Source organism: Pontibacter korlensis (assembly GCF_000973725.1).
GTDB lineage: Bacteria > Bacteroidota > Bacteroidia > Cytophagales > Hymenobacteraceae > Pontibacter > Pontibacter korlensis.
Window position 1 is genome coordinate 4,272,403 of record NZ_CP009621.1, and the last position, 115,343, is coordinate 4,387,745.

At 45.8% G+C, this 115,343-nt stretch carries 97 protein-coding genes and 2 tRNA genes (2 of these 99 only partly in view); 59 read left to right on the top strand and 40 right to left on the bottom strand.

Annotated elements, in window-relative coordinates; translation table 11 throughout:
* Nucleotides 1-1,252 carry the 3' portion of a PhoH family protein gene (locus tag PKOR_RS18425; protein ID WP_235336737.1) on the top strand. It extends 188 nt beyond the left edge of the window, so 1,252 of the gene's 1,440 nt are visible here — the last part of the coding sequence; its start codon lies beyond the left edge, outside the window; it ends in the stop codon at nucleotides 1,250-1,252.
* A gap of 27 nt (nucleotides 1,253-1,279) precedes the next feature.
* Here PKOR_RS18425 and PKOR_RS18430 read toward each other — a convergent pair whose 3' ends face one another.
* Nucleotides 1,280-1,849, bottom strand: coding sequence for an SRPBCC domain-containing protein (locus PKOR_RS18430; protein ID WP_046312603.1), 570 nt, complete (start codon nucleotides 1,847-1,849; stop codon nucleotides 1,280-1,282).
* A gap of 207 nt (nucleotides 1,850-2,056) precedes the next feature.
* On the opposite strand from PKOR_RS18430, the gene PKOR_RS18435 reads away from it, so the two are divergent.
* From PKOR_RS18435 to PKOR_RS18475, 9 genes are all read left to right on the top strand, one after another.
* Entirely contained in the window at nucleotides 2,057-2,503 is a 447-nt protein-coding gene (locus PKOR_RS18435) for a YkvA family protein (protein WP_046312604.1), read from the top strand.
* Nucleotides 2,504-2,740: 237 nt separating this feature from the next.
* Nucleotides 2,741-5,029 (top strand): S46 family peptidase, encoded by a 2,289-nt coding sequence (locus PKOR_RS18440; RefSeq protein ID WP_046312606.1) that lies wholly within the window; start codon nucleotides 2,741-2,743, stop codon nucleotides 5,027-5,029.
* A 272-nt stretch (nucleotides 5,030-5,301) separates the two neighbouring features.
* The gene (locus tag PKOR_RS18445) at nucleotides 5,302-6,483 is read left to right on the top strand and encodes a dipeptidase (protein ID WP_046312607.1); all 1,182 of its coding nucleotides are present in this window, start codon (nucleotides 5,302-5,304) and stop codon (nucleotides 6,481-6,483) included.
* Between the two features lie 17 nt (nucleotides 6,484-6,500).
* On the top strand, nucleotides 6,501-7,253 hold the full coding sequence (locus PKOR_RS18450; RefSeq protein ID WP_046312609.1) for a class I SAM-dependent methyltransferase: 753 nt from the start codon (nucleotides 6,501-6,503) through the stop codon (nucleotides 7,251-7,253).
* Nucleotides 7,254-7,441: 188 nt separating this feature from the next.
* A complete protein-coding gene (locus PKOR_RS18455) occupies nucleotides 7,442-7,921 on the top strand; it encodes a hypothetical protein (protein WP_148561743.1) in 480 nt (159 codons plus the stop codon).
* Between the two features lie 171 nt (nucleotides 7,922-8,092).
* Nucleotides 8,093-8,665, top strand: coding sequence for a TetR/AcrR family transcriptional regulator (locus tag PKOR_RS18460; protein ID WP_046312613.1), 573 nt, complete (start codon nucleotides 8,093-8,095; stop codon nucleotides 8,663-8,665).
* 181 nt (nucleotides 8,666-8,846) lie between these two features.
* On the top strand, nucleotides 8,847-10,181 hold the full coding sequence (locus PKOR_RS18465) for a TolC family protein (protein ID WP_052738947.1): 1,335 nt from the start codon (nucleotides 8,847-8,849) through the stop codon (nucleotides 10,179-10,181).
* Between the two features lie 20 nt (nucleotides 10,182-10,201).
* Complete coding sequence (locus PKOR_RS18470; RefSeq protein ID WP_046312615.1) at nucleotides 10,202-11,344, top strand: efflux RND transporter periplasmic adaptor subunit; 1,143 nt, start codon at nucleotides 10,202-10,204, stop codon at nucleotides 11,342-11,344.
* A gap of 39 nt (nucleotides 11,345-11,383) precedes the next feature.
* The gene (locus PKOR_RS18475) at nucleotides 11,384-14,593 is read left to right on the top strand and encodes an efflux RND transporter permease subunit (protein WP_046312617.1); all 3,210 of its coding nucleotides are present in this window, start codon (nucleotides 11,384-11,386) and stop codon (nucleotides 14,591-14,593) included.
* Between the two features lie 105 nt (nucleotides 14,594-14,698).
* On the opposite strand, the gene PKOR_RS18480 is transcribed toward PKOR_RS18475, so the two are convergent.
* Nucleotides 14,699-15,574: an SDR family oxidoreductase gene (locus PKOR_RS18480; RefSeq protein ID WP_046312619.1), complete on the bottom strand. Its 876-nt coding sequence runs from the start codon at nucleotides 15,572-15,574 to the stop codon at nucleotides 14,699-14,701.
* A gap of 116 nt (nucleotides 15,575-15,690) precedes the next feature.
* Here PKOR_RS18480 and PKOR_RS18485 point away from each other — a divergent pair, with 116 nt between their 5' ends.
* Nucleotides 15,691-16,122 carry a nuclease A inhibitor family protein gene (locus PKOR_RS18485; RefSeq protein ID WP_046312621.1) on the top strand — a complete coding sequence of 144 codons (432 nt, stop codon included), beginning with the start codon at nucleotides 15,691-15,693 and terminating at the stop codon, nucleotides 16,120-16,122.
* 8 nt (nucleotides 16,123-16,130) lie between these two features.
* Here PKOR_RS18485 and PKOR_RS18490 read toward each other — a convergent pair whose 3' ends face one another.
* Complete coding sequence (locus PKOR_RS18490; RefSeq protein ID WP_046312623.1) at nucleotides 16,131-17,585, bottom strand: phytoene desaturase family protein; 1,455 nt, start codon at nucleotides 17,583-17,585, stop codon at nucleotides 16,131-16,133.
* A gap of 95 nt (nucleotides 17,586-17,680) precedes the next feature.
* Here PKOR_RS18490 and PKOR_RS18495 point away from each other — a divergent pair, with 95 nt between their 5' ends.
* The 5 genes from PKOR_RS18495 to PKOR_RS18510 all read left to right on the top strand — a co-directional run bounded on the left by PKOR_RS18495 (nucleotide 17,681) and on the right by PKOR_RS18510 (nucleotide 21,812).
* The gene (locus PKOR_RS18495) at nucleotides 17,681-18,511 is read left to right on the top strand and encodes an SDR family oxidoreductase (RefSeq protein WP_046312626.1); all 831 of its coding nucleotides are present in this window, start codon (nucleotides 17,681-17,683) and stop codon (nucleotides 18,509-18,511) included.
* A gap of 101 nt (nucleotides 18,512-18,612) precedes the next feature.
* Nucleotides 18,613-19,848 carry a BaiN/RdsA family NAD(P)/FAD-dependent oxidoreductase gene (locus PKOR_RS18500; RefSeq protein ID WP_046312628.1) on the top strand — a complete coding sequence of 412 codons (1,236 nt, stop codon included), beginning with the start codon at nucleotides 18,613-18,615 and terminating at the stop codon, nucleotides 19,846-19,848.
* An 80-nt stretch (nucleotides 19,849-19,928) separates the two neighbouring features.
* Nucleotides 19,929-20,378: a ferritin-like domain-containing protein gene (locus tag PKOR_RS18505; RefSeq protein WP_046312630.1), complete on the top strand. Its 450-nt coding sequence runs from the start codon at nucleotides 19,929-19,931 to the stop codon at nucleotides 20,376-20,378.
* Between the two features lie 390 nt (nucleotides 20,379-20,768).
* Nucleotides 20,769-20,948, top strand: a complete 180-nt coding sequence (locus tag PKOR_RS24850; protein WP_148561744.1) for a hypothetical protein — start codon at nucleotides 20,769-20,771, stop codon at nucleotides 20,946-20,948.
* Nucleotides 20,949-21,050: 102 nt separating this feature from the next.
* Nucleotides 21,051-21,812, top strand: coding sequence for a DUF6544 family protein (locus tag PKOR_RS18510; RefSeq protein WP_052738948.1), 762 nt, complete (start codon nucleotides 21,051-21,053; stop codon nucleotides 21,810-21,812).
* 286 nt (nucleotides 21,813-22,098) lie between these two features.
* On the opposite strand, the gene PKOR_RS18515 is transcribed toward PKOR_RS18510, so the two are convergent.
* Entirely contained in the window at nucleotides 22,099-23,916 is a 1,818-nt protein-coding gene (locus PKOR_RS18515; protein WP_046312631.1) for a DEAD/DEAH box helicase, read from the bottom strand.
* Nucleotides 23,917-24,617: 701 nt separating this feature from the next.
* Here PKOR_RS18515 and PKOR_RS18520 point away from each other — a divergent pair.
* From PKOR_RS18520 to PKOR_RS23680, 5 genes are all read left to right on the top strand, one after another.
* Nucleotides 24,618-25,154: a hypothetical protein gene (locus PKOR_RS18520; protein WP_046312633.1), complete on the top strand. Its 537-nt coding sequence runs from the start codon at nucleotides 24,618-24,620 to the stop codon at nucleotides 25,152-25,154.
* Nucleotides 25,155-25,304: 150 nt separating this feature from the next.
* On the top strand, nucleotides 25,305-28,721 hold the full coding sequence (locus tag PKOR_RS18525; protein ID WP_084694837.1) for a UvrD-helicase domain-containing protein: 3,417 nt from the start codon (nucleotides 25,305-25,307) through the stop codon (nucleotides 28,719-28,721).
* A gap of 38 nt (nucleotides 28,722-28,759) precedes the next feature.
* Nucleotides 28,760-29,194 (top strand): VOC family protein, encoded by a 435-nt coding sequence (locus PKOR_RS18530; protein ID WP_046312635.1) that lies wholly within the window; start codon nucleotides 28,760-28,762, stop codon nucleotides 29,192-29,194.
* A gap of 157 nt (nucleotides 29,195-29,351) precedes the next feature.
* Nucleotides 29,352-32,261 (top strand): PD-(D/E)XK nuclease family protein, encoded by a 2,910-nt coding sequence (locus PKOR_RS18535; RefSeq protein WP_046312637.1) that lies wholly within the window; start codon nucleotides 29,352-29,354, stop codon nucleotides 32,259-32,261.
* A gap of 172 nt (nucleotides 32,262-32,433) precedes the next feature.
* A complete protein-coding gene (locus tag PKOR_RS23680) occupies nucleotides 32,434-33,543 on the top strand; it encodes an FUSC family protein (protein WP_052738950.1) in 1,110 nt (369 codons plus the stop codon).
* 78 nt (nucleotides 33,544-33,621) lie between these two features.
* On the opposite strand, the gene PKOR_RS18545 is transcribed toward PKOR_RS23680, so the two are convergent.
* Nucleotides 33,622-34,608 (bottom strand): aldo/keto reductase, encoded by a 987-nt coding sequence (locus tag PKOR_RS18545; protein WP_046312640.1) that lies wholly within the window; start codon nucleotides 34,606-34,608, stop codon nucleotides 33,622-33,624.
* A gap of 160 nt (nucleotides 34,609-34,768) precedes the next feature.
* Between PKOR_RS18545 and PKOR_RS18550 the strand changes: the two genes are divergently transcribed.
* Nucleotides 34,769-35,830, top strand: coding sequence for an oxidoreductase (locus PKOR_RS18550; RefSeq protein WP_046312642.1), 1,062 nt, complete (start codon nucleotides 34,769-34,771; stop codon nucleotides 35,828-35,830).
* Between the two features lie 93 nt (nucleotides 35,831-35,923).
* On the opposite strand, the gene PKOR_RS18555 is transcribed toward PKOR_RS18550, so the two are convergent.
* The gene (locus PKOR_RS18555) at nucleotides 35,924-36,850 is read right to left on the bottom strand and encodes an AraC family transcriptional regulator (protein WP_046312644.1); all 927 of its coding nucleotides are present in this window, start codon (nucleotides 36,848-36,850) and stop codon (nucleotides 35,924-35,926) included.
* A gap of 136 nt (nucleotides 36,851-36,986) precedes the next feature.
* Between PKOR_RS18555 and PKOR_RS18560 the strand changes: the two genes are divergently transcribed.
* Together PKOR_RS18560 and PKOR_RS18565 are read left to right on the top strand one after the other, a co-directional pair.
* Nucleotides 36,987-38,519, top strand: a complete 1,533-nt coding sequence (locus PKOR_RS18560; RefSeq protein ID WP_046312646.1) for an aldehyde dehydrogenase family protein — start codon at nucleotides 36,987-36,989, stop codon at nucleotides 38,517-38,519.
* A gap of 67 nt (nucleotides 38,520-38,586) precedes the next feature.
* Nucleotides 38,587-38,952, top strand: coding sequence for a DUF779 domain-containing protein (locus PKOR_RS18565; protein ID WP_046312647.1), 366 nt, complete (start codon nucleotides 38,587-38,589; stop codon nucleotides 38,950-38,952).
* A gap of 77 nt (nucleotides 38,953-39,029) precedes the next feature.
* Here PKOR_RS18565 and PKOR_RS18570 read toward each other — a convergent pair whose 3' ends face one another.
* Together PKOR_RS18570 and msrA are read right to left on the bottom strand one after the other, a co-directional pair.
* Nucleotides 39,030-39,434, bottom strand: a complete 405-nt coding sequence (locus tag PKOR_RS18570) for a phage holin family protein (RefSeq protein ID WP_046312649.1) — start codon at nucleotides 39,432-39,434, stop codon at nucleotides 39,030-39,032.
* A gap of 73 nt (nucleotides 39,435-39,507) precedes the next feature.
* A complete protein-coding gene (gene msrA / locus PKOR_RS18575) occupies nucleotides 39,508-40,236 on the bottom strand; it encodes a peptide-methionine (S)-S-oxide reductase MsrA (RefSeq protein ID WP_235336748.1) in 729 nt (242 codons plus the stop codon).
* 61 nt (nucleotides 40,237-40,297) lie between these two features.
* Between msrA and PKOR_RS18580 the strand changes: the two genes are divergently transcribed.
* Nucleotides 40,298-41,113, top strand: a complete 816-nt coding sequence (locus tag PKOR_RS18580; RefSeq protein ID WP_046312651.1) for an aminotransferase class IV — start codon at nucleotides 40,298-40,300, stop codon at nucleotides 41,111-41,113.
* Here the strand turns inward: PKOR_RS18580 and PKOR_RS18585 are convergent, their stop codons facing one another.
* Nucleotides 41,114-41,620: a 2'-5' RNA ligase family protein gene (locus tag PKOR_RS18585; protein WP_052738951.1), complete on the bottom strand. Its 507-nt coding sequence runs from the start codon at nucleotides 41,618-41,620 to the stop codon at nucleotides 41,114-41,116.
* A 245-nt stretch (nucleotides 41,621-41,865) separates the two neighbouring features.
* Here PKOR_RS18585 and PKOR_RS18590 point away from each other — a divergent pair, with 245 nt between their 5' ends.
* Entirely contained in the window at nucleotides 41,866-42,582 is a 717-nt protein-coding gene (locus PKOR_RS18590) for a 3-ketoacyl-ACP reductase (RefSeq protein WP_046312655.1), read from the top strand.
* A gap of 72 nt (nucleotides 42,583-42,654) precedes the next feature.
* Here the strand turns inward: PKOR_RS18590 and PKOR_RS18595 are convergent, their stop codons facing one another.
* Genes PKOR_RS18595 through PKOR_RS18605 form a run of 3 tightly spaced genes read right to left on the bottom strand, consistent with a single transcriptional unit; the run spans nucleotide 42,655 to nucleotide 44,751 of the window.
* Nucleotides 42,655-43,419 carry an MBL fold metallo-hydrolase gene (locus tag PKOR_RS18595; RefSeq protein ID WP_046312657.1) on the bottom strand — a complete coding sequence of 255 codons (765 nt, stop codon included), beginning with the start codon at nucleotides 43,417-43,419 and terminating at the stop codon, nucleotides 42,655-42,657.
* Between the two features lie 43 nt (nucleotides 43,420-43,462).
* Complete coding sequence (locus tag PKOR_RS18600; RefSeq protein ID WP_046312659.1) at nucleotides 43,463-43,930, bottom strand: DinB family protein; 468 nt, start codon at nucleotides 43,928-43,930, stop codon at nucleotides 43,463-43,465.
* A gap of 26 nt (nucleotides 43,931-43,956) precedes the next feature.
* On the bottom strand, nucleotides 43,957-44,751 hold the full coding sequence (locus tag PKOR_RS18605) for a thymidylate synthase (protein WP_046312661.1): 795 nt from the start codon (nucleotides 44,749-44,751) through the stop codon (nucleotides 43,957-43,959).
* 191 nt (nucleotides 44,752-44,942) lie between these two features.
* On the opposite strand from PKOR_RS18605, the gene PKOR_RS18610 reads away from it, so the two are divergent.
* The 4 genes from PKOR_RS18610 (at nucleotide 44,943) to PKOR_RS18625 (ending at nucleotide 50,537) form a co-directional block, all read left to right on the top strand.
* Nucleotides 44,943-47,201, top strand: coding sequence for an efflux RND transporter permease subunit (locus PKOR_RS18610; protein ID WP_046312663.1), 2,259 nt, complete (start codon nucleotides 44,943-44,945; stop codon nucleotides 47,199-47,201).
* A gap of 63 nt (nucleotides 47,202-47,264) precedes the next feature.
* On the top strand, nucleotides 47,265-47,849 hold the full coding sequence (locus PKOR_RS18615) for a hypothetical protein (protein WP_235336750.1): 585 nt from the start codon (nucleotides 47,265-47,267) through the stop codon (nucleotides 47,847-47,849).
* A gap of 151 nt (nucleotides 47,850-48,000) precedes the next feature.
* Nucleotides 48,001-49,944 carry an AAA domain-containing protein gene (locus tag PKOR_RS18620; RefSeq protein ID WP_046312668.1) on the top strand — a complete coding sequence of 648 codons (1,944 nt, stop codon included), beginning with the start codon at nucleotides 48,001-48,003 and terminating at the stop codon, nucleotides 49,942-49,944.
* A gap of 80 nt (nucleotides 49,945-50,024) precedes the next feature.
* Nucleotides 50,025-50,537, top strand: coding sequence for an FKBP-type peptidyl-prolyl cis-trans isomerase (locus PKOR_RS18625; RefSeq protein ID WP_046312670.1), 513 nt, complete (start codon nucleotides 50,025-50,027; stop codon nucleotides 50,535-50,537).
* Nucleotides 50,538-50,621: 84 nt separating this feature from the next.
* Here the strand turns inward: PKOR_RS18625 and PKOR_RS18630 are convergent, their stop codons facing one another.
* Both PKOR_RS18630 and PKOR_RS18635 read right to left on the bottom strand, forming a co-directional pair.
* Nucleotides 50,622-51,698 (bottom strand): Gfo/Idh/MocA family protein, encoded by a 1,077-nt coding sequence (locus PKOR_RS18630; RefSeq protein ID WP_235336753.1) that lies wholly within the window; start codon nucleotides 51,696-51,698, stop codon nucleotides 50,622-50,624.
* A 181-nt stretch (nucleotides 51,699-51,879) separates the two neighbouring features.
* Complete coding sequence (locus PKOR_RS18635) at nucleotides 51,880-52,464, bottom strand: acyl carrier protein phosphodiesterase (RefSeq protein ID WP_046314646.1); 585 nt, start codon at nucleotides 52,462-52,464, stop codon at nucleotides 51,880-51,882.
* Nucleotides 52,465-52,609: 145 nt separating this feature from the next.
* Between PKOR_RS18635 and PKOR_RS18640 the strand changes: the two genes are divergently transcribed.
* Nucleotides 52,610-53,110 carry a pyridoxamine 5'-phosphate oxidase family protein gene (locus PKOR_RS18640; protein ID WP_046312674.1) on the top strand — a complete coding sequence of 167 codons (501 nt, stop codon included), beginning with the start codon at nucleotides 52,610-52,612 and terminating at the stop codon, nucleotides 53,108-53,110.
* Between the two features lie 126 nt (nucleotides 53,111-53,236).
* Nucleotides 53,237-54,004, top strand: a complete 768-nt coding sequence (locus PKOR_RS18645; protein WP_046312675.1) for a DUF3291 domain-containing protein — start codon at nucleotides 53,237-53,239, stop codon at nucleotides 54,002-54,004.
* Here PKOR_RS18645 and PKOR_RS18650 read toward each other — a convergent pair.
* The 4 genes from PKOR_RS18650 to PKOR_RS18660 all read right to left on the bottom strand — a co-directional run bounded on the left by PKOR_RS18650 (nucleotide 53,973) and on the right by PKOR_RS18660 (nucleotide 56,085).
* Entirely contained in the window at nucleotides 53,973-54,584 is a 612-nt protein-coding gene (locus tag PKOR_RS18650) for a LysE family translocator (protein ID WP_046312677.1), read from the bottom strand. The two genes, PKOR_RS18645 and PKOR_RS18650, sit on opposite strands and share 32 nt — an antisense overlap.
* Before the next feature lie 61 nt (nucleotides 54,585-54,645).
* Nucleotides 54,646-55,203, bottom strand: a complete 558-nt coding sequence (locus PKOR_RS18655) for a DUF1003 domain-containing protein (RefSeq protein ID WP_200897390.1) — start codon at nucleotides 55,201-55,203, stop codon at nucleotides 54,646-54,648.
* Complete coding sequence (locus PKOR_RS25110; RefSeq protein WP_158453798.1) at nucleotides 55,197-55,364, bottom strand: hypothetical protein; 168 nt, start codon at nucleotides 55,362-55,364, stop codon at nucleotides 55,197-55,199. Before PKOR_RS25110 ends, PKOR_RS18655 begins: the two co-directional genes overlap by 7 nt.
* A 43-nt stretch (nucleotides 55,365-55,407) precedes the next feature.
* Entirely contained in the window at nucleotides 55,408-56,085 is a 678-nt protein-coding gene (locus tag PKOR_RS18660) for a DsbA family protein (RefSeq protein WP_046312678.1), read from the bottom strand.
* A 263-nt stretch (nucleotides 56,086-56,348) separates the two neighbouring features.
* Between PKOR_RS18660 and leuS the strand changes: the two genes are divergently transcribed.
* Nucleotides 56,349-59,117, top strand: a complete 2,769-nt coding sequence (gene leuS, locus PKOR_RS18665; RefSeq protein ID WP_046312680.1) for a leucine--tRNA ligase — start codon at nucleotides 56,349-56,351, stop codon at nucleotides 59,115-59,117.
* 836 nt (nucleotides 59,118-59,953) lie between these two features.
* Here leuS and PKOR_RS18675 read toward each other — a convergent pair.
* From PKOR_RS18675 to ispG, 3 genes are all read right to left on the bottom strand, one after another.
* Nucleotides 59,954-60,460: a MarR family winged helix-turn-helix transcriptional regulator gene (locus tag PKOR_RS18675; RefSeq protein ID WP_046312685.1), complete on the bottom strand. Its 507-nt coding sequence runs from the start codon at nucleotides 60,458-60,460 to the stop codon at nucleotides 59,954-59,956.
* Nucleotides 60,461-60,719: 259 nt separating this feature from the next.
* Nucleotides 60,720-60,887: a DUF6728 family protein gene (locus PKOR_RS25335; RefSeq protein ID WP_200897391.1), complete on the bottom strand. Its 168-nt coding sequence runs from the start codon at nucleotides 60,885-60,887 to the stop codon at nucleotides 60,720-60,722.
* Between the two features lie 177 nt (nucleotides 60,888-61,064).
* Nucleotides 61,065-63,044 (bottom strand): (E)-4-hydroxy-3-methylbut-2-enyl-diphosphate synthase, encoded by a 1,980-nt coding sequence (gene ispG, locus PKOR_RS18680; protein WP_046312686.1) that lies wholly within the window; start codon nucleotides 63,042-63,044, stop codon nucleotides 61,065-61,067.
* 250 nt (nucleotides 63,045-63,294) lie between these two features.
* Between ispG and PKOR_RS18685 the strand changes: the two genes are divergently transcribed.
* Nucleotides 63,295-63,651 carry a hypothetical protein gene (locus PKOR_RS18685; RefSeq protein WP_046312687.1) on the top strand — a complete coding sequence of 119 codons (357 nt, stop codon included), beginning with the start codon at nucleotides 63,295-63,297 and terminating at the stop codon, nucleotides 63,649-63,651.
* Nucleotides 63,652-63,711: 60 nt separating this feature from the next.
* Here PKOR_RS18685 and PKOR_RS18690 read toward each other — a convergent pair whose 3' ends face one another.
* Nucleotides 63,712-65,901 carry a glutamine synthetase III family protein gene (locus tag PKOR_RS18690; protein WP_046312689.1) on the bottom strand — a complete coding sequence of 730 codons (2,190 nt, stop codon included), beginning with the start codon at nucleotides 65,899-65,901 and terminating at the stop codon, nucleotides 63,712-63,714.
* Nucleotides 65,902-66,170: 269 nt separating this feature from the next.
* Between PKOR_RS18690 and PKOR_RS18695 the strand changes: the two genes are divergently transcribed.
* The 3 genes from PKOR_RS18695 to PKOR_RS18705 all read left to right on the top strand — a co-directional run bounded on the left by PKOR_RS18695 (nucleotide 66,171) and on the right by PKOR_RS18705 (nucleotide 70,167).
* A complete protein-coding gene (locus PKOR_RS18695) occupies nucleotides 66,171-68,012 on the top strand; it encodes an LTA synthase family protein (protein WP_158453799.1) in 1,842 nt (613 codons plus the stop codon).
* Nucleotides 68,013-68,158: 146 nt separating this feature from the next.
* Nucleotides 68,159-69,478 carry a tRNA (N(6)-L-threonylcarbamoyladenosine(37)-C(2))-methylthiotransferase MtaB gene (gene mtaB, locus PKOR_RS18700; protein WP_046312691.1) on the top strand — a complete coding sequence of 440 codons (1,320 nt, stop codon included), beginning with the start codon at nucleotides 68,159-68,161 and terminating at the stop codon, nucleotides 69,476-69,478.
* A 68-nt stretch (nucleotides 69,479-69,546) separates the two neighbouring features.
* Nucleotides 69,547-70,167: an OmpH/Skp family outer membrane protein gene (locus tag PKOR_RS18705; protein ID WP_235336756.1), complete on the top strand. Its 621-nt coding sequence runs from the start codon at nucleotides 69,547-69,549 to the stop codon at nucleotides 70,165-70,167.
* A gap of 177 nt (nucleotides 70,168-70,344) precedes the next feature.
* Here PKOR_RS18705 and PKOR_RS18710 read toward each other — a convergent pair whose 3' ends face one another.
* Together PKOR_RS18710 and PKOR_RS18715 are read right to left on the bottom strand one after the other, a co-directional pair.
* Nucleotides 70,345-71,346: a hypothetical protein gene (locus tag PKOR_RS18710; RefSeq protein WP_235336758.1), complete on the bottom strand. Its 1,002-nt coding sequence runs from the start codon at nucleotides 71,344-71,346 to the stop codon at nucleotides 70,345-70,347.
* Nucleotides 71,347-71,767: 421 nt separating this feature from the next.
* Entirely contained in the window at nucleotides 71,768-73,012 is a 1,245-nt protein-coding gene (locus tag PKOR_RS18715) for an ABC transporter permease (RefSeq protein ID WP_046312693.1), read from the bottom strand.
* A gap of 132 nt (nucleotides 73,013-73,144) precedes the next feature.
* On the opposite strand from PKOR_RS18715, the gene PKOR_RS18720 reads away from it, so the two are divergent.
* Nucleotides 73,145-74,410, top strand: coding sequence for a hypothetical protein (locus PKOR_RS18720; protein WP_046312695.1), 1,266 nt, complete (start codon nucleotides 73,145-73,147; stop codon nucleotides 74,408-74,410).
* 89 nt (nucleotides 74,411-74,499) lie between these two features.
* Here the strand turns inward: PKOR_RS18720 and PKOR_RS18725 are convergent, their stop codons facing one another.
* Genes PKOR_RS18725 through lpxK form a run of 3 tightly spaced genes read right to left on the bottom strand, consistent with a single transcriptional unit; the run spans nucleotide 74,500 to nucleotide 78,217 of the window.
* Nucleotides 74,500-75,108 carry a MiaE family protein gene (locus PKOR_RS18725; RefSeq protein WP_046312696.1) on the bottom strand — a complete coding sequence of 203 codons (609 nt, stop codon included), beginning with the start codon at nucleotides 75,106-75,108 and terminating at the stop codon, nucleotides 74,500-74,502.
* Between the two features lie 56 nt (nucleotides 75,109-75,164).
* Nucleotides 75,165-77,126, bottom strand: a complete 1,962-nt coding sequence (locus PKOR_RS18730) for a putative porin (protein ID WP_084694839.1) — start codon at nucleotides 77,124-77,126, stop codon at nucleotides 75,165-75,167.
* A gap of 38 nt (nucleotides 77,127-77,164) precedes the next feature.
* Nucleotides 77,165-78,217, bottom strand: coding sequence for a tetraacyldisaccharide 4'-kinase (gene lpxK / locus PKOR_RS18735; protein WP_046312700.1), 1,053 nt, complete (start codon nucleotides 78,215-78,217; stop codon nucleotides 77,165-77,167).
* A 72-nt stretch (nucleotides 78,218-78,289) separates the two neighbouring features.
* Between lpxK and PKOR_RS18740 the strand changes: the two genes are divergently transcribed.
* The 11 genes from PKOR_RS18740 (at nucleotide 78,290) to groL (ending at nucleotide 90,535) form a co-directional block, all read left to right on the top strand.
* Nucleotides 78,290-79,390: a Nif3-like dinuclear metal center hexameric protein gene (locus PKOR_RS18740; protein ID WP_046314649.1), complete on the top strand. Its 1,101-nt coding sequence runs from the start codon at nucleotides 78,290-78,292 to the stop codon at nucleotides 79,388-79,390.
* A 3-nt stretch (nucleotides 79,391-79,393) separates the two neighbouring features.
* A complete protein-coding gene (locus PKOR_RS18745) occupies nucleotides 79,394-80,125 on the top strand; it encodes a zinc ribbon domain-containing protein (protein ID WP_046312702.1) in 732 nt (243 codons plus the stop codon).
* Nucleotides 80,126-80,223: 98 nt separating this feature from the next.
* Nucleotides 80,224-81,645 carry a tetratricopeptide repeat protein gene (locus PKOR_RS18750; protein WP_235336760.1) on the top strand — a complete coding sequence of 474 codons (1,422 nt, stop codon included), beginning with the start codon at nucleotides 80,224-80,226 and terminating at the stop codon, nucleotides 81,643-81,645.
* Nucleotides 81,646-81,651: 6 nt separating this feature from the next.
* On the top strand, nucleotides 81,652-82,956 hold the full coding sequence (locus tag PKOR_RS18755; protein WP_046312705.1) for an anthranilate synthase component I family protein: 1,305 nt from the start codon (nucleotides 81,652-81,654) through the stop codon (nucleotides 82,954-82,956).
* A gap of 126 nt (nucleotides 82,957-83,082) precedes the next feature.
* The gene (gene miaB / locus PKOR_RS18760; protein WP_046312707.1) at nucleotides 83,083-84,513 is read left to right on the top strand and encodes a tRNA (N6-isopentenyl adenosine(37)-C2)-methylthiotransferase MiaB; all 1,431 of its coding nucleotides are present in this window, start codon (nucleotides 83,083-83,085) and stop codon (nucleotides 84,511-84,513) included.
* A gap of 102 nt (nucleotides 84,514-84,615) precedes the next feature.
* Nucleotides 84,616-85,893: a sigma-54 interaction domain-containing protein gene (locus PKOR_RS18765; protein WP_046314650.1), complete on the top strand. Its 1,278-nt coding sequence runs from the start codon at nucleotides 84,616-84,618 to the stop codon at nucleotides 85,891-85,893.
* Nucleotides 85,877-86,404, top strand: coding sequence for an LPS assembly lipoprotein LptE (lptE, locus tag PKOR_RS18770; protein ID WP_046312709.1), 528 nt, complete (start codon nucleotides 85,877-85,879; stop codon nucleotides 86,402-86,404). The genes PKOR_RS18765 and lptE overlap by 17 nt, the downstream gene beginning before the upstream one ends.
* Nucleotides 86,405-86,435: 31 nt before the next feature.
* Nucleotides 86,436-87,926, top strand: a complete 1,491-nt coding sequence (locus PKOR_RS18775) for a prolipoprotein diacylglyceryl transferase (RefSeq protein WP_046312711.1) — start codon at nucleotides 86,436-86,438, stop codon at nucleotides 87,924-87,926.
* A 1-nt stretch (nucleotide 87,927) separates the two neighbouring features.
* Nucleotides 87,928-88,308: a preprotein translocase subunit SecG gene (gene secG / locus PKOR_RS18780; protein WP_046312712.1), complete on the top strand. Its 381-nt coding sequence runs from the start codon at nucleotides 87,928-87,930 to the stop codon at nucleotides 88,306-88,308.
* 257 nt (nucleotides 88,309-88,565) lie between these two features.
* Complete coding sequence (gene groES / locus PKOR_RS18785) at nucleotides 88,566-88,856, top strand: co-chaperone GroES (RefSeq protein ID WP_148561746.1); 291 nt, start codon at nucleotides 88,566-88,568, stop codon at nucleotides 88,854-88,856.
* A gap of 44 nt (nucleotides 88,857-88,900) precedes the next feature.
* Nucleotides 88,901-90,535, top strand: coding sequence for a chaperonin GroEL (gene groL, locus PKOR_RS18790; RefSeq protein ID WP_046312714.1), 1,635 nt, complete (start codon nucleotides 88,901-88,903; stop codon nucleotides 90,533-90,535).
* 111 nt (nucleotides 90,536-90,646) lie between these two features.
* Here the strand turns inward: groL and PKOR_RS18795 are convergent, their stop codons facing one another.
* Together PKOR_RS18795 and PKOR_RS18800 are read right to left on the bottom strand one after the other, a co-directional pair.
* Entirely contained in the window at nucleotides 90,647-91,249 is a 603-nt protein-coding gene (locus PKOR_RS18795; protein WP_148561747.1) for a hypothetical protein, read from the bottom strand.
* A 164-nt stretch (nucleotides 91,250-91,413) separates the two neighbouring features.
* A complete protein-coding gene (locus PKOR_RS18800; protein WP_046312718.1) occupies nucleotides 91,414-92,859 on the bottom strand; it encodes a peptide MFS transporter in 1,446 nt (481 codons plus the stop codon).
* A gap of 623 nt (nucleotides 92,860-93,482) precedes the next feature.
* Here PKOR_RS18800 and pckA point away from each other — a divergent pair.
* The 3 genes from pckA to PKOR_RS18815 all read left to right on the top strand — a co-directional run bounded on the left by pckA (nucleotide 93,483) and on the right by PKOR_RS18815 (nucleotide 96,662).
* Nucleotides 93,483-95,096: a phosphoenolpyruvate carboxykinase (ATP) gene (pckA, locus tag PKOR_RS18805; RefSeq protein WP_046312719.1), complete on the top strand. Its 1,614-nt coding sequence runs from the start codon at nucleotides 93,483-93,485 to the stop codon at nucleotides 95,094-95,096.
* Nucleotides 95,097-95,258: 162 nt separating this feature from the next.
* Nucleotides 95,259-95,975 carry a 16S rRNA (uracil(1498)-N(3))-methyltransferase gene (locus tag PKOR_RS18810; protein WP_046312721.1) on the top strand — a complete coding sequence of 239 codons (717 nt, stop codon included), beginning with the start codon at nucleotides 95,259-95,261 and terminating at the stop codon, nucleotides 95,973-95,975.
* Between the two features lie 24 nt (nucleotides 95,976-95,999).
* Complete coding sequence (locus PKOR_RS18815) at nucleotides 96,000-96,662, top strand: DUF4159 domain-containing protein (protein WP_046314652.1); 663 nt, start codon at nucleotides 96,000-96,002, stop codon at nucleotides 96,660-96,662.
* Nucleotide 96,663: 1 nt separating this feature from the next.
* On the opposite strand, the gene PKOR_RS18820 is transcribed toward PKOR_RS18815, so the two are convergent.
* On the bottom strand, nucleotides 96,664-97,200 hold the full coding sequence (locus PKOR_RS18820; protein WP_046312722.1) for a hypothetical protein: 537 nt from the start codon (nucleotides 97,198-97,200) through the stop codon (nucleotides 96,664-96,666).
* A 389-nt stretch (nucleotides 97,201-97,589) separates the two neighbouring features.
* On the opposite strand from PKOR_RS18820, the gene PKOR_RS18825 reads away from it, so the two are divergent.
* Nucleotides 97,590-98,867, top strand: coding sequence for a cation-translocating P-type ATPase (locus tag PKOR_RS18825; RefSeq protein WP_148561748.1), 1,278 nt, complete (start codon nucleotides 97,590-97,592; stop codon nucleotides 98,865-98,867).
* Between the two features lie 72 nt (nucleotides 98,868-98,939).
* Nucleotides 98,940-102,476, top strand: a complete 3,537-nt coding sequence (gene smc / locus PKOR_RS18830) for a chromosome segregation protein SMC (RefSeq protein WP_046312725.1) — start codon at nucleotides 98,940-98,942, stop codon at nucleotides 102,474-102,476.
* 98 nt (nucleotides 102,477-102,574) lie between these two features.
* Here smc and PKOR_RS18835 read toward each other — a convergent pair whose 3' ends face one another.
* The 5 genes from PKOR_RS18835 to PKOR_RS18855 form a co-directional block, all read right to left on the bottom strand.
* Nucleotides 102,575-103,126 (bottom strand): 1-acyl-sn-glycerol-3-phosphate acyltransferase, encoded by a 552-nt coding sequence (locus PKOR_RS18835; RefSeq protein ID WP_084694840.1) that lies wholly within the window; start codon nucleotides 103,124-103,126, stop codon nucleotides 102,575-102,577.
* Nucleotides 103,127-103,220: 94 nt separating this feature from the next.
* Nucleotides 103,221-103,850 (bottom strand): hypothetical protein, encoded by a 630-nt coding sequence (locus PKOR_RS18840; RefSeq protein ID WP_046312727.1) that lies wholly within the window; start codon nucleotides 103,848-103,850, stop codon nucleotides 103,221-103,223.
* An 83-nt stretch (nucleotides 103,851-103,933) separates the two neighbouring features.
* Entirely contained in the window at nucleotides 103,934-104,701 is a 768-nt protein-coding gene (locus PKOR_RS18845; protein WP_046312728.1) for a patatin-like phospholipase family protein, read from the bottom strand.
* A 2-nt stretch (nucleotides 104,702-104,703) separates the two neighbouring features.
* A complete protein-coding gene (locus PKOR_RS18850; RefSeq protein ID WP_046312730.1) occupies nucleotides 104,704-105,546 on the bottom strand; it encodes an MBL fold metallo-hydrolase in 843 nt (280 codons plus the stop codon).
* A gap of 131 nt (nucleotides 105,547-105,677) precedes the next feature.
* Nucleotides 105,678-106,628: an acetyl-CoA carboxylase carboxyltransferase subunit alpha gene (locus PKOR_RS18855; protein WP_046312732.1), complete on the bottom strand. Its 951-nt coding sequence runs from the start codon at nucleotides 106,626-106,628 to the stop codon at nucleotides 105,678-105,680.
* 226 nt (nucleotides 106,629-106,854) lie between these two features.
* Between PKOR_RS18855 and PKOR_RS18860 the strand changes: the two genes are divergently transcribed.
* A tRNA-Asp gene (locus tag PKOR_RS18860) sits at nucleotides 106,855-106,928 on the top strand.
* 59 nt (nucleotides 106,929-106,987) lie between these two features.
* Nucleotides 106,988-107,061: transfer RNA gene (locus tag PKOR_RS18865), tRNA-Asp, on the top strand.
* 110 nt (nucleotides 107,062-107,171) lie between these two features.
* Here PKOR_RS18865 and gmd read toward each other — a convergent pair.
* The 5 genes from gmd to PKOR_RS18890 form a co-directional block, all read right to left on the bottom strand.
* Nucleotides 107,172-108,290, bottom strand: coding sequence for a GDP-mannose 4,6-dehydratase (gene gmd, locus PKOR_RS18870; protein WP_046308632.1), 1,119 nt, complete (start codon nucleotides 108,288-108,290; stop codon nucleotides 107,172-107,174).
* 50 nt (nucleotides 108,291-108,340) lie between these two features.
* Nucleotides 108,341-109,276: a GDP-L-fucose synthase gene (fcl, locus tag PKOR_RS18875; protein WP_046312733.1), complete on the bottom strand. Its 936-nt coding sequence runs from the start codon at nucleotides 109,274-109,276 to the stop codon at nucleotides 108,341-108,343.
* 39 nt (nucleotides 109,277-109,315) lie between these two features.
* Nucleotides 109,316-111,691 carry a polysaccharide biosynthesis tyrosine autokinase gene (locus tag PKOR_RS18880; protein ID WP_046312735.1) on the bottom strand — a complete coding sequence of 792 codons (2,376 nt, stop codon included), beginning with the start codon at nucleotides 111,689-111,691 and terminating at the stop codon, nucleotides 109,316-109,318.
* A 12-nt stretch (nucleotides 111,692-111,703) separates the two neighbouring features.
* On the bottom strand, nucleotides 111,704-112,483 hold the full coding sequence (locus PKOR_RS18885) for a polysaccharide biosynthesis/export family protein (protein WP_084694841.1): 780 nt from the start codon (nucleotides 112,481-112,483) through the stop codon (nucleotides 111,704-111,706).
* Between the two features lie 135 nt (nucleotides 112,484-112,618).
* Nucleotides 112,619-113,293: a DUF481 domain-containing protein gene (locus tag PKOR_RS18890; protein ID WP_158453800.1), complete on the bottom strand. Its 675-nt coding sequence runs from the start codon at nucleotides 113,291-113,293 to the stop codon at nucleotides 112,619-112,621.
* A gap of 334 nt (nucleotides 113,294-113,627) precedes the next feature.
* Between PKOR_RS18890 and PKOR_RS18895 the strand changes: the two genes are divergently transcribed.
* From PKOR_RS18895 to PKOR_RS18905, 3 genes are all read left to right on the top strand, one after another.
* On the top strand, nucleotides 113,628-114,089 hold the full coding sequence (locus PKOR_RS18895) for a hypothetical protein (RefSeq protein WP_046314655.1): 462 nt from the start codon (nucleotides 113,628-113,630) through the stop codon (nucleotides 114,087-114,089).
* Between the two features lie 76 nt (nucleotides 114,090-114,165).
* Complete coding sequence (locus PKOR_RS18900; RefSeq protein WP_046312738.1) at nucleotides 114,166-114,819, top strand: HD domain-containing protein; 654 nt, start codon at nucleotides 114,166-114,168, stop codon at nucleotides 114,817-114,819.
* An 88-nt stretch (nucleotides 114,820-114,907) separates the two neighbouring features.
* Nucleotides 114,908-115,343, top strand: partial view of a monovalent cation:proton antiporter family protein gene (locus tag PKOR_RS18905; protein WP_046312741.1) — the 5' end (the start) only. It continues 1,559 nt past the right edge of the window; 436 of the gene's 1,995 nt are visible here — the first part of the coding sequence; the start codon lies at nucleotides 114,908-114,910; its stop codon lies off the right edge, out of view.

Here is a 115,343-nt window from a genome sequence, read left to right on the forward strand (position 1 = left end):
CCAGGAGCACGATGTTGCCATTCCCATTACTGTGCTGGAGGAGCTAGATAATTTCAAGAAAGGTAACGACATCAAAAATTTTGAGGCACGGGAGTTTATCCGCTTCATCGATAAGCTTTCAGCAGAGCACAAGCTACAAGACTGGATTCCGCTGAATGGCAAAACCAAAGGCAGCTTTAAAGTAATGATGAACAGCACCAAAACAGGTGTTGATGCTGTCAGCATTTTCGGCGACAAGAACGACCACCACATCCTGAACTCTGCCATTCAGATGCAGCAGGAGAAGCCGGAAAATAAAGTGGTGCTGGTTACAAAAGATATCAACCTCCGCCTGAAGGCTCGTGCCCTAAATATTGTTTCAGAAGATTATGAGACTGGCAAAATACAGGATGTAGCTGACCTCTATACTGGCAGCGATACCATTGAAGATGTTGCCACTAGTGCAGTGAACGACTTGTACGAGCAAGGCTTTTGCGATGTAGAGAAAGTACTACATGCCACACCTGCAGATAACCACTTCTTCGTGCTCAAGAGCTTTAAGAACTCAGTTCTTTGTTTTTACAACAAAGCAGAGAAACGGTTGGAGCGCGTGGATAAGAATACTGCTTATGGTGTAAAGCCGCGCAACGCTGAGCAGGCCTTTGCCTTACATGCCCTAATGAACCCAAACATCAAATTGATAAGCATACAAGGTGTGGCCGGTACAGGAAAAACCCTTTTAGCGTTGGCAAGCGCTCTGGAGCAACGTCGGGAGTATAAGCAGATTTACCTGGCCAGACCAGTGGTGCCTTTAAGCAACAAAGACATTGGCTACCTTCCAGGTGACATAAAGTCGAAGCTTAACCCGTATATGGAGCCGCTCTGGGATAACCTGAAGTATATACAGAACCAATACCCAGAAACAAGCAAGGAATACCAACGGCTACGGGAAATGGTGGAGTTGGAAAAGCTGATGATCACTCCCCTGGCCTACATACGCGGGCGCAGCTTATCCAATATCATCTTTATTGTAGACGAGGCACAAAACCTGACGCCGCACGAGGTGAAAACCATTATCTCACGGGCAGGGGAAAACACCAAAATCATTTTTACGGGAGATATCTATCAGATAGACACCCCCTACCTCGATTCTCAGAGTAATGGACTCTCCTACCTGATTGATCGGGCCCGGAACCACCCGCTCTACGCACACATCACACTGCTGAAAGGCGAACGCTCTGAGCTTGCCAACCTGGCAAACGAGTTGTTGTAAAATAAACAGGTTTGGGAGCTATAGATATTAAAGGCTCCCAAACTTCACCTTTCCTGCCTTTTTGCCCTTGTTCTGGAGCAAAGTATGCAGCCCTTGCAGGCCTTGAATTACTTCCTGCTCCATTTTATGCTTTTGCAGCAGCCCAAAGAACTTGGCAATAGGCGTCTGCTTCAACACGGTCTGTTGACTCCAAGACACTTGGGTGCCACCACTTACAGAGGCCAGTGTAAAAGAGCCATGGATGGAGGCAGAGTCATCGGTGAGAATTTGCTCGTATATAATCATGCTCGGCTCAACACTTTCCTTAAAAACGAGTTGCCCGTTGCCAACTTTGTCGCCGCTCCACTGCAATCGTGCCCCTTTGCCCTGTAAAGGGCCACCATAGAGGTGAATCATGCTGGGGTCGTTAGTTTTGTTGAGTACACTCCAGTGCTGCCACTCGGTAGGGTTGTTGAGGTAAGGGTACACCTCTTCCGGCGACTGCCTTAAAAGCATAGTCTGCTGAACCTCAATCTTATCAGGCAAAAAATAAGACGCACCTACAAGGGCACTCATTATTACCAGAAGCGCAATCAGCACATTTCTGAGCCAGGTCATAAGTATAAATTTGAGAGGTTAAAACCGCTAGGTTTATCAGCAGGAGTTTGTGCATCAATTTTAAGGAGCTTCTGTGAGCTTAGCAAGTACTATAGGTGGAATTATTTTTGCTTAATAAACTATCGGGCAGCGCCTTTATTAACTAAGGCAGCTTTTAACAAGCGATACACGTACAGTTCATAAATTGACATAAACATTCGAAGCAATATGCTACAAGACTGGATACAGAAAGGATACAGCTACTCTCAAAACCCTATCTTCAGGAAACTAACCGGTAAAGCTGGTGCAATGCTCACGAAGCCTATGAAAGTGGGGCTTTTGCTAACTACTGCCTACAACAAACTGGTGGATGTAAATGGCAAGGAGACAGGTTTTCACCAGCTCAAAAATGTTATGCAAACATTCATACGGCTGGTTCGCGCATACATCCGGGGCGACTACCGTGATGTTTCCAGCAAGTCGATGGTAATTGGTGTAGCCGTGCTTTTGTACTTGGTTACTCCTCTCGATATCATTCCTGACTTTATACCTGTAATAGGGTTAATGGATGACATCAGCCTGATGGCCTGGTTTGTTGATGCCTTCAGCAAAGAGATTCTCAAGTACCGGGAGTGGGAAACGCAAACCAGCTACGAAAACATTGGCCGCTTCTAAAGAGGCGCTTTTCCTTTTGCTGATTCTATATTTATGAAAGCATCCTGAATAACAGGATGCTTTTTGATTTAACAGATGCACCCACTAGCTATCGAAATAGACTGCAGAGGTAACAGGCATAAACCGTAATTTGTTCTTGCCTCCTCCTACATCACCTGCCTGTTAAAACTATTCCTATCTGCCGTTAAAAATGGTTAACTTCAAGCGCTAAATTTATCATCAATTTTAAACTAACTCATGATTAGCAAACGCATATTAACCTTTTTTGCGGCCGCTTTTCTAAGCATTGGCATTAGTACTGCACGCCCTGATGAGGGTATGTGGCTGCCCTTGCTACTGAAGCAGCTGAACGAAGCAGAGATGCAGAAAAAAGGCATGAGGCTGTCGGCAGAAGACATTTACAATGTCAACCAGTCGAGCCTGAAAGATGCCATTGTTTCCTTTGGAGGCTTCTGCACCGGCGAAATGATTTCTCCAGAGGGGCTTCTGCTTACCAATCACCACTGTGGCTACGGGCAAGTGCAACAGCACAGTACAGTAGAAAACGACTACCTTACAGAAGGCTTCTGGGCTAAAACACGCCAGGAGGAGCTGCCTAACCCGGGCCTAACTGCCACTTTTATCGTGCGCATGGAAGATGTGACCAAGCAGATACTGACAGGTACTGAAGGCGCTAAGACAGAGGCAGAACGTGAGGCTGTAATACAGCGCAACATTGCACGAGTAGGAAAAGAAGCCACAGCTGGCACACATTATAATGCCGTTATCCGACCGTTCTTCTATGGCAATGAGTACTACATGTACATTACTGAAACGTTCAAAGATGTACGCCTTGTAGGAGCCCCTCCTTCATCAATCGGTAAGTTCGGTGGGGACACTGATAACTGGATGTGGCCACGCCACACTGGCGACTTTTCTTTATTCCGTGTTTACGCCGGCCCAGCTAATGAGCCTGCTGAGTACTCTCCAGAGAACAAGCCATACAAACCAAAGCACCACCTACCTATTTCCCTGAACGGTATAGAGGAAGGTGACTTTACAATGGTATTTGGTTTCCCGGGTCGCACTAACGAGTACCTAACCTCCCATGCGGTGCAGGAAATTTATGAGGTATCCAACCCGCATAAAATAAACATTCGTGAAACAAAGCTGAACATCCTGGACAAGGACATGAAAGCTTCAGATGAAGTGCGTATCAAGTATGCCGCTAAGTATGCCAGCATCGCCAATGCCTGGAAAAAATGGATTGGAGAGAATCGTGGCATTCGTAAGGCCAACGCCATTGAGGAAAAGCAGAAGTTGGAGCAGCAATTCACCCACTGGGTAGCAGCTGACCCTGCGCGCCAGCAAAAGTATGGCAACCTTATGGCTGAGTTCGAGAAGAACTACAAGGCGCTGGACAGTATTACCATCTCCCGCGACTACATTAACGAGGCTGCCTTTGGTGTGGAGATCGTGAAGCTGGCAAACAACTTTACTACCCTGCAGAGCATGCTGGCACAAAAAGCGCCTCAAAAAGATATAGACGCGCAGGTAGCAAAGCTGGAGTCATACGCATCTGGCTATTTTAAAGACTACAATGTCGCGTCTGATAAGAAGGTTTTTGCAGCCTTGCTGAGCCTGTACTATAACAACATCGATCAAAAGCTGCACCCAGAGGTGTTTACCATGGTGCGCAACAAGTATAAAGGCGATTTTACCAAGTATGCTGATGATGTATTTGCCAAATCGGCCTTTGTTTCTGAAGCTGGTGTAAAGAAAATACTGGCTGACGCAAAAGCTGGCAAAGACGCTATCAAAAATGACCCTGCCTTTGAATTGGCTAACAGTGTAGCAGGGTATTATCGTGTAAACGTGATGCCAACTTACACGGCAGTAAACGACAAGCTTAGCCTGTTGTACCGCAGCTACGTAGCTGGCCTTCGCGAAATGCAGAGCGACAAGAACTTCTACCCTGATGCTAACTCTACGCTTCGTGTTGCTTATGGTATAGTGGAGCCATACGAACCGGTAGACGGTGTAAAGTATAAATACTACACTACCCTGGAAGGAGTGATGGAAAAAGCTGCCTCTGGTATTGCAGAAGACTATGCCATACCGGCCAAGCTTCGTGAGCTGTATGAGAAAAAAGACTACGGGCGCTATGGCGTAAACGGACAGATGCCTGTTGCTTTTATTGCCTCTAACCACACTACAGGCGGCAACTCTGGTTCGCCGGTTATCAATGCCAATGGACAACTGATCGGTACAAACTTTGACCGCAACTGGGAAGGCACCATGAGCGACATAGTATACAACCCGGATCAGGTGCGCAACATTTCTGTTGATGTGCGCTACATACTGTTTATAGTAGATAAGTTTGCCGGAGCCGGACACCTGGTGGACGAGATGACACTGGTTACAGACGATACTTCCGGCCTGCCTCAGGTAGATTCCCGAAGGAAGGCAACAGAAGAGCCATCAAAACAAAACAAGAAAAAGGAGCGCAGAAAAAAGAAAAAGCAAAAAGCTGAAACAGCCTCCTAAACCAAGCCAAGTATAAATCCCCATCTGTAACTGCAGGTGGGGATTTTTTTGTGCGCTTCCAGCCAATACTCTCCCTACAATAAATTTTCAACCACCTTACCTTCTTCTTGATAAGTAGTCTCCTTGTTTCTCTAAAATTGACTGCAAAGGATTCTTAGTCCGGAACTGCTATTTTCCTGTCAAAAATGCTATATTTATAAATCAACTGAAGCGGGCAATGTGCAGCATAGTCTCTCTGCTGTTTCATGCATTAAGAATTCATCACCCATACTATGAAGAAGCGTCAACTACTCCTGAGTTTATCTGCGGCACTTAGCCTAGGTTTGTACACCCACACCCTTTCTGCACAGGATTACAAGAAGCTGCACCAGGAGGCTATATTAATAGACACACATAATGATGTATTAATCTCTGTAATGGAGGGACTGGATATTAGCAAAGATCTACGCGGCAAAACTCATTCTGACCTGGTACGCTTCAAGGAAGGTGGAGTTGATGCGCAATTTTTCTCCGTTTGGAGCGATGAGACAGGCACCTTCAAGTATGCTAATCAGCAGATCGACTCGCTGGAGGCTATTGTGAAGCGCCACCCGGACAAGCTGATGATGGCCTATAACGCACAGGATATAAGACGGGCAGCACAGCAGGGAAAAATGGCCGCACTAATTGGTGTGGAAGGTGGTCACATGATCGAAAGCGACATCAAAAAATTAGAGCAACTGCATCAACGCGGTGCCCGCTACCTTACCCTCACCTGGAATAACTCCACTCCTTGGGCCACCTCTGCCATGGATGAAAGCTCAGGAAAGCTTAAAGACTCTCAGAAGGGATTAACTGAACTTGGCCGGCAGATTGTGCGCCGCATGAATAAGTTGGGTATGATGGTAGACGTAAGCCACGTGGGCGAGAAGACCTTTTGGGATGTGATAGAGACAACCAAAAAGCCGGTACTTGTATCTCACAGCTGCGTGCACGATATCAACCCTGTTTTCCGTAACCTAACGGATGAGCAGATTAAAGCTGTTGCAAAGAATGGTGGTGTCATCCACCTTAACTTCTTCTCTGGTTTCCTTGATCCTCAGTTTGTTGCACGTATCAATGCTTTTCAGGATGCACATAAGAGTGAAACAGACTCCTTAAAAGCTAAAGGCTGGAAGAATGATGCCATCATGGACTATCTGGCTGAGAGCTACCCAGAGGACGTTCAGCACCTGCGCCCTCCCCTGTCGCTTCTGCTAGCTCACCTCGACCATATTGTTAAGCTTGTTGGGGTTGATCATGTGGGCCTCGGCTCAGACTTCGACGGCATCACCTCGTCTCCGCAGCAATTAGATGGTGTACAGGATTTTCCTGTAATTACGAAAGAGTTACTGGCCAGAGGCTATAGTGAGGCCGATATAAAGAAGATCCTTGGCGAAAATTTCCTGCGCGTGTTTAAAGCGAACGCTGGCTAATACATGCTTTGTAAAGAATGGCTAAGCAACCTAAAGACAACTTCTCTGAGCAAGCTTCTGCTTATGCTGCTTTCCGGCCACACTACCCCCAGCAGCTGTATGACTTTCTCTACAGCCTGCCGATGCAAAGAGATACAGCCTGGGACTGTGGTACAGGAAACGGTCAGGTAGCAAGCGAATTAGCCAAAGCTTTTAAACTTGTTTATGCCACTGACATAAGCGAAGCACAGCTACAACACGCACCACAGAGGCAAAATATTCGCTACCTTACTTGTCCTGCAGAAAGCTCACCGCTGCAGTCTCACAGCATAGATCTTCTCACAGTTGCTCAGGCAGTTCATTGGTTCGATTTCAAGAGATTTACCAATGAGGCAGAACGGGTGTTGAAGCCCGGAGGCTGGATTGCTTTGTGGGGTTATGGATTGGTACAAGCAGCAGACCAGCAACTAAATCCACTCATCAAATATTTCTACACCCACACTGTCGGTCCTTACTGGGATCAAGAACGTAAGCACATAGACAATAAGTATGAACCTGTGCCTTTCCCGTTTGCAGAAATCAAGACTCCTGATTTTAGTATACCCGTTAACTGGACAAGGGCAGACCTCTTGGGTTACCTGAGCTCCTGGTCCAGTGTACAACATTTCAACAGGCACAACTTATTTTCTCCCCTACCTGAATTTGAAAACAAGCTACAAGTATACTGGCCGTCAGAAGAGAAAAAGGAGTTTAATTTTCCTGTGTTCTTACGTGTAGGCCAGGCAAAATAGCCCCAGCACATCCGTTTCCCTTCCATGGCTTTTGACACTTCTCTTGCTGCTCTTTGTCTAGTTCCAGGTGCTCTTCGTCTTATAAGTTGATGCCTACGCTTCTTTAAAGATTCATTTTTTATACTTTTGCGCAACAGTTGTTGCAACAACTATACTTCAGTAGCAAAGAAATCAAACACACACATACCTTGAACACCAAAAATCAAATCAAAGCAATTGCTTTTTATCAGATCATAGGAGGCTTGCTTGGCATAGCCCTTACCGTTTGGGTAATGTTTCGTGGTGAAATGGTGATCACACAACAAACTCTGCGCTTTGGCATATTTGCCGGTCTTCTTTATGTGTTCTCCATACTATGCGGGCGTTTGTTGTTCCGGAAGCCAAAGAGGGGCTTAAGAATGTCATTGATAAACCAGGTGCTGCAGGTGTTCTACTTTTCTTTTGGCGCCTATGGATTTCAGTACGTTGCAGGTTTAAGAATAGGTGTTGGTTTTGATATGGTGGGCAACTGGTTGTTTAAGTTCAGACTTGCCCTCTCCTCCTTTCATTTTAGCCTGGATACTAATCTTGGGCAAAAATTCATTGGCATTAACCTATTAGCTCTCTTTCTGGTCTTTTGCATTGAGCGTCTGCAAGAGAAATTACGGAACAGTAATGGCAGCCTTTAGTAGCTTCCTCAACCTGTAGTAGGGTAAATTTCTGTAAAGGCTAAACAATTTAATGCCTTTAGAGCTTATACAGGATCTTTAACTGTAGCAGTAGCTGGAATATTTGTTTGTCTGTTTTAAAAGCTATCATAACTTTGCAGACCGAATGAACATTCAATTAACAATTTCCTAATGGAGCCAATACCTGAAAAAAAGAAAGCAATTTTTGAAAGCACGCTAGGGCTGGTCAGGGAAAAGGGCTTCCATGGTACGCCAGTGAGCCTTGTGGCTAAAAATGCAGGGGTGGCAGCAGGTACCATCTACCATTACTTCGACAGTAAAGAGACGCTCATGCGCGAACTCTTCGACTACATTCAGCAGCAGGTAATCCATGTCGTGCTGACAGAAGACAAAAAGGACACTTCGTTCAAAGAATGTTTTTTTAACATCTGGTTTAGCCTTTTCTCCTTCTACAGCGGCAACCCCAATGTGTTCCGGTTTATGGAGCAGTTTATAAACTCCCCATACAACACCGGGGAAAGGGAGCTCGGCAAAGACGAGTTTCACCGGCTTCTGTTCAGATTTTTTGAGCGTGGTATCAATGAAGGAGCTTTAAAACCCATGAACCCTAAGCTTTTAGGCACCCTGGCATTTAGCAATGTCATCACCACAGCCAAGATTCTATCGTCAGGCAGGCTTGAATTGCAGGAAGGTGAATTGGAGCAAATTCCACAAATCCTGTGGGAAGGCATGAAGAACAGATAAAGACTTACAATATCTACAATCTATTTTTTCACATATTAATCAATGTTTAAACGCATACTTTCCTTTATCCATCTAAAACTATGAGAAGCACTTTACTCAGAAAAAGCTGCAAGCTCCCTACCCTATGGCAGCAGCAGCCGTTAAATGTTCATCTACCACAAAAAGTATATCAATCACATACATGAAATTTATCAATAGACTAAGGCCATTATTGGTAGCATGCCTACTGTTCCCGACAATACTGTTGGCCCAAGGCAATACAGTGCCAGCCACTGGGGGCCTGACGCTGGAGCAGTGTGTGGACTACGCCCTGGAAAATAGAGCGGCCGTGGAACAGGCCTTGCTCGATGAACAGATAGGCAACCGCCAGATCAGAGCAAACCTCTCCGGCTGGTATCCGGAAATCAATGCTAGCTTTGGCGGCTCTTATAATATTAAGCCACAGCAGTTCCCGGTTGGAGACCAGATTGTCACTTCTGCTCAAAGGTATTCTTCTAACCTGTTGTTCGAAGCAAACCAGAACCTGTTCAACAACGACCTGCTTTTGGCCTCTAAGGCTGCGCGTTTTAGCAGACTGCAACTGGAACAGCAGATCACTAACACCAAAATCAACACTGTGGTGGAGGTTAGCAAGGCCTTTTACGACATACTTCTAACGCAGGAGCAGCACCGTATCCTACTGGTAAACCTGGAGCGCCAGGAAAAACAGTATAACGACGCCCGCAGCCGCTATGAAGTTGGTTTAGTTGATAAAACTGATTACCAGCGCGCCGCCATTACACTGGCAAATATCCGCAGCGACATTAAACGCGCTCAGGAAGGCTTGAAAGCTAAAGTTGCTTATTTAAAGCAGCTGATGGGCTACCCAATAGAAAATAACCTGGAGCTGGCCTACGATTATACCCAGATGGAGCAGGCTGTGCTGGTAGACACCTCTGAGGTAGTGGAGTTTGCTAACAGAATAGAGCTGCAGCAGTTGCAGACGCAGCGTCAGCTTCTGGAGCTAAATACTGCCTACAACAAATGGAGCTTTTTGCCTACTGTTTCTGCGTACATAAACTATAATGCACAGTATTTCAGCAGCACTGACCTTGCAGATCTTTACAATACTGCCTTCCCTACCTCAGTGGTTGGCTTACGTGTTTCACTGCCTATCTTCCAGGGTCTGAGACGGTTCCAGAACATAAGGATTGCACAACTGCAGGAAGAGCGACTGGATGTGCAGATTGAAGATACCCGTAAAGCGATCAACACAGAGTATCAGGCAGCTCTGGCCAATTATAAGGCTGATCTAACCGATTGGCGTACTCTTCAGAGCAACCTTGAACTTGCTCAGGAGGTGTACGACATTATCAAGTTGCAATACGATGAAGGTGTAAAAGCCTATGTTGACCTGGTGGTGGCCGAAAGTGAGCTGCGTGCCACACAGATCAATTACTACAACGCCCTTTACAACCTCATGGCTAGTAAGCTAGATTACCAGAGAGCTCTAGGCAACATAAATATCAACCCATAAACATCACAGAACATAAGATAATGAAGAGTAAATACACATGGCTGCTATCAGCCATTATCGGCCCTACTGTACTTGCCTCCTGCGGTGGTGACAATGCAGCCCAGCAGCAGATGAATCCTGCCGCCATGGCCGTTCCTGTAAGCACCGCCAAAGTTTCTGAGCAGCGTGTTACGGGTAAAGATACTTATCCAGGATCCGTGACAGCTCTTCAGGAAGTAGAATTGCGACCACAGGTATCTGGCTACATCACTAACATTTATGTGCAGGATGGGCAGCGTGTAACAAAAGGGCAAAAGCTATACGAAATTGACCAGCGCAAATACCAGGCAGGGCTACAGCAGGCGCAGGCTAACCTGCAAAGCGCCAGAGCCAACCTGGCACGTGTGCAAAAAGACCTGGAACGTTACGAGAGACTTGCTGAAAAAGACGCGATAGCTAAGCAACAAGTTGATTATGCCCGCACAGAAGTACAGACGGCAAAATCACAGGTTGCTGCTGCGCAGGCACAGGTACAGACTGCATCTACTGATGTTGGTTATTCTACCATCACAGCTCCTTTTAGCGGTACCATCGGTATTTCTCAGGTAAGAGTTGGAGCCCAGGTTTCTCCGGGCCAGCCATTGCTTAACACCATCTCTTCTACTGATCCTATTGCTGTAGACTTTGTGATAAATGAGCAGGAGATTTCCCGTTTCAGCAGGCTGCAGCAGGGTGAACAGCCTGATTCACTCTTTACTATACGCCTGAATAATGGCGAAACATACCCGCACACTGGTAAGCTGCTTGCTATCGACAGAGCCATAGGCCGTCAGACAGGTACTACTACTGTTAGAGTCCAGTTTCCAAATTCAGATAGAGTGCTTATTCCAGGTATGACAGTAAGCGTGGACGTGTTGAACCAGGATATTGGCCAGCAGCTGGTTATACCTTATAAGGCTGTTTCGGAGCAACTTGGCGAGTTCTATGTGTACTTGGTGCAGGGTGATTCAGCTGTACAGCAGAATGTTCAGTTAGGCACCAAGTTTAACGGCAACATTGTTATTCGCGAAGGCCTGAAAGAAGGACAGCAGATTGTTGTAGAAGGCATTCAGAGGCTGCGTCAGGGAGCTAAAGTACAGGTGGGTGCGCCACAGCAAGGTTCTCAGCCGGCAGCCGGCAGGTAATGTATCCTAAAAACCTTTCAGAAGAAATTTAGACAGAACATGATTTCAGATGTATTTATAAGAAGGCCCGTCACCTCCATCGTGATCTCTATTGTGATCGTGCTGGTAGGTTTGCTGGCTATGATGAATTTGCCTATCACGCAGTACCCGGACATCTCTCCTCCTACTGTGTCTGTATCGGCAAACTATACCGGTGCTGATGCACAGACGGTGGAACAGACGGTAGCTACCCCGGTAGAAACGCAGATTAACGGTACGCCAGGCATGGCTTATATCACTTCTACCAACACAAGTACGGGTCAGATGAACATGTCCGTAACGTTTGAGGTGGGTACTGATATTGATATTGCTACGCTGGATGTGCAGAACCGTGCCAGTATAGCCGAGCCTAGCTTGCCGGAAGAAGTGCGCCGCTTAGGTGTTACCGTTCGTAAGCGTAACCCAAGTATCATGATGGTGATTGGTATTTTCTCACCAAACGGCACCCATGATATTCAGTACCTGGACAACTACACCAACATCTTCGTGCGTGATGCCTTGCTTCGTGTACCAGGTGTGGGTGACATTAACGCACTGGGTCAGGACTTCAGTATGCGTGTGTGGCTGAAGCCAGATAAGCTGGCACAGTATAACATCAGCACCGGCGAGATTACGGCAGCCATTCAGGAGCAAAACCTTCAGGTAGCAGCCGGTACAGTGGGTGCCAAGCCACAGCACGATACGCAGGCTTTCCAGTACCCTATTACGGTTAGAGGCCGCCTGCAAACACAGGAAGAGTTCGGAAATATTATCGTGCGAACAAATCCGGCTGATGGTAGCCTGGTATACTTAAGGGATGTAGCCAGATTAGAGTTTGGCCGTTTCGACTATGGTCGTTCAGCTACAATCAATGGCAAACCTTCAGCAATTCTGCTGATGTACCAGGCACCGGGAAGTAACGCTCTGGAAACAGCAGAAGGCGTTTATGCTGCACTTGATGAACTTAAAGCATCTTTCCCGGCAGACGTAGATTACGTGGTTTCTTTCGAGACTGTAACTGTAGTGCAGGTGTCTATCAACGAGGTGGTGCACACGCTGGTAGAGGCGCTGGTACTGGTAATTATAGTGGTTTTCCTGTTCCTGCAGAGCTGGAGAGCAACCCTTGTTCCGATTCTAGCTATTCCGGTTTCGATCATCGGCACCTTCATCTTTTTCATCCCACTAGGCTTTACAATCAACACGCTTACCCTGTTTGGCTTCGTATTGGCCATCGGTATCGTGGTGGACGACGCCATTGTGGTGGTGGAAGCGGTGCAGCATTATATAGACCATGAGCGGCTTTCTGCCAGGGAGGCAACGCGTAAAGCGATGAAGGATATTACGGCTCCGGTTATTGCCATTGCCTTGATTCTTGCTGCGGTATTTATTCCGGTAGGCTTTATACCTGGTATCGTAGGCCGACTGTATCAGCAGTTCGCAATCACGATTGCGATCTCTGTACTTATCTCTGCCTTCGTGGCCCTTACGCTTACGCCTGCGCTTTGCTCGCTGATGCTGAAGCCAATGAATGTGAACAAGGACTCCAGAGGTTTGAACAAGTTCTTCTACCTGTTCAACAACTGGTTTGCCAAAACAACAGACTCATACTCCAGAGGTGTACGCAAGAGTATAAAAGCTACTCCGCTGATCCTTGTCCTGCTTGTTTGCTTGTATGTTGGTACAGTAGGCTTGTTTGCAACAAAACCAACAGGCTTTATTCCAACAGAGGACGAAGGACGACTGTTTATTGCGATAGAACTACCTGAGGGTTCTTCTGCTACCAGAACAGAATCTTTGCTGGCTGAGCTGGGAGAGATTATGGCGGACATTCCTGCTGTAAGAAACTACACTGCTATTGGTGGTCTGAATGCCATTAACTTCTCCTTTAAGTCAAATAGTGGTACAATCTTCCTGCAGCTACAGCCGTGGGATCAGCGCCAGAATGAGTCGGAGCAGTTAGAGGGTGTAATGGCTACTTTAAATCAGCGCTTTGCTGCTATCAAGGAAGCGAATATACGCGTAGTGGCTCCACCTGCTATCCCAGGTCTTGGTCAGTCAGGCGGTTTTAGCTTTATGCTGGAGCAAAGAGCCGGTGGTGGTGACCTGAAGGAATTTGAGGCTACCCTTGGTCAGTTCCTAGGCGCAGCCAATGCCCGCCCTGAGATTGCCATGGCCTATAGCTTCTTCAATACCCGCACACCTGGATACCAGGTAGAGGTTGACCGCGAAAAAGCGAAGCAGTTGGGCGTAAACATTGCTGATGTATACTCTACCATGTCATCGCTGATGGGTAGCCGCTACATCAACGACTTCACCCGCTACGGCAGAAACTTTAGAGTGGTAGCTCAGGCTGATACGTCTTATAGAATGGACATCCAGGACCTGAATCAATACTATGTAATGAACCGCCAGGGTGAGTCAGTGCCATTAGGTGCTCTGGTAACTTCTAAGGTAGTGGAGAACCCAGCAGTAATTTCGCACTACAACCTGTTCCGCTCTGCGGAGGTAATGGGTAGCGCGGCTCCAGGCTACAGTAGTGGTCAGGCACTGCAGGCCCTGCAGGAGGTAGCTGCACAGGTGCTACCAGCTGGCTATGGCTACGACTTCTCCGGCCTAAGCCGCGAAGAGATAGCAGCAGGAAGCAGTACGATCTACATCTTCTCGCTTTCGATCATACTGGTTCTGCTCTTGTTGGCAGCCTTGTATGAAAGCTGGTCGGTTCCTTTCTCTATCCTGTTTGCCATTCCGTTGGGTATGTTCGGTGCTATTCTGGCCCTGACACTGCTACCTAAGCTGGATAACAACGTGTATGCCCAGATTGGTATGATCACGCTGATAGGTCTGGCTGCGAAGAACGCCATTCTGATTGTGGAATTCGCCAAAGAACGTGTAGACCGTGGTATGGAGCTGATAGAAGCGACAATAGAGGCAGTTATTCTGCGTCTGCGTCCGATCCTGATGACTTCACTGGCCTTCATACTTGGTGTGGTTCCGCTGGCCTTGGCAACTGGTGCAGGTGCCGTGTCGCGCCAGACAATTGGATGGGTAGTAATCGGCGGTATGTTGGCCGCCACGTTCCTGGCTATCTTTGTGGTACCGGTATTGTATGTGGTTATTACAAGACTAGCCTACGGTAAGAAAGGCTTAGCTGCTCTGCGCGAGCAAGGCAACAACAGGCCAGATGAGGATGAAGGCGGAGATCCTGCCTATGTTAACCCTCACAATTCGTAAAAAAAGATTGATAAATAAAACAAAAAGCCCCGTTTTTATGAACCGGGGCTTTTTGTTTAAAGTATTGGTTGGTATCAAGCATCTATTGCTTACCTAAGAGGCAGATTATTTTCCCTTCCCTCTTACCTGTTTTTCAACCTCATCCCACATCTCCTGCGGCACAGCATCAAAAGCGTTGAATTCTCCTGCCCCATACAGCCACTCACCGCCATCTATGGTTACCACTTCGCCATTCACAAAAGAGGCATAATCTGATACTAAGTATGCTGCTAAATTCGCCAACTCCTGGTGCTCCCCAAAGCGACCAACTGGTATGCGCTTTACAGGATCCAGCTTATCTGTTAGCTGTTTCGGGAAAAGGCGTGTCCAGGCACCTTCTGTAGGGAAAGGCCCTGGAGCGATGGCATTGGAACGGATACCATACTTTGCCCACTCAGAGGCCAGCGAGCGTGTCATGGCTAGCACGCCAGCTTTGGCACAGGCAGATGGTACAACATATCCTGATCCTGTCCAGGCATAGGTGGTGACAATATTCAGTATGGATGCCTCCTGTTTCTGTTCAATCCAATGCTTACCCAAGGCCAGAGTGCAGTTGTAGCTACCCTTCAGCACAATGTCTGTAATTACATCAAAGGCTTTATGGCTCAGGCGCTCAGTAGGGCTCACAAAGTTACCCGCGGCGTTATTCACCAGTGTATCTACCCTACCAAACCGGTCCAACGCAGCTTTCAGCATACCTTCAATTTCGTTATACTTGCGCACATCGCAGGCTATAGGCAAAACCTGCCCTCCCGTCTCAGCCTGAAGTTCCTTTGCTGCCTGCTCCAGTACCTCCAGTTTTCTGCTGCAGATAACAGCATTGGCACCCAGTTCCAGAAAATATTTTACCATAGAGCGTCCCAAACCTGTTCCGCCACCGGTTACAACAACGGTTTTACCTTTCAAGGCACCCTCTTTTAGCATTGGTTCAGCTTTCATCATTTGTCTAACGTTTAAGGTTATGCGGCTATACGGATCCGCAACATAAACTGTATAATGTTAAGTACAGGCATAAAAGTATACTTATCCCATCAAGCTTTTTAACAAACATTAAGAAAATGAACAGAGAACAGTTACAGCAAGAGCTGATGCAGGCAGTAGATGGCTTGTTGATGCACAGCGAAATAGATGCTCCTTTTGAATTTGTGTACCTGGAGGTGCAGCCAGGCAAGGAGCTGGACGCTGCAGAACTGGCAGAGTATGCAGGAAAGCCGTCTGGTATGAAGGTAGAAATAAAAGGATTGGAGGAATTCCTGCATCAATTCAAAAGTATAAATTCTGATGAGCGGCAAAGTACACCAGAAGGAAAAGAAGCTCATCACAAGTTAACAACCGTTCTGAACCAGCACCTGCAGGATATAAAAGTTTACTGTATTACCCAGATAGGAACAGAGGTATACATTCTGGGCAGAGCTCAGGATGGTAACTATGCTGGCTTACGAACGATGGTTGTACAGGATGAGGCTACAATAGAAGAAGGTGAAGAGTGAAGCTATACTCAGAAATGATCCTGTACAAGTTTATTAACAGCTATCATTCCGCTGAGACAAACGCCGGCAATTCCTTGGCCGGGGTAAACAGTATCGCCGCAAATATAGGCTCCACGGTGGTCGAGGCGGGCATCCTTTAACTGCCATGGCTTCATGTGCCGGTACTGCGGGTAACCACCCACAGCTCCATAGGCACGCCTTGTCCAAGAGATCCAGGCTCCGGGCGTGGCGGACTGAACCGAAAGTATGTTTTCCTGCCGGATAAGGCCGTGCTTTATAAGCCCATCAAGTATAGCTTGCTCAAGTTCGGATTTATTCTCTATAAGTGTTTGCTGCGGGTGCCGCACATGGGTGCTGATACTTGCTATCACCTCCCCTGCAGGTGCTCTGAAGGTATCTGTAGCATGGCTAAAACTAATAAAAATGCTTTTGCTGCCTATAATGGGCAGCCCCTCCGGAATGTGTACCTGGTGATGTAACACCTGCTTTGCTTCTTCGCCTTTTAGGATAAGCCCCATCGAAAAGGCGCCATTCAGCTGCTCGGATGGCAGTAGGTACCGCTGCAGACGCCGTTGTACCTTTTTATCATCAAAGAGTTGCAGCGTGTTGTTGAGCGGTATACCAGCTATTACGAAGTTGCTTTCAAACCCTCCTTTACCAGTTCTTATAAGATAACCTTCTGCCGTCGGCTTCACTGACCCCACCTCTTGCCCATACTTAATTTCTGAGCCTGCACTAGTTATAAATTCTATGAATGGCTTCACCAGATTAATCAGGCCGCCGGGCACGTAGTAGTTACTGTACAAAGTATAACAAAGAGCAGTGGCTCCAAAAAGCTCATTAACCTCGTGCAGGTAATTTTGAGCAGTGATGAGCAATTGCTCGTTCACGAAATCGACAAAAAGCTTGTTCTGAAGTAGGTTATGCTTTCGCAGCACATCCTCCATGTTTCGGAATGCGCCGGGTAATAGCATTACCTGACCTGGGGTGGCACGCAGCGCAGAAAAGAAAAAATCTTTTGCGTTAGAAAGAGGAAAACTGAGTTGTCTGGTTGAAGTGCGCCAGACACTTTGGCTAATCCGGTAACAATGTTCCCAAAATTCACGCTGCCTGTGCGGCCCAAAAACACGCTCGGCCTCTTTAATCCAGATCTCCAGATTTCCATACCTTGTTAGAACCTCTCCATTTGGTAAATGCACTTGCATTGGGGGCTCCAGCCTAACTAAGGGCACTTTTATTCCTGTATAATCTAACACAGAGCGCAGTGGCATGTGCTGGTCAAGGCCCACCAGCGTGGTAGCTCCTGTTTCGAACCAATAGCCTTTTCTTTTATAAGATGAGGCAGAACCTCCTGGGTATTTCGCCTGCTCCAGAACGCAAATTTTAAGTCCCCGATTGGCCAGCAAGGCAGCTGCCGTAAGAGAACCGAAACCCGAACCTATAATTACCACGTCATACTTCATTTATGCGTTACTTTTGTGCAAGCCTCAGCTATCTGTAAATTTAACTGCTATAGGTCCACAAGGTTTTTAAGCTAATATCACACTGACTTTATACTATGGAAGATTCTAAGACGATCAGCATCATGGGCTGCGGCTGGCTTGGCTTACCGCTGTCTGAACACCTGATGCGATTGCGATATAATGTAAAAGGCTCTACTACCTCGCCCGAAAAGATTGACGTACTGCTGGAAAAAGACATACAGCCTTACCTGCTCGACCTCTCCAGCGATATGCTCGACAAAGGGGCCTTGGAGGATTTTCTTGACACCGATGTACTGGTGCTTAATATTCCACCTCACCTGCGCTCTGATGGTGGCGATGCTTACCTGAGCCAGATGCACCTGCTCCTGAAAACTATGCTGGACTCACCTGTGAACAGAGTTATTTTTGTTTCCTCTACTTCTGTTTACCAGAATCTTAACCGCGTGATTATAGAAGAAGATGTGACCTTTACAGGTGAGCAAGACCCGAACAACATGCTGCTGCAGGCAGAGCGGCTCTTCCAGAACCGGGACGGCTGGATGACTACCATTGTCAGATTCGCTGGCTTAGTAGGTGGCAACAGGCAACCAGGAAGGTTCTTAGCTGGCAAACAAGATTTGCCAAATGGTGATGCTCCTGTTAACCTTATTCACCTGGACGACTGCATCAGCATACTGCACCGCATTATAGAAGAAGAAAAATGGGGTCGCGTATACAATGCCTGCGCTGATGGTCATCCGCTCCGCAAGGACTTCTATACTGCCGCCGCTCTATCTTTGGGCCTCACTCCTCCGCAATTCAAGGACATGGAAGTGACAGAGTTTAAGCTGATCAGTAGCCAGAAGCTAAAGGAAGAGCTATCCTATACTTTCATCCACCCTGACCCTATGACTTTCTTTTCGTAGTTTTGTGGGTTGAATGGCTGTATTTCTAATTTACTTTTTTAGATTCTGTAGTTTAAGTATAGTTTCTTTCTTCAACCCTCAAAACATAAATTTTGACAACAATGCAGATAGCAGTGATAGGTGGCGGAGCAGCAGGATTCTTTGGAGCGATAACATGTGCTGAGGCAAACCCTCAGGCAAAGGTGCTGCTGCTGGAAAAAACAAACAAACTGCTTTCTAAAGTGCGTATATCCGGCGGTGGTCGCTGTAATGTTACCCACAACTGCTTTGTACCAACTGTTTTCTCACAATACTACCCACGTGGTGGTAAGCAACTGAAAGAAGCGTTCAAAGTTTTTGGCGCACGCGAAACGGTAAATTGGTTTGAGCAGCGTGGGGTAAAGCTAAAGGCTGAACCGGATGGGCGCATGTTTCCTGTTACCGACAATTCCGAAACCATCGTGAACTGCCTGCTACAGGAGGCAAAAAAAGCTGGTGTAGAGATAAGAACCAGTACTGCAGTGGAAAAAATAGTACCTGTAAATGACGGAGAGCAGGTACATTTTATAGTAGAGTTAGGCAAAGGGGAAAGTATAAAAGTAGATAAAGTGCTGGTGTGTACTGGGGGCAATCCTAAGAGCCCTGGTTATGACTGGTTGCGCCAGCTGGGGCACACCATACAAGAGCCGGTGCCTTCCCTCTTCACATTTAATGTACCTTCTTCGCCACTAAAAGAGCTGCAAGGTGTTTCGGTGCCACACGCCAGGGTGCGTATTGCGGGGCAAAAACTTGAGTATGAGGGGCCGTTGCTCATTACACACTGGGGATATTCAGGCCCGGCAGTGCTGAAGCTTTCTGCTTGGGGAGCACGACATTTTTATGAGCAGAAGTATGCTTTTACTGCTCTTATACAATGGCTTCCGGAGCTTACGGAGGAAAGTTTGCGCCAAAACCTACAACAGTACCGCCAGGCTCACCCAAAGAAAATTGTATCCACCAACCCTCTTTTTGGTCTGCCACAGCGCCTGTGGCAAGGGCTTACCCAACTAGCAGAGGTACCTGAACAGGTGCGTTGGGCAGAACTTCCCGCTAAAAACACCAACAAACTGGTAGAGGCGTTGCTACGCCTGCCGGTGGAGGTAAATGGTAAAACTACTTTCAAAGAGGAATTCGTTACCTGTGGAGGTATAGAACTGCGCGAGCTTAGCATGAAGACCATGGAAAGCCGTGTGCAGCCAGGGTTATACTTTGCGGGTGAGGTGCTGGATATCGATGGTATCACGGGCGGCTTTAACTTCCAGGCTGCCTGGACAACAGGATACCTTGCCGGAAAGGCTATGGCCGCTAAAACAGCCTAAGCATCCCCTATTTCCATAGTTGGCAACCAAAAAAGTAACATATCAGTATTACTGTATATTAACTAAAAAGCGATATAACTATGGAAATGAATAAAGAAGTACAGTCTACTGTACACCACCTGATAGAAAGATGTAAAGACGGTGCCAAGGGCTACAAGACAGCCTCTGAGGACGTGGAAGACCAGGATCTGAAAGACCTCTTCCGTAAGTACGCTGTACAGCGAGACAGCATGATTACGGAGCTACAGGATCTTCTGCACAAGATGGGGCACACAGATGATGAATCAAGCTCTATAGAGGGTACTGTGCACCGCGCTTGGATCGACTTAAAGTCTGCCCTGACTTCGAGAGACCGAGTACGTGTTCTGGAGGAGTGTGAACGCGGCGAGGATTACGCTGTGAAAGCCTATCAGGAAGCATTGGAAAAAGATTTGCCAGCCGCGCTGAAGCAAATTGTGGAGCAGCAGTATAGCGATGTAAAGCATGCCCATGATCACATCCGCTCTCTTCGCGATGCAGCTAGAGATTAAGCATAAAGTACTTTGACAGAAAGGAGCCTAACAGCTCCTTTTTTTATGTCTGATGATATTGCAATTGGTACCATCTCATTTATTTTATCGCATCATTTTCAGCAGGGAGGCATATGTCGCTAAAAAAGTATATTTACGAGTATATCCCAAAGAAAGCCCTGGCACTCATATCTTTGGCAGTATAAGCGTATGTGCAATTTTATCAGGCTCTTAAACGTAAGCTAACAGAAAGGGAAGGAGAAAGCCCTTGCACTAGACACTTTGATGATGTCGCCCCCAAGCAAGCCCTTCTCTTCATCTTAAAAGCCTGGACAGTACCCCATCCGCAGGCATGAGTGAGTGTAGGCCCGGAAGATGAATGTTTTTTGTCCACTTTAGTCCCTTTCAGCTATGAAGAATTTACTCTGTCAGAACCTGGGCGTCGATGTGGGCAAAGACGCTCTGGATGTGGTGCGACATCCCTTCACTTTTGCTGGGTTCGATCTTACCCTATGTTCTACCGCCTGCACTTGCCGGCTGTTACCTTTGCTGCAGCAAACATGCCCTGCACCGGGAAGTGAATGCAGCTAGTAATATAAGAAATAAGGCGGTCGGGCAGACCGTTTCAGCTTGGGAGATATACGGTCGCAGTAGCCAGGTAGCCCAGGAATCCAACCTGCTTTAGCGGTGGGAATGTCAAAGGAAATGGAAGAGACGCTACAGCGGTGTCCTCTGAATAACTCTCAGGTTCCGTTTTCGGCAGAAGACTTTCTGCACCTCCCACAGCAGATGCAGGCATACTTGACCCACTGCAGATATTTTGGCAAAGGCAGAATCTACAACTTCTTGATAGACTTTGAACACACAGGCATAAAGCTAAAGCCAGATGCAAAGTGGACATCCATGAAGTGCCAGCAGTTTAATTCTGTGTTGCCTCCTACTCGACTAGCCCTGATGCAAAGCAGGATGTATGGCTTTATACCCTTCACTGGAAGAGACAAACTGCAGAATGGCCATGGTAATATGCTCATAAAGCTGGCTGGAATAACAGTGAGTAATGCAACTGGCACTAAGATGGATCAAGCTGCCCTTGTCACTTATTTGGCAGAAACACCTCTCCTTCCTGCTGCTTACCTCCTCCATAACATCACCTGGAACGAGATAAGCGAGAACATCATTAAGGCCACTGTCACCGATGCAGGAAATACTGCGAGCGGTGAATTTTATTTTAACGATCAGCATGAAATCAATGCGTTTAGAACCAATGACAGGTTTTACTCATCAGATGGAAAAGAATATAAAAATTGGGCCTGGTCTGCTTATTATGATAGGTACGAAGAAAGGAACGGTATAAAGATACCGACAGTTGTGCGTGCTGTTTGGCACATGCCAGAGGGAGACTACGAGTACTTCAGAGCGGCTACCAAGAGCATCAGGTATAATATTAGACCCTAATGCTTTATTCACAGGTACAAAAAACAACAAGGGTAACATCCGTCTGATGCTACCCTTGTCATATCTAACTGCGTTAACAGTCAGCTTAATCTTCCAACCTTTTTATGATACTTTTTTAACGAGCCCCTTTACCTGAAGGTTGTCGTATTGTTAAAATATTTTTAATCAAAAAGGCCGACTCTAAAAGTCGGCCTTTTCTTCAAGCTCGGAAGTTCAACACTTCTTGCGCTGATTACATTATTTTATACGTGCATTACAGCACGCTGTTTCAGGTTTCTGAGCTGGATTAGAATCTTCTTTTACGGAAGCCGCCGCCTCCTTCTCTTCTGTCACCACCTCTTCTTTCACGGTCGCCGCCACTGCGACGCTCACGGAATCCGCCTCTATCGCCACCACGGTCTGAACCACGGAAGCCGCCACCGCCTCTACGATCGCCTCTGCCTCTGTCACGGTCTCCACCGCCACCAAAGCCAAAGTCTTCCTTATCGCCACGGCCTTCCTTCGGACCTGAGCCTTTCTTCTGCGATTTCTCAATGACTACCATACGGCCATCATACTCTACGCGTCCGATGTTCTCTACAATTTCAGCAGTGTACTCAGTTGGTACTTCTACAAAGCTGAACTTGTCGTACAGGTCGATGTCGCCAACACGGCCTTCCGGAATGCTGGAGTTTTGTGCCAACAGGTCGATTAGATCGCGTGGGTGTACACGGTCTTTCTTACCGATAGTGATAAACAGGCGGTCCATACCTTCTTTCGCGGCTCCAAGACCTTTTTCAGCCTCAGCACCTTTCTCCTTCACTTTCTGCTCTTTCAAGCTCATTTTAAGGAGCGCAGCAGCAAGGTCAAGCGGCGTATAACCTTCTGTCTCGTTCACGAAACGCTCAATGCGCGCTACGTGCTTAGCCAGATGTCCTTTCTCCAGTACTTCCTTCACTTTATCAAAGAAAATGTTAGTACGGATTTCGTTTACGTCTTCTAACGACGGTACCTGCTGCAGCACAATCTTGGCTTTTGTATAGCGCATGATGTCTTTCAACTTGTAACCATCTGAGCGACCTCCTACAAAAGAGAATGCCTTGCCAAACTTACCGGCACGACCAGTACGGCCAATACGGTGTACATAAGACTCTTCATCCTGTGGCAGGTCGTAGTTAAACACAGCCTCTACATTCTCTACGTCAAGACCACGGGCAGCCACGTCAGTCGCTACCAATATCTCCAAAGTACCGTTCCGGAACTTGTTCATTACCGCAGAACGCTGGTTCTGATTCATGTCACCATGCAGACCATCGGTGAAATAACCTCGTGCCTGCAGGCCAGTTACCAGTTCATCCACCATGCGTTTGGTGTTGCAGAAAATGATAACCGACTTCAGGTTATACATATCCAGCAAGCGAGATAAAACCTCTTGTTTGGCGCTGTTGCGTACCTCAAAGTAAGATTGATCGATATTCGTTACAGTCAGCTCCTGGTGCACCACTTTCACGAGCACAGGGTCTGTTTGGTAACGCTTCGTCATTTCCATGATTGGCTTGGACATAGTAGCCGAGAAGAAGATGGTCTGGCGATCCTCAGGGATACGCTCCAACACATACTCGATATCTTCACGGAAGCCCATATCAAGCATTTCGTCCGCCTCATCAAGGATGATCTTGTTTACATTGTCCAGCACCAGGGTACCACGGTTGATGTGGTCCATCACACGTCCTGGCGTACCGATTACAATCTGAACACCCTGTTTTAGGGCGCGCAGCTGACGGTCGTAGCTCTGGCCACCATAGATAGGTACTACGCTTATACCTTGCTTATACTTAGCAAGCTTCTGAATCTCACCTGACACCTGAATAGCAAGCTCACGTGTAGGGCACAGAATAAGGGCTTGTACGCTGCGGTTGCTAGGGTCTATGGTTTCAATGGTTGGTATGCCGAAAGCGGCAGTTTTACCAGTACCTGTCTGGGCCTGGCCTATTATGTCTTTACCTTCTAAAACAACTGGGATTGCTTCTGTCTGGATGGGAGAGGCTTCTTCAAAGCCCATGTCAGCGATAGCACGCTGTACTTCCGGCGAAAGCGGAAGCTCTTCAAATCTGATTTTGTTCATCTAATATTTTTAACTGATACATCTGGAGGCAGCCTGCTAATTAACCATTCTCTGCAATTATGAGAGCGACAAATGAAAAACAACTAAGGTAGCCAACAGTGTAGTAACCAGTTATCTGTAATTCAGACTGTTCCAAATCGGATGCAAAGATACTAACAATTAATAACATTAACTATCAATACTTGAAATAAGATTCATATGTTCCACAAGGGCTCTACTTTTAAAATAGCTTTTAAAAATATTGGACACGTAAAACAGGTACTTTACCCTTAAATAGGATCACTTTACAATGTTTTGTATAGAGAATATTTATACTTGAATTTTTTAAGTAAATTACCATTAAAGTTAAATTTATTATTGGGTTATGGCAACTACATAGTCCCTTGCCCGTAAAATCACTAAATTCACTCACAAAATATGAACACTTACCATGTGTTATACTATTCAGTGAATTATTTTAAATTGGTTATCGTAATATAGTCAAACACAATGTTCTTGTGTGCAATAAAAACAAGAGATAATGTATAAACATCTGCATTTTATTGCACAATCCCCGCTCTTATTTTACCATTCAGGCTATACTGCTTAACCTTTCTGTTAGGTGGATATGCTGTTTAGCTGCTGCTACAGGAGCTATGAAAATGCTTTAACTATGACTTAGAAAATATTAAACATCCCTAACCCCTTTAAATCCATCATTTATGTTACACTTTTCCAAAATCTCAACAAAAGGCAAAGACTTCAATCTAATCGCTTCTGGAGCATTAGCGTTCAAGATTCACAACAAAATCCTTAAGGACGAGGCTTTTCACAAGGGGGCAAAAATTAGCCGTAACATGTTGTTAGGCAGCGCTCCGGCAAAAGCGTTGAATGCTGATCGCCGAAACGTGTTTTATGTAATTTTATCTGACGTAGACAGAACGAATGTTGAGGACCTGTGCAAGCTTATCGCACAGGAGCGCAAAAAGGGCAGCTATGCCGTTTGTCAGGTTATTCCGCTTTACTACAACGAGCCTTCCTTCAAAGCCCTCAAAACCCTGCGCCAGAACTTCGATGAGGTAATTGAACTGAACAAGTTTAATTTGGGTAGCAGCAAAGCATTAATAAGCTCAGAACAGCAGCGATGCCTCATCACCGACTACTCTCTGTCTATGGCCCGCATCATGTACCATGTATGCGCTAAAGACTTCACTCCTATCGCTTCTGAGCTTAAAGGAGAGCTGGTATACGCCGGTTAAGTGTAACTCATAAGGGAAAATCAGGTACTACTGCTCTTAACCGGGCAGTAGTACCATAACCTATTCTCCAGCCACTGTTGCACTTACAATATTTTTGCTAATATTTTTAGCCAAACACTTGATTGATGGTTGACCAAAGCAGTATCTTTAATGTATAGATACACCGCGATGCCATCAGTTTTCAAGATATACTCCTCCTCGGCCGGCTCAGGCAAAACCTACAACCTGACAAAGGAATACTTAAAGCTGGCGCTCCACACTTCTGACCCGGATTACTACAGATCGGTACTGGCCATCACTTTTACCAATGATGCCGCTGCCGAAATGAAAGAGCGCATTCTCGCCGCGCTGCGGAACTTCAATGACAAAAGCTTGTCAGGGAAGGAGCTGCAAAAAAGCGAGGACCTACTGCAGGATGTTACCTGGGAACTGCAGGACGAGTATCCTGAAGAGCAGCTGGATAAGGAAGAGGTACGAAAAAGAGCAGCTGCGCTTTTTCGCCAGATCCTGTATAACTACTCCGACTTTAGCGTAAGCACCATCGACAGTTTTGTAAACAGGATCGTGCAAGCTTTTACGCGCGAGCTGAACATCCCGCAGAACTTTGAGGTTGACCTGGACTCGAACACGCTGTTGAGCACGGCTGTATCGCTGCTGCTAGACAAGGTGACAGATTCCAAAGAAGATTTATTGTCGCAGACTTTGGAGCAATATGCGCTGGAGAAAGCCCGTGAAGGCAAGAGTTGGACCATGCTGCCCGACGACCTTATGGACTTTGCCCGCAACTTGCTCAATGAGCAGGTGTATGAGGCAATCACCGACTTGCAGCTGCTCAGCCTGGAAGATTTTAAAGAAGTACGCGAGCACCTATACCTGATACAACAACAGGTAGCCGAAACGGTGCAAGAGGCGGCGCAGCAGGCCATGCAGCTTTTTGAGCAGGCAAATGTTTCCCCAGCTGATTTGTACCAAGGCAACCGTGGCATCTGGTCATATTTTAACACATGGCTGAAGTCGGTAGACCTGAACTATGGCAACAGCAATGCAATAAAAACCATTGAAGAGGATAAGTGGTACGGTGGCAAAGCCAGTGCCTACGCCAAGGCACAAATCGATAGTATAAAGCAGCCCCTCACCGATCTATACTATCACATCGAAAGTATAAAGGAGCCGTATGCGGCTACATTTACGCTGGTACAGCAGGTGGTGCCGCACCTGTACAAAGTATCCTTGCTGAACGAGCTTGAAAAATGTCTGCAAGAGATAAAGCAGGACAAGAACACCGTTCATATATCCGAGTTCAACAAGCGCATTATAGATATTGTACTCAAAGAGCCGGTGCCTTTTATATATGAGCGGCTCGGTGAGAAGTATAAGCACATCCTGATAGATGAGTTTCAGGACACATCTGTATTGCAGTGGAACAACCTGCTACCGCTCGTAGACAATGCCTTGGCCTCTGGTCATTTCAGTATGGTGGTGGGTGATGCCAAGCAGGCGATCTACCGCTGGCGTGGCGGCGAAATGGAACAAATCCTGCACCTCTACAAAAATAACACGCGCCAGCTGTACGAAAACCGCCGCCATGGTCCTCTTATCCGGGAGCGGTACGAGTCGGTAGACCAGGCACTGGCCCCAAAGAATTTAAGCGTAAACTATCGCAGTCGCTCAGAGATTATCGACTTCAACAACGAGCTTTTCACCTTCATCAGCCAGGGGCATCAGGAGTTCGCCATGTTTACCTCTATCTACGACAAAGACTTTGCGCAGCAAGTACCTACTGGCAGCGACAAAAGTGGCGGCCATATTCAGATCATGTTCACGCATGACGATGATATCAATTACAAGCATGACCTGAACAGCTGCGGCCGTACCGAAGAGCTTTACGACGGTTATAAGCATAAAGAGCTGTTAACCTACGACGAAAGCACCCTAAACATGGTGCTGGATCTGGTACAACAGGCACAGGCCGAAGGGTATGCGCTTCAGGACATGGCAATTCTTTGCCGCACGAACATCAAGAGTAAACTTATTGCTAACTTCCTGAAAGAGCGCAAGTATGACATCATCTCTCAGGACTCCCTGTCATTGCAGTTTGCTGAGGTGATAAATCTCATCATCGCCATGTTCAGGGTCTTCAACCGCCCGAACGACTCGTTGGCAAAATCAGAAGCTTTGTACCTGGTGTGTAAGGTGGCTTTGGGTGTGGTACCGGATGTGGAGATGACCAAAACCATTGCCGACATCGCAAATGACAAGGAAAATCAGTCTTTCTTTGATCAGCTACGCATTTTTGGTTTTGATGTGCAGGAGCGTGAGACGGGCAACCTCTCTATCTATGAATTGACAGAAAAGCTGATACGAATCTACGATTTGCTGGGCAAAAACAACGAAAGCGAATACCTGTTCCGCTTCCTCGACCTGGTGCTGGAGTATAGCTTAAAACACAGCAACAACCTGAACAACTTCCTGGCTTACTGGGATGTGCAGAAAGACAAGCTAAGCATCAACACGCCCAAAGATCGAGATGCCATCACCATCACCAGCATTCATAAGTCTAAAGGCTTGGCCTATCCTATTGTCATCATTCCGTTTGCTGATTGGAGCACCGAACCGAAAAGAGGCTCGCTGATGTGGAGCGCCTTGCCGGATGATATAAGCGTGACGGGTAAACTAAGGAGTGTTGCAGTTAACATAAGTTCTAAACTAGAGAATACGACACTGGCTAAGCAGTACAGCACCGAGATAGAGAAAACCTTTATCGAAAACCTGAACATGCTGTATGTTGCCCTCACCCGCCCAATTGACAGGCTCTACCTAATCGGAAATGCTAAAGACCTGCTGGAAGAGCGAAAAGCACCGAAGCTGGACGGCCAGGCCAAGAACGTAAGTCACCTTCTCTACCGCTACCTGGTGCACAAAGAAATGTGGGAGTTTGGCAAACACTGCTACCAATTGGCGCAAGGCAGGCCACAGCAGCAAGGGCACAGAGGCATCAACGATAAATCGTACCACCTCGACCACCTGACCTCTGCCGATTGGGAACAGCGCCTGAAAATAAAGCAGCACGCCAACAACGTGTTCGACTTCGAAACGCAGACTGTACAGCGCCAGCAAAACAGAAAGCTGCATTACGCGCTGGCACGCATTGCCTTTGCTCCGGAACTGGGCAAGGTGCTGCGCCAAATGGTTTACGAGGGCATTATCAGTGAGCGTGAAAAGCCGGAGCTAAAACACAAGCTAGCTCAAGTACTGAACCACCCAAAGTTAGGCCGCTATTTTACCAACAAGGTAGTGGTGGAGCATGAGAAAGAAGTTCTGGATGCCCGCGCATACCTCTACAAACCTGATCGCATCGTGTTCGACGGTGAGGCAGTGGTGCTGATAGAGTTTAAAACCCCGCCACCAGAACCGGAGCACAAGTATAAGTTAGATCATTACGCTGTACGCTTCCGCCAACTGGGCTACCAGAAAGTTAAATGCGTGCTTTATTACTTTGAAACCGAACAGGTAATGGAGTGGCAGTATGGCGGCAAAAAAGCAGAACAACTTGGGTTAGAGCTGTAGTTCTAGCACCGGCCTCAAAGCAATAACTTCATCAGAATATGGAACAACGATTGACAATCATCACCTTAGGCGTGAAAAACCTGCAACGCGCAAAGGAGTTTTACCAGAATGTTTTTGGCTGGCAACCAACTGAGAGCAACTCAGAAAGTATAGTTTTCTTTCAGTTGAATGGTATCCAGTTGGCCCTCTTCCCACAGGAGTCGTTGGCGGACGATGCAGGCATACCTTCTGAAGGCAGCGGCTTTAAGAAGTTTACCCTGGCCCATAATGTACGCTCGGAGCAAGAGGTAGATGAGTTGGTAGCACAGCTGGAGGAGAAAGGTGCAACGGTAGTGAAGCGACCAGAGAAGGTTTTCTGGGGCGGCTACAGCAGCTATATTGCTGACCCGGACGATAACTTGTGGGAGATTGCCTATAACCCGTTCTTGTTGCTTGAGGAGGCAAAGGATAAAAAGCACCCTTCCATTCATTAAGTCACTTATGTAGATTTAGTGCTAGAAATAGCAATTACGATAAACATATTTGTCATTTTAAAAGGATCCTTATTGATGCGCTTTTGATTAGCAAAATAAGATACCTCTAACATGATAACAAACTGTAACACATTCACCCTTACAATAATAAACCCGCGTGCAAACCTTCCTGGAGCTATCGGCTAAGTACATTTACGAGAAGTATAAAGAGAACATCAGCGAGCTGTGTGTGGTGCTGCCATCACGGCGTGCGAGTTTCTTCTTCAAGACAGCCCTGGCACAGGCAGCACCCGAGCCGATCTGGTCGCCGGAAGTGTATGCCATGGAAGATTTTATCCGCAGCCTTTCCAAAACCGATGTACTGGAGCCGATAAACCTGCAGCTGGAGCTGTTTGACCTGATGCGTGAGCAGGACCCGAAGCTTGACTTCGACAACTTTGTGACGTGGGCCGGCACCTTGCTGGAGGACTTCAGCCGCATCGATCAAAACCTGGTCGACACCAAAAAGCTGTTTGAGTATTTGGGCGAGGCGAAAGCGCTGGAACGTTGGGATCCGAAGTTTCTCGGTAAAGAACTCTCCCCTACTCTCAAAAAGTATTTCAGCCTCTGGGACAATATTGAGAAAACCTACCACAACCTGCAGAAGCGATTGCTGGAGAACAAGCAGGCCTATACTGGTATGGCTTTCCGGAAAGTGGCTAAGGACATCGACAAGATTGCTAAGGAAAGCGAGTGCCACCAGTTCATCTTTATCGGATTAAACAGCCTTACCCGCTCCGAAGAAAAAATCATCAGAGCGCTGCTGAAGCACGACAAGGCAGAGGTGCTTTTTGATACAGATGATTTCTTCATGGATGAGCAGGGACTGAGCAACCGTGCCGGGAGCTTTCTGCGCAAGTATAAAAGCACCTGGAACCTTCCGGAGTGGCGCTGGCAGCAAAACCTGCTGCTGACGGATGAGAAAGAGATAAACGTAATTGGCGTGGCCAACGCCAGTATGCAGGGCAAGCTGGCAGGGCAACTGCTGCAGGAAATACGCGAGCAGGACAAGCACGCGCAAACAGCCATTGTACTACCCGACGAAACGCTGCTTCTACCGGTGCTGCACTCTATCCCGGAGGATGTGCCTACCTACAACGTTACCATGGGTCTCAGCTTTAGGGGCACACCGCTGTTCAACCTCATCGACCTGCTCTTTGAGGTGCACCTAACAGGTGTGACACAGCTGCAGGAATCCGGTTATAAAGTATACCAGTACCACCACCTCAGCGTAACGAAGTTGCTCACACATCCTTTCATCCGCAGGTATGAGCTATACCTGAACGATGATCCGGAGCAGGCTAAATACCATGGCACTATACAGCAGGTGCTGGATAAAATGGTGCAGGAGAATAAGGTACTTATTACGGCGCAGGAACTGATTGAATTGAGTCAGCACCACCTACTGTTCGAAACGCTCTTCCGTACCTGGCGCGACTGCGACGACATTATTGTGGCCATGTATGAGCTGATCGAGCTGCTGCGCCAGGTGTACACGCACAGCCGCAACAGCATCGAAACAGAGTACCTGTACATCTTCTATACTTTGGTGAAGCGCCTCGACACCATTTTCGATTGTCGTGAACACAAAATCTCGGTGCGCAGCTTCCGCAAGTTCCTCTATGAACTGATTGGGCAAACACGGCTTCCTTTTAGCGGTGAGCCTATATCAGATGTACAAATAATGGGTATGCTGGAGACGCGTGCGCTGGATTTTGAGAACCTGATTATACTTTCGGTTAATGAGAATGTGCTGCCAGCGCCAAAGCGCCAGGAGTCGCTGATGCCATATGATGTGCTGCGCGAGTTTGGGCTGCCGACCTATGCCGAGACTGAAGGAGCCATGGCCTATAATTTCTACCGCCTGCTTCAACGTGCCAAAAAGGTTAACCTGCTTTATGTGCTGCCCTCCGACACATACGGCTCCGGCGAGAAAAGCCGTTTTATACTTCAGTTACAAAACGACTTGGCGTTGCGCAATCCGAAGATCAAGTTCCGCGACATGATTGCGGCAGTAGAGCAACAGGAAACACGGAAGTATGAAGAAGATATCGTGGTGGCAAAATCACCGGAGACCATCGCTCAGTTACGGCAGGAACTCGAGCGCGGCCTCTACCCTTCGCACCTGAACATGTACATCAACTGTTCGCTGCAGTATTATTTTACCCGCATCGCAAAAATGCAGGAGGTAGACGAGGTAGAAGAGCAGCTGGGCGCTGACCAGTTTGGTACTATTGTGCACCAGGTGCTGGAAGATTTCTTCCGTCCGCATGAGCAAAGCGGCAGGCCTATACTTGCCGGGCATGTAGAGCAAATGCTACAGGCTTTACCGGAAAAAGTAAAAGCAGAGTTCAGTAAAGTTACGCTGGGTGCCAAGCCAGAGCGAGGCATGAATTACCTGCTCTATAAAGTTGCCGTAGAGGTGCTGGATAAATACCTTCAAAAACTGAAGGAGTCGGATGAACTTCCGCTGTACGTGCTGCGCCTGGAGGAAACATTGGCCACCACGCTGCCTGTGCAGGTAGGCGACGAAGTAGTAAACGTGCGTATTGCTGGTAAAGCAGACCGCATAGACCTGACAGGCCACGAGCTGCGCGTAATCGACTACAAGACCGGCAAAGTAGAGCAGAACCAGCTGCGCATAAAGCCTGAAGATGTGGAGCTGCACTTTCTCACCGACCAAAAGTATGGCAAGGCCCGCCAGCTTTGGCTGTACGAGTATGTACTGAAGCGTGTGCTGGAGGATCAACCGGAAACTATCCTTCGCAATGCCGGCCACATCTCCCCTCTTCTTATAAGTCCGAAGTCGGGGATCCTCTCCTTCCGTAACTTGGAGCCGGGTGTTTTGTCGTCGGAGTTTAATTTCATGGAAGCCGATGGTGCCACTCCAAAGGATTTTGTAGAGGCTTCTGAGCAGCTGTTGGGAGATTTTGTGCGCCGCATGCTAGACCCAGAAGAGCCGATTCAGAAAACACGCGACCTGGATGTATGCCAGTGGTGTGCTTATAGAGGAATTTGTGCAAGGTAGCCTTGTCTACACAAAAGGAGAGACATATCCTTTATTGATCTAAAGCAGTAAGGGATAATGAATTTACAAGTATGTGCACTATACGTACATCATTCTCATTTTCTAGTATTGGCCCTGTACTTATTTAGTTCTTCATAGAAACACAAATCTATAGCATAAGTATGTAACTCCTGTGAACAGGATCTTAGAACTATCAAGCAAGCTTGGGCTGACGCTACAGATCGTAAAAACAGCTTTTGCTGCTGCACTTTCCTGGTTTATTGCCTCTAGCCTACTGCACTCCGAATATCCTTACTTTGCGGCGGTAGCGGCCATTATAACTGTGCAGGTTACGGTGGCAGACTCCGTTAATAAAGCTTCGCAACGTATTATCGGCATTATTGGCGGCGTCATGATCAGCATGCTCCTGGGGCATTGGTTCAAGATAGGCGCTGTTTCTATTTTCTTTATCATATTGATCGGAATGGGCCTAGCCAAGGCCTTACGCATGAACCCCCAGATCATATCGCAGGTGGCTATCAGTTCGCTCCTGGTCCTGGCATTCGGGCAAACCAAAGCCGGGTATGCCTATGAGCGAATTTTTGAAACCATACTCGGATCAGGTATAGCTGTGCTGATCAACGCTTTGATCATTCCGCAGGATGCTATACCGGAAGTTAAGAAGCGTATTGTTTCCTATAGCAAGTTATCTGCTCTAACCCTAAGGGGACTTAGTGCGCTGCTGAACAATACTGGCCCCCGCTTAAAAACAGGACGAACCGAGGTGAATAAATTAATCAAGGAAGCTGCAGATTGCCGGAAGGCTTTTGAACTGGCAGAGCAGAGCTTACGGTATAACCCTTTGCTTACACACAAGCGCAAAGTATTAGACCGCCTGGGTGCCGACATAAGGCTACTTAGAAGCATTACCATTCAAATTAGGGGAATAAGGAGAAGCCTTGCCGACCTGCAGCTGAACAATACTTTCCAGACCGGTTACCCAGCAAAAGAGCAACTTATACTTGCGTTGGAGGCTACTGCCAATTGTATTGATGCTTTTGGCCAAACCATTGTGGATCCCTCTGAGGAAAAAACAAAGAGGCTTAGCACAGCTATACAGTTAGCAAGGCAGGAACAAGCACGGTGCCTGGAGAGCCTCACCCATACATCTTCCCTGCCCATCCTTCAGGACATGGGGAGCATCCTCACAGACCTAAGCCGCATAGTGGCCGAAACAGAAAGACCGGATATAGAAGCAGAAGAAGTTTTTATAGAAACGAGTTCAGCTGAGAGCTCCCCCTGAAGAGAGCAAGCTAATCAAAACAAAAATCCCCGTGCCATAGACGATAGCACGGGGATCCTGAGTTAATATAGTCGGTAGTTATACATTCACGTTCGCCATCTGCGCATCTTGGTATCTGCCACCGGCGGCTACACCTTTCGGTGCTATTTCATCAATCTGCTGCAGTTCTTCCTGGGTCAGCGACACATCCAGCGCCTTTATGTTTTCCTCAAGGTACTTGCGGCGTTTCGTTCCTGGTATAGGCACCAGGTCCTCACCCTGTGCTAATAACCATGCCAGTGCCAACTGAGACGGAGTACAGCCCTTTTGTCCCGCCAACTCCTCAATCTTTTGTACCAGATCCAGGTTTCTCTGGAAGTTGTCACCTTGGAAACGGGGCGACTGTCTTCTGTAATCATCTTCGGCCAGGTCCTCAAACTTTTTGATCTGACCAGTCAGGAAGCCACGACCCAAGGGGCTATAAGGAACAAAACCGATGCCCAACTCACGACATGCAGGTAAAATTTTATCCTCCACATCGCGGCTCCAGAGCGAGTATTCTGTCTGCAGCGCAGTAATCGGGTGTACTTGTTGAGCTCGTCTGATGGTTTCCACCCCGGCTTCAGAGAGCCCTAGGTAGCGCACCTTTCCTTCTTTCACCAATTCTGCCATCGCTCCTATCGTGTCTTCAATCGGTGTATTTTTATCCACCCGGTGCTGGTAGTATAAGTCTATGTAGTCAACACCTAAGCGTTTCAGGCTGGCCTCACAGGCTTGTTTTACATATGCTGGTTTTCCGTTAATGCCTAAGAAGCTCCCATCTTCACCACGTACGTTGCCAAATTTGGTGGCAATAATCACCTGGTCTCTTCGGTCAGCGATAGCTTTACCTACCAGTTCTTCGTTAGCACCCACGCCATACATGTCGGCCGTATCCAGGAAATTTACGCCCAGTTCCAGTGCCCGGTGTATGGTAGCGATAGACTCGCTATCGTCGCGGTTGCTGTAGAAGTCTGACATGCCCATACAGCCAAGGCCGAGAGCCGATACTTCAAGTCCTTGTTTTCCTAGCTTTCTTTTTTTCATCCGTAGTTTACTATATTGTAGATTCAACGTTAAACATCGCCTAAAAAGACAGCTATAGTTTACGCGGATGTAACTATGGCGTATAGGTAAAAGCTTGCTTTTGGCTTACTTCGGATGAGGCTTCGCCAAATTTGCTTTATTATATCAACTAGAAAAACACATGGATCAAAGAATAAATGTAGGCTTGTTGGGATTCGGAATGGCCGGTAGAATCTTTCATGCGCCTTTTATCTCTATTGTACCTGGCTTCAACCTGAAAAAGATTAAAGCTAACCGTGCAGAAAGTATAGAGCTTGCCAACCAGAGATACCCGGAAGCTGAGGTAGTGCCACATGAGCAAGACATTTTCGGGGATGAAAGTATAGATTTCGTGGTGGTAGCCACAGCAAATCCTACCCACTATAGCCTGGCCAAAGCCGCCCTGCAGGCAGGTAAACACGTGCTAGTAGACAAGCCCTTTACAATCAGCAGTGCCGAAGCCGAAGAATTGATTGCCCTGGCAAAGGAAAATGATAAAGTATTGACTGTGTACCAGAACCGCCGCTGGGACAGTGACTTCAAAACTGTTCAGAAGCTCGTGCAGTCTCAATTACTGGGTAACCTGGTAGAGTACGAGGCACATTTCGACAGATTTCGAAACGAGATAAAGCCAAACACCTGGAAAGAAGAGGACCTGCCTGGCTCAGGCTTACTTTACGACCTGGGAGCGCACCTTATCGATCAGGCCTTATACTTGTTTGGCGAACCTAAGGAAGTTTATGCCGATGTACGCGTGCAGCGGTTAGGCTCGAAAATCCCGGATTACTTTGAGCTTGTATTGCAGTACGATGGGCTGAAAGCCATTCTGAAAGCAAGCATGCTGGTTCGGGAGCTAGGACCTCACTTCGTGCTGCATGGCACAGAGGGTTCTTTTGTGAAGTATGGCATGGATGTGCAGGAGGAGCAACTGAAGCTAGGCAATTTTCCGGCTAACACAGCAAACTGGGGCCTAGAGCCGGAAGAACGCTGGGGAACCCTGAACACTAGTATAAAAGGGCTAAACTTTAGAGGCAAGATAGAAAGTGAAGCAGGAGATTACCGCGGCCTGTACCAAAACGTGTACAATGCCATAACTGGGCAGGAAGAGCTGGTGGTAAAACCGGAGCAGGCGCGTAACACTATCAGAATAATAGAGCTGGCGATGCTGAGTAGCCAGGAGAAGAGAAGCATTAAGTATAGCTAAAACATAAGCTATCTGTCATCCCAAGCAAAGTGTTAGCATTACGAACCATGAAGTTAGGGATGACAGATAGCAGGTTTATTAGAATATGATTTCTTACTCTTGAAGCCCCAGTTGAAAAGCCTTCGGAGTAGTACCCACCTCCTTCTTAAAAGCCCTGATAAAGTAATTCAGGTTTTGAAATCCTGCCATATAACAAGCCTGAGTAACAGAATTTCCTGGGTTCTGAAGATAAGTTCTGGCTAAGCGAATGCGCTCTTTTAAGATATAATCAGCGGGAGTGTAGCCGAATTCTTCCTTAAACTTCCGGAAGAAATTAGCACGGCTCATGCAGGCCTTCTCGCTTAGCTTGTCTACATCAATTTTTGAGGTGATATTCTCCTTGATGTACTGAATAATATACCCAAACCTGTTATGGCTGGCAAGCCGCTTATAGTTCTGCTCAAAAAAAGCACGAGCCTGCGTTTGCATCAACCTCACTAACAGCTCCCGCAACGCCAGGTTAGCCAATATATCTTTCTCACGGCTGTGGTCATTCAAGCTAATCTTTATGAGGCGGTTAATGATGTCGGCCAGCTCCAGGTTGTTTGCCAGATGCAAATGTTCTGAGCTAATGCGCCATTCCTCCCCCTGCTCTGCCTTAGTGTGGCGCTCGTTCAGCAGCTGGATAGTAGACTGAATCTGTTCGGCAGAAATGGCAAGCGCCAAGCATTGTGTAGGTGTGTCTTTACCTGCCTCCGGAAAATCTATTTTCATCAGCTCACTTGGCGGTACAATAACCGACTCACCGGGCAGGTATTCGAATCCTGGTCTATCCGCTAGGTGCATCACCTTCTTTCCGCGCAACATACTGGTGAGCACCCAATCATCAAACTTTAGATTTACCTCCTTTGCCTGCTGGTGTGTCTCAAATACGTTCAACTCACAGGCATCCATGCTATAGACAGACCTGTTTTCTACCAAAGTGAACAAAGATTGCTCTTCGAGTATTGGTACTTGCTGCAGTTTATACTTTAGAGGCATGTCTAAATCTAAGAAATTTCTCTTTCTATATCAATTTGATACGATAAGCATAAATAAATAGACGATAAGTTGAGAATGAAATTGAGTGATTACTGACCTTTAAGCATCATTCTTTTAAACCCAAAAAATAAAACCTATGGACACAGTAGCAATGCCTCAGAAAAAATCCGCTATTCTGGAGCGGCCTCAGTTTAAAGAGAAGTACGATCACTTTATCGGTGGCAAGTGGGTAGCCCCGGCCAGTGGCGAGTATTTTGACAACATCTCTCCTATCGACGGCAAACCTTTCACCAAAGCTGCCCGTGGAAACAAAGAGGATATAGATAAAGCACTGGATGCCGCTCACCAAGCGTTTAAGTCCTGGTCTAAAACCTCTGCCGCCGCACGCAGCAAAGTTCTCTTGGATATCGCCAACGTGATAGAGCAGAATGCTGAAATGCTAGCTCGAGCCGAGACCGTTGACAATGGCAAGGCTATCCGTGAGACACGCGCTGCTGACATTCCGCTCTGTATCGACCACTTCCGCTACTTTGCTGGCGTTATCCGGGCAGACGAAAGCACTATGTCGGAGCATGACGAGTTTACGGTAAGCATAAACCTGCAGGAGCCCATTGGTGTGGTAGGCCAGATCATCCCTTGGAACTTCCCGCTACTGATGGCAACCTGGAAAATGGCCCCTGCCCTGGCAGCCGGTTGCTGTGTGGTAATGAAGCCTGCTGAGCAAACGCCTACAAGCATTATGCTGCTCATGGAGCTGATACAGGACATTGTGCCTGCAGGGGTGTTGAACGTGGTGACTGGTTTCGGCCCTGAAGCTGGTAAGCCACTTGCCTCCTCTCCTCGCGTGGCCAAAGTTGCCTTTACCGGCGAAACCACTACAGGCCGCCTGATCATGCAGTACGCATCAGAAAACCTCGTGCCGGTAACGATGGAACTGGGTGGTAAATCTCCGAACATCTTTATGCCAAGTATTGCCGATGCCGATGATGAGTTCTTCGATAAGTGCGTAGAAGGTGCCGTGATGTTTGCCCTGAACCAGGGCGAGGTTTGCACTTGTCCATCACGCATATTGGTGCACGAGAGCGTGTATGACCGCTTTATGGAACGCGTAGTGGAACGCACAAATGCTATCAAATTAGGACACCCGCTGGCAGAAGACACCATGATGGGCGCACAAGCATCTAACGACCAATTCGAGAAGATTCTCTCTTACATGGATATTGGCAAACAAGAAGGTGCCGAAGTGCTTTGCGGAGGTGGTGCAGCTGGCTTAAACAGTGGCCTTGAGAACGGCTATTATATTCAGCCAACTATCTTTAAGGGCAACAACAAGATGCGTGTATTCCAGGAGGAGATTTTTGGTCCGGTAACTTCTGTAACGACTTTTAAAACAGCTGAAGAAGCTATTGAGTTGGCTAATGATACACTTTATGGTCTTGGTGCCGGTCTCTGGACCCGCGATGCGCACGAGATGTACCAGATGCCACGTGCCATACAGGCTGGTCGTGTGTGGGTAAACTGCTACCATGCATATCCGGCGCACGCTCCGTTTGGCGGCTACAAAAAGTCTGGTTTTGGTCGTGAAACGCATAAAATGATGCTCAACCACTACCGCCAAACCAAAAACATGCTTATTTCTTATGATAAGAAAAAGCTTGGCTTCTTCTAATTGAAATACAAAAACAGGATAGCCCTGCCGGACAAGTAGCCGGCGGGGCTTTTCTTTAAAATATAGTATGGAAAAGGTAGAGCGTGTAAAAGTAACGGAGGCAGCCAAGGAGATAATTGACAAGCTTCGGGCACAGCACGGCCCACTGATGTTTCACCAGAGCGGCGGCTGTTGTGACGGTTCTCAACCCATGTGTTTTGAGGACGGTGAGTTCAGAGTTGGCGACAGCGATGTATTATTGGGCGAAGTGCACGGCTGCAAATTCTACATTGCAAAAGACCAGTATGCGTATTGGAAGCACACCCAACTTACACTTGATGTTACACCTGGTCGAGGCTCAAGCTTCTCGCTGGAGATTCCGCTGGGCCTACGCTTCCACATCCGGTCCAGGATCTTTACAGAACAGGAAATGGAGCAACTGGCGCAAGTATAAAAGAGAGAATAAGTTACTAAGCAAGAAGGCCTGTACTACAAATGGTAGCACAGGCCTTTTTCTATTTTACAAACTAATTAAGCAGCCGCTACATACTCAATTTTTGTCTGAGTATCTTGCTGTAGCATAGAATACGCTTCATGGTCTCCGCGTGCCCAGCCCACTAGTGCAAGGGCAACGGCTGTTGCAACGGCAATAATAAGTGCGGGCAAGAAGCCGTCTACCTTGAAATTACCAACCAGCCAGTCTACCAGCTTGATCATAATGGCTGTTACAATCAAGCTTACTATTGATTCGAGCAGGAAGAATGAAGCTAGGTTCAGAATACCTCCCAATAGCCAGCCAATGGTGGCATTAAAGATACCTATCAAAAATGCAACCCAAAGCGCAGTCCAGAAGCTCTTGACGTGTACGCTTGGCATAATATAGGCCAGCAATAGAATTACACCGGCACTAACAAGTAAGTCGATAATGAAATCCATAGTTTTATTTTTTGATCAAAAATGCTTTGAGCCTTCTACGAGCGTATAACGATAAATGATAAATAAGGAACTGTTACCTTACATATTCAGGCTTTAGCTTATCCCGGTAGCTGTCTTCAAATTTCCTAACCTTAGGCCTGGCTACCGAAACCACATAAGGGTCGTCCGGATTGTTTTTGTAATAGTCCTGGTGATAACCTTCGGCTGGCCAGAACCTCTTGAACGGCTGCACATATGTTACAATAGCATTCTTGTAGGTACCAGCATCCTCCAACTGTTTTATGTACTGCTCTGTCAGCTGTTTCTCATGGGGAGTTCTGTAAAAAACAATGGAGCGGTACTGCTTACCGTAATCCGGGCCCTGCCGGTTAAGTGTTGTAGGGTCGTGAGTAGCAAAAAACACCTCCAACAATTCCTGATAAGAGATTTGTGTAGAGTCGTAGTATACTTGCACTGCCTCTGCGTGCTCCGATTTTCCATTGCTCACTTCCTGGTAAGAAGGATTCCCTTTTTTCCCACCGGAGTAGCCGGAAATAACCGTCTCCACTCCCTTCAGACGTTCAAAATAGGCTTCTGTGCACCAGAAACAGCCACCTGCAAAAGTTGCCTTTGCTAACACAGTCGTGTCACTGTCTATTGCTTGTCCCTCACTTCCTGATTGCTGATACCGATCTGTATTGGAGAACTCAGAACAAGAGGTAAAACAATAAATCAAAGATGTGAAGAGTAATAGGGTTCGGGTAATCATAAGCAGCGTGTTGTTCTTATTAGTACGTGAAGCATTAAGGTCTGTTTTTTTCATAATTTGGTGCAGAATCAGAACAGATAGTATATTTTTATACTTTAACTACAAGCTTAGCCCTTTGTCTATACTTTACAACAACCAGCTTTTAGAGGAAGAGGAGTTCAGACTGTCCTTACTGGACAGGGCATTTCAGTACAATGACGGTTTTTTCGAGACTGCCATAATAGCTGATGGCAGCATCCGCTTCTGGAACAGCCATAAACAGCGTATGCAGGAGGCTGCCACTGCACTCCAGCTAAACCTTCCCGCACGTTTGCTCAGCAGGGAGTTTGAGGAAACGCTACTGAAACTAGCAGAAGCAGGGAAAGCACTTTCCTGTGGTCGGCTAAAACTGAAGGTATGGCGCGCTGGAGAAGGCCTGTATACACCTCAGACAAATGATTTAAACTGGTTAGCTACTGTAGCTCCTGCTACACCTGCAGGCCAGAACCCGATTCATGTAGGCATCTGCCAGAAAGTTACAACTGCATATACGCCTCTCTCTCATTTCAAAGGACCCAACGCCCCTCTTTATGTTCTGGCTGGTCTCGAAAAACAGGCTCAGCAGCAGGACGATATGCTCCTGCTAAACCAGCAAGGCAAAGTTGCTGAACTAATATCCTCTAACCTGTTCTGGTTGAAGGGTGATATATTGTATACACCTTCCCTAGAGGCTGGCTGCGTTAATGGTATTCTGCGCCGCAACATTTTACAGTGGTGCCTTGATAAATTGGAAGTACAGGAAGTTCTTCAGGAATCAGAGGTGCTGAGAAGTGCCGATGCTGTTTTTGCAGCCAACATTACAGGCATACGAAGTATAGCAAGTATAGACCAACAGTACCTTAACCAGCAAGAAGTCTTGATTGAAAAGCTGCGCCAGGAATTAAAATTATAGCTACTGCTTAAACTCAACGAACTCCAATAGCTCCCACGGCCCACCTTTATACGCCCATAGCTGTAGCCCAACGCCTGAAGCGTTGAATGGCACAAAAGCAGCCGAAAGTGCCTTATGTAGCTCCTTTGCCAGGTCAGGCGGCACTTTGTTCTGAACTGTTATATGTGGCCAGAGCTTTTGTTTATCCTGGGGTATAAGCCAGTCTTGCCAGGTATGCTGTAAGTGCCTGTGTAGCTGCAGTAGCTTTTCACTATGTAACTTGTAGGCTACCCCCCTGCCTATCATCTTAACTTCGCTGACTTCCAGAAGCATTGTTTCTTGCTGCTGGCTTTGTAAGCTTATTTCTTCATGAATCTGCTCAAAATGCTGTGGAGGAAGGTGGTGAAACAAAGTAAGATGTGCCTGCAGGTAATTGCGCTCCTTTGGAAAGTATAAACTCCGTTGCTCATCAAAAAAACGAGCACTTTCCTCATCCAGCTTCAAAGTAAGTATAATGGGATCTTCCATAGTTTCAGACAAGCTTTCTTCAATTACCTGCCAGTTTAGTAGTCATTACTGACAAACGTCTTTTTAATAGTCCGAGGTACACACAAGCACCTATACGAGTAACAGGAATTATATTTACTCCTTCATAACCATTTTCAAGAGCCCTCTTGCAACTACACGTACAACATAAGAATGCATGCACCATTTTAAACTTTCGCCACAGATAACGTATATTTGTAGCTACAAACAATAAACGAAGTTTTGCAATGGAATCAATAAAAGGAAAGAACGCTTTAGTTACTGGCGCTGGAAAAGGCATCGGCCGCGCTATTGCCATAGCCTTGGCAGAAGAAGGTGTTAACGTGGCACTTTTGGCCCGCACAACAAGCCAACTAGAAGAGGTAGCCGAAGAGGTAAAAGCAAAAGGTGTAATAGCAGCCGTTGTTACTGCTGACGTTACCGATATAGAGGCAGTAAATACAGCAGTTGCTCAGGCCCGCGAGCAACTTGGCAGCATCGATATCCTGATCAACAACGCAGGTGTGGGTGCCTTTGGTAAGTTCCTGGAACTTGAGCCAGCGAAGTGGGAAAGCATTATCAAAATTAACCTGCTCGGCCCATACTATGTAACTCGTGCGGTTCTGCCAGGGATGATTGAGCGCCAGACAGGTGATATCATTAACGTTTCTTCTACAGCCGGACAGAAAGGTGCACCTGTTACCAGTGCCTACAGTGCTTCTAAATTTGGCTTGATCGGTATGTCAGAGTCGCTGATGCAGGAGGTGCGTAAGCACAATATCCGTGTGAGCACGCTTACACCAAGCACAGTAGCCACAGACATGGCCATCGACCTGAACCTAACAGACGGTAACCCAGAGCGTGTGATGCAGCCGGAGGACTTTGCCGAACTGATCATTGCTAACCTGAAACTTAACCGCCGCGTGTTTGTGAAGGAAGCAGGAATCTGGTCAACTAATCCGTAATCACCTCAACCATATCAACAAAGAAGCACAGGCCTTAACCTGTGCTTTTTTGTTGATGCTATTCTTATACTTTTACTGATTCGGGTACCACTCTTTCAGGCGAACATCGATCTGTTTATTTTTTGCATTCACCTGTTGCTGAAACGAATCCACATCACTTAGTCCATCCTGTCCTCTGTAGTGGTATGGGTAAACAATTTTCGGCTTGAACTCCAGTACAGCATCTGCAGCCTGGTCCACATCCATGGTATAGGGCAGGTTCATGCTTACAAAGGCCACATCAATATTCTTCAGATTTCGCATTTCAGGTATACCCTCTGTATCGCCTGAAATGTACACACGCTTCCCTCCCATCTCTAAAAGATAACCGTTACCACGGCCTTTGGTATGCATGGCATCAGCGCTCTGTGGTAAGTTATACATGGGTATAGCTGATATACTGATACCTTGCTGTGTGCTTTTCTCACCGTTTTTCAAAATAACTAACTGCTGCTTGTACTGCTGCGGCAGCTTATCAGCAACAGCCTGTGGCACCACCATTTTTACACCTTTTATCTCTAACTCTCCCAATGTAGAGAGGTCCAGGTGGTCTGGGTGAATATCGGTAATCAGGATCAGGTCTGGTTTAGCAAGTCCCTGATACCCATCCACCCCATTATAAGGATCCACGTAAATGCTTTTGCCATTGTAGTTCAATACCAGCGACCCATGCGTGATAGGCTGGATTACCAATGGGCCATTTTTCGTCTGAACAGTGTCAGGTGTGGCTGTAGGCTGTGCCTGTACCTGCATAAACGCCAGGCTAAAGGCCAGAGCAAGCATAGATTTAATTTTCATAGTTTTAGTTTTTAGCTATAGAACATACGTACGGAGAACATGTTTAGGCTAAGCCAAACTGTTTCAGGTGATGCTTGAAGTGCTTGTTATGAAAAATCACCCATTCCTTATAGTCTAGCTCCCCCAGCGTAGGGCTCACAGGTTTTGCATCTGGCATATTCGCGAAAAAAGCATCAAAGTCTTCAAGCTCCTGGTGTAGGTTGGCAAGAGCTGCATTTATATCTGTGTGTACCAAACGAGCAGGTTCATCGCCTAACATAGGAGCTTTGAAGCCCGGCATTAGTTCACGATCAGTATAAATGGTGTACTGCTTAAACTTCTCAGCCTTTTCATCCCTGTAGTGAAGTTTCTGGGGCAGCTTACCGTTCGAAAATCTAACAACATAAGCCAAGTGCTCCACCATGTGCTGGGGCGTCATGACGCCAAACTCTGGCTTTTTGTCTGCATCGAGCTTCCGCAGTTGCTCAAATATACTCTCCCGGTGGTGGATGATGTCGACCATGCGTAGCATTTAAACTATTTTGCTTCTATTCTTGCTTAAACTGCCACTGGCGCCTTAATACCCGGGTGTGGGTTATAGTTCACCAGTTCAAAGTCTTCGAACTTGAAGTCGAAAATATCTTTTACCTCCGGGTTCAGTTTCATAACCGGCAGTTCACGCGGCTCTCGGGTTAACTGCAGCTGTGCCTGCTCCAGGTGGTTCAGATATAGATGTGTATCGCCACCTGTCCAGATAAACTCACCAGGCTCCAGGCCTGTCACCTGTGCCATCATCAACACCAAAAGGGCATAAGAAGCAATGTTGAAAGGTACGCCCAGGAAAACATCGGCAGAGCGCTGATACAACTGGCAAGAAAGCTTACCCTCTGCTACATAGAACTGGTAAAAAGCATGGCAAGGCGGCAGCTTCATGTTTTCAATCTCGGCCACGTTCCAGGCACTCACAATAATGCGCCTTGAGTCAGGGTTATGCTTAAGTTGATTGACTACCTGTGAAATCTGATCGATATGGCGGCCATCAGGCGTAGGCCAGCTGCGCCACTGTGAGCCATACACTGGCCCAAGGTCACCGTTCTCATCGGCCCATTCATCCCAAATGCTTACGCCATTTTCCTTCAGGTACTGGATGTTTGTTTCTCCCTTTAGAAACCAAAGCAACTCATGTATAATAGAACGCAGGTGCACTTTCTTTGTAGTAACCAGCGGGAAACCCTGCTGCAGGTCGAAGCGCATCTGGTAACCAAAAATGCTTAGCGTACCTGTACCCGTTCTGTCCTCTTTCTTCACCCCGTTATCCAGGATGTGCTGCATCAAGTCTAAATATTGCTTCATCTATGTTGTTCTTTTATGGAGGGATAAAGATAGAAGATTTTTGCTTGAAAAAAGGAGCCGCCTTATGTTGTTTAGCCTCTAATAAATTTTACAAAGCTGCATCCAAAGTATAAGCTAAGCACAAACAAACGAAGCATTTAGAGGTTAACTTTGCACTAGCTGTTACATGTTTTCCTCTTGTAATCATACCCTTGAATTATAAAAAATTAAGCTTCCTAGTCCTGCTGCTGGTGTCTGTTCTGACAGCACTTAGTATATATTTTGCATCCCGTTTACGCTTCGACTATAACTTTGATAATTTTTTCCCGAAAGGCGATGTAGACCTTGCCTACTACTTTAACTACCGGGATAAGTTTGGCAACGACAACGACTACATCTTAATCGGCCTCGACAACCAAGGCAAAAGCATCTTTAACAAATCGTTTCTAACGAAAGTAGACAGCCTTACCAGTTTTCTGCAGGTGCAGCCCCAGGTAGAGGCAGTTCTCTCTCCTACCACAGTAAAGAGCCCGGTAATTGAGCAGTTTGGCTATTTTGAAATCCCATACTTACATGTGGAGGAGCCTGATCGCTACGAACAGGACTCAATAAATATTTATACTTCCAGAGAACTTATCGGCACCTTATTTTCGGAGGACGCCACGGCAGTGTCGTTGTTTGTTCAAACCCAGGACAATCTAAGTAAAACGTCCAGCGACTCTCTTTTATATGCCCTAACCAGCAAGCTAGAACAGCTAGATTTACCTCAAACACACATGGCCGGCAGAGTCCTGGCGCAGTCCGTGTTTATTGAGAAGATGCAAGTAGAACTGGCGGTGTTTATGTCTGCCTCTATTATACTGGTTGTCCTGTTCCTTTGGGTTGCCTTCCGAACAGCATGGGGAGTGCTGGTGCCGCTGGTGGTTGTGCTGCTGTCGGTGCTGTGGGCTATGGGCGTGATGGGGCTTTTCAATACTCCCATTGATTTGATGACTATGCTATTGCCAACTATCATGTTTGTGGTAGGGATGTCGGACGTAGTACACATCTTGTCGCGCTACATGACGGAGATAAGCAACGGCATTTCAAAACTGCCTGCACTTAAGCTAACGGTAAAAGAAGTTGGTATGGCGACTTTCCTTACCTCGCTTACTACCGCTGTGGGCTTTCTCACGCTGCTAACTACAGCCATTGTCCCGATCCGCAACTTTGGCCTGTATACAGCCATATCTATCGGCTTAGCCTATGTACTGGCTTTTACTGTTTTGCCAGCAATTTTACTGCTCATAAAGGAACCGAATAAAGCACGGGCAAGAAAACTTAGCTTTTCGTGGCCGATTCTGATGCGACGCATTTTCAGCGGTGTACTTCGACACCCTAAAGCTATATTGGTCTCCAGTGCAGCTATTGTACTAATCAGCCTGGCAGGCGTTAGCCAGATTATGGTTGATACCACCATGCTGGAAGACTTGGGAGATGATGACCCGGTGATTCAGGATTTTCTGTACTTCGACCAGAAGTTCTCAGGCGTGCGCCCCTTTGAACTGCACCTAATAGCCGGAGAAGGCCATACCCTGTTTGATGCAGAAGTGCTACAGGAGGTAGACAAGCTGGAGAACTACCTCTACCACACGTATGGGTTGAACTTTATCTCCTCTCCTGCCTCTGTAGTTAAAACGCTCAACCGGGCACAGAATGGTGGTATGCAGGAGTTTTATGCTTTACCTGATAGCAGAGCTGAGTTACAAAGTATAAAGCGACGCCTGCAGGCTTTCCGTAACCGCAGCGAGTTGCGCAGTGTGCTTACCCCAGATGGCAAAGAAGGTCGCCTGAGCGGAAACATGCAGGACGTTGGTAGCGCCAGCGCTACTCTGAAGAACGACTCGCTGCAAACCTTTCTCCTGCAAAACATAGATTCAGGCCTGCTGCAGACGCGCCTTACAGGCAGCGCTCCTCTTATGGACAAGAACAATGAGTACGTAACCAAGAATATGATGCAAGGGCTGCTGATTGCCTTTGGTGTAATAGCAGTTATTGTAGGTATCATCTTCCGCTCCTTCCGAATGGTTATCATATCACTCATCCCCAACATTATCCCCTTGCTGATGATAGGCGGTTTGATGGGACTGATGGGCGTGAAGCTCACTGTTTCTGTCTCCATTATTTTCACCATCGCTTTTGGCATTGCAGTAGACGACACCATCCATTTTCTGAGTAAACTTAAGCTTGAACTGAAATCTGGGAAATCGTTGCCTTATGCAGTGAAAAGTACCTTTATTTCTGCAGGTAAGGCTATCATCATTACGTCCAGTATTCTGGTGGCAGGCTTCCTGACGCTGGTGCTTTCTACCTTTGATGCTACTTTTTATGTGGGCCTTTTTGTGAGCTTAACCTTAGTGTTTGCAGTAGTAGCTGACCTGCTGTTGTTGCCTGTATTAGTCCTGTACTTTTACCGCCTCCCGAAAAAATAAATTAGGCCTAATCCAATAAGCATGACCATATTTGCGTGTAAATTGAGGGATAAGTAACGCGTGATGAAGAAAAAACTCGTTTTGATGGCTATGTTGTGCCTATGGTTTATAGGTGCTCAGGCGCAGGAAACACAGGGGCAAGAGGAGGATAAGTTATCCAGGTTGATGAGTGAGCGGGAGCAATTAATATTGGAGTACCAGTATTATAAACAGCAAAACAGCAGCTTCTGGGGCACACAGTCTAAAAAGGACCTGTTGAACATTATTGAGACACTCAAGAAAATCATCAATAAAGATTCTGAGCTGGTGGCAGCTGTTAAAGAGAACAGCATCCGCCAGATCGCACAGACAAAGGTAGAGACAAACCGTCAGGGTAAGCTTACAGTAGAAGACCAGCGCAATTTTGAGAAGCAGATCAGCAGCTTGAAAAGCGAAGTAAAAACGCTGCAGAGTACCCTTCGAAAGAAAGATAAAGAAATGGCTGACCTGCAAAGCCAGATAAAAGCCAGCTACGACATAAAGTATGGCAAAGATAAAGTAATAACCGTGCTGGCAGTTGGTGCTTTTATCTTGTTGCTCTACGCTGTTTTTCTGCAGATACGCCTGAACAAAGCCAGTGCAAAACCTCGTAAGAAAAAGAAGGCTTAAAGTACTATTTTTGAATCATACCAGGTACGCTTTTTGTTATACCTTACGCTGCAGGCAGAAGCTAAGAAGCAGGTATAAAATAGGTTATACTTGTACAACACATAAAATTCATGAAGGCTGGAGCAAAACTACCAGCCTTTATTTTTGATACATGAGCGAGATATTATATGAACTGAAGCAGGTACAGGAACTGCTTAAAATAGAACAGGAAGAAGACCGCCAGCAATACAAGATAAAGAGCTTAAAAAGCACTATTGCTGAGCGTAAGGCAATGGGCTTTTGCTGGTATCCGGTTACCATTTCGAAAGAAGAGTTAGGCTTCGGCAACAAGGTGGTGGTAGAACTGGAGCGCACCCGCGACCGCGATCAGCTACACCTGTTTCAGGTAGGTAAAACGGCTGCCCTGTTTACAAACAATGGCGAGCGCCAAAGTTTGAATGGTGTGATTGTGGGGCTGAAGCGAAATAAAGTACAGCTGGCTACAAATAAAGAAGACCTTCCTGACTGGATAGACGATGGGCGTCTTGGCATAGACCTCACTTTTGATGAGATGAGTTACCGCGAGATGGAGATCGCGATGAAGAAGGTCATTGATGCTTACAAAACACGTCTGGCAGAACTTCGGGATATACTTCTAGGTGATGTGCCGGCACGTTTCAACGATGCCACCATGAGCGACATTCCCTCCCTGAACCCGTCGCAGAACGAGGCAGTGCGCAAGATTGTGCAGGCTAAGGATGTAGCCATCATTCATGGCCCTCCGGGAACAGGCAAAACCACAACATTGGTGCAGGCAATCCTGAAGACTTTGGAAACACAGAAGCAGCTTCTTGTAACAGCTCCGTCCAACACTGCTGTTGACCTGCTTACCGAGAAACTGGCCAACGAAGGTGTTAATGTCATTCGCATTGGCAATCCATCACGTGTTTCGGATGTGCTGCTGGAGCATACGCTGGATGCACAGATAATGGCGCACAGGTCCTATAAAAACCTGAAGGACTTCCGCAAAACGGCTGAAGAGTATAAGCGCATGGCGTCGCAGTATAAGCGTAAGTTCGGGCAGGAGGAGCGGCTACAGCGTCAGTTCTTCAGAGCAGAAAGCAAGCGCCTTTTGGACGAAGCAGACCGCGTAGAAGAGTACATTACTGAGGACCTGCTGCACAACGTGCAGGTCATTACCTGTACACTGGTAGGTGCAGCAAATAAGGCTATCCGGCACCTGGAGTACGATACAGTGTTCATAGATGAGGCAGCGCAGGCCCTGGAACCAGCCTGCTGGATTCCGATCTCCCGTGCTAAACGCGTGGTGCTTGCCGGCGATCATTGCCAGCTTCCGCCAACCGTGAAATCATTTATGGCCGAGCAGAAAGGGCTAGGCAAAACATTATTTGAGAAATGTATTGAACGCCAGGAGGATGTAGCAGTAATGCTTAAAACACAGTACCGCATGCACCACCATATTATGGAGTACTCCAACCAGCAGTTTTATAAGGGCGAGCTAATGGCGCATGAAAGTGTACACAGCAGTGACCTGCACCAGTACAACCCTCATTTTGCACCTGGCCTGGCAGTGGAATTTGTAGACACGGCCGGATGTGGTTATAACGAGGTTGAAACTCCGGAGAGCAGCAGCTCAGCTAACCCGGATGAGGCAAACTTATTGCTTAACCACCTTGCGCACCTGTTAAAGGATTATAGCCATGCCGATGAGGAAGTAGAGCACCTGCGTATAGGTGTGATTGCGCCATACCGCGCACAGATCAACTACCTGGAAGACCGCGTGGAGCATATGCCCTTACTACATGAGCTAAGGCAATTGCGTCACCTCTCAGTAGGTACTGTAGATAGCTTTCAGGGGCAGGAACGTGACATAATCTACATCAGCATGACACGTAGCAATGAGCAGGGTGAGATTGGGTTCCTGGCTGACATACGCCGCATGAACGTAGCCATGACGCGCGCTAAGAAAAAACTTGTGATCGTGGGCGATAGTGCTACACTTAGCCAACATCCTTTCTACGCTTCGTTCCTGAATTACGTAGAAAGTATAGGGGCTTACCGCAGCGCCTGGGAACTACAGGAGCTTATGGCGTAACACCTGTAAATATTGGACAAAGTTTAGAGGTGTGGATAAAAATTCCTATCTTTCTAAACTCAGAAACAAAATGACACGACATGAAAATTGAAAAAAACAGAGTGGTAACACTCTCCTACCAACTGAGCATTAAAAACGAACAAGGCGAAAAAAGCCTGATTGAAACTGCAGACAAGGAAAACCCAATGGCCTTTATCTATGGCATGAGCGGCTTGCCAGAGCAGTTCGAAGATCAGCTTAGCGGCCTTTCGGCTGGCGATAACTTCGATTTTAAACTGGAAGCTGAGGAAGGTTATGGAGAGCAGGATGAAAACGCCATCGTAGATCTTCCTAAAAGCTCCTTTGAGATTGAGGGTGCTGTTCCGGCAGATATGCTGGAAGTTGGCAACTTCATTCCTATGACCGATTCGGAAGGCAACCAGCTACAAGGCCGTGTTGCTGAGGTAACTGAGGATACAGTAAAAATGGACTTTAACCACCCGCTTGCAGGGAAAGAACTATACTTTTCAGGCAAAGTAGAAAATGTACGTGAAGCCACTCCTGACGAACTGTCTCACGGGCATGTACACGGCGAGGGCGGAGTACACCATTAAGCAATTTGCTATCAAACATATAATAAAGGCGCGGCCAGATTATTCTGCCGCGCCTTTTTGTTGGTGTACTTTATACTTAGGCAGCTACGCTTTGATCTCTACTCTTTTCCCTGTTCTGGCTGCTTCGTAAATGGCCTCTAGTATGCGCACGTCTCTAAGCCCCATTTCACCTGGCACACGCGTCTGCTTGTTTTCAAGTATGCATCTGGCAAAGTCATCCATTTGGCGCGCCTGCTGGTTTACATTCTTAATGTTCATTGGCCCCTCGCTTGTTTCGCCTTTGATGCCACCATATGCATATGAGGGCTGCAGCCTCCACCACCCTTTCTCTGCTTTTCCATACAACAGGTTCTTATTCTCATTATAACTGGTGCTACAATCTGCTACAGCACCACCAGGAAACTCCATTTGCCAGCTAATGGATTGCTCTACTTCATCAAAAAACTCTGGCCGTGTTACCTCACCAAACTTAGCTGTTACAGCTACAGGAGCTTGCCCCATGGTGTACACAGCTCCTTGCACACAATAAATTCCCAGGTCCATGAGTGGTCCGCCACCAGCAAGCTCTTTGTCCAAACGCCATCTGTCAGGGTTCCCCTGAAAGACGAAACTATCTGCTGCTTCTATGCGCTGTACAGGTCCATACAGCTGCTTCTGCCCTAGCTCCATAACCCGTTGATGGTGCGGCTCAAAGTGCAGGCGGTAACCGATAGAAAGCTTCACGTTGTTTTCCTTACAGGCATTAATCATACGCTGGCAATCTGCTACAGAAGTGGCCATAGGCTTTTCTGAAATCATGTGTTTCTTAGCCTTTGCTCCTCTTACTGTGTATTCGGCGTGCATTCCATTAGGCAACACGATGTAAATGATGTCAATGTCCGGGTTATCGGCAATTTGGTCGTAGGTTTCGTAGTTATATATATTCTTCTCCGGGATATTATACTTCCGTTTCCACTCCTCTGCCTTAGAAGGCGTACCGGTTACAATCCCTGCCAAATAGCAGTGTTCTGTCTCTTGAAGTGCCGGAGCAAGTTGGTTTGTGGAGTATCTGCCAAGGCCTACCAGGGCAATGCCTAATTTCTTTTGCTGTGCAGCTCCCTGACTTCCCTGTTGCTCCAGTGTTTCTGGGTTGAGCACTTGGTTAGAAGCTAAAGAAGCCATTGGTAAACCAAAAGCAGTAGCCCCAAAAGCAAAAGATAGGTCTTTTAGAAACTTTCTCCGGTTGTGTCGAAAAAGGTAGTTTGTTTGTTTCATCTAGCTGTAACTAAAGAGATTCCTACTGTTTACATTACCAGTATAAGTAGAAGACACCAAAAGGTTTAACTCTTTAGATTACAGCAAGCTACAGGTGATTCTTTACGTCCTGTACGTATTTTTCAAGCTCAGGAAAGAACACTTCGAAATCAGCTTTATACAGCTCATACTGTTCCACCAGCTCCTCGGCAGCTGTCTCCATACCCGAAACAAAGGATGCACGGCGGCTTATACCCTTCAGCGCCTGCGCAATTCCTTCTATTTCAGCATAAGACTCCAGCCAGTTCTGCCGCTGCATATAGGTAAACAGGTGCTGCATACGCTCAGGTAGCAAGTGGTAGTGCTGCTGAATTAAAGTATAGCTCTGCTGCACAAAGTCCGGCAGGGGCACATTGCCATACTTGCTGAAATTACGCGCCAGAAAATGGTCGAAGTACATATCTGCAACCACAGGAGAGAACTTTTTGTACTTGGGCCGCAGGCGCGCCTTGGTTTCAGCCACTATAGGGTGCGTATCGGTGTAAGTATCGATGAGGCGGTGCAGGCGGATACCTTTTGCAATGCCAGGAGCATACAGCTCTGCCTGCCGTCCTTTAACCGCATCGGCTATAAAGTTTCCTAGTAAAAGCTCTGTATCGGTTCCGGAAAGGTAGATGTGGGCTAGGTAATTCAAACGCTTTATTGCATAGATTGAAAAGTATAAACCAGCTGCTCCACCTATTGTTTTACAGGCTTTGCTCCGCTGGTAGTTGTGCCTTGCAAAGTATAAACCCAAAGCAGGAGTGCCGCGTAATCAAACACAAACAAGATATAAAGCTATGAATAACGACCCAAACACAAAGGCGAACCTAGAGAAACTAATAGATAAAATCAAAGATGTGAAGATTGCCATGATGACCACCGTTGATGACGATGGCAGCCTGCGCAGTCGCCCCATGAAAACGCAGCAGACAAAAGCTGACGGCGAATTGTGGTTTTTTACAGGCTACGAGTCTGGCAAGTCGCATGAGATTGAACATGATGCCCATGTAAACCTGAGCTATGCCGAGCCGAGCGACAACCTGTACGTGTCAGTGTCTGGCAGAGCCCGCGTAACACGCGACCAGCAGAAGATTGATGAGCTCTGGACGGCAGACATGAAGGCATGGTTCCCTGGTGGCAAGGAAGACAGCAATATTGGCCTGATAAGAGTAGTAATCGAAAAGGCGGAATACTGGGACACCCCTAATAACACCATGGTTACTCTTTTTGGTATGGCCAAAGCCGCTATTACCGGTGAGCCAGCTAAAGGTGGTGAAAACAAAAAAATCAATCTGTAAGCAAAAGTGCTTTCAAAGGCTCTTATTTTGCTGCAATATTTGCACTTTGACTAACTATAACTATCGGGAGGAGACACATCGTTTTGTGTCTCCTTTTTAACTTCACCCTTTTAAAGACGCACGCCAGTGTCACAAGTAGCACCTCGTCTCACCACCCTTACCATTTTTGGTATCCGCAGCGGCCACATACGTTGGGGTTTGGCTCAAATGGGCACGTCAGGATCAAAACTACAGCAGGTGCCGGGGCTGCTTTTCTTCAAGTTACTTGGTAGCGGCCATGGCAGAGGTTTTAGTATAAAGCCTAACTTCAGAAGGTACGGACTGATGTGCACCTGGCAAAGCGAAGCAGCGGCAGATGCTTTTCTGCAAGATTCTGACCTGATACATGAGTACAGGCAGCATACCGATGAGATTTGGACAGTTAAGTTACAGCCCTACCAACAGCATGGGCAGTGGGACGGGCAAGCGCCTTTCTCCCCTGCTCTTCCAGAAAATTACATCAGCGGCCCAATAGCTGTACTAACACGCGCAAGTATAAACTTGAAAGCCTTACCCAGCTTCTGGCGCTTCGTACCTAAAACAAGCACAGCCCTAGACACGGCAGAAGGCTTGATTTGCTCTATAGGATTAGGTGAACTGCCATTGGTGCGTCAGGCTACCTTTAGTGTTTGGGAGTCGGCGGAGGCGATGAAAAAGTATGCTTATAAAAACCCACTTCACCAGGAGGTGATGCGACGCACACGCTCGGAAAACTGGTACAGCGAAGAGCTGTTTGCCCGTTTCAAACCAATCAACAGCCAAGGGTTATGGGCTGGCAGAGACCCTTTGGAGTATCTGAGGAATTATAACACTTTGACCTCATCTATAGCAGACCGGCTAAACCGAAAAGCATAATACCTATACCGCTCCCACTGTTAAGGATGCGCATCGCCTTAGGGTTTCGCAGAAAGCGCCCAAGGGAGGCCCCAAAAAGAGCCAGCGCAGTCTGCACTATAAGGCTGCCGGCAAATATGGCGAGCGCCAACACCAGAACATGTGCCGCACCTGTAATCGGTGAAACAAGCTGACCCGAAAATCCAACAAAAGCTATTACGGTTAAGGGATTTACCACTGTCAGCACGTACGTGGAGAACAAATAGTTAAGATTACTTCCTTTAGCTCCTGCCTCTTGGTTGTTCGTATGGGACCCTGGTTCTTTAAAGCTATTCTTCAGCATACGGGCACCAAAAAGCAGTAGAATAAGCGATGTAAAAAGGGTGAAGTAGTAATTGTTCAAGTTGAGATAACTAATAACCAGAGATCCTACTGTGAAGGCAATCAAACCATAGGTAAGATCAGCCAGAGCAGCCCCTAAGCCGCTCATCAGGGCGCTTCTAAGGCTTACAGTTAAGCCTCGGTTAATGATCAGGATAGCAATAGGCCCAACAGCCATGGCTATGGTTAGCCCAAATAGAAATGCTTTTAGTGTCTCCATGTTTTATAATTTATAACGAAGACGGAGCTCTAAAGGAAAAGACGCAACCTGGGATGAAATTCTAAGCCTGTTTACCCATTCTTTTCAGAATATCCTCCAGTAGATCTAGCTGCAGCTTCTGTATTTCTACCAATTGCTGGTTTTGGTGCGTCAGCAGGTGGTCTATCTTTTCGTGCAGCAGCCTTATTTCCAGCTCAGCCTTAAGGTTTGTTTTATAGTCATACTCTGAACGCAGGCGGTCTTTCGCCTCTTTCCGGTTTTGACTCATCATAATGATGGGTGCCTGTATGGCTGCCAAACAAGATAGAATAAGGTTAAGCAGGATAAAGGGATATGGATCGAAGGGTCTGATTGCCAGTACATACACATTTACAGTCATCCAGAGCAAAAGGAAAGAGAAAAACGAGATGATAAAGGTCCAGCTGCCGCCAAAACTGGCTATATTATCAGCCATACGGTCGCCTAGACTTATGCCTTCCACTAACTCCTCCTCCACGTTGGTAGAGACAAGCTCCTGCTGATTTATACTGTTTATTACTTGCTGCTCCAGCTCTGTTAGCTCCCCTGACTCCTGTTGCAGCAGGCGCTCCAGGTATAGCTTCCGGTACTTGGTTAACAAAGACGCCGCCACACATACTTTTCCTCATCAAAATCAGGATAATCAACTCTAATAAGGCTTAGCAGATTGTGCCGTATGGCTTTACCAGGCACCAGCATGTGCTGTGGCAAACGCTTTTTGGTAATCTGGCAGACGCCAAACGGCTCAGAATGACGGTGCATAGCAAGTGCATAAGTTAGCAGCAGGCTACTAACTTATACACTGTTACTCGCTTAAAGGGTTCTGGTCTGGTGATAGCTGCTGCATTACCCGCTCTAGGTGAGCTTTCATGCCATCGTAAGGGCGGTAGCCGCGGCTAATCAGGTGTATGTTCGTACCGTTTAACAGGTAAAGGCTAGGGAAAGCAGTGGCCTGCAGGTGACGTGCAATCTTGAAGTCCTGCTGCGTCTTCTCCTTCATTTCCTCGGAATTGTACTTGTCCAGAAAAGCCTCCTCCTCCACCCCCAGTGTAGTGGCTATACTTGTCAGCACCTCGGATATCGTTACGTCATTGTTTTTGGCATAGAAGGCAGTCTGTACCACCTGTGCCATCTCAAATTCCATTTCCGGCTTCAGGTAACGCATGGTTACTACAGCCCGGCAGCTTGGTTCTGTGTCGTAAATAAACCCATCGCGGTCAAAGAAGCTATAATCGAAGGGCTGCTCCGTTATCTTCTCTACATCCTGCCAATGGTGCTTAATGCCCTCTTTCATCTGCTCTTCCAGCGGCTTCTCAGTGCCGGCGCGCAAACCGCCCATCACCAGCTTAAACTGCATTTTTCCCTCCTGTTCTGCCACCAACTGCTTGATTACGGGTGCAAAACCATAGCACCAGGAGCACATTGGGTCCATCACGTAAATCAGGTGAATGATATCGAGTAGGTCGTGTTTCTTCTGTTCCATGGCGCAAAGGTAGGGATTTGGAGGGTTTATACTCTGTTTTACGATAAGGTCTGAAGTAAGAACCATACTTTGCATGCATTCCTATAGACCACTGCTTGCTGAGGCTGGCTATACTTGCTAAGTTCTCTTACTTATACAAAGCGGAGCTATGGATGGTTGAATAGCCAACATTTTGTTCATTCCCCTCCCAAAGCATTCAACAATTAACATTTTAGAATTATCTTAGCAGTTATAACTTAAAGTATAAAGTATACCTATACACAATGTCAGAGTATAATTTCAATCAGATTGAGAAAAAGTGGCAGCGTTACTGGGAAGAAAACCAGACGTTTAAAGCCACAGCCACAAGTGATAAACCCAAGTACTACGCCCTCGATATGTTTCCTTATCCGTCAGGTGCCGGACTGCATGTGGGTCACCCGCTAGGTTATATCGCCTCTGACATCGTGAGCCGTTACAAGCGCCTGAAAGGTTTTAACGTGCTGCACCCCATGGGCTTTGATGCCTTTGGTCTGCCAGCAGAGCAATACGCTATTCAAACTGGACAGCACCCGGCCATCACCACGGAGCAGAACATTACACGCTACGTGGAGCAGCTAAAGAACATCGGCTTCTCCTTTGATTGGGAGCGTGAGATCCGTACTTCTGAGCCTAACTATTATAAGTGGACGCAGTGGATTTTCATGCAGTTGTTCAACAGCTACTATAACTACAGCACCGATAAAGCTGAGCCGATTGATGCCTTAGTGCGTGTGTTTGAGTTAAGCGGAAATGAGCAGGTAAATGCTGCCTGCGATGAAGACACACCTGCTTTCTCATCTGTTGACTGGAACAACTTTAATGAGCAAGAGAAGTCAGAAATACTGCTGAAGTATAGGCTGACTTATGTAGCCGAGGCAGTTGTAAACTGGTGCCCTGCCTTGGGTACAGTATTGGCCAACGACGAAGTAGTGGGCGGTGTATCAGAGCGTGGCGGTTATCCGGTGGAGCGTAAGAAAATGCGCCAGTGGATGATGCGCATCACAGCCTACGCTGAGCGCCTTCTTCAGGGACTGGAGGAAATCGACTGGCCAGAGCCAATCAAAGAGATGCAGCGCAACTGGATCGGTAAATCGGTGGGTGCTGAGCTGGACTTTGCCATTGAAGGTGCTGAAGACAAGATAAAGGTTTTCACTACTCGCATTGATACCATTTTCGGCGTTTCGTTTGTGGTACTGGCACCAGAGCACGATCTGGTAGAGCAAATCACTACTGATGACCAACGCGCTGCCGTTGAAGAGTATGTGAATGTGGCCAAAAATCGTTCGGAGCGCGAGCGCATGACGGACGTGAAAACGGTGAGTGGTGTATTTACTGGTGCCTATGCTGTTAACCCGATATCCGGAGAAAAAGTACAGATCTGGATTGCTGATTATGTACTGGCAGGATATGGAACAGGTGCCGTAATGGCTGTACCAGGCCACGATAGCCGCGACTATGCCTTTGCCAAGCACTTTGGTCTGCCGATCCCGCAAGTGGTAGAAGGTGGTAACATAGAGGAAGAAGCATATGCTGGCAAAGATGGAAAAATTATTAACTCCGGCTTCCTGAACGGACTGCAAGTAAAAGAGGCCATAAAAGCAGGTATAGCCAAAGCCGAAGAACTAGGTGTGGGCAAAGGCCGCACGCAATACCGCATGCGCGATGCTGTTTTCAGCCGCCAGCGTTACTGGGGCGAGCCGGTGCCAGTATACTTCAAGGACGATATACCGCACCTGATCAAGGAGGATGAGCTGCCACTGGAGCTGCCAAAAATCGACCAGTATTTGCCAACCGAAACCGGTGAGCCACCTCTGGGTCGTGCTGTAGATTGGAAGTATGAGAACCAGTATGAATTTGAGCTGAGCACTATGCCTGGTTGGGCAGGCAGCAGCTGGTACTGGTACCGCTACATGGATCCTAAGAACGATACAGCTTTTGCTGACGAGGATATAGTAAAGTATTGGCGTAATGTGGACCTCTACATAGGAGGCTCTGAGCATGCCACGGGTCACCTGCTGTACTCCCGCTTCTGGAACAAGTTCATGTTTGATATGGGGCTGGTAGTGGAGCAAGAGCCCTTTAAGAAACTCATCAACCAAGGCATGATCCAAGGGCGATCTAACTTTGTGTACCGCATCAACGGCACTAACCAGTATGTTTCTTATGGCCTGAAAGACCAGTACGAGACATCTCAGCTGCACGTGGACGTGAACATTGTAGACAACGATGTACTGGACCTGGAAGCTTTCAAGAACTGGAGACCGGAAAACGCTGGAGCTGAATTTATACTAGAAGACGGCAAATACATTTGCGGCGTAGAGATCGAGAAGATGTCTAAGTCGAAGTACAATGTGGTGAACCCAGATGACATCGTGGAGCGCCAGGGTGCTGATACGCTGCGCATGTACGAGATGTTCCTGGGGCCGCTGGAGCAGTTTAAGCCTTGGAATACCAACGGCATGGACGGCGTGCACAAGTTCCTGAAGAAGTACTGGAAGCTGTTCTTCGACAAGGAAGGCAACCTGCTGGTAACTGATGAGGATCCAACGGCTGAAGAATTGAAGTCGCTGCACAAAACGATTAAGAAAGTGGAGGAAGACATTGAGCGCTTCTCGTTTAACACTTCTGTATCTACTTTTATGATCTGCGTGAACGAGCTAAGCCAGCTCAAGTGCCACAAGCGAGCCATTCTGGAGCCGCTTACAGTAATCCTCTCCCCTTACGCTCCACACATCACGGAGGAGCTATGGGAGCAGCTGGGCCACAATGAAAGCATCAGCTACGCTGAATTCCCACAGTGGAAGGAAGAGTACCTGGTTGAGAACACCTTTGAATACCCTGTATCAGTTAACGGTAAAATGCGTGCCAAGCTTACTTTTGCCTTGGACACACCTCGCAAAGAGATAGAAAAGGCTGTGCTGGCTGAAGAGCAGGTAACAAAGTTTTTTGATGGAAAAGCACCAAAGAAAATAATTATCGTGCCTAACAAAATCATCAACGTGGTAGTATAAAACTATCCCCATCAACCAACTAACTTTCAAAAAACCGCTGTAGCCACCCAAGCTCAGCGGTTTTTTGTTTTCGCTTCACTTTATTAATCACCTCCCTCTTTCCATTAAAGTTAAGCTGCACGAGCTCATACTGAAGCAGGCCCGAACAGCAGCAACTGATATGCAGCTTCCGCAGAATAGGCAGTAAATAAAAAAGGTGATAGAACAAGCCGCAGCTTCTTCCATCACCTCAGCTTGTTTTAAGGTGAAAACAAGGTAGGTTATTGACATTCCCACCGCTAAAGCAGGTTGGATTCTTGGGCTACCTCGCTACTGCGACCGTATATCTCCCAAGCTGAAACGGTCTGCCCGACCGCCTTATTTCTTATATTACTAGCTGCATTCACTTCCCGGTGCAGGGCATGTTTGCTGCAGCAAAGGTAACAGCCGGCAAGTGCAGGCGGTAGAACATAGGGTAAGACCGAACCCAGCAAAAGTGAAGGGATGTCACACCACATCCAGGGCGTCTTTGCCCACATCGACGCCCAGGTTCTGACAGAGTAAATTCTTCATAGCTGAAAGGGGCTTAAGTGGACAAAAAACATTCATCTTCCGGGCCTACACTCACTCATGCCTGCGGATGGGGCAGCCTCTAGGTACTGTCCAGGCCTATAAGATGAAGAGAAAGGGAAGGGATTCCTTGGTGGCGACATCATCAAAGTGTCTAGTGCAAGGGCTTTCTCCTTCCCTTTCTGTTAGCTTACGTTTAAGAGCCTGATAAAATTGCACATACGCTTATACTGCCAAAGATATGAGTGCCAAGGCTTTCTTTGGCATTTACTCGTAAAGTTTAGATTCTATGCGTTTACGCTTTCTACAGCTGTTTCTACTTCTTCATTCGTCTGCCTAAGGATTGATGCTCTGGCTTTAGCAAGTAGTTCTATCAAAGTTAAGGCCTCCTCTTCAGAAAGCCCCTTTAAGAGCGCATCCAGATTATGAAGATCTGCATCTATTTCGTTGCAAAGCTTTTGTCCTTCTGCAGAGATAAGTATGTTTACTAAGCGCTTATCGCTTGGGTTTTGTGTTACTGTTACCAAACCTTTAGCGCTTAAGCGACTAACCAGCCTCGAAGCATCTGACATCTTGTCCATCATCTTCTCACGCAGAAAAGAAGTAGATACCGGCTTAGGGAATTGATCTCTCAAAATCCGCAGGGCGTTGTATTGCTGTGTTGTAAGGTTATGTTTCTTAAAGAAACTCTCATACCCATTGCTTAAAAAGCCATAGGTGTACAGGATGCTCAAGCTGGCCTTTTGCCACTCGTTCCGAAAGGAACTGATTCCAAATTCTTTATTAAGGGTCATAGGTTTGTTAAGGTGAGTTTCTCAATAATAGCAAAAAAAACTTAATTTAAGAACCCTTAACACAATAAAATAATAGCAAAAACGATATTTTCTATAGTTAAGCCTCAACAGGCTCAGAATAAGACTTATAACATCAATGTTTCTACACAGGAAATTTTGGTGCAATTGGCGCACAAGAAAAAAGCCACCCCTAAAGGTGGCTTTGTATATTTTTACTCTCTAAATGCCTTGCTACTGCACTTAAATCTGTAGCAGCACTTTAAATGTGTGTAATGATAAAGTATATGGCACCTGCCAGGAACATCAAGATAGAGATCTTGTTAATAGTGTGCATAGTGCGCAGGTTAAAATTAGTTTTCCGGTTGGGGTCCTTCTTTCTGAAAAAGTAAGTCGCTACCTCCGTCAGGTTAAATAATCCCTTTTTCATATTTGTCTGTAACTAGGTGTTAAGGTGAACCGCAATGCAAATTCGCTAAAGGTAGCGCTCCTGCTTTACTTATAAGTAAACATCTGCAACTGAAAAAAGATTTGCTAATAGCGAACTTCTTTCAGACAAAAAACAGGTAATTACTACCTGATAATAAAGAAGTTAATTGCCGAGACCTTATACTTCTTCCTCTAGTTGTACTGGCTCAATCCACTTATCATCCTCACGGATCAGCTCTATTAGCTCATCAACGGCACGGTCAGCAGGAACAGACTTTTTAACTACAGTTTGCCCGCGGTACAGTGCGATTTTGTCTTTGCCAACCCCTACATAGCCGTAGTCAGCATCGGCCATCTCGCCCGGTCCATTTACAATACAGCCCATAATACCTATCTTCACCCCTTTCAGGTGGTCGGTTCTCTTACGGATCATAGCAGTAGTCTCCTGCAGATCAAAAAGTGTTCGGCCACAGCTAGGGCAACTAATGTACTCTGTTTTGCTCATGCGCGTGCGAGCCGCCTGCAGAATACCAAAGCTTAGCTTGTTTAGCGTATCAATTGTCAGCAGCTCTTCCGCCTTCTCCTGCGCCGGCAGCAACTCTGTGCCGAGCATTACGCCATCACCTAAACCGTCAATAAGCAAACCACCAACATCAGTAGAAGCGTACAGTTGCACCTGATCAGGTGTTAGCTCACCATACTCACGCTTGATGATACAAGGTGTTTGCACGCCATTGTTCATTAGCCTGAAGAAGCACTTGCGTAGCTCGGGCATCGCGTGCTCGTTAGATGTGTGGAGCATAAGCACAGCAGAATTATCGTGCTTCAAAGCCTCCAGTAACTCAGGAGATAGTTCGGCAATGGTAGCAAATATGAAGTTAAGCTTCGCATGACGTTTTGCCTGGCTTAGGTATACTGCTGCACTCATCAGCGGATGCCGATCCTCCTGCTGCTCAGCCGCTACCCATGCCTCGTAGTTTACAATTTCTTTCAGGCCGTTTGGCAACATGAAAGTAACAGGGCTGTCTCCGGTATAGATATAATCAGCACCCAGGTCATTCATGTTAAACTTATCAAGCAGCAAAGAGTATAAATGCCCTACGCTCTTAAGGTCTGCGTACTTTATGTCAGTCAAGCGGCTAAGATCAGCCACCACTCGCGGCACATTGGCACCACCTAAGTTCTCTACCTCCAAGGTCTGACGACGATGATATTGAAAAGGATCAATCGGTATGTTGCAAACGGGCTTGATTGGCTGCGCTTTAGCTGCACGATGCGTGTAGCGATCTATGAGTGCCTGCGCTACCGGAGCTTCTGCTTCAGGAGCCTCTGTTAACGAAACACGAACTGTATCCCCTAAACCATCTTCCAGCAAAGTACCAATGCCAACAGCTGATTTGATTCGGCCATCTTCAGCCTCCCCTGCCTCGGTTACACCAAGGTGTAGCGGGTATGGCTGCAGTTCTTCCTCATCCAGCTTTTGCACCAGCAGACGGTACGCCTGCACCATTACCTGCGTGTTAGAAGCTTTCATAGAAATGACGATATCATAGAACCCTTCGTCTTCGCAGATGCGGATAAACTCCAGTGCGCTCTCTACCATGCCTATGGGCGTATCGCCGTAGCGACTCAGAATGCGATCAGATAAGGAGCCGTGATTAGTGCCTATACGCATAGCAGTGCCATGCTCCTTACAGATGCGCACCAGTGGCACAAATCGCTCCCGTATCCTGTCAAGCTCAGACTGGTAAGAGGCATCATCATACTCTATTACCTGAAATTTCTTCTTATCAGCATAGTTGCCAGGGTTTACACGTACCTTTTCTACAATACGTGCCGCAACTTCAGCTGCATTAGGCGTAAAGTGGATGTCGGCAATAAGCGGCACATCGTAGCCTCGCTTGCGCAACTCCTCTTTTATGTTCTTTAGGTTTTCAGCCTCCTTTATACTTGGGGCGGTAATACGTATATACTCACAGCCAGCCTCAATCATGCGTACACACTGCTCCACAGAGCCATTGGTGTCCATCGTATCCACTGTCGTCATCGACTGTACCCGTATCGGGTTATCGCCTCCCACGGGCACTCCCCCAATATGCACCACACGTGTTTTTCTACGCTTATACTCTACCAGGCTAGGGCAATATGATTTATTCATCTGATCAAGTTGACAATCCATCTGTCTCTTTAACTAAAGTCGCGACTGCTTTGTTCAAAGGGCAAAATACGTAAATTTCTGCGCAACGTCCTGCATCTGGAAGCCTTTTCACCGGCAACTGCTTATTCTGAATCGAAGCTGATCATTATTTAATATAGCAATAAGATCACAGCCGCAAATAAAAGCTGCATGTATTACCTTCCTACCTTGTAGCAGGTATCTCGTAAACTAAAGTAAAGCTGGATAGAAGATGATTTACATGCACCAATTTATTCCCAAGGATGCTGGGCAGAGGCTGCAGCATTGGACAAGGCTACAACAGACCCAGATACAGCAAGCTATACTAGTTACCAAAGACACTGTTATGGAGTATCTTCGGCAGCAGTTAGAGCGGGGAAACTGGCGCGATGTGCAGGAAGTACTGCGTGGGAAACCTATGACAAGAGCCGGTAAGTTTTTGTACCACGAACTACGCAACAGGGTAATAGGCAAACTGATTATGCGGCTGGGAGTACGGAAAGTGATAGCTGTTGCACTGGCTTTGGTTCTGCTGCCGCTCATATTGGCTCAAGTAGCCGGAGAATTAATCAAGCGGGTAAGGTCATAAAAAACGAAGGTGCCTATGAAAGACACCTTCGTTTATCAACCTAATAAAAACTAATTCATCTTAGTGGTGGAACAGGAGTTCGCGGTATTTCACCAGTGGCCAATCTTCGTCGTCCACCATCAGCTCCAGTTTATCTACAGCGTAACGGATCGGCTCAAAGAAGCTTAGCACCTGCTCGTTATACATGATAGCGCGCTCGCGTGCGTTTTCAACTTTGTTAGCCACCTTACGAGCCTCAATCATATCGTTCACATTCTTTTGGATAGTTGTAATGTGGCGCGACATTTTCTTGATAGCTTCGCAGATAGTGTCAGTGTATTCATCCTCCAGGCCAATCTCTTTCAGGCCACGGATGTTAGCGATCAGCTTATTCTGGTAAGCAATAGCAGTAGGAATCACGTGGTTTACTGCCAGGTCACCCATCACTCGAGACTCGATCTGAATTTTCTTGATGTACTCTTCTAACAAAATCTCGTGGCGAGCCTCCATTTCAACTTCAGTAAAGATGCCATGCTTCGTAAACACATCTTTCACTTCATCGCGGTGGTAAACGTCCAGCGCAAGTGGCGTAGACTTGATATTTGAAAGACCACGGCTAGCTGCTTCTTCCTCCCACTCCTGAGAATAGCCGTTACCCTCAAAACGGATAGCTTTAGAAGATGCTACATAGTCTCTCAAGATTTGGATGATAGCCAGCTCCTTCTTCATGCCGGACTCAATCAGCTCGTCAACAGAATTACGGAACTGCTGCAGCTGGTCAGCTACAATCGTGTTCAGCACCGTCATAGGAGAAGATGTGTTGGCAGAAGAACCTACCGCACGGAACTCGAACTTATTACCTGTGAAGGCAAACGGAGAAGTACGGTTACGGTCAGTGTTATCGCGAAGAACCTCCGGGATACGGTCAATACCCAGCTTCAGGTACATGTTATCACCTTTCTCGATCGGAACTTTAGAAGTACGCTCAAACTCATCCAGTACTGCTGTCAGCTGCTGACCGATGAAAACAGACATGATAGCCGGAGGAGCCTCGTTGGCACCCAGACGGTGGTCGTTACTAGCAGAAGCGATAGACGCGCGAAGCAAATCAGCATGCGTATAAACCGCCTTGATGGTGTTGATGAAGAAGGTCAGAAACTGCAGGTTCTCTTTTGGCTTTTTGCCTGGAGCAAGCAGGTTAACACCAGTGTTGGTGCTCATGGCCCAGTTGTTGTGCTTACCGCTACCGTTAACACCTTTGAAAGGTTTCTCGTGCAAGAGAACCTTGAAGTTATGGCGCTCCGCAACGCGGTCCATAATGTCCATCAGCAACTGGTTGTGGTCAACCGCCAGGTTAGCATCCTCAAACGTGGGAGCACACTCGAACTGGTTAGGAGCCACCTCATTGTGGCGTGTTCTCAACGGAATACCTAAACGAAGAGCAGTTTTCTCAAAATCCACCATAAAGGCGTGTACTCTGCTAGGAATGCTTCCGAAGTAGTGGTCTTCTAACTGCTGGCCCTTAGCCGGAGAATGACCAAAAACTGTACGGCCAGAAATCACTAGGTCAGGACGCGCCTCATACAAGGCTTTGTCAACCAGGAAGTACTCCTGCTCAATACCCAGTGTAGTGTTTACTTTTGAAACGTCTTTGTCGAAGTACTGGCAAACCGGCACAGCGGCATCGTTCAGCAGTTTCAACGACTTAAGAAGAGGTGTTTTATAGTCTAAGGCCTCACCTGTGTAAGACACGAAGATAGTCGGGATACATAAAGTTTTGGTTCCAGCGTTCTCAATCAGGAATGCAGGGGAAGAAGGATCCCAGGCACTGTAGCCACGAGCCTCAAAAGTATTACGGATACCACCGCTTGGGAAAGAAGAAGCATCTGGCTCCTGCTGTACCAAGGCGCTGCCTTTAAAGCTTTCAATGGCTTCACCGTCACCGGTAAGGTCGAAGAAAGAGTCATGCTTTTCGGCAGTAGCACCAGTTAATGGTTGGAACCAGTGCGTGTAGTGGGTAGCGCCTTTGCTCATAGCCCATGTTTTCATGGCGGCAGCCACAGCATCAGCCAACTCACGGTCTACTCTTTCACCTGCCTCAATTGTACGCTGCAGGCGCTTAAAGTTCTCAGAAGACATAGTAGAACGAAGAGCATCTTTGCTAAACACGTTCTCACCGAAATAATCAGAAATTTTGTGTGATGGAAGCGAGACCTCGCCGGTCTTGTGCTGGCTAGCATGCTCCAGCGCTTTGAATCTTAAAATTGCCATTAGGTTATTAGGGTTGGGTTATTTCTGTAGCAAAGTTATACAGAAAAACCTCCCATCAAACAAAAGGGGTATATTTTTTAAAGGGGTGTATTCGCTATTTTTACTAAAAACCATCAAGACACCCTTATTGGCATAACCCTTACTCGAAAAAGAAAAGCAATTTTACTAATTCACCCCCTAAATCAGCAACCCCACCCCCAAAATAGGCTCGAAACCTTCTCTTTTGTAAAACTGTTACCCATGGCTTAGTAATGCCTTATATTTGCGCTGTGAAAAACCGCATCTTCTTCCAACCCTTGTACTTCTTGTTCTGGATGCTATACTTTATAGTAGCCAGAGCTATTTTTCTTGTATATCATCTCGACCGCAGTTCAGAGCTTACCTCTGCTGAGGTAATCAACACCTTTATATATGGCCTGCGGCTTGATGCTTCTTTTGCAGCCTATATCAGTGCTTTACCGTTTGTGCTGGTTTTATTGTCAGCTTTGTGGCAAAAGCTGCAAGTAGTAAAACTAGTTCGCTACTATACGATAGTATTGCTGGCTTTGCTTTCTACTTTATTAACAGTAGACCTGGAGCTTTACAGCCACTGGGGTTTCCGCTTAGATGCTTCCCCGCTACAATACCTTAGTTCACCTACTGAAATAGCAGCCTCTGCCGCTGGAGCACCTTTGTTTATACTCTTTGTAGTTACCCTGGCCATTTCGGTTTCTTTTATATTTCTATATCGGCGCGTTTTTGACCTTGTAAAGTATAAAAGGCAGCTAAACAGATGGCTTTTTAGTGGTGGGGCTCTTTTGTTTGCTGCTCTTCTGGTGCTCCCATTACGCGGGGGGTGGCAACAGATCCCCATTAACCAAAGTGTGGTATATTTTTCTGATAAGCCTTTTGCCAACCATGCCGGGCTTAATATGCCCTGGAACCTGATGCATGCACTGCTCAAGTATAAAAAGTCAGCTCATAACCCCTACCAGTATATGCCGGAGCAGGAGGCAGAGGAACGCGTGGCGTCGCTTTACGCAGCCTCTTCTGCCGATTCTACGCAGCAGCTTTTACGTGTGGCTAAGCCGAATGTGCTGTTTATTATCTTGGAGAGCTATACGGCTAAATTTATAGAGAGCCTGGGCGGCGAAAAAGGCGTTACTCCTAACCTTGATAAATTCGCAAAGGAGGGTATCAACTTTACAAATATCTACGCCGCCGGCGACCGCAGTGAAAAAGGTATGGTGGCCCTATTGAGTGGTTATCCTGTACAGACCACGACTTCTATCATAAAGTATCCGCATAAAACGGAAAAAATGCCGCAACTGAGCCAGGTCTTTGAGCAAAGTGGCTATAGCACCAGCTATTATTATGGCGGCGAGTTAGAGTTTGCCAACATCAAATCTTACCTGCGCAATGGCGGGTATGACAGGCTCATAGACAAGTATGACTTTGACCCAAGCACTTACAACTCAAAGTGGGGCGCACATGACCATATCCTGTTTGAACGTGTACAGCAGGACCTAAAGCAAGAAAAGCAGCCTTTCTTCTGCACTGTTTACACCCTTAGCAGCCATGAGCCCTTTGAGACTCCCATACCGGCTAAATTTCCAGGTAGCGATGAAGAGTCGAAGTTCCGTAACAGTGTATATTATACAGATTGGGCTCTGGGCAAATTTATAGAAGAGGCCAAAAAACAGGACTGGTGGCAAAACACTCTTGTAGTTATTGCCGCAGACCATGGTCACAGGCTACCCGGAGACGACCCTAACCATGTGCCAAGCAAGTTTAAAATACCATGTATACTTGCTGGTGGTGCTTTAGCCCATGGTGGCATAACTATAAGCGATGTTGGCAGCCAGACAGATATAGCCGCTACCTTACTGGCACAACTCAACATGCCTCATCAGGACTTTAAGTGGAGCCGCAATTTACTGGCACCAACTGCCAGTTCTTTTGCGTTTTATGTATTTAACGACGGCTTTGGCTATATCACACCTGAAGGCGTCCTGACCTTCGACAATGTGGCAAAAAAGCCTATCATAAAAGAAGAAGGCGTAAGCGAAGAACAGCTGCTAAATGGCAAGGCTTATATGCAGCAATCCTTCGAGGACTTTGTGAGGAAGTAGCATTTTAAACAAGACAAGAGGTAGAAAAAAATTGTGCGATTGAATCAAATCACCAGATCATCTAACAACCTGAGCAACAACAGGCTAGATACATCTGGCGGTATACACGCTATCACAATTAATTTTTGTACCTTTGCCCCCTGATTATGAAAAAAGTAGCTTTTTATACCTTAGGATGTAAGCTTAACTACTCTGAAACCAGCACCATAGGTCGAATTTTCCAGGAGCGTGGTTTTGAGAAGGTAGAGTTTACGGATAAACCGGACATTTACGTTATTAACACGTGTTCGGTAACTGATAACGCAGATAAGAAGTGCCGTAAGATTGTTAAGGAGGCGCTGAAGCATTCTCCGGATGCATTCATTACCATAGTTGGCTGCTATGCCCAGCTCAAACCAAAAGAAATCTCTGAAATTCCGGGGGTAGATGCCGTACTAGGTGCTGCTGAGAAATTTCAGCTGGTAGATATACTGGAAACATTTGAGAAGAAGGATAAGGCGCAGGTTTTTGCCAGTCCTGTTTCAGAGGCTAACACCTTCCATAACTCCTACTCTTTCGGCGACCGTACACGTACCTTTCTGAAAGTTCAGGATGGTTGCGACTACTCCTGCACCTTCTGTACCATTCCATTGGCACGTGGCAATAGCCGCTCCGACAGTATTGCCAATGTAGTAAAGTCGGCTCATGAAATTGCCGAATCAGGTGTGAAGGAGATTGTATTGACAGGTGTAAATACCGGTGACTTTGGTATTCAGGATGGCAAGCGTGTAGAGAGCTTCTACGAGCTGGTACAGGAGCTGGATAAGGTTAAGGGAATTGACCGTTTCCGCATTTCCTCTATTGAGCCTAACCTACTGAAAGACGAAATCATTGGGTTTGTTAGCCAGAGCCAACGCTTTATGCCGCACTTCCACGTGCCGCTTCAGTCCGGATCTAATAAAATCCTGAGATTGATGCGCCGTCGCTACCAGCGCGAACTTTACGCTGACCGTGTAGCCAAAATCAAAGCGTTGATGCCACACTGCTGTATCGGCGTAGACGTGATCGTAGGCTTCCCGGGCGAGACAGAAGAAGACTTCCTGGAGACTTACAATTTCATAAATGAAATGGATGTAAGCTACCTGCACGTGTTCCCATACTCTGAGCGCGAGAACACACTGGCCCCTGATATGGAAGGTAAAGTGAGCATCAAAGACCGTAATCGCCGTGCTGACATGCTGCGCATTCTTTCGGAAAAGAAAAAGCGTCACTTCTATGAGCAGAACATCGGCCAGGAGTTTACGGTCTTGTTTGAGGACGATGTAAAAGATGGCAAGATGGAAGGCTGGACAGAAAACTACGTTCGTGTTGTAGCCAAATACGACCCTGTACTGGTAAATGAAACAAAGCACGTTCGCCTGATCCAAATTGATGCACAAGGCCTGATGGAAGCCGAAGAAACTTACCAGGAGGTACTAAAGCATTAGGTTTTTGGGCGGGAATTCTCTTATATTTAAGCTGCGAAATCTTCCAACTAAACTAATAAAGATAAAGCGTGAAAGTTTTAAAGATGACATTAGGTCTGGCCACAGCTTCTGCCATGATGATGGCTTGCAGCGGTAGCCCTGACACGGTGAAACCACAGGACGTAGCCTCAGAATCAGCTGCAGGTACATCAGAAATCGTTTATGTAAATTCTGACTCGCTGCTGGCCAACTACGAATATTTTAAAGATGTGCGTACACGCCTGCAGACGAAGGCCGAGCAAAAGGAAAAAGATCTGCGCACTCAGGCTGAGTCTTTCCAGAAGGAAGTACAACGTTTCCAGCAAAATGCAGCTGGCATGACCCAGCAACAGGCACAAGCTACTGAGCAACGCCTGATGCAGAAGCAGCAGCAACTACAGGCACTTCAGCAGAGCTCAGGCAATGAACTGATGACTGAAGAGTCAGAAGAAATGAAAAAGATTTACGACCGTGTAGAAGAGTATCTGAAGCAGCTAAGCCAGGAAGAAGGCTATAAAATGGTGCTTACATACCAGCGTGGTAACAGCGCCATCCTTTACGGTGACTCTACTCTGGACATCACGGAGCGCGTAGTATCTGCCCTGAACAAGACCTACGAAGGCGAGAAGGCTGAGGCAGACAAGCAAAAAGAAGAAGAGAAGAAAAAGTAATCTTCAATAACCGCTACAACAAAGGCGAGCTTTACAGTTCGCCTTTGTTATTTTACAGCAGTAGTGCCCACAGCGCATGAGCGATGTACAAGCAAAGGCCGCATCGGCTTCGATTGGTAGTAAAAATTAACATCAGGGGGTTCTTTACTGACCAATTGAAACGTATAAAGTGTGCTGTTACAGTTTAATGGTGCAACCTATATTGATCGCATAGTCTGCGAAGGCCGCATCGCCTTGTACAAAATTTCCCGTAGCTTCCGTGTTTTCCTTGTCCGTTACACTTTGCAGGCGGTTTCTGCGCAATGCAATAGGTATAGCCGCAAACAAACTTACTTTCTTAAGCTGATAGCTCACGCCAGGTTCAAGAGACTGTACATAACCTGGGCGGCGGAACCCTCTGCTGCCTCCAAAAGTATCCTCTACTGGCACTCCCTCCATTCTGCCACCTATTGAAGCTAACAGCCCTTCAAGCGTACCTTTGAACCCGTAGCTTACTCCTACTCGCACCATGTATTGATCCGGCACGCTCATGATCGCCTCGTTAGCTAACATGGGAGTAAGTGTTTCTCGAAAAGTGCGCGTGCCATTGTCCTCCCTCGGGTTAAAGAGGTAATACCAATTGCCATAGGTACTGAACCGGGGGCTGAGCGAATAAAAGCCATTCAGTTCAGCAATAGCTCCAACGCCGCCATCTCCCAACTGTATAGATTGATCAACAGGACGCACTTCAGTGCTTCCATCCGGCCCCACATGATAGAATGTATCTTTATACTTATAGTTACCTGTAGGAAGCTTCACGCCTACTCCAAGCTGCAGGTTACCACTCATGTTTTGCTCTGGATCTAACAACCATTTGTAGGCAACAACCCTAATCTCTCCAAGTCCTGCCGAATTTGTATTGTGTCGTTGCTGCCTTCCATGCTCATATAGAGAAGAACGTTTGTTAATCAGAAGAGGTACTCCGACACTCAAGGACCAGCTGCTGTTAATTTGGCGAATCACAGTAAGGTCCAGACTGTGTTGCCAGTTAATTACCTCAGTATGCTGCTTAAGTCTTTCCTCCTGCTCTTCTTCTCCTCTGAAATGTCGGAATGACTTGAAATAACGATGTGCAACATTAAGCTGCCACCCCTTGGCAGCTGTCTCTTCTGTAGGATGGGCAATTGTACAGGATGCCATACCATTACTCCTAACAGCCACACACCCTTGGGGGTAGGCATCAGTGTAGAAGAGTAAGAAAGCTGAGACGGCGAGTATAGATTTTATCATGAACCAAGATAAAGTTATCAAAGAACGCAAAGCTTCAATATTATCTCCTACAGAGTAAGGAACGGGGGCTGGGGTGAATTTAGCAGACTACACAGCCTGTAATATAACTATTAATAATATACAATGGATCTTTGCAAATGTTGCAGAAGAATATATATGAAAATAACGCTTTCAGAAAATGAAAGGCTTAGGCTTAAGAGATAGGCACCTCAAGCTTAGAGTAGCAGGCAGCGAAACATATTATGGACCATGCGGCCAGTATATGCGCAGTGTCTAAACAAAAAAAGACGCCATATTTGACGTCTCTTCTCGTGATATTCTTAACCGTACCTTACTCGTACCGAAGCGACTCTATAGGATCAAGCTTTGATGCCTTGAAAGCCGGGTAATACCCAGATATAACTCCTACAAGTACACAGATGGACAAACCTGTAAATACCCATACCCAGGGCACAAAGAATCCTCCGCCCTCAGCTATCAGCGAAGCGATACCGTTACCCATAAGTATACCAAGTAGGATTCCTACCAGTCCGCCAAGCACACATATAACGATAGCCTCTATTAAAAACTGCTGCCGTATCTGGAAAGAGGTAGCACCTAAAGCCTTACGAACACCAATTTCCCTTGTACGTTCGTTCACCGACACCATCATAATGTTCATCAGGCCTACAGAAGCACCTAGTAGCGTGATAAAACCAATGACGCCACCACCAAGCTTCAGATAGCCAGAAATCTCATCTAAACTCTGCACTACCGAATCGGAACGACGTATCTCAAAAGAATCTTCCTGCCCTAAAGGGTCCTGGCGAATGTTACGCATCGTGCCGGTAGCTTCCCCCATCACATAATTCAGCTCATCAGCTCTGAAAATGGCTGTTTTGATGTCAAAGTTCAACTCAGAATTACCTGATCTAGGAATTTGCCTTCCGGCTTCCAGGGGAATAAGTATACGCCTGTCGCTGCTACCGCCCATAGAGCTTCCGGACTTCTCCATCTGCCCTACCACCTTAAACCGGCGGCCCAGGAAGGTAATATATTCCCCAAGAGCATCCTGTTTCTTGAAAAGTGTGGAAGCCACTTCATCACCAATGATAGCTACATTAGTACCCTGCTCCTGCTCAAAAGACGAAAAGTCACGCCCCTTTGATAGGTTCAGGTTATTGTTTAGCATGTAGTTTTCGTCAGCTCCTACAACACTTATATTCGGGTTCGTTTTCTCGGTTTGGCTTTTCACCACAGTAGCCCCTGATATAAAAGCGGACAAACTTACGCGCGCTTCATCCTTCATTAGGTCCTTGTATCGCGATGCCTGCTCATAAGAGATTTTTGGGTAAACTTTCTCTACTCTACCACCTTGGCTGCCACGGTTGTTCATGCCCTTGCTGCGAATATCAAAAGAATTAGCACCAAGGTTAGAAAATGTCTGCGTCAGGGAGTATTTCATACTGTCCACAGCTGTTAGAATCCCTACCAAGGACATAATGCCAATAGAGATGATAAGGCCTGTAAGTACCGTCCGCAGCAGGTTTCCTTGTATGGCTCTAAGGCCTTCTAAAATATTTTCGGCTAGGTTCATCTGTAGGAAAATTGTGCGCTTTTGTTATCTTTTACGTTAAGTATAAAAATAGCACGATGCTTCTAAGATAGTGGCATTTTCTGAAAAAAGAACCACTTTTATACTATTGAAGACTTTTTAAAGACAAACCTGATGTTTCTTCGTACTATCACACTTTTCCTCTGCCTGTTTCTGCTAAAATTACCCGTTTGGGCAAGCACTATACTGGTGCCTATGGATGAAGCGCAGAAAGACCACCTGAAGTCTTATGGTGTGGCTTATTGGGTGTTGAGCAAAAATGTACCTGTAGACTGGCTACTGAATTACCGGGGCGGAAGCTTTGCCTTTCACCACATGCCTCAGTTGGAAAACGAGCTAATCGTGCGTGGCGTGAGCTACACTGTAATCTCTGACGCCCAATACAACGGCATTCTGTCTGAGATCAGTAACCCTGAAGCAAACATGGATATCATGAAACTGGAGAAAGTGCCTAAAGTGGCCGTTTATTCTCCAAAGTCTAAAATGCCATGGGATGATGCGGTTACGCTAGTCTTAACTTATGCAGAGATCCCTTACGATGTGATCTATGATAAGGAGATAATACGAGAAGAACTGCCTAAGTATGACTGGTTACACCTACACCACGAAGACTTTACAGGCCAGTATGGTAAATTCTACGCCAGTTACCGCCACTACCCTTGGTATCAGCAACAGCAGCGGGAGGCTGAAGAATCTGCCACAGAGTTAGGCTTTAGCAAAGTATCAGAGTTGAAGCTGGCAGTGGTTAACAAAATAAAGGATTTCACTGCTGGAGGAGGCTTCCTTTTTGCCATGTGCTCCGCTACCGACACCTATGATATTGCTTTAGCTGCTGAGGGGGTAGACATTGTAGAGGCTATGTTTGATGGCGATGCAGCTGACCCTAACGCCCAAAGCAAATTAGACTACAGCAAAACCTTTGCTTTCCAGGATTTTAGAATCTCTCGTAACCCGCTCGAGTACGAGTACTCTGATATAGATATGCAGCCCCAGGAACGGCCAGTTACTGAGGCAAACGACTACTTCCAGCTTTTTACCTTCTCAGCCAAGTGGGACCCTATCCCGACCATGCTGACACAAAACCATTCGAAAACGATAAAAGGCTTTATGGGGCAAACCACTGCCTTCAGAAAGAGCTTAGTAAAACCGGAGGTGGTAGTAATGGGTGAGAATAAAGAGTTAGGTGAGATTCGTTACATGCACGGCACCTACGCCCGTGGTACCTGGACCTTTTATGGTGGTCACGACCCTGAAGACTACCAGCACCTGGTAGGTGAAGACCCAACAGATCTGGCGCTGCACCCAAATTCACCAGGTTACCGACTTATTCTGAACAATATTCTCTTTCCTGCGGCTAAGAAAAAGAAGCAGAAAACTTGATTTCAGTTTCAAGTATAAGACAACAATTAAGGGCGGTCTGAATATCTATCAGACCGCCCTTAATCTTTATATCATACCCTACTAAGCGCTTAATGCATTCTGTCTGGCCGCGGCTCCAGGTTGCGTATGATGTCAGCCTCAATGGCCAATAACTCTTTGAGCCTGGCATCTACCTCCTCCGCTGGCATATATTCCTTGGCTAGCTTCACAAAGCCTACATAATGCCCAGCCTCCGATACCATCAGTTCATAGTAGAATTTCTGTAGTTCTTCGTCCTGAATATTCTTCCAAAGCAACTTAAAGCGCTCACAACTGCGTGCCTCGATCAAGGCGTTTATCAAAAGGTGGTCCATTAGCTGACGCTCGCGCTTACCTCCCTTTCGTATGTGCTTAGTAAGCTCCACCACATACTCATCAGGTCGGTTACGGCCCAGGCCATAGCCGCGCTTCTTTAGCTGCTCCATCACCCGCTCAAAATGGCTCCATTCCTCTGCCACTAATTCAGTCATTTCCTCAACCAACCGCTCTTTATCTGGATACTTTACGATAAGCGATATGCCTGAGGTAGCTGCTTTCTGCTCACAATAGGCATGGTCTACCAGAATCTCTTCTATGTTTTTCTCCGCTATGTTTACCCATCGTGGGTCTGTAGGAAGCTCTAGGCGAAGTATAGTTTTAGTTGGTTGCGTCGTAGACATGGGTACTTTAAGTTATTACAAGGAGAACACTAGCACTTTTACCACCGCTATTCTGGTTAATCGAAGAAACGCCAGGTAAGGCCAAAAACAAAGCTGCGGCGCATGCCCGGGTAATATGGGGTCACAAAATAAACCGGCTCAGACAACTCATAGTTGATGTGGCTCATTTTAAGGAACACATTAACTGTTTTGATGTTGGCATTCAGGAATACATCCAGCACTGGATAGCCTTGTGTAGCGAACTCATCCTGCACAAAAAACTGCTGCGTTACAGGCATATACCCATAGGCGTAGTACTCACTTGCATATGTCCCTTGTACCCCAAACTGCAGAAACAGCGCATTCTTAAACAGGGGCCCTTCTATGTAAGCCTTAGACTCCAGCAGCCACTCAGGCAGGCGGATGTTGTTGGCTTCGTCGGTGTTGTTGTAAGCTACAAAGTTATCGAAGTGCACAGGGCCGAAGAATATCTTATGTGCCAGGCTAGCACCCCAGAAACGCTGGTTACCACTTGCCTGCACCGGTACAGCATCTTTATCAAAGTATACCCAGCGCTCCACATCAGTTAAGTGGCCATCCAGCTTTACATGCTGGCGTTTGCCTAGCTTCTGGTGCAGACCAGCCCCTATTCTGTTCACTGCTATATTTTTAAAAGGTTCGTTCCAATCAAAGTGGTTGCTCAACATAACTGATTCTACCCGTGACGGAGAATAATGTACACGCTGTAATGTAGCATAAGCACCTCCTAATCGAGCAGTACCCTTTATGCGATAGTCGCCTGCCAGTTGGTATTCGGCACTACCTGTCAGCTCTACCAGGTCTTTGTAAAATAACCTAATATCACCGCCAATAAATACTTGGTTAAAATTTCCGCTTCTAGTTGTGTCCTGGAAAACATTACCTGCAGCCAGCACACTATCCGCAATATTAGCCGCAGTGCCTATAGAGTCTATGGCACTATAAGCTATATTAGCATTTCGGAGTTTAACATAAGCATTGTAAGAAGAAAGCTGGTTATTACCCCTTAAACCAAAGGTGTTCTCTATCTCCTTATATGCAGTGGCCTCATTGGTTCTACCCGTACTAAATATAAACCTTGGATACACGTAGGACCTACCTCGGATAGCATTATTTAGCGCAACTGTATCAACTAAAGCAGCAGGAATAGCATCATCCAAATACTCATTACGCTGGCGGTAGAAATCAAAAGTATGGTATATTTTCAGGTTTTCCTTGGCCAGCCGGTAGACGTGTGTCAAGTGAAAGTTATTTCTGGCTTCCTCGTTGGAGGCCTGGCTCAGGTAAACAGGCGCCTCTTCGTATAGCTCTAAAACAGAAGTATCTCCGCTTGAAATATCAATACCACCTGTTTCTATCTGCTCTACCTTCATAGTTGTAAAGTTGAAGAACAGATCATAGCGCTCGTTTTCGGAACGGTAATGAGAAAACACCTTTATAGCCTGGTTGTCGAGCATGCCTCTTGCTCTGGAGGGACGCTGTGCGCCAGGGCCAAACTGATGGTTGGCAGAAAGTACCTGATAGGCTGCTCCAATGTTCCAGCGCGGATTGATGTTACGTGTGTGTAATGCCTCAAATACCTGCTCCCCAAGGCCACCCTGTACATAGTACAGATGCGTGTAAGGTGAGCGGGTATCGTAGTAATTCATCCCTTGAGGATTATAAGCATACCTGTCAAAGATATTCTTGCCTAACCTTACACCTATCTTGTCCGGTAGTTGAAAAAACAAAGGTGTGGCGGCCACGCCAACATTACCCAAGTGTTGGTAAAATGTGGTGTCGTTAAACCAATAGCGCTCGTTATGCAGGTTATTGAGTGTTGTATCGATCGGCTTACCGGCATAGCGGCCTTCCAGTACATCCTGCTCATACAGTAGCAGTACTGTTTTAGGCCCATAGATGGCCTTTGTAGAGTCATCTATAATCTGGGCAACAGCAACTGTCTTTACCAGCAGTAAGCACAGCACTAGAAGTATAAAGGCGGATAGTCTTCTTTTCACGTTTCAAAAATAGTGAAATATTAACGGAAAATGCAGCTTTAAGCTTGTACCAAGCTTTGCACGTGCTGCAGTACAAGTTGGTCAAACTTGTCACCGTCGTTCATAATTCTTACTTCAATTGGTACAAAAAAGATTGGCAGTTGCTTTGTCAAAGGCAGAAGAGCGGCGTCAATCATCTTTACAGCATCTTTACGGGTGGTTAGTACAGAAGCACTGGCAAAAGCTTTATTATGTAGTAGTTCCTGTAGCTCTTCGAGGTCTTCCGGGGTATACCTATAATGATCCGGATACCCCAAATGCTTTAAAATAGCATACCCCTGCTTTATCAGGTAGTTCTTAAGCGGTTCTGCATTGGCAATACCTGTCACCAGAACAACGCCCTTACTTACTTCTGCTCCACTACCTACCGGCACTGGCCTACCATAGGCAAAAGTGGAGAAGAAAATTGGTGTACCAGGAGAAGTATACTGTTCCACCTGCTGCTGCACAGCTCTTTGCTCCTCTGTACTTATGCTGGCCGGGCATTTACTAACAATCACAATATCTGCACGCCTGGCACCTGTTCGTGGCTCCCGAAGCCTTCCGGCCGGCAAAACATAATCTTTGTAAAAAGGGCGGTTATGATCCGTGATCAGGATGTTCAGGGAAGGCTGCACAGGTCTGTGCTGCATAGCATCATCCAGCACCACAACTTCCAGTTTTTCCAATTGCTTTTGCAGCTCATCTATTCCCTTAACGCGATCCTCACAGACAGCCACGGCAACATCTTTGAAATCAAGATGGTATTGAAAGGGCTCATCCCCTATTTTGGCTGCTGAGGTATCTTTATCAGCAAGTATGAATCCTTTGCTGTGGCGCTTATACCCACGGCTTAGAGTTGCTACTTTATAGTTATGCAAGAGGCGAAGCAGGTATTCAACATGAGGTGTTTTACCTGTGCCCCCAACCGTGAGGTTACCAACAGCTATAACAGGCAAATCAAAGGAACGGGAGGTCATCAAACCTTTATCATAGCCCAGGTTGCGAAGCCGCATAATGCCACTATAAAGCTGCGAAAATGGCCAGAGAGGTATGTGGAGATATTTCTGCATGGTTTTGTAACGCCTGCAAATTACGTTAATTTTAACGTGCCTTCGCTAACTACAGAACGAAAGAGAGAAACTATGGCAAAAATACATGAAGTAACCCATTTGCTAGAACAGCTTGCTCCTCTCCGCTACCAGGAGAGCTATGACAATGCTGGCCTGCAAACTGGTGACGCTAACGCAGAGGTAACAGGTGTGCTGGTAACCTTGGACTGCACCGAAGCAGTGCTTGAGGAAGCAATAGAGAGAGGATGCAACCTGGTAGTGGCACATCATCCTGTTATCTTCAAAGGGCTTAAACAGCTAACAGGCAAAAGTTATGTTGAGCGTAGCATCATCAAAGCAATACAGAACAACATTGCCATATACGCCAGCCACACTAACTTAGACAATGTGCTGAACGGTGTAAATACAAAAATAGCTGATAAGCTAGGCTTGCAACAGCAACGCATATTGGTTAATAAGCCTAGTACGTTAATGCAGTTGGTAACATTTGTGCCGGTTGAAAACACGGAGGAGGTATTGGAAGCGTTACACAAGGCAGGTGCAGGTAATATAGGAGAATACAGCGGCTGCAGCTTTAGCGTAACCGGCACCGGACGCTTTACTCCTTCAGAACAGGCTACCCCTACCATAGGTGGAGCCAACATACCAGAGCAGGTGCAAGAAAACAGGCTTGAGCTTTTATTCCCCGCAAACCTTCAAGGCAAAATAATGGCTGCACTAAAGCAAGCGCACCCTTACGAAGAAGTGGCACATTACCTCTACAACCTGGAAAACCAAAACCAGGAAGTAGGGATTGGCATAATTGGAGAACTGAAGCAAGGGCTGACAGAACAAGAGTTCTTAGCTTACCTGAAAGACAGAATGCAGTTGCAAGGGCTTCGTTACACAACAATTGGTGGCAAAAAAATAAAACGCGTAGCTGTTTGTGGTGGAGCCGGAAGCTTTCTTATAAAAGATGCTCTTCGGCAAGGGGCAGACGCACTGGTAACTGGAGATGTAAAGTACCACGAGTTCTTTGATGCCGAAGGTAGCCTGATGATAGCAGACATTGGACATTACGAAAGCGAGGTATACACAAAGGAGATATTTTATGACGTGATTTCAAAAAACTTTTCTAATTTTGCAGTCTTAATATCGGAAGTAAACACTAACCCCGTCAGATACACTTTTTAATACATGGAAAGTACTGTAGCCAGCAAACTCGAAGCGTTAAGTAAGCTTCAAAGCATCGATTCACAGCTTGATGAAATTAGACGAGTAAGAGGAGATTTGCCTGAAGAAGTTCAGGACTTGGAAGATGAAATTGAAGGCTATGAAGTAAGGGTTCGTAAGTTTGATGATGAAGTAGCCGCTCTGAATGACTCTATTGCACAGCGCAAGCAGGCTATCAAAGATTCAGAAGGTCTGATCCGCAAATATGAGGAGCAGCAGCAAAACGTACGCAACAACCGTGAGTACGATGCTATCACCAAAGAAATCGAACTTCAGAAACTGGAAATCCAGATTTCTGAAAAGAAAATAAAAGAAGCTCACTACCAGATCGATCAGAAGATCAACGAGATCGAAGGCACAAAGCACCGTCTGGAAGAGCGTCGCAAAGACCTTGATAACAAGAAAAAAGAACTTGAGCAGATAGTTTCTGAAAGCCAGGAAGAGGAAAGAAAGCTTGAAGAGGAGCGTAACTCAGCTGCAAGCAGTGTTGAAGATCGCTTACTGAGCGCCTATAACCGTATCCGCAAAAATGTTCGCAACGGCCTTGCTGTTGTCTCAGTTAAGCGTGATGCATGTGGTGGTTGCTTTAACACGGTACCTCCTCAGCGCCAGGCAGACATTGCTGCACAGAAGAAAATTATAGTATGCGAGCACTGCGGCCGTATATTGGCGGGTGTTGAGTTGCGCGTATACTAATATTAATCTGGTTAATCTTGAGCGTACATCGCTTGCATACAAAAAGAAAGAGGATGGCTAAACCCCATCCTTTTTTTTTGTTGCTGTTTGTTTGGCTTTTGTCTTACACAGGCTCCGCAGCACCTGCTTTCAATTCACATCACCAGGATGTTTATCATGAACTTCTAAAACTAAAAGTAAAAAGCGGAAGAGCCCTTCTCCTGCCTCAGCAGCACAGCAACAACGCAGCTGATTTACTACTAGCCAACTATGGGGACTTTCTGGAGCTGTGCGTGCAGCAAAACCAAGGTAGGCTTCATGAGCTGCTGGAGGCCCAGGAAACTCGTTTAGAAATGCTGGAAGACCTGCCACAGCAGGACAAGTGGGTGCTCTATGCCAAAGCAGAAGTACAGATGCAGCTTGCCATGTCTAAGTTGCTATTTGGCAACCGCTTATCTGCTGCGTGGGATTTCAGAAAAGCATATTTGCAGTACAGCCACAATGTAAAAAAGCATCCGGAGTTTTTACCTAACAGGAAAAACCTGGGAGTACTGCAGGTACTTATAGGATCGGTGCCCGACAAGTATAAATGGTTTCTAAGTATCATTGGCCTGAAAGGGAGTATCAGGCAAGGAATGGCTAATTTAAAACAAGCCACAGCTCCAGAAAATCCTTTCTACCAGGAGGCACAACTACTTTATGTGGTTGTCAAGCACCTAACGGAACCCGAGAAAGAAGTACAGGCCCTGAAGCAGATAAAATCTATGGCTGAGAAGCAGCCGGACAATTTGCTCTTTCAGTTTGTTGCCATGCATTTGTTCAAAAAGGCCAGAGCCAGCAAGGAGGCGTTACAGGTGTACTTGCATGTTCCCCGAACTAAGGCATACCTCTCTTTCCCTTACCTGCACCATCTGGCTGCAGACCTATACCTTTACCGTGCTGATTACGATAAGTCCGTGCAAGAAAACAGAAAGTTTCTGGAGCTACACAAGGGGCAGCACTATCTCAAATCAGCTAATTACAAGCTATACTTAGCCTACGCACTTGGTAATCATAAACCACAGGCACAGTGGCACCTGCAACATGTATCTCAAGTAGGCATTGAAGAAACAGAGGAAGATCGCTACGCAGCCCGTTATGCGTTAAAGCAAGAGCCACTGGTTAAGCCCCTCATGCAGGCACGTCTGTATTCTGATGGCGGTTATTACCAGGAAGCCCTGCAGGAGCTAAAGAAGCTGCATATAAGCACAAAAACTCCTGTGGCAATACAGGCTGAGTATTACTACCGTAAAGCCCGTATCTACCACGGCACTGACTCGCTACAGCAGGCCTTGCCGTTATACAAGCAGGCGATAAGCCTCTGCGAAGGCACGGATTTATACTTCGCCCCAAGCGCTTCATTGCAGCTTGGCTATGTGTATCAGGAACTAAAGCAAATAAACACGGCTCGTCTATACTTTAAACAAGCACTAAGTTATAAGCAGCACGAGTACAAAAACAGTATTGACGCCAAGGCAAAACTGGCGTTGTCGGCAATGTAAGCAAGAATGGTTAAGTTAGAGATACAGGAAGAAAAGCTGCCGATTAGTATTGAAGAGTTTAGGCTTAAAGCTTTGGCTTGGGCCGATACTCATCCATTGGCAGCATATTATAACCCTAATTACATCCCGTACCCACACGATGGCTTTGATCACTTGTTGGCTGTCTCATCAGGTAAGCCACTTCGGCTAAACCTAGAGGATGCCTACGACAGATTACGCCAACAGCTTGTAGCGCAACACCCTTTATTGTGCGGGTATTTAGGTTATGACCTGAAGAACCAGACAGAAGATCTTATCAGTAAGAACCATGATGGAATAGATTTCCCGTTGTTAACCTTCTTTGTGCCTGAGGCCTTTATATACTTTAACACATCGAGTATAACTATCTATTCATCTGAGAAAAAAAACTCCCTTTTTCTTTCTTCTATCTTTGAAACCCCTACTCCTGCGGCCCATGCCCCTACTGGTATAAAACTGCAGCAACGCGTTTCTAAAGACCGTTACATCGAACAGGTGGAGCGGGTACGGCAACGCATTCTGGAGGGTGATGTATATGAGCTGAATTTCTGTATGGAATTCTATGCCGAGCAAGTACAGCTTCAGCCCTTACCATTGTACTTGTCCTTAAACCAAACCTCCCCGACTCCGTTTTCAGGCTATCTTAAGCTATACGACAGGTACCTGATGTGTGCCTCTCCTGAGCGTTTCCTAAAGAAGGAGGGCCCTAAGCTCATTTCTCAACCTATAAAAGGCACTATCCGCAGAGGCAGCACACCAGAGGAAGACCACATGCTACAGCACCAGCTCCGCCACGACGAGAAGGAACTTGCCGAAAACATGATGATTGTGGACCTGGTGCGAAATGACCTGAGCCGATCTTGCGAAACCGGAACTGTGCAGGTAGAAGAAATGTTCGGGATTTATGGCTTTAAGCAGGTTTGGCAGATGATTTCTACAGTGGTAGGAGAATTAAAGCCAGAACATGACCTGGTAGATGCATTGGTAGGTGCGTTCCCTATGGGAAGTATGACTGGAGCCCCTAAAATCAGTGCAATGCACATCATAGAAGAGCTGGAAGACACAAAAAGAGGCTTATACTCAGGTGCGTTTGGCTACATCAAAGCGAGTGGCGACTGTGATTTTAACGTTGTAATCAGGAGTATGCAGTACAACGCCAGCAATGAATACCTAAGCTTTATGGTAGGTAGCGCTATCACCTATGACTCGAATCCTGAGCTAGAGTATGAAGAGTGCCTGCTAAAAGCAAAGGCCATGCTTGACGTGCTAGGTGCCAGAGTAGGTGATAAATAGGGGCTTTTACTATTAGCTACAACAAGTAATTAAGCTTCTGATTGATCAAAATAAAAAAGTCTCTTCTGCCATTCTGTCACGTTTTTGATAACATTATAGTATATTTGCAGCTCTAATTAAGGTATTATGGATCCAATAGTAGATTTAGATTTTATAGATAACCGTACCCCGGAGCAGGCCGCCGCATGCGACACAAAAGTGACAGAAGAAACTAATACTGGCAAAACACGCAAGCTGTACATAGAGAGCTATGGCTGCCAGATGAACTTCTCTGACAGTGAGATCGTGTCTTCTATCATGTTTGAGCAAGGCTTTGATACTACCTCTGATATAGAGCAAGCAGACCTGGTATTCCTGAATACCTGTTCTATTCGCGAGAAAGCTGAACAGACTGTTCGCAATCGTCTGGGCCAAATCAACTACTACAAAAAGAAAAAACCTGAAATGATGGTAGGCGTTCTTGGCTGTATGGCTGAGCGCCTGAAGAAATCGCTGCTGGAAGAAGAAAAGATTGTTGACCTTGTAGTTGGTCCGGATGCTTACCGTGACCTACCTAACCTCATTAATGAGGTTGATGGAGGTCAAAAAGCAGTTAACGTGTTGCTTTCGCGCGAGGAGACCTATGCGGACATTAACCCAATTCGCCTTAACAGCAACGGAGTAAGTGCCTTTGTTTCCATTATGCGTGGCTGCGACAACATGTGCTCTTTCTGTGTAGTGCCATTTACCCGTGGCCGTGAGCGTAGCCGTGATGCCTATTCTATTGTAAGAGAAGCGGAAGCACTGGTAGCTCAAGGCTATAAGGAAGTGACACTATTAGGCCAAAATGTTGATTCCTACAAGTGGGCTTCAGAAGATGGCTCTGAATCGGTGAACTTTGCGCAGCTGCTGGAGAAAGTAGCGCTAGTTGATCCTAACCTGCGCGTGCGCTTCTCTACCTCCCATCCAAAAGACATAACAGATGAGGTGTTGTATACGATGAAAAAGTACGACAACATCTGCAAGTATATACACCTGCCTGCGCAGAGCGGTAACTCCCGTGTGCTTGAGTTAATGAACCGTACCTACGACCGTGAGTGGTACCTGAACCGTGTGGACGCCATTAGAAGCATCTTAGGTGAAGATTGCGGCATTTCTTCAGATATGATTGCAGGTTTCTGCACCGAAACGGAAGTAGAGCACCAGGACACGCTCACTTTAATGGACTACGTGCAGTACGACTACTCTTATATGTTCTTCTACTCAGAGCGACCGGGTACGTTGGCTGCCCGCAAGCTGGAAGATGATATTCCCTTGGAAGTAAAGAAACGTCGTCTGGCAGAAATTATCGAGAAACAGCGCGAAACCTCTCTGAACCGCAATAAGCGTGATGTAGGCAGAGTGCATAAAGTGCTCGTGGAGGGTTTCTCTAAGAAATCAAACGAGCAGCTAAGTGGCCGTAACGACCAGAACAAAGTAGTTATCTTTGATAAGAAACACTACAAAAAGGGAGATTACGTTAACGTGTTCGTGCACGACTGCAGCGTAGGCACCCTCTTCGGCGAGGCAGTAGATTAAAGCGGAGATTATAGGCGTGAGAGCCTTGGGCAGGATTCATCATTTATGCCTCTCACCTACACCCCTATATTTCCGCTTTATCTGATCTTCAAATCTATAAACATGCGCAACATCGATATACAAAGTATAAAACAGCGCTTCGGCATCATCGGTAATTCACCACTGCTGAACCATGCCATTCAGGTGGCAGTACAGGTAGCCCCTACCGATATGACCGTACTTATTACTGGTGAAAGTGGAAGTGGTAAAGAATCATTTTCCAAAATAATACACCAGCTAAGCCCGCGCAAGCATGGCCAGTTTATAGCTATCAACTGTGGAGCTATACCAGAAGGTACCATAGATTCTGAGCTTTTCGGACACGAAAAAGGCTCTTTTACTGGGGCACATGATACCCGTAAGGGTTATTTTGAAGTAACCGATGGTGGCACTATTTTCTTAGATGAGATTGGAGAAATGCCTTTGGGCACACAGGCCCGTCTTCTGCGCGTGCTGGAAAATGGTGAGTTTATTAAAGTAGGCTCTTCTAAAGTACAGAAAACAGATGTACGAGTAGTGGCAGCCACTAACGTAAACCTGATAAAAGCAGTAGAAAAAGGCACGTTCCGCGAGGACCTTTACTACCGCCTTAATACTGTTCCTATTTCTGTTCCGCCCCTACGGGAACGCGGAGATGATATCCACTTGTTGTTCCGCAAGTTTGCCTCTGACTTCTCTGAGAAGTATAAAGTTCAGGCAATTACCCTTACTCCTGAGGCTGTGAAAGAACTCCAAGCTTTCCGCTGGCCAGGCAACATCAGGCAGTTGAAAAATATTGTGGAGCAGATTTCAGTTTTGGAATATGAGCGTGAGATTAACGCAGATAAGCTGCGCCATTACCTGCCTCAAGAGTCAATAACCTCCCTCCCAGCAATACAGGCTAAAGAAGGGGCCGCTGAAGGATCATTCTCAGAGCGGGACCTGCTGTATAAGGTGCTGTTTGACATGCGCCGGGATGTATCAGAGCTCAAGAAGCTGGTGTTTAACATGCTGGCACACCAGCCAAACGACGAAGACTTACTACGTGAGCATAGCCACCTGTTTGAGAACATGGAGACGCAGCAATACAATGGCCGCTCGTACCAGCAGGAGCAAGTTCAGAATGAACCATATTACCTGCCAATTAAACATAGCCATACGCAGGAATATGAAGACGATAAAGTAGAGGACATCCCGCACGAAACAGAAGAAGAAAGTTTATCTTTAGAGGATAAAGAGAAAGAACTGATCCTTAAGGCTCTGAAAAAACATAACAACAAACGCAAGTATGCAGCGCAGGACCTTGGAATATCAGAACGCACCCTTTATCGCAAACTAAAGCAGTATGACATTGAAGATTAACACCCGCTTTTTAAGCTATATGCTTGTGCTGCTACTGTTTGTTTGTGGCGGCTGCGGCATTTACTCTTTCACCGGCACTACCCTTTCGCCCGATATAAGAACTATTTCTATTCAAAATATTGAGAACAGCACCGGCGAAGGCCCTTCTAACCTGACACAGGTAGTTACAAATAACCTGAAGGATTACTACCGCCGCAATACTAATTTGGCTATTGTGCAGAGCGAAGGCGATTTGCAATTGGAGGGTCAGATTGTTAGCTTTACTTATTCGCCTGCCGCTATTCAGCGTGAGGGACAGCAGGACATTGCTTCTCTCAACCGACTAACGCTAGGTGTGCAAATCCGCTTTGCAAATGTGAAGCAGCCAGATAAGGACTTTGAGAGAACGTTTACAATTTCTCAAGACTTTCCGCAAAACGTTGACGTTACCCAGCTTTCTACAGCACAGATCGAGCAGCTTTCAGAGCAGCTGGTAGTCGATGTTTTCAATAAAACCGTAGCAGACTGGTAATTCCGTCTTTCAATTGAAGCTTTAGTTTAGCATGAACAAATCAGCTTTTCTACAACTAATACAGCAGGTAGCAAGCATCTCAGACCAGCAAACGGAAGAACTGGAGAAAGTGGCTGCTACCTTCCCGTATTGTCAGACGGCTCACCTATTGTTGGCAAAGTCAGCCTACGATAAAGGCAGCATGCTTTCTACGCAGCGCCTGCGACGTGCCTCGGCCTATGCCACAAACAGGCAGCTCCTGAAACGCATTATCTATACTTCACCGGTGGAGGTGCCTGCTTTTGAAGAAACTGCCGTAGAAGAGAAGCCTACAGCAGAAAGCCCGGAGAACTTTGATACGACTCCGCATCAGGAACAACCAGAGGCGGCTGCTGCTGAAACTTTTGCAGCTACAGAAGAAGTTGAGCGGGAAACGGCAAATGCTTATACTGAGCTGCCTGCAGTTACTTATGAGCAAGAGCTGAAAGATGAGGTTACCAAGGCTGTAGATGTAGAAGAATCAGTACAGGCTGAAGAACCTCAGCACGTGGTGGAAGAAACTCCTTCTTTGACAGTTGCAGAATTCGAAATTGATGATGCAGCAGTTGATGAAGAAGAGTACAATGAACGGGATGAAGTTCAATTGGAGGCTAATAAAGATATATTAGAGCAGCCAATGGAGAAACTTGATTCTGAGCTGGCCCTGCTCCTAACTATTAAAAGCCTCAGCCCTTCTTTTACCGACCTACTGGCTCAAAAACCAGACGAACCTAAAGAAGAAATACCAACTACCTATACTCCAGCTCCCCTTGAGCTACAGCAACCAGAGGAACCGGAAAAAGTTGTTGACAAAGTATATGAAGAGCCTGAACAGAATAACAATGTAGAGCCCAAATCTCAGCCAGACGAGGATGAACTGGCAAAGCTTATTTCTGCTGAGGTATCCGCTGCGGCTAAAGCGTACTACAGTCTGGAGGATGTAGGGGAAACCTTACCTTCTAATGACTATTTTGCTGCCTCAGAAGTTGAAGAGGATGAGCCGGAGGAAGCAGAAGTAAAGTATGCCTTTGACGAGATAGACCAAATGTACCAGCAGGATGCACTAGGTTATTGGATGTCATCCAGCCGTATGGGCGAGGTGCTACAGCTTAAGGAGGAAAACGAATTAACTCGTCCTCGACCTGCCAGCTTCCATCCTGAGCTTATACTTGAGTACTGCAAAACGCACGAGCTGGTACATCAGGAAGAGCAGGCTCTTCCTCCATTACAGGAGCAGCTAGATATTATCGATCAGTTCCTTAAAGTAAATCCGCGCCTCAAGACGATGAATAATGTTAAGCTAAAGCCGGAACCGCAAGAGGACTTATCGCTGAAGAGCACTAAGATAAAGCGCGGAATTGCTTCTGAAAGCCTTGCAAATATCTTCCTGAAGCAGGGCAAGGCCAAAAAAGCAATTAAAATATATGAGCAACTCATTTTGAAAAATCCGGAAAAAAAGAGTTACTTTGCCGAACAGATCGAAAAATTACAAAACCTAAGTTAACATGTATATCGCCCTTATTAGTATCATTATCTTTATCTGCGTGCTGCTTGTATTGGTTGTACTTGCTCAGAACCCTAAGGGAGGCGGACTTTCCAGCCAGTTTGGTGGTAGCACAAGCCAGCTAATGGGCGTTAAACGCACCGGAGACCTATTAGAGAAATTAACCTGGGGATTTGCCATCGCATTGGTAATTCTTACTCTTGCCACACACATGGTTGGCAATACAGGTGACTCAGGTGTCAGAAGTGTTAACGAAGAGCGTGCACGCCAGTCGCAATTGCCTGCGGCGCCTGCCGGTGCTCTTCCAGGAGTTACTGAAGATACGACAGCTGCCATTCCGGATGCTGGTGACATTCCAGCTATGATTGACACTGCTCAATAAAAGATTTAGAGATTAGAAAAAGCCGATCCCATTCAGGATCGGCTTTTTTATTTGCAGGCTGCCGTGTTAACATGACAGATTTTCCAAAAAAGTTCCCAATGGCAGTGACAAATGTCAAACATGACAGGTAAAAAGCCGTTAGCACCTGAAAAATTGGCTTAAAATGGCACCTTCTCCGTCTTGGCACAGGAAATGATAAAGCAGAGGTGTTATTGTAGAAATCATAACATCATAACATAACTAAATAACCAAAAACTATGTCAATCAACATCAAACCATTAGCAGACAGAGTGATTGTGGCTCCGGCTGCAGCAGAAGAAAAAACCAAATCTGGTATCATTATTCCTGACACTGCTAAAGAAAAACCTCAGCGTGGTGAGGTGGTAGCCGTTGGCGAAGGCAAAGTATCAGACCAAGGTGCCCTGATGAAGCCACAGGTAAGCGTTGGCGACACTGTGTTGTATGGCAAGTATGCCGGAACTGAGATCTCTATTGATGGTAGCGATTACCTGATCATGCGTGAGTCAGACATCCTGGCAGTTCTTTAATCTTACTTAACCAAAGAAAACCTAATCAGTAAAAATTATAAACTATGGCTAAAAACATCACATTCGATACAGACGCCCGCAATAAAATTAAATCCGGCGTTGACAAATTGGCTAATGCCGTTAAAGTAACTTTGGGTCCTAAAGGCCGCAATGTTATCATCGATAAGAAATTCGGCGCTCCTACCATCACAAAAGATGGTGTATCTGTAGCAAAAGAGATCGAGCTGAAAGATGCTATCGAGAACATGGGTGCTCAGCTGGTAAAAGAAGTTGCTTCTAAAACTGCTGACCAGGCTGGTGACGGTACTACTACTGCAACTGTACTGGCTCAGGCTATCTACACTGCCGGCATCAAGAACGTTGCAGCTGGTGCTAACCCAATGGACCTGAAGCGCGGTATCGACAAAGCCGTAGAGGCTGTTGTGGCTAACCTGAAGTCTCAGTCTAAAACAATCGACAACTCTTCTGAAATTGCTCAGGTTGGTACTATCTCTGCCAACAACGATCCTGAAATCGGTAAAATGATTGCTGATGCGATGGATAAAGTTGGTAAAGACGGTGTTATTACTGTAGAAGAAGCAAAAGGTACAGAAACTGAGGTGAAAACTGTAGAAGGTATGCAGTTTGACCGTGGTTACCTGTCTCCATACTTCGTAACTAACGCGGAGAAAATGGAAGCTGATTTCGACAACCCGTACATCCTGATTTACGACAAGAAAGTTTCTACCATGAAAGAACTGCTTCCTGTATTGGAGCAAGTAGTTCAAACTGGTAAAGGCCTTGTAATTATCGCTGAGGACGTAGACGGCGAAGCACTTGCTACACTTGTAGTAAATAAATTGCGTGGCTCACTGAAAATCGCTGCTGTTAAAGCTCCTGGCTTCGGCGACAGAAGAAAAGCAATGCTGGAGGATATCGCTATCCTGACTGGCGGTACAGTAATCTCTGAAGAGCGTGGCTACAAACTGGAGAACGCTACCCTTGACTACCTTGGCCAAGCTGAGAAAGTGATCATCGACAAAGACAACACTACGCTTGTAAATGGTGCTGGTACTAAAGATGATATCACTGCTCGTATCAACCAAATCAAAGCTCAGATGGAGACAACTACATCTGACTACGATAGAGAGAAACTTCAGGAGCGCCTGGCAAAGCTTTCTGGTGGTGTTGCTATCCTTTACATCGGTGCTTCTACTGAAGTAGAGATGAAGGAGAAGAAAGACCGCGTGGATGATGCCCTGCATGCTACTCGTGCCGCTGTTGAGGAAGGTATCGTTGCTGGTGGTGGTGTTGCACTTATCCGCGCTATCGAGGCACTAGAGAACCTTAACGTAGAGAATGCTGACCAGAAAACGGGTGTTCAGATCATCAGAACTGCTATCGAGTCTCCTCTGAGAACAATCGTTGCTAACGCTGGTGGCGAAGGCTCTGTGGTTGTTCAGGCTGTACGTGAAGGCAAGGGTGACTATGGTTACAATGCCCGTGACGACAAGTATGAGAACATGTTTGCGGCCGGTATCATCGACCCAACTAAAGTTACTCGTCTTGCCCTAGAGAACGCAGCTTCTATCGCTGGCCTGCTTCTAACAACTGAATGTGTTGTTTCTGAAGAGCCTGCTGAAGAAGGTGCTGCTCCTGCTATGCCAGCTGGTATGGGTGGAATGGGCGGCATGATGTAATCAGCCCCTGCACATAAATCAAAAAGCCCTGAGTCATTACTGGCTCAGGGCTTTTTATATGCTTTGAAACTATAAGTCTAACTTAGCAGTGCGCTACACTATAAAGTAATCCTAGTTAAGCTCTTTTATTGTGATAGTAATATCGCGTGGTGCAGTCTCATCACCGCCAAAGTATGGGTATAGCTGATAACCTGCCCCTGCTCCCTGACAGGCTCTTGGCATCTCAACTTCATTACCGTTAAGCACGAAAACATACTTTCCGTCCTCCATGCGCAGCTCACACACCACTGCCTCTCCTATTGGCACTGATCCAAGCAATTTATAGTCCCATTGCTTGTTCAGGTAAGTATAAGCCAATAGCTCTAACCTGTTGTTGTACCAGCGCCAACCAAAGCGCGCACTGTTAACATGGTGACTGGAGTTACAGTCAGATAAGCCATAAAGCTTATTGATGTCAGCCTGGTTGTTTGCAACCACAGTAGTATAGACAGCTGAATTATCGAATGTTACCTCAAACTTGAGACTGCTGGTAGTTACCTGTTTTAGACCGTTTTTGTCTGAATAATGGGATCCTTTTTTGATGGTATAGACAACCGCTGGAGTGTCTTGCTCCTCCTGCTTAGGCTCAACCTCGGCTACGGTTTCGCAAGCGCCCATAGCAAGGCCTAGTACCAGTAGCGACGCAAACTGCCGCATCCGTACAAATAATAACATTGGCTAAAAATGAAAAGTGGCTAAAAGTGATATTTCACGGGAAAACACAAAGCTGCAAAGTAATGGTTCCTGCTGTTCCAAAAGTATAAAATTTTAAACAAAAAAAGCCCCTGAAGATTATTCTTCAGGGGCTTTTTTTGTACTATAAAAACTAATCTACTTCATTAACTAGCCTCAGCCTCAAGCAGTTGACCTGTTTGCGCCTCGGCTTCGTCATGTTTCTTGTCTTCCTGACCGTGTGTTAATTTATTGATACGCTTAGTCAATATCATCAGAATTATGCCTAGCACAATAGTGAAACCTGCAATGCACATGAAGATTTCCAGTTCACCAAGGCGCTGAGCCCAAATACCTATCAAAGAAGCCAGCTTATTGCCTAGACCTGTTACTGCAAAGTATAAGCCCATCATAGAAGCTACAATGCGCTTAGGAGCTACCTTTGTAATGAAAGATAGAGACACTGGGGAAAGCGCCAACTCACCGATAGTATGGAACAGGTAAGCAAACACCAACCAATGCAGTGACGAAAGTCCATCTGCAGAAGAGTTACGCTGCAAAGAAGCGAAAACCATGAAGATGAAGCCTATACCTAAGATGGCGGTACCTAATCCCATTTTAAAAATGGACGGAGGGTTTTTGCCTCTTTTGGCCAAAGCTATCCAGATAGAAGCTACTATACCTCCCAAGGTAAGGATGAAGAAAGAGTTTAAACCCTGTAACCAAGCTGTAGGCACTTCCCAGCCAAACACTACACGATCAGTATACTGCAAGGCATAAAGGTTCATCAAACCACCTGCCTGCTCAAAAGAGGCCCAGAATACAAGTACAATAATGAAAGAAATAAGGATAACAATGATTCTGTCCCACTCCTGCTTATTGAAGCCAAGGAAGCCAGTATGAGCGGCCTGAGTCTGGTCTTTCGTAAATATTCTGTTTTCGCTATTTTCTTCTTTCGTTAAGTTTCCAACTCTGTGAAGGTACTTGCGTCCCCAGATAAACACGATTTGGCCAAGCACCATACCAAAACCAGCAAGGCTGAAGCCATAATGCCAACCGTATACTTCACCTACATAACCGACAATAAGAGAAGCAAGCAGGGCACCAAGGTTGATACCCATATAGAAGATGGTAAAACCTGAGTCGCGGCGGCTATCACCTTCTTTATAAAGTCCACCAACCATGGTAGAAATGTTTGGCTTAAGCAAACCAGTACCGACAACAATAAGGCACAACGCCGTGTAGAAAGCCCACTCTGGAGGGTAAGCCATCAACAGGTGGCCGGCAACCAGCGTAAAGCCACCAATAATAACTGCATTCTTCTGCCCCAATACCTTATCAGCCAGAATACCACCAGGTATAGACATCAGGTAAACGAACATGGTATAGGTACCATAAAGCTCTAGTGCTTCCTCGTTAGACCAGCCATAACCCCCATGGGTAGTAGAAACCAAGAAGAGTACCAAGATACCACGCATACCGTAGTAGCTGAAGCGCTCCCACATTTCAGTAAAGAACAGGATCATTAATCCTTTTGGGTGGCCAAACAAAGTGCCTTGGTTCTCAATAAAACTAGGCGCTCTCCCCCCGGAGATATTCTGAGATTTTGACATAAATTGGTTTTAGCTATTAATTCAGTTTGCGCATTATAAAACTAAAAATACCACTCTATTCTGAGTATTACAAATTTGTGGCTATCCTGTGTTAAAACTCCGACACAGCAAGCAGGTACTATGTTTTAGAGAGGGCCCTGTTACCTCGGCCTGTCATTTATGTTACTTATTCATTCTCAAGTAAATTCACACTTACCTTTTTCTTTTTTTGATTTATTCTTGTAGCCATACGCATTGCCGCTCTTAGATTTGATCAAGTCTATATACAAAAAAGAAGTTTTATTGCTGCTGCCTCTTAAACTTGGTTCTTCCAACACCGTAGAAATTGAAAGGAGCAAGTTGCTTTAAAAGGTTACTGTGATTATCACCAGCGTATATTTTTCATAGGACCCTTCCTACTCTTCTTGTTCCCAAAGCTACCCGATAAGCGGGAAAACTTTAATAAGGGTAACGCAAAGTTAGCGCCTGCCTAAGGATTCTGAGAGCCCCCGTATGCATGCACCTAATGAGTAGCTTATAATAATGTATTAAACAAGAAGTGAGTACATACTTTTAATACTGTTTTTGCTATTTTTGTGTCATTGTTCTATAAACCTATCAATTCAATCAACCCAAAAATTTCAATGAAAGAATCTGGAGTTAAATCTGAAGTAGCAGGTCTCGAAAGCATCGGTATAAAAGAGGCAAAAGAGGTTCTCTGGAACCTTCCTGCTGCGGAGCTGATAGAGGAGGCCATTAAGAATGGTGAAGGTTACCTCACAGACACCGGTGCCTTAATGTGCGACACCGGCAAGTTTACTGGCCGTTCACCCAAAGACCGCTTTATTGTAAAAGATGATCAGACTGAAGAGTCTGTGTGGTGGGGTGACATTAACATTCCTTTTGATGCGGACAAGTTCGATCAGCTGCACGCCAAGATGGTGGATTTCCTGAAAGACAAGAAGCTCTACGTCCGTGACGCCTATGCAGGTGCTCATCCTGAGTACCGTCTTAACCTACGGGTAATAAACACCCAGGCATGGCAGAACCTCTTTTGCTACAACATGTTCCTGCGTTTAACCATAGAGAAACTTAAGGACCATACACCAGGATTCACTATCATTTGTGCTCCTGAATTCCAGGCAGATCCTGCAGTAGATGGTACACGCCAACCTAACTTCGCCATTATCAATTTTAGTCAAAAGATGATTCTGATTGGAGGCACAGGGTATGCCGGCGAAATGAAAAAAGGAATATTTAGTGTGCTAAACTACATTCTGCCACACGAGCGCAATACCCTCTCTATGCACTGCTCCGCAAACGTAGGTAAAGACGGTGACACAGCGATATTCTTCGGGTTATCAGGCACAGGTAAAACAACTCTTTCTGCAGATCCTGAACGAGGGTTGATAGGCGACGATGAGCATGGATGGACAGAAGACAGTGTTTTTAATTTTGAAGGCGGCTGTTACGCTAAAGTAATTGACCTTACACGCGAGAAAGAACCACAAATCTGGGATGCCATTAAATATGGGTCAATAGTGGAAAATACCCGCTTCTACCCAGGCACACGCACAGTAGATTATACTAATAACACTGTTACAGAAAACACCCGCACGGCTTATCCTATAAACTACATCGATAATGCCGTTGATCCATCCAGAGGAGATATCCCCAAGAACATCTTTTTCCTGACAGCCGATGCCTTTGGTGTGCTGCCTCCAATTTCAAGACTAAATACAAGCCAGGCAATGTATCACTTTATTTCTGGATACACGGCTAAAGTAGCAGGCACTGAAGTTGGCGTAACTGAACCACAAACAACTTTCTCAGCTTGTTTTGGTGCAGCGTTTCTTCCTCTTCACCCAACCAAATATGCAGAAATGCTTGGCAGAAAGATGGAGGAGCACAAAGTAAATGTATGGCTGGTAAATACTGGTTGGACCGGTGGGCCATACGGTGCAGGAAGTCGTATGAAGCTGCCGTACACCCGTGCACTGATTACAGCCGCTTTAAAAGGCGACCTTGACAGTGTAGAATACTCTAAGCACCCAATTTTTGGCGTTGATATGCCTACCTCCTGCCCTAATGTTCCTGCTGATATACTTAACCCTCGCAATACCTGGGCAAACAAAGAAGAATATGATGCTAAGGCAACAGATCTTGCTTTGAAGTTTGTGAAGAACTTCCAAAAGTTTGCAGATTACGCAAATGATGAAATCTTGGCTGGTGCCCCGCAGGTAGAAGTTACTGCATAAGCACTCGAGCAGCTATAACTGTGAAAGCCTCTTCGCATTATTGTGAAGGGGCTTTTTCATTCAAAGGTGTTTAAGCGTATTTTTTATACTTTCGTATAAATATTTTGTCAGACAGAGAATTTGTTTCTCTTACAAGTGTTAACCTAGACATACAATTTCTTAATGCACCTTTTTTACACCCCAGACATCAACAGCGAATCTTATATATTAAGCGAAGAGGAATCAAAACATTGCACACGTGTACTGCGGCTGAGCGATGGAGATATCGTTTATTTGGTGGATGGTATAGGGGGCTTATATACAGCCATCATACAGGATGCTCATCATAAACGCTGCCAGCTTCAGGTAATAGATAAGCAAATTGAGTACGGTAAACTGCCTTATACCACACATATAGCTGTGGCTCCTACAAAGAATATGGACCGCATGGAGTGGTTCGTGGAGAAAGCGGTAGAAATTGGCGTGAGTGAAATTACCTTTCTATTGTGTGAGCACTCTGAAAGAAAGAATTTACGTTTGGATCGACTTGAGAAGATAGCCGTAAGTGCCATGAAGCAGTCGCAGAAAGGATATTTACCATTATTGAATGACTTAACTCCTTTCCATCGCTTTGTTCAAAAGTCCTTACCCGATTGCACATTTATAGCTCACCTTGAAGAGGATGCGACCAAAAGTGTAAAGGACTACTATAAGTTTGGCAAGCCACACTGCATCATGATTGGACCTGAAGGAGACTTCTCTGCTGCAGAAATTGCTGCTGCCTATGAGGCGGGTATAAAACCAGTTACCCTTGGCCAAAGTAGGCTGCGTACGGAAACAGCTGCCTTAGTGGCTTGCCATACCCTGAATGTACTGCACGACATCTATGCGCCGTTATAACCATACTGAATCACATCAATGTCTATGAAGCGCCTTACGACCCTACTACTAGCTTTAGTTACGGTTCTTTCCGTGGCCAAAGCTCAAACACACAGCTTTAAAATAGCTAAATTAAAGTATAATGGCGGTGGCGACTGGTATGCAAACAAAACCTCTCTACCAAACCTCATTCGTTTCTGTAACCAAAACCTGAACATGAATATTGCTTCTGATGAGGATGTAGTGGAGGTAGGTAGTCCAGAACTATTTACATACCCGTTTGTACATATGACTGGCCACGGTAACGTAGTTTTTTCTGATGCAGAGGCACAAAACCTAAGAAACTACTTATTGAGCGGCGGCTTTCTGCACATAGACGACAACTATGGCCTGGACCAATTCATCAGGAAGGAAATGAAAAAGGTTTTCCCGGAGTATGAGTTTGTAGAGATTCCTTTTAATCACCCTATTTACAAACAGAAATATAATTTCCCGAGAGGCTTACCTAAGGTACATGAGCATGACAATAAGCCCCCGCAAGGCTTCGGAATCATACATGAAGGACGCCTTGTTTGCTTTTACTCTTATGAAACTGACTTAGGTAACGGATGGGAAGACCAGGAAGTGCACAACGATCCGGAGCCAATCAGGCAACAAGCCCTACGCATGGGCGCCAACATTCTTTCTTTTGCGCTCACACAAGAGTAAATTAGCTGTACTTTCTATTGAATATTTCTGACAATATAACAGCATCACGCGCTGAGGCAGGGTTACGCAGCATTTTAGCATACTTGTTAGTTACACGTTCTGTTTTTTGAGATGGTATACTTGAAAGATCCTGATTCAAAAATTTAGAATTTTTGGCTGCCTCTATAGCTTCAGCTCTTTTTTCCCAGGATAAAACCTTCGGAGTAGAATTTTCATAATTTCTGTACTTCGGTGCAGGCTTAGCAGCAGTAGCTGTCTGTGGTAGATTTTGCGTGCTTACTTCAGATCGCTCACTAGCCTGCCGTACGACCTGTTGCCCCTCCTGCTTTGCTTGCTCCACCTTAGGCTGGAGTTCCCGCAGTATATCCTCAAAAGAAGTTACTGGCTTTGGTGGCTGCTGCCTAGGATAAGGCGCCCTCGGCTCCACATCAACATCCTGATCTTCCTCATCGCCACCTTTGAATGCTTTACGCCATTGCGTCAGAAGAAAATAAGCAACGGCAGCAAGTATGTAGAGAATAATCTTAAAATCGTCCATGGTATCAGCTTCTTACCAAATATAGTTAATTTCCCTTAAAGTTTAACATCTTTGCTTTATGTCAAGAATAATTAGCAAGGCTAGGGTTAAGGATAATTTGGTTACAAAATGTACCATGTGTCTTGTACTCTTATTTGCAACAGCATATTTTTTTGTTGCACATGAGGGGCTATATTATTCTGATGTCCTTGCTTATAGTGAGTTTGCTGAACGGAACATTTGACATTACCCATAATGGCCACATTTTTATTCATCGCCCCAGTGTGTATGTTCCAACTGCAGTTTTATACTACATCTTTGGGGTAAACTATATAAATTATTCCCTTTGGCCCTTTCTTTGCACATTGGGCTGCATTACTTTGGCCTATAAGGCTGCACACCATAACAAGTTGAACGCTGGATTTGCAGCAGTTTTTCTTGGCTTTACTTTCTATTTCGTTTATTTCATCAACTTTCTTTATCCTGATAATATTGTTGCCTTCTTCTGGCTAGTTGCTGCCACAATCTATTTTAGTATTTACAATGGAGATAAGACAAGGCTACTGCTCAAAGGCATTGTTTTTACATGCAGCCTTTTTATAGCAGGTCTTGCTAAAGAAACTGCCCTTATATTCCTACCTGTCTTTCTCTTTTTTGCTATCAGAGATATCTTTCAAAAAGACTATAAGCCTAGATTCTGGCTATACAGTTTAGTTACAGGAATTTTATTACTTCTAGTCTACTTTGGTTGGTATTACGCTGCAACAGGAAATCCTTTTTACAGGATTCATGAGATGGAAAGGGCTATCTTAGTTTATGACAACTATGTCACAAACACCTCGAAAAGCTACTTTAGGAGACTTGTGTGTGGACCAATAGATGCACTAGTAGGAACTGGAGCTTTTATCATTGTAGTATTTTCAGTTGGAGGCAATAGGTTATTGAAAGGTGAAGAGATCAAAAATAAACGATTCTGGTTCCTACTCTTTCTTACTTCATATCTTATACTTTGCTTTTCCTCAACCTCGCTTAAAGTGTACAACCCCATCAGACTAGATGCAAGAATGTATAATTTAGTTATACCTCCATTGGCTATTGCCGCTAGTTATGGATTCCAGAAGAAGCTCTCAAATATAAAGTTTTGCCTTGCCTATACTGTAACTTTTACTCTCGCTGCGTTTTACCTAAAAAACAGTGTTGGTGCTGTGTATGCCCTTTCGGCTCTGTACTTTGCCTTACATTCAATCTGTCTATACCTAAAGCACAAGCCAAGGCACCTACTGCCATACGCCGCTTTAGCCTCTGTTACGCTGTGTCTGGCTATACGCCCTGCGTACTTCATGCTGAGGGAGAAAACACTTCATTATCAAGAGCATAAGAACATCATTACTGTACTTGAACAGCATGCTAGTGAAGCTCAAATAACATCGGCTATAGTACCAAATTACCTCTTAAGCAGTAAGAACCATTTTCTTGAGTATAAACAGGTAAGCGGTTTGAAATTTTACAGCTATCATGACACAACGACAGCAGGAAAAAGAAGCCTTCTTCTGGTCAACCGCAGCTTGAACAGCAATCCTTCCTATTACGGATCAGCTCCAGGCAAGGCTTTGCTCAATGCAGCTAAGCAAGGGAAGCTTGTATGGAAAGAGGGCCCCGTAGAACTGTATGAATTAAAAACTCTTTGAATTTACAAGAGAGCGATATTTAAAATATAGTCTTATTTTTGAGTTTAGATAGAAGAGTTTCTGCGGACGCGAATGCAAGTTTCAAAATTAGAAATTAAAGGGTTTAAGAGTTTTGGCGACCGCGTCGTCATTAACTTTGACAACGGTATTACAGGTATTGTTGGGCCGAACGGTTGTGGTAAGTCTAACATTGTGGATGCCATACGTTGGGTACTGGGAGAACAGAAAACACGTAATCTCCGCTCAGATAAAATGGAGAACGTGATCTTTAACGGCTCCAAAACACGTAAGCCGGTTCAAATGGCTGAGGTGTCCATCACCTTTGACAACAACAAGGGCATCCTTCCTACTGAGTACTCACAGGTAACAGTTACGCGTAAGTACTACCGTACGGGTGAAAGCGAGTACATGTTGAATGGAGTAACATGCCGCCTGAAAGACATTAATGAGCTTTTCCTGGATACTGGTATCGGATCTGACAGCTATGCCATTATTGAGCTGAAAATGGTTGATGAGATCCTGAACGACAAGGAAAACTCGCGTCGCTTACTTTTCGAGGAGGCTGCCGGTATTTCAAAATTCCGTGTTCGAAAAAAGCAGACCCTGAAGAAACTGGAAGAGACAGACGCTGACCTGGAGCGCGTAGAAGACTTGCTGCATGAAATAGGCAAGAACATGAAAACGCTGGAGCGCCAGGCAAAGCAGGCTGTGAAGTATTTCAACCTAAAGGACGACTATAAAAAGCATAGCCTTGAGTTTGCCCGTCGTAACATCTCCCAATACCAGCACACGCTAGAGCGCCTGGAGCAGGACGTACAGCAGGAGTCAATTCTGAAGGAACAGTACATTACCGCTGTAACTGTTGCAGAAGACGCTATTGCAGGCCAAAAAGAAGAGCTGAACGATACACAGGAAAGGCTTTCTGAAATGCAGCGTACAATGCAGGTACAAACTGCAAAGCTGCGTCAGTTGGAGAACGACATCAAGCTGAAGTCTGAGCGCAGTACCTATTTAAAGGAGCGTATGCAACAGCTACGCCAGCAAATCAGCCAGGACACAGCAAATGTTGAGCACACACAGGAAAGTATACTGGAGCTGCGCGATGAATTGATGACGGTGCAGGATAGCTTTGCCGAGGCAGAGGAACAAGTGGCCGCTATGAAAGAGCAGCTACAAGAGGCTAACGAGCAGAAAGCAACCCTGCAGGAGGCATTTCAGGAACTGGTACAGCAGCAAAAAACAAAACAAAACGAAGTATACCAACTAAGCAAATCTCTCGAGATCAGCCAGGTACAGATACAGAACATTAATCAGGAGCTGGAGCGCTTGCAACAGCAGCAGCTAACAGCCGATGATGATGGTCGGGTACTACAGGAGCAACTCCAAGAAGCACAGCAGGTGCTGGAGGAACGTACTTCTGAACTGGTACGCCTGCAAGCTAAGGAGGAAACGCTTCAGCAAAGTATAGATACCACAGAAGCCAACATTGTTGAGCTAAAGGGACAACTAGTAGAGCTGAATCGTACCCTCGATGCGAAGCAGAACCAGTATAACCTAACCAAATCTCTTGTCGAGAACATGGAAGGTTTTCCAGAGGCAATTAAGTTTCTGAGCAAGTCTGAGAGCTGGAGTAAGCCAGCCCCTCTCCTTTCAGATATCCTAGTTTGTCAGCCTGATTACAAACCGCTTATTGAAAGCTATCTTGAGCAGTACATGAACTACTTTGTGGTAGACGAGCTTCAGGATGCCGTTGATGCTATTGCCTTACTCAAAGCCGAGAACGTAGGTCGTGCCAATTTCATCATTCTCTCAGAAATTGAGGAACTTGAGCCTACTGCCACATTTAGCGAAGGTAATTTACAGGCAGCTTACGAGGTTGTTTCTGCTGAGAAAAAGTATAGCAGCCTGATGAAATACATGCTGCGCAATGTTTACATCAGCGACGAATCAGAAGAAGAGCTTTATGACAGCGACTATAAAACCATCATCTTAAAAGATGGTAGTGCTATACGTAAACCGCTTAGCCTTTCAGGTGGCTCTGTAGGCGTCTTTGATGGTAACCGTCTGGGTCGTAAACAGAACTTGGAGAAGTTAGCAGAAGAAGTAGCCGAACTCGAAGAGCAAGTTGAGCTGCTGCAAAGCCGCATCAATACCCAAAATCAGATTCTGCAGAACTATAAAAATGAATCTGAGAAAGAGACAATAAAATCATTGGAAAAAGAGGTCAGCAAGTTGCAGCAAGACCTGCTCACAGTACGCATCAAGCATGAGCAGCACCAGCAAAACATCCGCAACTTTGATCAAAAGCGTGATGAGTTGCATGAGCGTTTACTGGAACTGCGCGAGCAAAGTATGGAGGTATCGCCTCAGGCTGAAGCAGACCAGAAAGAGCTACAGCGCCTTGAAGAGGAAATTGCGGTTTATACTTCCAACCTGGAGCGCCAGCAAGAGCAAATTACTGTTATATCTAGCCGCTATAACCAGGAAAATATCCAGTACCACCAGCTCAAAAACCGTTTTGCCAGCTTACAGCAAGAAATTAGCTACAAGCAGAAATCCGTAGAGACTAATCAGGAGCGCATTGAGGGCCTGAAACAAGAGCTAATTAAGTCAGAGCAGGAAATAGCTGAAGCTGACACATTCATACAAGACAACCAGGAAGTGGTGGAAAGTATGAATGAGGCCCGACGTGAGTATGCAGAAGAGCTTGAAGAAATAGAAAAAGAGTACTTTACTCTTCGTGGCGATCTGGATGAGAAAGATAAGAGTATCCGTGAAATGCAGCGTAAGCGTCAGAACTCTGATGAACTCCTTATGCGCATGCAGCAGGCGAAGACAGATACCCAGTTAAAGTTGGTGGCTATAAAGGAGCGCTTGGCAGCTGAATTCAACATTTCTGACGAAGACTTTGCAAGCCCAGTACCGGAAGAAGAGTTACTGATACCTCTCTCAAACGAAGAGCTAAGCGAGCATATTTCTAGTGTAAAAGCGCAGCTTGATAAAATGGGTCCGGTAAATGCAATGGCTGCAGAAGCCTATGCAGAAATCGAAGAGCGCGAAAAATTTATTTCAGAGCAACGTAATGATTTGGTTAACGCCAAGAACTCACTGATCGACACCATCAACGAGATTGATACAGTAGCCAAAGAGAAGTTTATGGACTCCTTCAACCAGATTAAAGACAACTTCAAGCATGTCTTCCGCAGTCTCTTTACAGAGGAAGATAACTGTGACTTGGTAATCTCAGATCCGAAGAATCCGCTGGAGGCAAAGATAGAGATTATGGCCCAGCCAAAAGGAAAGCGTCCTCTTACTATCAACCAGCTCTCTGGTGGTGAGAAAACACTTACAGCTATTTCGCTACTATTTGCGATTTACCTGCTAAAGCCAGCACCATTCTGTATCTTCGATGAGGTAGATGCCCCGCTAGATGATGCCAACATTGATAAGTTCAACAACATTATCCGCAAGTTCTCAAACGACTCACAGTTTATTGTAGTAACGCACAACAAGCGCACGATGTCTTCTACCGACGTTATGTATGGCATTACGATGATAGAGGCAGGTATATCAAGAGTTATACCTGTAGACCTACGTCAAATTGCTTAGGTATAACTTTTATGCATCATAAAGCAAAGAGAGCCGCTAGAGTATAGCGGCTCTCTTTGCTTTATGTTCTGCCCGAGTAGTAATGGTTCTAATATGCGTTATCTTACCCCCTGCTCTGGAAATTTAGCGGTTACGGTACGGTAGAAAGCCATAATCTTCTCCATATCAGCTTCAACATCACCTGTGGGATGAATAGTTGGTCCAATTCCAGCCTCTTTCTTAGCATAATCTAAGTAACCAAGTACAATAGGGACTTTCGCTCCTAGAGCTACATAATAAAACCCTTTTCGCCAGCGTGGCTGATATTTCCTTGTACCTTCTGGCGTTACCATCACACACATATCTCCTGGTGTTTCTTCAAAGATACGTACCATAGCATCCACCATGCGGGTGTTCTTGGAACGATCCACAGGTAAGGCTCCCATAGCCTTTAGAAGCGGCCCAAAAGGGAAACCCATAAACTCTTTTTTGATAGTATAACGGATGGGAGCATCCATTAAATAAAAAGCGGCCCGGGCATAAATAAAATCCCAGTTACTGGTATGTGGTGCTGCAACCATCACGCAACGGCGGTCTTCAGGAGCTAATGTTCCATTCAATTTCCAGCCCGATACTTTAAAAATAAGCTTAGAGATAAACTTGCCAATCATGTATTGTAAGGGTGTAAAATTACAGGGCTACCATACAGCGATAACCTGTGTTAAGTGCGTATCAAGCTGTATAGTTACGCACTTATGTTCTGTTTTACAAGGCCTCTTTGATGATATGCGACGTTCTGCGCAGCAAGTATGCTTGTACACCCACCCCTATCATAGGGCCAAACGAGACGTTTGCAGCATCTCCCTGCCATTCACGAGTGTAGCGGAAAGAAATCATAGGCTCAATTGCTATCTTCTCATTTATAAAAATTGCATAACCTACGCCCATAGTTCCTTCAAACAAATCTGTTTTATCGCCGCTTGAAAAATTGAGTAATCCACCTTTTAAAGCTAACTCCCCGAATACCCCATTATCTAGGTAGTATCGCGTAAAGGGGCCGCCCAGTAAAAACGTTCTTCGGAAGGTATCTTTCCCACCCTCAATAGAAACGCTATAACTTTCATGATTGATACCCAGATCAAGACCTACGGCAAAATCATGCCTTAAGAAATAGCCTCCTTTAAAGTTCATGTTAGCCAAAATGCTTGTACCTTCTTCAGGACCCAAAGGCTGATTAAGCTCCTTAGTTGTTTTATAAATGGTAGCATCTAAATCGCCACCTATAAGAATAGACCCATGCTTAACCTTAGCTTTAACCAAAAAGCTTTTGTTTTCCTGAGCGACAGCTACAGCTGAGATCAAGAATAGCAGGATTAGTAATTTAATTTTGAACATAAGCTACACTATATCATATACTTGCCTTTTACGAATATTTAATATAAGGATACAAGTAAAGTGATATTTATTTAAGGAATTAATCAATTTTTATTAATCTGCTGCCGAATATGCCTCTCCATACGCTTTGCATATCGATAACCTACATCAAATATTTCGTCAGCTTTCCTAAAGCTGGTTAGCCGGTAACTTTTCAACTCCTGTGGTTCTAAAAACAAATCACATTGGTTTAGACGAAGTTTGATGTTATTGTTGATAGCGAGCATCACGGTTCGCTCAATCATTCCTCTTAAGGATGTAATTTGAGCCTGATGGTTGATAGGGTTAACATGCACTGCAATTTTAACATCGCAGTTGTTGTACAAGGGCTCTATAGGCAGGTTATTTAACAGTCCACCATCATTCAGCAACTTTCCTTGGTAACGAACCGGCTGATAAAGTATGGGTACAGCAGAAGACGCAAGTAATGGTTTTATTACCTCACCACTAGAAAAGTAGGCCGTTACACCTTCATTCATTTCAGTAGCACTTACCACAACAGGCATCTTAAGATCCTCAAACGTTAAATGCGCACCTAAGTACTTATTGTAAAGCTTTTCTACCTCCTCTAGGTGTAGCAATCCTGTTTTCCCAAAGACAGGCCTCATCACCTGAAAAACACTTAGCTCTTTTATAAGCTTTAAAATTTCGTCTGGGGAGTATCCGTAGCCATATAGAACACCAGCAATAGCACCTGAACTAACACCGGAAATCATACTTATCTTTACACCGAGCTCATCCATTGCTTTCAATACGCCCAGATGTGCAATTCCTCTGGCACCACCACCAGATAAAGCCAAACCAACACGCATGCTTAGAGTTCAGCTAAACTAAACGTTTCTTTCAGGCGAACGCCCTTTTCTGTATGCTGTACTGTGCAGCACTGGTTCTCTGAATCATGCTCGAAGAAAAGAACCATTTCCTCATCAGCAGCCCGACTCAAAAATTGAGCTTTCTCATCTAAGGTCAAAAGAGGGCGTGTATCGTAGCCCATTACATATGGCAACGGGATATGACCTATTGAAGGCAAAAGGTCTGCCATATAAGCTAACTTGCGGCCTTTATACTCCATTATAGGCACCATCATCTTATCAGTATGGCCATCAGCATAAAATATCTCAAACTGTGGGAAAGGTGAAGGATTATTTGGATCAACAAACTTCAGGTGCCCACTCTCCTGCATAGGTAGGATGTTTTCCTTTAGAAAAGAAGCTTTCTCACGAGCGTTTGGTTTAGTTGCCCACTCCCAATGATCAGCATTCGACCAGTAAGTTGCGTTAGGGAATACCAACTCTAAAGCTCCATCACTGTTTTTATACTTAATACCGCCACCGCAGTGGTCAAAATGCAAGTGTGTAAGAAACACATCTGTAACATCATCCGTTGAAAATCCGGCAGCATGCAAAGAGCTCTGTAAAGAGGCATCACCGTGAAGATGATAGTGGCTGAAGAACTTTGCATCTTGCTTATCCCCTATCCCATTATCAATCAGTATCAGCCTGTCTCCATCCTCAATCAGCAAAGAGCGCATAGCCCACGTACACAAGTTGTTTTCGTCAGCCGGATTCGTTCGCTGCCATAGTGTTTTAGGCACGACACCAAACATTGCACCGCCATCTAGTTTGAAAAAACCTGTATCAATTACGTGAAGCTTCATAGTTCTGATTGTTTATGTGAAATATTTTTTATAATCTCTTTAAAAGATGAGAAGGCATCAAAAAAAATGAATTAGAGACAAGAACAACTGCTCAGGCCCCTAATTCATCTCTTATACTTGTTAGAGTTAGCTTATGCCTCGATAACCACTCCCATATTAGAGAACTTCTCAATTCGTTCCATGATACGTTCCTCAGAATCCATGGTTCCAAGCTCATCTAATAGTCTGACTATTTCTTTCTTCAACGTACGCATCATTTTGTCCGGGTCCAGGTGCGCGCCACCCAGAGGCTCCTTAATGATACCATCAATTAACTTATTTTGAAGCATGTCAGTGGCTGTTAACTTCAGCGCCTCCGCTGCCTGCTCCTTGTAGTTCCAGCTGCGCCATAAGATAGAAGAGCATGACTCAGGCGAGATCACAGAATACCAGGTATTCTCCAGCATCATAACACGGTCTCCAATAGCAATGCCTAAAGCACCACCTGAAGCACCTTCACCAATAATGATGCAGATCACCGGCACCTTCAGCATGAACATTTCTTTCAGGTTACGGGCGATGGCTTCGCCTTGTCCTCGTTCTTCTGCCTCAAGACCAGGGAAAGCACCAGGAGTGTCGATGAACGTAACAATAGGCTTGTTGAACTTCTCTGCCATCTTCATCAGGCGAAGAGCCTTGCGGTAACCCTCAGGATTAGCCATGCCAAAGTTACGCAACTGACGCTGCTTGGTATTACGTCCTTTCTGCTGGCCGATAAACATAACACTACGTCCATCTACCTCTCCAAAGCCACCAACCATGGCTTTATCATCGCTAACCGTACGGTCACCGTGTAGTTCAACAAATTTATCAGTAATGCCTTGGATGTAATCCAAAGTATAAGGTCTTTCTGGGTGACGAGAAAGTTGAACACGCTGCCAACGGGTAAGGTTAGCATATGTTTCTTTCTTTAGAGTCTTAATCTTCTCCTCCAGGGCCTTTACCGCCTCCGAAACATCAACCTGACTTTCGTTGGCAAGTTTTTTCATCTCCTGCAGTTTGCCCTCTAGAGAAGCAATGGGCTGTTCGAAATCTAAAAGCATAAGTTCTTAGCTTGTGTTTAGCACTACAAATTTAAGAGTTTCCGCCAATGCACGTAACACAAGAGTGAATTTAAACTTGTCTTAAAAAATAATTCCCCTGTAAATGAAGAGGTTTAGAATTTTTACTGAAAATATAGCGCTAAAAATATGCTCTGGACTTGCACAATTAAATCCGAGCACATACCTTTGCATCACTTTAACAGACAGTGTTAGAGAAAAAGTAAATGGTCTGGTAGTTCAGTTGGTTAGAATGCCGCCCTGTCACGGCGGAGGTCGCGGGTTCGAGTCCCGTCCAGACCGCAGATAAAACTGCGGTAGTCGCACAAAAGAGCAAAAGGCTCTTAAACATCAAAAGTATTGGTCTGGTAGTTCAGTTGGTTAGAATGCCGCCCTGTCACGGCGGAGGTCGCGGGTTCGAGTCCCGTCCAGACCGCTCTTAAAAGAGCCTGAGTTAATTCTCAGGCTCTTTTTTGTTTGTGTACTAAAAATAAGGGCCTGCCGAGTTTCCTCAGCAGGCCTTTATTTTGTTAATATGCGTGTCTGTTACTGCAACTCATGGTAGTTATAAACTTTATGACCACCTTCCACCAAGTAGCTGTCACGCTTGAACAGCTCAATGTCAGCCTCCATCATATCTTTTACCAAGGCAGGCAGGTCATACTTGGGTTGCCACTGCAGTTTTTCTTTGGCTTTGGTAGCGTCACCAATCAATAGCTCTACCTCGGTTGGACGGAAGTAGTTAGCATCTACACATACAACCTCACGACCCAGCTCTAATTGATAGTCGGGATTATTACAAGCTGCCACGTAGCCTTTCTCCTCCACTCCTTCTCCTCTGAACTCAATCACAATGCCTAGTTCAGCAAAGGACATTTTCACAAAGTCACGAACTGTAGTAGTTACACCTGTTGCGATGACGTAATCTTCTGGCTGATCCTGCTGAAGAATACGCCACATTGCCTCTACATAATCTTTAGCGTGGCCCCAGTCTCGTCTGGCATCCATGTTACCCAAATACAGCCTGTCCTGCAGGCCCATTCCTATTCGGGCGGCTGCACGCGTGATCTTTCTTGTAACAAAGGTCTCACCTCTCAGCGGCGACTCGTGGTTGAAGAGGATACCATTGCAGGCATACATGCCATAGGCCTCACGGTAGTTAACAGTGATCCAGTAAGCATAAAGCTTAGCAACAGCATAAGGAGAGCGAGGATAGAACGGAGTAGTTTCCGTTTGAGGTACTGCCTGTACTAATCCATAAAGTTCAGAAGTAGAGGCTTGGTACACCTTGGTCTTTTTCGTTAAACCAAGAATCCTGATCGCCTCTAAAATACGAAGCGTTCCAAGGCCGTCAGCATTTGCTGTATATTCTGGCGTGTCGAAGCTCACCTTCACGTGGCTCATAGCCGCCAGGTTATAAATCTCGTCAGGCTGCGTCTCCTGAATGATGCGGATTAGGTTTGTGGAATCGGTCAAGTCCCCGTAGTGCAGCTTAAAGTTAATGTTCTGCTCGTGCGGATCCTGGTATAAATGGTCGATTCTGTCTGTATTAAAGCTTGAGCTGCGGCGCTTAAGGCCGTGCACTTTATATCCTTTGCTTAGAAGTAGCTCAGCCAGGTATGCTCCATCCTGACCGGTTACACCAGTAATAAGGGCAGTTTTCATTTGTAAAGGGTTTGTAATATGTATAGAAGTATATTGAACGGATATATATACTACACTTCTACAAATTTGTTTTTAAAATCTGCATAAGCTAAGGCAATTCCCTCAGATAAAGAGGTAGAATGTTTGAAACCAGCACGATGCAGTTTCGAGACATCCATCAGCTTGCGCGGGGTGCCATCCGGCTTGGACGTGTCAAACTCCAGATCGCCTTCGAACCCCACCACTTCCTTCACAAGGAGCGCCAGTTCTTTTATGGTGATGTCCTCCCCTGTTCCAATGTTCACAAGCTCGCGTTCATTGTAATGCGCCATCAGGTAAAGGCAAGCCTGAGCAAGGTCATCGGCAAACAAAAATTCACGTCGTGGGCTACCGGTGCCCCAAACGGTTACAGCGGGCGCGCCGGCCTCTTTGGCCTCATGAAACTTGCGGATCAGCGCAGGAAGAACATGAGAATTGCTTAGGTCATAGTTGTCGTTGTAGCCATACAGGTTGGTAGGCATAACGCTGATGAAGTTACAGCCATACTGGTCGCGGTATGCCTCGCAGAGCTTTACACCTGCAATCTTAGCGATGGCATAGGGCTCGTTGGTAGGTTCCAAGGGACCAGTCAGAAGATACTCCTCCTTCAGCGGCTGTGGAGCTAACTTGGGGTAGATACAGGATGATCCCAGGAACATCAGTTTCTCTACTTCATACTTATAAGCGCTGTGGATAATGTTCGCCTCAATCATGAGGTTGTCGTAAAGGAATTCAGCCCGGTAAGTATTGTTGGCTTGGATTCCGCCTACTTTAGCAGCAGCCAAGAAAACATACGCTGGTCTTTCCTCCTGAAAGAAGTTATCTACAGCAAACTGGCTTCTCAGATCCAGTTCTTTTGATGTGCGGGTGATGATGTTGGAAAAGCCCTCACTTTGTAGCTTTCGAACGATGGCAGAGCCGACCATGCCTCTATGGCCCGCTACGTATATTTTAGAATCTTTATGCATAAATATATATGAAGATAGGTACTAAACGAATAAGGGGAATTACCCCCTTATTCGTTTCCACCAAGACTTTGTTTCGTTATCTTCAGCATAATAGCCATAGCCATATCCGTAACCATACCCGTAGCCATAGTTTAGTTTCTTATAATCAACATCATTGAACAGAATGGCTGTTTTGCGAATCTTACCTGACTCTACTTGCAGTTGCAGATTTTTAAGGAAGTCCTTGATTGTATAATCTTGGCGCACCATAAACACATTGGCGTCTGATAACTGCATCAGTTCTAATCCATCAGAAAGTATGCCTACAGGCGGAGTATCCATAATTATATAATCATAGCGTTTCTTTAACTCCACAATAAGCTCAGACATACGGTTGCTCAATAGTAATTCAGAAGGGTTGGGCGGGATATCTCCAGAAGGGAGTACATGCAGGTTTTCCTGAATTGTTTTGTTAATTACCTCATCTAAGGTGATATGACCAGCCAAGTAATTGCTTAGGCCTGTGCTACTGCTTACCCCTAGGTCCGTGTTATTATTTGGCTTACGCATATCCGCATTTACCAGAAGCGTTTTCTCCCCAGAAATAGAGATGATATAGGCTAAATTCTTGGCAGAAAAAGTTTTACCCTCCCCACTGATAGAAGAGGTGATTACAATGATCTTGCCTCCTTCTGTTGCTGTATCAGTTACACCTGTCATGTATCGCAGGTTAGATCTAACAGTTCGAAAAGCCTCAGCTAAAGCCGATTTTGGGCTAAGGTTTGCCAGTAGGTTATCTTCTTTTTTGTTATGACCTACAAGTCCAAGCAAAGGAAGCTCTGTAAATTTGGCTATATCCTCTACAGTATGAATTTTATTATTCATCAGCTCTTTTATGAAAATAAAAGCCAATGGCAAACCAAGTCCAAGCGCAAGGGCTATACCATAATTACGGAGTGGAAGCGGAGCAGTCTGCTTACTAACAGAGGCCTCTTTTAAAATCGTAATATCAGAGGTGTTTGCAGCTTTTGAGATACCTGCCTCTGCACGCTTCTCCATTAAGAACACGTACAAATTCTCACTTAAGCTATAGAGTCTTTGAATATTAATCAACTGTCTCTCCGAAGAAGGTAGCTTTTGCAATTCTGCAGCAGCCACTTGTATTCGCTGATTTAAATTTTTAAGAGCAATCTGATTAGCCTCCTCCAAGCTGCTCAGGTTTTCAAGCAGTGATGCTCTTACCTCAGCTAATTGCTGTCTTTTAACTTTTATTCCTGGATTGTCCTGCCCTTGATTAGATGAGGCAACACTCAGCTCGGTTTGAAGCGTTACTAATTGAGAAACCAAGGCGTTTAGCACAGGATCACTTATGCCTAATGTTGCAGGAGCTTGAATTTGATCATTGGCATTTTCCTTACTAAGGTAGTTTGACAAGTAGTCGTAGTATCGGGAGTTCATTAAAAGCTCAGCTTTTCTCTGCTCCAGGGACTCCAGTTCACCGGCCACTTTTGCACCTGCTGCACTTAAATCCATAGCTGAATTACGTCTTTTAAAATCCTCTAACCTTGACTCGATGAAATAAAGCGAATCGCTGATTTGCTGAAGTTGCACATCAATAAAGTCTAATGTACCAACAGCCTTTGCATTCTTGATGGCAAGATTATTCTGCCTGTATGTTTCCATATGGGCATTCAGGTAGTCAACATCTTTCTTTGGAGTAGTGCCTCCTACGGTTAAAACCAAGGCAGAAGCATCTCCTCCGTAAGGAGATACAGACAAATTTGAGGCATACCTTCTAGCTAAGTCATCCAAATCATTCAGCACAAAAAGCACCTCGTTACCTGCGAAAGGCTCAGGTTTCAATAACTCGATAGTGAAGGCGAAGCCATCTATTAGGTATGATTTCCCAAACTTGAACGATTTATCATTTAGTTTAGAATTCCATTTCTGGTTCTCAGTTGACAGGGTATAGGTATCCTGATCAACTAAGCTTATTTTAAAACTAATATTATAGGGCGCGTCAGCAGAGGTCGTATCAAAAACTACGTGTATTGGAGCATCTCCTTTATATGCTTCAAGTAACAAGACGTTTCCCTGAATGAAGTAGCTAACTCTAAAGTCTAATTTATCAAGCGTCTCGCGCGCTAGAGACTTTGTCTTCAAAATCATGGACTCATTTGTAAGTCCCTGAGTTCCTTTGAATAGTTCAGAACCATATAGGAGAGCTGCTGCATTAGCCCCTTGCGTAGCATCACCCGAAACCATCACCGTTGAAGTAATCTCATACTGAGGAACAGTATACCTATTTACAAGATATGCTACTGTTAGCGCTAGGATGGCACCTAAGACAAAAAGATACCATTTAGCTATTGCCGAGTTTAATACAGCTTTAAAATCAATAAAGCTGCTTTCTTCAGGATTGAAAGTAGATTCCAACTTATAATTCGTTTATTGTAATCTTGTATAGAGTAGAACAATAGATGCTAAGAAACCAAAGCCTAGAGATATAGTACCGAAAACATTCTCCCGGAAGAACTTAGCAGGCAGGGGATCAACCACGAGCATATCGTCGGGCTTTAAATAGAAGTTATTCTTCGCTAAAGTAGTTTCGTCCAAAAGGCTGAAAGCATAAATTTTAGCTTGCCCCTCTTCGTAACGAATCAACTTTATTTTACCCCGATCCGCATAACTGGTCAAGCCGCCAGCAGTAGCAATAGCCTCCATCACATTAATGTTGTCCTGGTAGGTAGTAAACTGCCCTTGGCTTCCTACTTCTCCAACTATGGTATAGCGAAAAGTTAACAAGCGCAGGTTCACAGTTGGATTTGCCAGGAAAGGCTTAAGTGCTTCAGTTACAGCAACACGGGCCTCTGGCATAGTAAGCCCAGTCAAATGAACTTTACCGACTACAGGAATCAAAATATCTCCAGCATCATCAATTGTGTAGCCACTAAGAACAGGATCATCAGAACCTGAGGTAGTTACAGGTGAATTTAGAAAATTATATTCCGTAGGTGTAGTTGTCTGAACTCTTAATGACAGCACATCACCGGGCTTTAGAGTATAAACCGGCTTCTTAAGGTCAAATGTCTTCAAAAGTTCATCTGCTTTACCCTGATCTTTTACTTCAGGGTTCTCCTGTAACAGGAGAAGCTTTTTTTGTGGTACACAGGAGGCAAAAATCACCATCCCCAGCATGATCCACCACGCGATAAGGGTTTTGCGCATCAGATTATTATTCCTTCTATTATAGATTAACCTAAAGGTTTATCTTGTAGTATATTTTTTCGCTTGAAATGGTAAAAATATGAAAATAATGCTTGGGATTACATTTTTAAGTTCAATTAAATTCGATGTCCTAGGTTAAAACTGCACCTGAATCCCATTTGATATAGCATACACAAAGTTAGTAACAGGCACAATAGGCTCATCTTCAAATGTACAACTGAAGTTTGTTTTAAAAGAAAACCTTGTATTTAACTTTACCTGCAAGGTCACATCTCCGCTGACTCTGTTGCGAAACGTGTCAATTCTATTGTCATAACCAACCTGATAGTATACAATTCCTTCCGTACTTACTAACTCGTTGATCTTTGCCTTTATACTGGCGTAGTTTGTAGATATCAGAAGGTCTGACGTGATTAGCCTGTTCTCCTCCTCAGGGTTCTCCCACTCCTCATGCTCATGCATAAAGCCACTACCAAGGTATATCCCACTGTTCTTACGCTTCAGCAAACGATAACGAACCCCTCCCCCGGCCAGTGTTCTTAGCTCTAGCCCCCTAGCTTTATCAGCTTGTAATTGCGTGAAGAGTTCATTTGAAAGTCGCCTCTTGCGAAATAGATTTACCCTAAAATGAGAGTATCCTGTACTTGCCACAGTGTTTCGAAGCTCTTTAGAATCATAGTTAACTAACAAGTAGTTGTAGTAGTTTAGCAGCAGATAGCTGTGCTTCTCAGCAACGTAGGCTACATCTCCAGTAAATGTTAACTGAAGATAGTTGTTAGGATTATCCTTGCCTGCGTTTCTGTTGAACATAGAAAAGCTAAAGCCTGCTTTTCCTGTAAAGTAACCAGAGGTGTCCCGATCTACCCGCGATTGCTCAATGTTTAGAATTTGACCAAATACTTTAGGGGAACTAGAACAAATAACCAGAAAAAGAAGCAAAGCAAAAAACCTTGCACTCCTTGACAGGAAGAAGTGGCATAAAGAAAATATTATCAGCATAAAATAGCTTGCTAACCTAAACATTTCGCCAATTCTAACGCATATATTCTAAAGGAGCAAATTAGATGATGGTTGATACTAATTTAAGCTTAGAAACTAAAATTAGCAGCTCTTCTTCCCTTTCGGAATAAATATAGTTTTGGACATGGCAAGAAACTCGGTAGAATTGATAAAAGCGCTACGCGAAACTGCCAACAGGTTAGCGCGTGGCGAAAGGTATGAATGGGGGCACATGGGTAGCTGCAATTGTGGCCATCTGGCGCAAACCATAACAAAGTATAGCAAGGGTAAAATACATGGAGCTGCTATGTGGCGCTGTGGTGACTGGCGTGAGCAACTTCGTGACTATTGTCCCCAGAGTGGTCTTCCGCTAGATGAAATCATTGACCGCATGTTAGATTTTGGCGTCACGCGCAATGAACTTTCCTACCTAGAAACGTTATCTCATCCAGATATACTAAAGCGCCTCCCTAAGAATCATCGGTATCTGAAGCACAACCACCGTGACGATGTTGTGCTTTACCTTCACACATGGGCTACATTTCTAGAAGAGGAGCTCCTCTCCCAACTTGTATTGCCGGCTCCATTAGAGCAAGCCAAGGTATAACAGCAGAGCTGTAGCTGAAACTTCAGCATAATAAAGTTTTTCATTAGCTTTAAGCGAACAAGAGTAACTTAAAGCAATGGAAAAAGAGGAAGTCATATCCGCAGCAGCTAACTATGTGCAAGACCTGTTGAAGGATGAAGGCTCCGGACACGATTGGTGGCACATATTTCGCGTCTGGAACAATGCTAAGCACATAGCCTCGAAAGAGCAGGCAGACATGCATGTGGTTGAGCTAGCTGCACTCCTGCACGACATAGGAGATCATAAATTTCATAATGGTGACGAAACTGTTGGTCCGCGCATGGCTCGCCAGTGGCTGGAACGGTACAAGGTTGATGAACATTCAATTGATCACATCTGCAGTATCATAAAGGACCTCTCTTTTAAGGGGGCAGGCACTTCTTCGGCTATGCCAACCCTAGAAGGCAAGATAGTTCAGGATGCAGATAGGCTGGATGCTATAGGAGCCATAGGCATTGCTCGTACTTTTGCCTACGGAGGGCACAAAAGCCGTGAGATGTACAATCCTGACATAAAACCAGTGCTTCACGATTCTTTTGAAGCGTACAAGAATAACTCGGCCCCTACTATCAACCACTTCTACGAAAAGCTTTTACTCCTGAAAGACCGTATGCATACGGAGTCTGCCAAGAAGTTGGCCGAGCAACGCCACCAGTATATGGAGGAGTTCTTGAACCAGTTCTATGCAGAATGGGAAGGGGAAAAATAACATTTCATTGCTTTAGTAAATCAGCATCTCATCCAATTTAGAAGCCCAGCATTAATCAATCAGTTAGGAAACAGTCGTTAGCCATTTTATGGAGATACCTTTACTCTCAGACATAGTCATTATACTTGGATTGGCAGTTGTTGTAATCTTGCTATTCCAGCGCTTTAAGCTACCAACCATTCTAGGTTTTTTGGCTACAGGAGTAATAGCTGGCCCACACGGACTAAGCCTTATCCACTCCTCTCACGATATTGAAATTCTAGCGGAAATCGGTGTTATCCTCCTGCTTTTCATCATCGGTATGGAGTTTTCGCTCAGGCAGCTTTCCATGATAAAGCGGACTGTATTGCTAGGTGGTACGACACAGGTGTTAGCCACTATAGGCTTGGTTGCACTGGTAATGGTGCTACTAAACTTCAATTGGGGCGAAGCTGTGTTTATGGGTTTCCTGATAGCTCTGAGCAGTACAGCCATCGTACTGAAGCTACTTCAAGACCGGGGAGAGATAAACAGCCCACAGGGCC

Excerpts from the sequence above, each read along its gene's own strand:
- PKOR_RS18710 (WP_235336758.1), bottom strand. The coding sequence starts at position 71,346 with ATGGCATCCTGTACAATTGCCCATCCTACAGAAGAGACAGCTGCCAAG.
- lptE (WP_046312709.1), top strand. The coding sequence starts at position 85,877 with ATGACATTGAAGATTAACACCCGCTTTTTAAGCTATATGCTTGTGCTG.
- PKOR_RS18725 (WP_046312696.1), bottom strand. The coding sequence starts at position 75,108 with ATGTCTACGACGCAACCAACTAAAACTATACTTCGCCTAGAGCTTCCT.
- PKOR_RS18895 (WP_046314655.1), top strand. The coding sequence starts at position 113,628 with ATGGCAAGAAACTCGGTAGAATTGATAAAAGCGCTACGCGAAACTGCC.
- PKOR_RS18555 (WP_046312644.1), bottom strand. The coding sequence starts at position 36,850 with ATGCCTCTAAAGTATAAACTGCAGCAAGTACCAATACTCGAAGAGCAA.
- PKOR_RS18430 (WP_046312603.1), bottom strand. The coding sequence starts at position 1,849 with ATGACCTGGCTCAGAAATGTGCTGATTGCGCTTCTGGTAATAATGAGT.
- miaB (WP_046312707.1), top strand. The coding sequence starts at position 83,083 with ATGGATCCAATAGTAGATTTAGATTTTATAGATAACCGTACCCCGGAG.
- PKOR_RS18795 (WP_148561747.1), bottom strand. The coding sequence starts at position 91,249 with ATGTTATTATTTGTACGGATGCGGCAGTTTGCGTCGCTACTGGTACTA.
- PKOR_RS18755 (WP_046312705.1), top strand. The coding sequence starts at position 81,652 with ATGGTTAAGTTAGAGATACAGGAAGAAAAGCTGCCGATTAGTATTGAA.
- groES (WP_148561746.1), top strand. The coding sequence starts at position 88,566 with ATGTCAATCAACATCAAACCATTAGCAGACAGAGTGATTGTGGCTCCG.
- PKOR_RS18850 (WP_046312730.1), bottom strand. The coding sequence starts at position 105,546 with ATGAAGCTTCACGTAATTGATACAGGTTTTTTCAAACTAGATGGCGGT.
- PKOR_RS18840 (WP_046312727.1), bottom strand. The coding sequence starts at position 103,850 with ATGTTCAAAATTAAATTACTAATCCTGCTATTCTTGATCTCAGCTGTA.
- PKOR_RS18835 (WP_084694840.1), bottom strand. The coding sequence starts at position 103,126 with ATGATTGGCAAGTTTATCTCTAAGCTTATTTTTAAAGTATCGGGCTGG.
- PKOR_RS18485 (WP_046312621.1), top strand. The coding sequence starts at position 15,691 with ATGAACAGAGAACAGTTACAGCAAGAGCTGATGCAGGCAGTAGATGGC.
- PKOR_RS18715 (WP_046312693.1), bottom strand. The coding sequence starts at position 73,012 with ATGAACCTAGCCGAAAATATTTTAGAAGGCCTTAGAGCCATACAAGGA.
- PKOR_RS18845 (WP_046312728.1), bottom strand. The coding sequence starts at position 104,701 with ATGCGTGTTGGTTTGGCTTTATCTGGTGGTGGTGCCAGAGGAATTGCA.
- PKOR_RS18720 (WP_046312695.1), top strand. The coding sequence starts at position 73,145 with ATGTTTCTTCGTACTATCACACTTTTCCTCTGCCTGTTTCTGCTAAAA.
- PKOR_RS18490 (WP_046312623.1), bottom strand. The coding sequence starts at position 17,585 with ATGAAGTATGACGTGGTAATTATAGGTTCGGGTTTCGGTTCTCTTACG.
- PKOR_RS18595 (WP_046312657.1), bottom strand. The coding sequence starts at position 43,419 with ATGAAAATTAAATCTATGCTTGCTCTGGCCTTTAGCCTGGCGTTTATG.
- PKOR_RS18495 (WP_046312626.1), top strand. The coding sequence starts at position 17,681 with ATGGAAGATTCTAAGACGATCAGCATCATGGGCTGCGGCTGGCTTGGC.
- PKOR_RS18530 (WP_046312635.1), top strand. The coding sequence starts at position 28,760 with ATGGAACAACGATTGACAATCATCACCTTAGGCGTGAAAAACCTGCAA.
- groL (WP_046312714.1), top strand. The coding sequence starts at position 88,901 with ATGGCTAAAAACATCACATTCGATACAGACGCCCGCAATAAAATTAAA.
- PKOR_RS18510 (WP_052738948.1), top strand. The coding sequence starts at position 21,051 with ATGTCAAAGGAAATGGAAGAGACGCTACAGCGGTGTCCTCTGAATAAC.
- PKOR_RS18810 (WP_046312721.1), top strand. The coding sequence starts at position 95,259 with ATGCACCTTTTTTACACCCCAGACATCAACAGCGAATCTTATATATTA.
- PKOR_RS18470 (WP_046312615.1), top strand. The coding sequence starts at position 10,202 with ATGAAGAGTAAATACACATGGCTGCTATCAGCCATTATCGGCCCTACT.
- msrA (WP_235336748.1), bottom strand. The coding sequence starts at position 40,236 with ATGAAAAAAACAGACCTTAATGCTTCACGTACTAATAAGAACAACACG.
- PKOR_RS18625 (WP_046312670.1), top strand. The coding sequence starts at position 50,025 with ATGAAAATTGAAAAAAACAGAGTGGTAACACTCTCCTACCAACTGAGC.
- PKOR_RS18685 (WP_046312687.1), top strand. The coding sequence starts at position 63,295 with ATGATTTACATGCACCAATTTATTCCCAAGGATGCTGGGCAGAGGCTG.
- PKOR_RS18570 (WP_046312649.1), bottom strand. The coding sequence starts at position 39,434 with ATGGATTTCATTATCGACTTACTTGTTAGTGCCGGTGTAATTCTATTG.
- PKOR_RS18505 (WP_046312630.1), top strand. The coding sequence starts at position 19,929 with ATGGAAATGAATAAAGAAGTACAGTCTACTGTACACCACCTGATAGAA.
- PKOR_RS18440 (WP_046312606.1), top strand. The coding sequence starts at position 2,741 with ATGATTAGCAAACGCATATTAACCTTTTTTGCGGCCGCTTTTCTAAGC.
- PKOR_RS18545 (WP_046312640.1), bottom strand. The coding sequence starts at position 34,608 with ATGAAAAAAAGAAAGCTAGGAAAACAAGGACTTGAAGTATCGGCTCTC.
- PKOR_RS18520 (WP_046312633.1), top strand. The coding sequence starts at position 24,618 with ATGTTACACTTTTCCAAAATCTCAACAAAAGGCAAAGACTTCAATCTA.
- PKOR_RS18615 (WP_235336750.1), top strand. The coding sequence starts at position 47,265 with ATGAAGAAAAAACTCGTTTTGATGGCTATGTTGTGCCTATGGTTTATA.
- ispG (WP_046312686.1), bottom strand. The coding sequence starts at position 63,044 with ATGAATAAATCATATTGCCCTAGCCTGGTAGAGTATAAGCGTAGAAAA.
- PKOR_RS18605 (WP_046312661.1), bottom strand. The coding sequence starts at position 44,751 with ATGAAGCAATATTTAGACTTGATGCAGCACATCCTGGATAACGGGGTG.
- PKOR_RS18450 (WP_046312609.1), top strand. The coding sequence starts at position 6,501 with ATGGCTAAGCAACCTAAAGACAACTTCTCTGAGCAAGCTTCTGCTTAT.
- PKOR_RS18480 (WP_046312619.1), bottom strand. The coding sequence starts at position 15,574 with ATGATGAAAGCTGAACCAATGCTAAAAGAGGGTGCCTTGAAAGGTAAA.
- PKOR_RS18620 (WP_046312668.1), top strand. The coding sequence starts at position 48,001 with ATGAGCGAGATATTATATGAACTGAAGCAGGTACAGGAACTGCTTAAA.
- PKOR_RS18815 (WP_046314652.1), top strand. The coding sequence starts at position 96,000 with ATGAAGCGCCTTACGACCCTACTACTAGCTTTAGTTACGGTTCTTTCC.
- PKOR_RS18765 (WP_046314650.1), top strand. The coding sequence starts at position 84,616 with ATGCGCAACATCGATATACAAAGTATAAAACAGCGCTTCGGCATCATC.
- PKOR_RS25110 (WP_158453798.1), bottom strand. The coding sequence starts at position 55,364 with ATGCACCGTCATTCTGAGCCGTTTGGCGTCTGCCAGATTACCAAAAAG.
- lpxK (WP_046312700.1), bottom strand. The coding sequence starts at position 78,217 with ATGCAGAAATATCTCCACATACCTCTCTGGCCATTTTCGCAGCTTTAT.
- PKOR_RS18745 (WP_046312702.1), top strand. The coding sequence starts at position 79,394 with ATGGAAAGTACTGTAGCCAGCAAACTCGAAGCGTTAAGTAAGCTTCAA.
- PKOR_RS18560 (WP_046312646.1), top strand. The coding sequence starts at position 36,987 with ATGGACACAGTAGCAATGCCTCAGAAAAAATCCGCTATTCTGGAGCGG.
- PKOR_RS18630 (WP_235336753.1), bottom strand. The coding sequence starts at position 51,698 with ATGGCTTCTTTAGCTTCTAACCAAGTGCTCAACCCAGAAACACTGGAG.
- smc (WP_046312725.1), top strand. The coding sequence starts at position 98,940 with ATGCAAGTTTCAAAATTAGAAATTAAAGGGTTTAAGAGTTTTGGCGAC.
- PKOR_RS18475 (WP_046312617.1), top strand. The coding sequence starts at position 11,384 with ATGATTTCAGATGTATTTATAAGAAGGCCCGTCACCTCCATCGTGATC.
- pckA (WP_046312719.1), top strand. The coding sequence starts at position 93,483 with ATGAAAGAATCTGGAGTTAAATCTGAAGTAGCAGGTCTCGAAAGCATC.
- gmd (WP_046308632.1), bottom strand. The coding sequence starts at position 108,290 with ATGAAAACTGCCCTTATTACTGGTGTAACCGGTCAGGATGGAGCATAC.
- fcl (WP_046312733.1), bottom strand. The coding sequence starts at position 109,276 with ATGCATAAAGATTCTAAAATATACGTAGCGGGCCATAGAGGCATGGTC.
- PKOR_RS24850 (WP_148561744.1), top strand. The coding sequence starts at position 20,769 with ATGAAGAATTTACTCTGTCAGAACCTGGGCGTCGATGTGGGCAAAGAC.
- PKOR_RS18900 (WP_046312738.1), top strand. The coding sequence starts at position 114,166 with ATGGAAAAAGAGGAAGTCATATCCGCAGCAGCTAACTATGTGCAAGAC.
- leuS (WP_046312680.1), top strand. The coding sequence starts at position 56,349 with ATGTCAGAGTATAATTTCAATCAGATTGAGAAAAAGTGGCAGCGTTAC.
- PKOR_RS18740 (WP_046314649.1), top strand. The coding sequence starts at position 78,290 with ATGGCAAAAATACATGAAGTAACCCATTTGCTAGAACAGCTTGCTCCT.
- PKOR_RS18660 (WP_046312678.1), bottom strand. The coding sequence starts at position 56,085 with ATGGAACAGAAGAAACACGACCTACTCGATATCATTCACCTGATTTAC.
- PKOR_RS18550 (WP_046312642.1), top strand. The coding sequence starts at position 34,769 with ATGGATCAAAGAATAAATGTAGGCTTGTTGGGATTCGGAATGGCCGGT.
- PKOR_RS18775 (WP_046312711.1), top strand. The coding sequence starts at position 86,436 with ATGAACAAATCAGCTTTTCTACAACTAATACAGCAGGTAGCAAGCATC.
- PKOR_RS18855 (WP_046312732.1), bottom strand. The coding sequence starts at position 106,628 with ATGCTTTTAGATTTCGAACAGCCCATTGCTTCTCTAGAGGGCAAACTG.
- PKOR_RS18515 (WP_046312631.1), bottom strand. The coding sequence starts at position 23,916 with ATGAACAAAATCAGATTTGAAGAGCTTCCGCTTTCGCCGGAAGTACAG.
- PKOR_RS18885 (WP_084694841.1), bottom strand. The coding sequence starts at position 112,483 with ATGCGCAAAACCCTTATCGCGTGGTGGATCATGCTGGGGATGGTGATT.
- PKOR_RS18690 (WP_046312689.1), bottom strand. The coding sequence starts at position 65,901 with ATGGCAATTTTAAGATTCAAAGCGCTGGAGCATGCTAGCCAGCACAAG.
- PKOR_RS18640 (WP_046312674.1), top strand. The coding sequence starts at position 52,610 with ATGAATAACGACCCAAACACAAAGGCGAACCTAGAGAAACTAATAGAT.
- secG (WP_046312712.1), top strand. The coding sequence starts at position 87,928 with ATGTATATCGCCCTTATTAGTATCATTATCTTTATCTGCGTGCTGCTT.
- PKOR_RS25335 (WP_200897391.1), bottom strand. The coding sequence starts at position 60,887 with ATGAAAAAGGGATTATTTAACCTGACGGAGGTAGCGACTTACTTTTTC.
- PKOR_RS18435 (WP_046312604.1), top strand. The coding sequence starts at position 2,057 with ATGCTACAAGACTGGATACAGAAAGGATACAGCTACTCTCAAAACCCT.
- PKOR_RS18890 (WP_158453800.1), bottom strand. The coding sequence starts at position 113,293 with ATGTTCAACAGAAACGCAGGCAAGGATAATCCTAACAACTATCTTCAG.
- PKOR_RS18600 (WP_046312659.1), bottom strand. The coding sequence starts at position 43,930 with ATGCTACGCATGGTCGACATCATCCACCACCGGGAGAGTATATTTGAG.
- PKOR_RS18675 (WP_046312685.1), bottom strand. The coding sequence starts at position 60,460 with ATGACCCTTAATAAAGAATTTGGAATCAGTTCCTTTCGGAACGAGTGG.
- PKOR_RS18800 (WP_046312718.1), bottom strand. The coding sequence starts at position 92,859 with ATGTCAAAATCTCAGAATATCTCCGGGGGGAGAGCGCCTAGTTTTATT.
- PKOR_RS18585 (WP_052738951.1), bottom strand. The coding sequence starts at position 41,620 with ATGGAAGATCCCATTATACTTACTTTGAAGCTGGATGAGGAAAGTGCT.
- PKOR_RS18500 (WP_046312628.1), top strand. The coding sequence starts at position 18,613 with ATGCAGATAGCAGTGATAGGTGGCGGAGCAGCAGGATTCTTTGGAGCG.
- PKOR_RS18525 (WP_084694837.1), top strand. The coding sequence starts at position 25,305 with ATGTATAGATACACCGCGATGCCATCAGTTTTCAAGATATACTCCTCC.
- PKOR_RS18460 (WP_046312613.1), top strand. The coding sequence starts at position 8,093 with ATGGAGCCAATACCTGAAAAAAAGAAAGCAATTTTTGAAAGCACGCTA.
- mtaB (WP_046312691.1), top strand. The coding sequence starts at position 68,159 with ATGAAAAAAGTAGCTTTTTATACCTTAGGATGTAAGCTTAACTACTCT.
- PKOR_RS18820 (WP_046312722.1), bottom strand. The coding sequence starts at position 97,200 with ATGGACGATTTTAAGATTATTCTCTACATACTTGCTGCCGTTGCTTAT.
- PKOR_RS18590 (WP_046312655.1), top strand. The coding sequence starts at position 41,866 with ATGGAATCAATAAAAGGAAAGAACGCTTTAGTTACTGGCGCTGGAAAA.
- PKOR_RS18650 (WP_046312677.1), bottom strand. The coding sequence starts at position 54,584 with ATGGAGACACTAAAAGCATTTCTATTTGGGCTAACCATAGCCATGGCT.
- PKOR_RS18465 (WP_052738947.1), top strand. The coding sequence starts at position 8,847 with ATGAAATTTATCAATAGACTAAGGCCATTATTGGTAGCATGCCTACTG.
- PKOR_RS18565 (WP_046312647.1), top strand. The coding sequence starts at position 38,587 with ATGGAAAAGGTAGAGCGTGTAAAAGTAACGGAGGCAGCCAAGGAGATA.
- PKOR_RS18445 (WP_046312607.1), top strand. The coding sequence starts at position 5,302 with ATGAAGAAGCGTCAACTACTCCTGAGTTTATCTGCGGCACTTAGCCTA.